This window comes from Sulfurovum sp., from assembly GCA_026990595.1.
Classification (GTDB): Bacteria; Campylobacterota; Campylobacteria; order Campylobacterales; family Sulfurovaceae; genus Sulfurovum.
The window spans coordinates 1-115,343 of record JALXCZ010000008.1; the positions used below are offsets into that span (position 1 = coordinate 1).

General features: G+C 37.6%; 97 protein-coding genes, 1 tRNA gene, 3 pseudogenes and 1 riboswitch (1 of these 102 running past the window's edge). Of the genes and pseudogenes, 47 read left to right on the plus strand and 54 right to left on the minus strand.

Annotation, left to right across the window (positions count from 1 at the left end; translation table 11 throughout):
* Window positions 1–992: hypothetical protein (locus MVE01_RS02270; RefSeq protein ID WP_472560541.1), on the plus strand; the 992-nt coding region annotated here is incomplete at its 5' end.
* Between the two features lies 1 nt (window position 993).
* Window positions 994–2,349: a DUF1501 domain-containing protein gene (locus MVE01_RS02275; protein ID WP_472560542.1), complete on the plus strand. Its 1,356-nt coding sequence runs from the start codon at window positions 994–996 to the stop codon at window positions 2,347–2,349.
* 5 nt (window positions 2,350–2,354) lie between these two features.
* Here the strand turns inward: MVE01_RS02275 and recR are convergent, their stop codons facing one another.
* Both recR and MVE01_RS02285 read right to left on the minus strand, forming a co-directional pair.
* On the minus strand, window positions 2,355–2,924 hold the full coding sequence (gene recR, locus MVE01_RS02280; RefSeq protein ID WP_472560543.1) for a recombination mediator RecR: 570 nt from the start codon (window positions 2,922–2,924) through the stop codon (window positions 2,355–2,357).
* On the minus strand, window positions 2,911–3,204 hold the full coding sequence (locus MVE01_RS02285) for a Dabb family protein (protein ID WP_472560691.1): 294 nt from the start codon (window positions 3,202–3,204) through the stop codon (window positions 2,911–2,913). Before MVE01_RS02285 ends, recR begins: the two co-directional genes overlap by 14 nt.
* 89 nt (window positions 3,205–3,293) lie before the next feature.
* On the opposite strand from MVE01_RS02285, the gene dnaJ reads away from it, so the two are divergent.
* The 3 genes from dnaJ to MVE01_RS02300 all read left to right on the plus strand — a co-directional run bounded on the left by dnaJ (window position 3,294) and on the right by MVE01_RS02300 (window position 5,826).
* Window positions 3,294–4,430 carry a molecular chaperone DnaJ gene (gene dnaJ, locus MVE01_RS02290; protein WP_472560544.1) on the plus strand — a complete coding sequence of 379 codons (1,137 nt, stop codon included), beginning with the start codon at window positions 3,294–3,296 and terminating at the stop codon, window positions 4,428–4,430.
* A 198-nt stretch (window positions 4,431–4,628) separates the two neighbouring features.
* A complete protein-coding gene (locus MVE01_RS02295) occupies window positions 4,629–5,144 on the plus strand; it encodes a ferritin-like domain-containing protein (RefSeq protein ID WP_472560545.1) in 516 nt (171 codons plus the stop codon).
* 22 nt (window positions 5,145–5,166) lie between these two features.
* Entirely contained in the window at window positions 5,167–5,826 is a 660-nt protein-coding gene (locus MVE01_RS02300; protein ID WP_472560546.1) for a ferritin family protein, read from the plus strand.
* A 10-nt stretch (window positions 5,827–5,836) separates the two neighbouring features.
* Here the strand turns inward: MVE01_RS02300 and MVE01_RS02305 are convergent, their stop codons facing one another.
* Window positions 5,837–6,634 (minus strand): DUF5718 family protein, encoded by a 798-nt coding sequence (locus MVE01_RS02305; RefSeq protein ID WP_472560547.1) that lies wholly within the window; start codon window positions 6,632–6,634, stop codon window positions 5,837–5,839.
* 114 nt (window positions 6,635–6,748) lie between these two features.
* Here MVE01_RS02305 and MVE01_RS02310 point away from each other — a divergent pair, with 114 nt between their 5' ends.
* Window positions 6,749–6,958 carry a hypothetical protein gene (locus tag MVE01_RS02310; protein WP_472560548.1) on the plus strand — a complete coding sequence of 70 codons (210 nt, stop codon included), beginning with the start codon at window positions 6,749–6,751 and terminating at the stop codon, window positions 6,956–6,958.
* Between the two features lie 370 nt (window positions 6,959–7,328).
* On the opposite strand, the gene MVE01_RS02315 is transcribed toward MVE01_RS02310, so the two are convergent.
* The 5 genes from MVE01_RS02315 to MVE01_RS02335 form a co-directional block, all read right to left on the minus strand.
* Window positions 7,329–8,804: a serine hydrolase domain-containing protein gene (locus MVE01_RS02315; RefSeq protein WP_472560549.1), complete on the minus strand. Its 1,476-nt coding sequence runs from the start codon at window positions 8,802–8,804 to the stop codon at window positions 7,329–7,331.
* A gap of 26 nt (window positions 8,805–8,830) precedes the next feature.
* On the minus strand, window positions 8,831–9,163 hold the full coding sequence (locus MVE01_RS02320; RefSeq protein WP_472560550.1) for a hypothetical protein: 333 nt from the start codon (window positions 9,161–9,163) through the stop codon (window positions 8,831–8,833).
* 10 nt (window positions 9,164–9,173) lie between these two features.
* Window positions 9,174–9,368 (minus strand): hypothetical protein, encoded by a 195-nt coding sequence (locus tag MVE01_RS02325; RefSeq protein ID WP_472560551.1) that lies wholly within the window; start codon window positions 9,366–9,368, stop codon window positions 9,174–9,176.
* Between the two features lie 49 nt (window positions 9,369–9,417).
* Entirely contained in the window at window positions 9,418–12,180 is a 2,763-nt protein-coding gene (locus tag MVE01_RS02330; RefSeq protein ID WP_472560552.1) for a M16 family metallopeptidase, read from the minus strand.
* 125 nt (window positions 12,181–12,305) lie between these two features.
* Complete coding sequence (locus tag MVE01_RS02335) at window positions 12,306–12,437, minus strand: hypothetical protein (protein WP_472560553.1); 132 nt, start codon at window positions 12,435–12,437, stop codon at window positions 12,306–12,308.
* Window positions 12,438–13,179: 742 nt separating this feature from the next.
* On the opposite strand from MVE01_RS02335, the pseudogene MVE01_RS02340 reads away from it, so the two are divergent.
* Window positions 13,180–13,272 (plus strand): annotated as a pseudogene (locus tag MVE01_RS02340) (transposase); the annotation flags it as partial.
* Window positions 13,273–13,298: 26 nt separating this feature from the next.
* On the opposite strand, the gene MVE01_RS02345 reads toward MVE01_RS02340, so the two are convergent.
* Window positions 13,299–13,883 carry a hypothetical protein gene (locus MVE01_RS02345; protein WP_472560554.1) on the minus strand — a complete coding sequence of 195 codons (585 nt, stop codon included), beginning with the start codon at window positions 13,881–13,883 and terminating at the stop codon, window positions 13,299–13,301.
* Window positions 13,884–13,984: 101 nt separating this feature from the next.
* Window positions 13,985–14,377 (minus strand): hypothetical protein, encoded by a 393-nt coding sequence (locus tag MVE01_RS02350; protein WP_472560555.1) that lies wholly within the window; start codon window positions 14,375–14,377, stop codon window positions 13,985–13,987.
* Window positions 14,378–14,458: 81 nt separating this feature from the next.
* On the opposite strand from MVE01_RS02350, the gene MVE01_RS02355 reads away from it, so the two are divergent.
* Window positions 14,459–14,716, plus strand: a complete 258-nt coding sequence (locus MVE01_RS02355) for a helix-turn-helix domain-containing protein (protein WP_472560556.1) — start codon at window positions 14,459–14,461, stop codon at window positions 14,714–14,716.
* Window positions 14,717–15,259: 543 nt separating this feature from the next.
* Window positions 15,260–15,505, plus strand: a pseudogene (locus MVE01_RS02360) (hypothetical protein); the annotation flags it as partial.
* On the opposite strand, the gene MVE01_RS02365 reads toward MVE01_RS02360, so the two are convergent.
* From MVE01_RS02365 to MVE01_RS02405, 9 genes are all read right to left on the minus strand, one after another.
* Entirely contained in the window at window positions 15,448–16,101 is a 654-nt protein-coding gene (locus tag MVE01_RS02365) for a M48 family metallopeptidase (protein ID WP_472560557.1), read from the minus strand. The pseudogene MVE01_RS02360 and the gene MVE01_RS02365 overlap by 58 nt on opposite strands.
* Complete coding sequence (locus MVE01_RS02370; RefSeq protein WP_472560558.1) at window positions 16,101–19,217, minus strand: type I restriction endonuclease subunit R; 3,117 nt, start codon at window positions 19,215–19,217, stop codon at window positions 16,101–16,103. The genes MVE01_RS02365 and MVE01_RS02370 overlap by 1 nt, the downstream gene beginning before the upstream one ends.
* Window positions 19,218–19,322: 105 nt before the next feature.
* Entirely contained in the window at window positions 19,323–19,778 is a 456-nt protein-coding gene (locus tag MVE01_RS02375; RefSeq protein ID WP_472560559.1) for a Panacea domain-containing protein, read from the minus strand.
* Window positions 19,778–20,512 carry a hypothetical protein gene (locus tag MVE01_RS02380; RefSeq protein ID WP_472560560.1) on the minus strand — a complete coding sequence of 245 codons (735 nt, stop codon included), beginning with the start codon at window positions 20,510–20,512 and terminating at the stop codon, window positions 19,778–19,780. The genes MVE01_RS02375 and MVE01_RS02380 overlap by 1 nt, the downstream gene beginning before the upstream one ends.
* A 128-nt stretch (window positions 20,513–20,640) precedes the next feature.
* Window positions 20,641–22,038: a hypothetical protein gene (locus tag MVE01_RS02385; protein WP_472560561.1), complete on the minus strand. Its 1,398-nt coding sequence runs from the start codon at window positions 22,036–22,038 to the stop codon at window positions 20,641–20,643.
* The gene (locus tag MVE01_RS02390) at window positions 22,035–23,327 is read right to left on the minus strand and encodes a restriction endonuclease subunit S (protein WP_472560562.1); all 1,293 of its coding nucleotides are present in this window, start codon (window positions 23,325–23,327) and stop codon (window positions 22,035–22,037) included. The genes MVE01_RS02385 and MVE01_RS02390 overlap by 4 nt, the downstream gene beginning before the upstream one ends.
* Entirely contained in the window at window positions 23,320–24,306 is a 987-nt protein-coding gene (locus MVE01_RS02395) for a virulence RhuM family protein (RefSeq protein WP_472560563.1), read from the minus strand. Before MVE01_RS02395 ends, MVE01_RS02390 begins: the two co-directional genes overlap by 8 nt.
* Window positions 24,303–25,790, minus strand: a complete 1,488-nt coding sequence (locus MVE01_RS02400; RefSeq protein WP_472560564.1) for a type I restriction-modification system subunit M — start codon at window positions 25,788–25,790, stop codon at window positions 24,303–24,305. The genes MVE01_RS02395 and MVE01_RS02400 overlap by 4 nt, the downstream gene beginning before the upstream one ends.
* Window positions 25,790–26,386, minus strand: a complete 597-nt coding sequence (locus tag MVE01_RS02405) for a restriction endonuclease subunit S (RefSeq protein WP_472560565.1) — start codon at window positions 26,384–26,386, stop codon at window positions 25,790–25,792. Before MVE01_RS02405 ends, MVE01_RS02400 begins: the two co-directional genes overlap by 1 nt.
* A gap of 272 nt (window positions 26,387–26,658) precedes the next feature.
* Between MVE01_RS02405 and MVE01_RS02410 the strand changes: the two genes are divergently transcribed.
* The 4 genes from MVE01_RS02410 to MVE01_RS02425 are packed head-to-tail and all read left to right on the plus strand — an operon-like array spanning window position 26,659 to window position 32,090.
* Window positions 26,659–27,666 (plus strand): tyrosine-type recombinase/integrase, encoded by a 1,008-nt coding sequence (locus MVE01_RS02410; RefSeq protein WP_472560566.1) that lies wholly within the window; start codon window positions 26,659–26,661, stop codon window positions 27,664–27,666.
* Window positions 27,659–30,079, plus strand: a complete 2,421-nt coding sequence (locus MVE01_RS02415) for a tyrosine-type recombinase/integrase (protein WP_472560567.1) — start codon at window positions 27,659–27,661, stop codon at window positions 30,077–30,079. The genes MVE01_RS02410 and MVE01_RS02415 overlap by 8 nt, the downstream gene beginning before the upstream one ends.
* Window positions 30,067–31,602, plus strand: coding sequence for a hypothetical protein (locus MVE01_RS02420; RefSeq protein ID WP_472560568.1), 1,536 nt, complete (start codon window positions 30,067–30,069; stop codon window positions 31,600–31,602). Before MVE01_RS02415 ends, MVE01_RS02420 begins: the two co-directional genes overlap by 13 nt.
* A complete protein-coding gene (locus tag MVE01_RS02425) occupies window positions 31,602–32,090 on the plus strand; it encodes a hypothetical protein (protein ID WP_472560569.1) in 489 nt (162 codons plus the stop codon). The genes MVE01_RS02420 and MVE01_RS02425 overlap by 1 nt, the downstream gene beginning before the upstream one ends.
* A gap of 79 nt (window positions 32,091–32,169) precedes the next feature.
* On the opposite strand, the gene MVE01_RS02430 is transcribed toward MVE01_RS02425, so the two are convergent.
* The 10 genes from MVE01_RS02430 to MVE01_RS02475 all read right to left on the minus strand — a co-directional run bounded on the left by MVE01_RS02430 (window position 32,170) and on the right by MVE01_RS02475 (window position 41,802).
* A complete protein-coding gene (locus MVE01_RS02430; RefSeq protein WP_472560570.1) occupies window positions 32,170–32,451 on the minus strand; it encodes an HU family DNA-binding protein in 282 nt (93 codons plus the stop codon).
* Window positions 32,452–32,620: 169 nt separating this feature from the next.
* Window positions 32,621–32,705 (minus strand) — tRNA-Leu (locus MVE01_RS02435).
* Between the two features lie 100 nt (window positions 32,706–32,805).
* The gene (locus MVE01_RS02440; RefSeq protein ID WP_295420320.1) at window positions 32,806–33,117 is read right to left on the minus strand and encodes a F0F1 ATP synthase subunit C; all 312 of its coding nucleotides are present in this window, start codon (window positions 33,115–33,117) and stop codon (window positions 32,806–32,808) included.
* A 164-nt stretch (window positions 33,118–33,281) separates the two neighbouring features.
* Window positions 33,282–35,471, minus strand: coding sequence for a polyribonucleotide nucleotidyltransferase (locus MVE01_RS02445; protein ID WP_472560571.1), 2,190 nt, complete (start codon window positions 35,469–35,471; stop codon window positions 33,282–33,284).
* A 29-nt stretch (window positions 35,472–35,500) separates the two neighbouring features.
* On the minus strand, window positions 35,501–36,202 hold the full coding sequence (locus MVE01_RS02450; protein WP_472560572.1) for a phosphoribosyltransferase: 702 nt from the start codon (window positions 36,200–36,202) through the stop codon (window positions 35,501–35,503).
* Window positions 36,180–36,449 carry a J domain-containing protein gene (locus MVE01_RS02455; RefSeq protein ID WP_472560573.1) on the minus strand — a complete coding sequence of 90 codons (270 nt, stop codon included), beginning with the start codon at window positions 36,447–36,449 and terminating at the stop codon, window positions 36,180–36,182. The genes MVE01_RS02450 and MVE01_RS02455 overlap by 23 nt, the downstream gene beginning before the upstream one ends.
* On the minus strand, window positions 36,449–38,527 hold the full coding sequence (locus tag MVE01_RS02460; RefSeq protein WP_472560574.1) for an LPS-assembly protein LptD: 2,079 nt from the start codon (window positions 38,525–38,527) through the stop codon (window positions 36,449–36,451). Before MVE01_RS02460 ends, MVE01_RS02455 begins: the two co-directional genes overlap by 1 nt.
* An 18-nt stretch (window positions 38,528–38,545) precedes the next feature.
* The gene (purD, locus tag MVE01_RS02465; RefSeq protein WP_472560575.1) at window positions 38,546–39,814 is read right to left on the minus strand and encodes a phosphoribosylamine--glycine ligase; all 1,269 of its coding nucleotides are present in this window, start codon (window positions 39,812–39,814) and stop codon (window positions 38,546–38,548) included.
* 393 nt (window positions 39,815–40,207) lie between these two features.
* Window positions 40,208–40,864, minus strand: coding sequence for a uroporphyrinogen-III synthase (locus MVE01_RS02470; RefSeq protein WP_472560576.1), 657 nt, complete (start codon window positions 40,862–40,864; stop codon window positions 40,208–40,210).
* The gene (locus MVE01_RS02475) at window positions 40,864–41,802 is read right to left on the minus strand and encodes a cation diffusion facilitator family transporter (protein WP_472560577.1); all 939 of its coding nucleotides are present in this window, start codon (window positions 41,800–41,802) and stop codon (window positions 40,864–40,866) included. Before MVE01_RS02475 ends, MVE01_RS02470 begins: the two co-directional genes overlap by 1 nt.
* A 193-nt stretch (window positions 41,803–41,995) precedes the next feature.
* On the opposite strand from MVE01_RS02475, the gene MVE01_RS02480 reads away from it, so the two are divergent.
* Window positions 41,996–44,341 (plus strand): sensor domain-containing protein, encoded by a 2,346-nt coding sequence (locus tag MVE01_RS02480; protein WP_472560578.1) that lies wholly within the window; start codon window positions 41,996–41,998, stop codon window positions 44,339–44,341.
* Between the two features lie 37 nt (window positions 44,342–44,378).
* Here the strand turns inward: MVE01_RS02480 and htpG are convergent, their stop codons facing one another.
* The 4 genes from htpG to MVE01_RS02500 form a co-directional block, all read right to left on the minus strand.
* Complete coding sequence (gene htpG, locus MVE01_RS02485; protein WP_472560579.1) at window positions 44,379–46,241, minus strand: molecular chaperone HtpG; 1,863 nt, start codon at window positions 46,239–46,241, stop codon at window positions 44,379–44,381.
* A gap of 355 nt (window positions 46,242–46,596) precedes the next feature.
* Window positions 46,597–48,138: a glutamine-hydrolyzing GMP synthase gene (gene guaA / locus MVE01_RS02490; protein ID WP_472560580.1), complete on the minus strand. Its 1,542-nt coding sequence runs from the start codon at window positions 48,136–48,138 to the stop codon at window positions 46,597–46,599.
* Window positions 48,139–48,258: 120 nt separating this feature from the next.
* Entirely contained in the window at window positions 48,259–49,584 is a 1,326-nt protein-coding gene (gene nhaD / locus MVE01_RS02495; protein ID WP_472560581.1) for a sodium:proton antiporter NhaD, read from the minus strand.
* A gap of 18 nt (window positions 49,585–49,602) precedes the next feature.
* Complete coding sequence (locus tag MVE01_RS02500) at window positions 49,603–51,051, minus strand: L-aspartate oxidase (RefSeq protein ID WP_472560582.1); 1,449 nt, start codon at window positions 51,049–51,051, stop codon at window positions 49,603–49,605.
* Between the two features lie 54 nt (window positions 51,052–51,105).
* On the opposite strand from MVE01_RS02500, the gene MVE01_RS02505 reads away from it, so the two are divergent.
* The 6 genes from MVE01_RS02505 (at window position 51,106) to MVE01_RS02530 (ending at window position 59,146) form a co-directional block, all read left to right on the plus strand.
* On the plus strand, window positions 51,106–51,606 hold the full coding sequence (locus MVE01_RS02505; RefSeq protein ID WP_472560583.1) for a DciA family protein: 501 nt from the start codon (window positions 51,106–51,108) through the stop codon (window positions 51,604–51,606).
* On the plus strand, window positions 51,603–53,396 hold the full coding sequence (uvrC, locus tag MVE01_RS02510; RefSeq protein WP_472560584.1) for an excinuclease ABC subunit UvrC: 1,794 nt from the start codon (window positions 51,603–51,605) through the stop codon (window positions 53,394–53,396). Before MVE01_RS02505 ends, uvrC begins: the two co-directional genes overlap by 4 nt.
* Before the next feature lie 171 nt (window positions 53,397–53,567).
* A riboswitch (cyclic di-GMP riboswitch) is annotated at window positions 53,568–53,642 on the plus strand.
* A gap of 63 nt (window positions 53,643–53,705) precedes the next feature.
* Window positions 53,706–54,122: a PAS domain-containing protein gene (locus MVE01_RS02515; RefSeq protein ID WP_472560585.1), complete on the plus strand. Its 417-nt coding sequence runs from the start codon at window positions 53,706–53,708 to the stop codon at window positions 54,120–54,122.
* A gap of 17 nt (window positions 54,123–54,139) precedes the next feature.
* Entirely contained in the window at window positions 54,140–55,600 is a 1,461-nt protein-coding gene (locus MVE01_RS02520) for a hypothetical protein (RefSeq protein ID WP_472560586.1), read from the plus strand.
* Window positions 55,601–55,613: 13 nt separating this feature from the next.
* Window positions 55,614–58,775 (plus strand): ATP-binding protein, encoded by a 3,162-nt coding sequence (locus MVE01_RS02525; protein WP_472560587.1) that lies wholly within the window; start codon window positions 55,614–55,616, stop codon window positions 58,773–58,775.
* A gap of 5 nt (window positions 58,776–58,780) precedes the next feature.
* Window positions 58,781–59,146: a response regulator gene (locus MVE01_RS02530; RefSeq protein ID WP_472560588.1), complete on the plus strand. Its 366-nt coding sequence runs from the start codon at window positions 58,781–58,783 to the stop codon at window positions 59,144–59,146.
* Window positions 59,147–59,192: 46 nt separating this feature from the next.
* Here the strand turns inward: MVE01_RS02530 and lon are convergent, their stop codons facing one another.
* The 3 genes from lon to MVE01_RS02545 form a co-directional block, all read right to left on the minus strand.
* Window positions 59,193–61,613 (minus strand): endopeptidase La, encoded by a 2,421-nt coding sequence (gene lon / locus MVE01_RS02535; protein WP_472560589.1) that lies wholly within the window; start codon window positions 61,611–61,613, stop codon window positions 59,193–59,195.
* 129 nt (window positions 61,614–61,742) lie between these two features.
* Complete coding sequence (locus MVE01_RS02540) at window positions 61,743–62,390, minus strand: outer membrane protein assembly factor BamD (protein ID WP_472560590.1); 648 nt, start codon at window positions 62,388–62,390, stop codon at window positions 61,743–61,745.
* Window positions 62,391–62,502: 112 nt separating this feature from the next.
* Complete coding sequence (locus MVE01_RS02545; RefSeq protein WP_472560591.1) at window positions 62,503–63,198, minus strand: prepilin-type N-terminal cleavage/methylation domain-containing protein; 696 nt, start codon at window positions 63,196–63,198, stop codon at window positions 62,503–62,505.
* Between the two features lie 193 nt (window positions 63,199–63,391).
* On the opposite strand from MVE01_RS02545, the gene MVE01_RS02550 reads away from it, so the two are divergent.
* From MVE01_RS02550 to hpf, 5 genes are all read left to right on the plus strand, one after another.
* The gene (locus tag MVE01_RS02550; protein ID WP_472560592.1) at window positions 63,392–67,792 is read left to right on the plus strand and encodes a hypothetical protein; all 4,401 of its coding nucleotides are present in this window, start codon (window positions 63,392–63,394) and stop codon (window positions 67,790–67,792) included.
* Window positions 67,792–68,538 carry a hypothetical protein gene (locus MVE01_RS02555; RefSeq protein WP_472560593.1) on the plus strand — a complete coding sequence of 249 codons (747 nt, stop codon included), beginning with the start codon at window positions 67,792–67,794 and terminating at the stop codon, window positions 68,536–68,538. The genes MVE01_RS02550 and MVE01_RS02555 overlap by 1 nt, the downstream gene beginning before the upstream one ends.
* Window positions 68,538–69,479: a type II secretion system protein gene (locus MVE01_RS02560; protein ID WP_472560594.1), complete on the plus strand. Its 942-nt coding sequence runs from the start codon at window positions 68,538–68,540 to the stop codon at window positions 69,477–69,479. The genes MVE01_RS02555 and MVE01_RS02560 overlap by 1 nt, the downstream gene beginning before the upstream one ends.
* Window positions 69,476–70,045: a type II secretion system protein gene (locus tag MVE01_RS02565; RefSeq protein ID WP_472560595.1), complete on the plus strand. Its 570-nt coding sequence runs from the start codon at window positions 69,476–69,478 to the stop codon at window positions 70,043–70,045. Before MVE01_RS02560 ends, MVE01_RS02565 begins: the two co-directional genes overlap by 4 nt.
* A 155-nt stretch (window positions 70,046–70,200) precedes the next feature.
* Window positions 70,201–70,746, plus strand: coding sequence for a ribosome hibernation-promoting factor, HPF/YfiA family (gene hpf / locus MVE01_RS02570; RefSeq protein WP_472560596.1), 546 nt, complete (start codon window positions 70,201–70,203; stop codon window positions 70,744–70,746).
* Between the two features lie 62 nt (window positions 70,747–70,808).
* Here hpf and recG read toward each other — a convergent pair whose 3' ends face one another.
* The 12 genes from recG to MVE01_RS02630 form a co-directional block, all read right to left on the minus strand.
* On the minus strand, window positions 70,809–72,611 hold the full coding sequence (gene recG / locus MVE01_RS02575; protein ID WP_472560597.1) for an ATP-dependent DNA helicase RecG: 1,803 nt from the start codon (window positions 72,609–72,611) through the stop codon (window positions 70,809–70,811).
* A gap of 237 nt (window positions 72,612–72,848) precedes the next feature.
* Window positions 72,849–74,090, minus strand: coding sequence for a M16 family metallopeptidase (locus MVE01_RS02580; protein WP_472560598.1), 1,242 nt, complete (start codon window positions 74,088–74,090; stop codon window positions 72,849–72,851).
* Between the two features lie 130 nt (window positions 74,091–74,220).
* Complete coding sequence (locus MVE01_RS02585; RefSeq protein WP_472560599.1) at window positions 74,221–75,282, minus strand: dehypoxanthine futalosine cyclase; 1,062 nt, start codon at window positions 75,280–75,282, stop codon at window positions 74,221–74,223.
* Between the two features lie 80 nt (window positions 75,283–75,362).
* Window positions 75,363–75,767 carry a transcription antitermination factor NusB gene (nusB, locus tag MVE01_RS02590; protein ID WP_472560600.1) on the minus strand — a complete coding sequence of 135 codons (405 nt, stop codon included), beginning with the start codon at window positions 75,765–75,767 and terminating at the stop codon, window positions 75,363–75,365.
* Window positions 75,768–75,809: 42 nt separating this feature from the next.
* Window positions 75,810–76,274: a 6,7-dimethyl-8-ribityllumazine synthase gene (ribH, locus tag MVE01_RS02595; protein ID WP_472560601.1), complete on the minus strand. Its 465-nt coding sequence runs from the start codon at window positions 76,272–76,274 to the stop codon at window positions 75,810–75,812.
* Window positions 76,275–76,327: 53 nt separating this feature from the next.
* Complete coding sequence (gene kdsA, locus MVE01_RS02600; protein ID WP_472560602.1) at window positions 76,328–77,128, minus strand: 3-deoxy-8-phosphooctulonate synthase; 801 nt, start codon at window positions 77,126–77,128, stop codon at window positions 76,328–76,330.
* A gap of 25 nt (window positions 77,129–77,153) precedes the next feature.
* Window positions 77,154–78,056 carry a DMT family transporter gene (locus MVE01_RS02605; protein ID WP_472560603.1) on the minus strand — a complete coding sequence of 301 codons (903 nt, stop codon included), beginning with the start codon at window positions 78,054–78,056 and terminating at the stop codon, window positions 77,154–77,156.
* 84 nt (window positions 78,057–78,140) lie between these two features.
* Window positions 78,141–78,749 carry a fumarylacetoacetate hydrolase family protein gene (locus MVE01_RS02610; protein ID WP_472560604.1) on the minus strand — a complete coding sequence of 203 codons (609 nt, stop codon included), beginning with the start codon at window positions 78,747–78,749 and terminating at the stop codon, window positions 78,141–78,143.
* Window positions 78,750–78,752: 3 nt separating this feature from the next.
* Window positions 78,753–80,108, minus strand: coding sequence for a dicarboxylate/amino acid:cation symporter (locus tag MVE01_RS02615; RefSeq protein ID WP_472560605.1), 1,356 nt, complete (start codon window positions 80,106–80,108; stop codon window positions 78,753–78,755).
* A 148-nt stretch (window positions 80,109–80,256) separates the two neighbouring features.
* Window positions 80,257–81,537, minus strand: coding sequence for an OprD family outer membrane porin (locus tag MVE01_RS02620; protein ID WP_472560606.1), 1,281 nt, complete (start codon window positions 81,535–81,537; stop codon window positions 80,257–80,259).
* A gap of 14 nt (window positions 81,538–81,551) precedes the next feature.
* Complete coding sequence (locus tag MVE01_RS02625) at window positions 81,552–83,624, minus strand: TRAP transporter permease (RefSeq protein WP_472560607.1); 2,073 nt, start codon at window positions 83,622–83,624, stop codon at window positions 81,552–81,554.
* Window positions 83,625–83,633: 9 nt separating this feature from the next.
* Window positions 83,634–84,584 carry a TAXI family TRAP transporter solute-binding subunit gene (locus MVE01_RS02630; protein WP_472560608.1) on the minus strand — a complete coding sequence of 317 codons (951 nt, stop codon included), beginning with the start codon at window positions 84,582–84,584 and terminating at the stop codon, window positions 83,634–83,636.
* A gap of 187 nt (window positions 84,585–84,771) precedes the next feature.
* Between MVE01_RS02630 and MVE01_RS02635 the strand changes: the two genes are divergently transcribed.
* Entirely contained in the window at window positions 84,772–85,713 is a 942-nt protein-coding gene (locus tag MVE01_RS02635; protein ID WP_472560609.1) for a sensor histidine kinase, read from the plus strand.
* Window positions 85,694–86,353, plus strand: coding sequence for a response regulator transcription factor (locus tag MVE01_RS02640; RefSeq protein ID WP_472560610.1), 660 nt, complete (start codon window positions 85,694–85,696; stop codon window positions 86,351–86,353). The genes MVE01_RS02635 and MVE01_RS02640 overlap by 20 nt, the downstream gene beginning before the upstream one ends.
* Here the strand turns inward: MVE01_RS02640 and MVE01_RS02645 are convergent.
* Window positions 86,346–87,089: a hypothetical protein gene (locus MVE01_RS02645; RefSeq protein WP_472560611.1), complete on the minus strand. Its 744-nt coding sequence runs from the start codon at window positions 87,087–87,089 to the stop codon at window positions 86,346–86,348. The genes MVE01_RS02640 and MVE01_RS02645 overlap by 8 nt on opposite strands.
* Before the next feature lie 75 nt (window positions 87,090–87,164).
* Between MVE01_RS02645 and MVE01_RS02650 the strand changes: the two genes are divergently transcribed.
* The 3 genes from MVE01_RS02650 to trpS all read left to right on the plus strand — a co-directional run bounded on the left by MVE01_RS02650 (window position 87,165) and on the right by trpS (window position 90,883).
* A complete protein-coding gene (locus MVE01_RS02650) occupies window positions 87,165–88,343 on the plus strand; it encodes a mechanosensitive ion channel family protein (RefSeq protein WP_472560612.1) in 1,179 nt (392 codons plus the stop codon).
* A 98-nt stretch (window positions 88,344–88,441) separates the two neighbouring features.
* Window positions 88,442–89,854 (plus strand): ribosome biogenesis GTPase Der, encoded by a 1,413-nt coding sequence (der, locus tag MVE01_RS02655; protein ID WP_472560692.1) that lies wholly within the window; start codon window positions 88,442–88,444, stop codon window positions 89,852–89,854.
* Window positions 89,855–89,923: 69 nt separating this feature from the next.
* On the plus strand, window positions 89,924–90,883 hold the full coding sequence (gene trpS / locus MVE01_RS02660; protein ID WP_472560613.1) for a tryptophan--tRNA ligase: 960 nt from the start codon (window positions 89,924–89,926) through the stop codon (window positions 90,881–90,883).
* On the opposite strand, the gene murI is transcribed toward trpS, so the two are convergent.
* The 3 genes from murI to MVE01_RS02675 all read right to left on the minus strand — a co-directional run bounded on the left by murI (window position 90,870) and on the right by MVE01_RS02675 (window position 93,470).
* Entirely contained in the window at window positions 90,870–91,652 is a 783-nt protein-coding gene (gene murI / locus MVE01_RS02665; protein ID WP_472560614.1) for a glutamate racemase, read from the minus strand. The two genes, trpS and murI, sit on opposite strands and share 14 nt — an antisense overlap.
* A gap of 7 nt (window positions 91,653–91,659) precedes the next feature.
* Window positions 91,660–92,988: a transcription termination factor Rho gene (rho, locus tag MVE01_RS02670; protein ID WP_472560615.1), complete on the minus strand. Its 1,329-nt coding sequence runs from the start codon at window positions 92,986–92,988 to the stop codon at window positions 91,660–91,662.
* A 119-nt stretch (window positions 92,989–93,107) separates the two neighbouring features.
* Window positions 93,108–93,470 (minus strand): hypothetical protein, encoded by a 363-nt coding sequence (locus tag MVE01_RS02675; protein WP_472560616.1) that lies wholly within the window; start codon window positions 93,468–93,470, stop codon window positions 93,108–93,110.
* Between the two features lie 155 nt (window positions 93,471–93,625).
* Here MVE01_RS02675 and MVE01_RS02680 point away from each other — a divergent pair, with 155 nt between their 5' ends.
* The 17 genes and pseudogenes from MVE01_RS02680 (at window position 93,626) to MVE01_RS02760 (ending at window position 113,098) form a co-directional block, all read left to right on the plus strand.
* On the plus strand, window positions 93,626–96,037 hold the full coding sequence (locus tag MVE01_RS02680) for a heavy metal translocating P-type ATPase (protein ID WP_472560617.1): 2,412 nt from the start codon (window positions 93,626–93,628) through the stop codon (window positions 96,035–96,037).
* A 96-nt stretch (window positions 96,038–96,133) separates the two neighbouring features.
* Window positions 96,134–96,379: a cbb3-type cytochrome oxidase assembly protein CcoS gene (gene ccoS / locus MVE01_RS02685; protein WP_472560618.1), complete on the plus strand. Its 246-nt coding sequence runs from the start codon at window positions 96,134–96,136 to the stop codon at window positions 96,377–96,379.
* Window positions 96,380–96,461: 82 nt separating this feature from the next.
* Entirely contained in the window at window positions 96,462–97,019 is a 558-nt protein-coding gene (locus MVE01_RS02690; RefSeq protein ID WP_472560619.1) for a YfaZ family outer membrane protein, read from the plus strand.
* Between the two features lie 14 nt (window positions 97,020–97,033).
* Window positions 97,034–98,059, plus strand: coding sequence for a UDP-glucose 4-epimerase GalE (gene galE / locus MVE01_RS02695; RefSeq protein ID WP_472560620.1), 1,026 nt, complete (start codon window positions 97,034–97,036; stop codon window positions 98,057–98,059).
* Window positions 98,060–98,112: 53 nt separating this feature from the next.
* A complete protein-coding gene (locus tag MVE01_RS02700; protein ID WP_472560621.1) occupies window positions 98,113–99,534 on the plus strand; it encodes a phosphomannomutase/phosphoglucomutase in 1,422 nt (473 codons plus the stop codon).
* Complete coding sequence (locus MVE01_RS02705) at window positions 99,531–100,748, plus strand: glucose-6-phosphate isomerase (RefSeq protein ID WP_472560622.1); 1,218 nt, start codon at window positions 99,531–99,533, stop codon at window positions 100,746–100,748. Before MVE01_RS02700 ends, MVE01_RS02705 begins: the two co-directional genes overlap by 4 nt.
* Before the next feature lie 64 nt (window positions 100,749–100,812).
* On the plus strand, window positions 100,813–101,634 hold the full coding sequence (galU, locus tag MVE01_RS02710; protein ID WP_472560623.1) for a UTP--glucose-1-phosphate uridylyltransferase GalU: 822 nt from the start codon (window positions 100,813–100,815) through the stop codon (window positions 101,632–101,634).
* A gap of 198 nt (window positions 101,635–101,832) precedes the next feature.
* The gene (gene wecC / locus MVE01_RS02715; RefSeq protein ID WP_472560624.1) at window positions 101,833–103,020 is read left to right on the plus strand and encodes a UDP-N-acetyl-D-mannosamine dehydrogenase; all 1,188 of its coding nucleotides are present in this window, start codon (window positions 101,833–101,835) and stop codon (window positions 103,018–103,020) included.
* Window positions 103,020–104,108, plus strand: coding sequence for a glycosyltransferase (locus MVE01_RS02720; protein ID WP_472560625.1), 1,089 nt, complete (start codon window positions 103,020–103,022; stop codon window positions 104,106–104,108). Before wecC ends, MVE01_RS02720 begins: the two co-directional genes overlap by 1 nt.
* Window positions 104,108–105,310, plus strand: a complete 1,203-nt coding sequence (locus MVE01_RS02725) for an O-antigen polymerase (RefSeq protein WP_472560626.1) — start codon at window positions 104,108–104,110, stop codon at window positions 105,308–105,310. Before MVE01_RS02720 ends, MVE01_RS02725 begins: the two co-directional genes overlap by 1 nt.
* Window positions 105,300–106,490, plus strand: coding sequence for an oligosaccharide flippase family protein (locus MVE01_RS02730; protein ID WP_472560627.1), 1,191 nt, complete (start codon window positions 105,300–105,302; stop codon window positions 106,488–106,490). Before MVE01_RS02725 ends, MVE01_RS02730 begins: the two co-directional genes overlap by 11 nt.
* Window positions 106,487–107,680 carry a glycosyltransferase gene (locus MVE01_RS02735; protein WP_472560628.1) on the plus strand — a complete coding sequence of 398 codons (1,194 nt, stop codon included), beginning with the start codon at window positions 106,487–106,489 and terminating at the stop codon, window positions 107,678–107,680. Before MVE01_RS02730 ends, MVE01_RS02735 begins: the two co-directional genes overlap by 4 nt.
* A gap of 520 nt (window positions 107,681–108,200) precedes the next feature.
* Window positions 108,201–108,362 (plus strand): annotated as a pseudogene (locus tag MVE01_RS02740) (DapH/DapD/GlmU-related protein); the annotation flags it as partial.
* An 8-nt stretch (window positions 108,363–108,370) separates the two neighbouring features.
* A complete protein-coding gene (locus MVE01_RS02745; RefSeq protein ID WP_472560629.1) occupies window positions 108,371–109,504 on the plus strand; it encodes a radical SAM protein in 1,134 nt (377 codons plus the stop codon).
* A complete protein-coding gene (locus MVE01_RS02750; RefSeq protein WP_472560630.1) occupies window positions 109,504–110,595 on the plus strand; it encodes a glycosyltransferase family 4 protein in 1,092 nt (363 codons plus the stop codon). The genes MVE01_RS02745 and MVE01_RS02750 overlap by 1 nt, the downstream gene beginning before the upstream one ends.
* A 47-nt stretch (window positions 110,596–110,642) precedes the next feature.
* Window positions 110,643–111,962, plus strand: a complete 1,320-nt coding sequence (locus MVE01_RS02755; RefSeq protein ID WP_472560631.1) for a sugar transferase — start codon at window positions 110,643–110,645, stop codon at window positions 111,960–111,962.
* A gap of 86 nt (window positions 111,963–112,048) precedes the next feature.
* A complete protein-coding gene (locus tag MVE01_RS02760) occupies window positions 112,049–113,098 on the plus strand; it encodes a Wzz/FepE/Etk N-terminal domain-containing protein (protein WP_472560632.1) in 1,050 nt (349 codons plus the stop codon).
* A 122-nt stretch (window positions 113,099–113,220) separates the two neighbouring features.
* Here the strand turns inward: MVE01_RS02760 and MVE01_RS02765 are convergent, their stop codons facing one another.
* A complete protein-coding gene (locus tag MVE01_RS02765; RefSeq protein ID WP_472560633.1) occupies window positions 113,221–114,477 on the minus strand; it encodes an O-antigen ligase family protein in 1,257 nt (418 codons plus the stop codon).
* On the minus strand, window positions 114,474–115,343 hold the 3' portion of the coding sequence (locus MVE01_RS02770; protein WP_472560634.1) for a glycosyltransferase. 261 nt of this gene lie beyond the right edge of the window; the window shows 870 of its 1,131 coding nt (coding positions 262–1,131); its start codon lies off the right edge, out of view — the gene reads right to left on this strand; the stop codon is at window positions 114,474–114,476. The genes MVE01_RS02765 and MVE01_RS02770 overlap by 4 nt, the downstream gene beginning before the upstream one ends.

Consider the following 115,343-nt stretch of genomic DNA (forward strand, 5'->3'; position numbering starts at 1 on the left):
GGAGACGTTTTAGAAGTCCTGAAGACAACGGTAGAGAAATGATGGAAATATTTACACTGGATCAGGATGATAAACATGTACCTATAGCTGGACAAGCATTAAAGAACTGGAAACTCAATACAGACAGTGATACGCTGGAAGTGAGTCTGAACCAGAATACACAACCCTTACAACTTTTCGGAACCACTATCTATAATGGTGATGATTTTTACCGTGAGCTTGCTAAATCTGATGCATTTACCAAAGGGGTAACAAAAAGACTGGTTGATTTTTTCTTCCCTGAAACAAGTGATACCAAAAAACAGCAGATCGCAGATACAATTGTTGCAAGTAAGCCGGAAACATGGCAGGATATTTTATTGCAGATCGTTTTCTCTGAAGAGTATCTGTTACATACGCATCGCGCAAAAAGTGCGGAAGAGACTTTTTACTCATTGGCTAAAAAAATGAATTATAAACATCGTAAAAGTACCATCGCATATTTCAAAGAGGGCTTGGAAGAGATGCATCAGGCGACCATGAAATATAAACTTGGAAAATTAAAACGTGTACCTTTAGACACACTCTCTTTTGCATACTATAATAAATTCATCAGAGAGCAGGTATTACTTAGACGATCAAACCCTGAAAAAACAGATGATTTTAGTGCATGGGACAGACAGGGATGGAGCGATGATTTCATAGCAAATGATAATTTCAATCTCGATAGCAATAATGATATAACAAGCCTAAATACTTTCGTAAATTACCTCTTTAAAGCCACTATCGCAAGAGAAGCGACAAATGAAGAATTAAAACTTTTCAGAGACCATATGATAGAAAGCAGGGATGGGAAACAACTCTTCCGCGATGAGTTCAACCTTTTCTCTACCTATGATGATATACAAAAACAAACAAAACGACGAGAAGAGCATAAAAGAAATATCGCATTTATTGTATTGGATTATATTTCAAGATTAGATATAACATACACACAAAGAGAGGTGAAATAAAATGAAAAGAAGAGACTTTATAAAATTATCATTGGCAGCCGGCTCAGCTATATTACTGCCTGATTTTACCTATGCTGCAACATTAGACGTAAGCAAGATCAATTTTTCACAAAATGACAACAATGCGCAAACGATCGTTATCTTCATGTATGGAGGCGCAAGTCAGCTGGCCGGGAATATTACAAATATCGAAGAGATCAAGAAAAAATCCCAAAGTAGCTATGATGACTATTTCAGAGGTATAACACCAACAAAAAACGGTTGTTGGCAGGAGGCAGGCGGCACTGCAATGGAATCCCTTATAGACAATGGAGATATGACGATCTTTAGATGCTGCTATTCAGCTGTCAGAGAGGCTGCCGGGAATAAAGCACATGGAGAATGTACGGCTCAGAATCAGAAAGGTTCATTTGATGAAGACAGTGCAGGCATACTTGCCAACCTTGCACAGATTCTTGAAGCCAATAAGGTAGTCAATGAAAATACCCTTATGCCATTTGTCACCATGGAAGGAGAATCCAAGTTTTATCTTGAAGGGAACAAACCGATCCCTGGCTATCTAAAGCCTATTGGGATCAATGAAGGTTTTGAAAATCCCTATAAACGAGATGTGAGACGGTGGACTTATTATACCGAAGCTGAACGGGAAATAGAAAACTATAATGAAAACAACAGTAGTGGTTTTGACCCTGCCTTGGACGGGAAAATGAATACATTGGCACAACAGAATAATGTACCGGGAAAAATAAAAGATGCTTTTGGGAAAAGAGATAAATTAAGTACTTTCATTGACTCCATAGCAAGTTCTACAACACCAGACCTGGGTGCTGATGCCTATCCTGATAATGATTTTTCCAAAAAAATAGAAGCAGCCGTCAAACTTCTTGTTAAAAACCCTGACACAAAAGTCTTGACCCTAGGCACAGGCGGTCTTGGCGGATGGGATGACCATAATGAAGCAAGAGACTATGTTACACGAATGGAAAACCTTTTTGGATCGTTAAAATCGGCTATGGCACACCTTAAAGCAGAAGGGAAAGAACAAAATATCAATATTATGGTCTTTGGTGAATTCGGCAGAAATGTCAATCTAAACTCTGCTAAAGGCTGGGATCACGGAAATCTTCAGAACTTCTATGTACTTGGAGGCAAAGGATACTTTAACCATAAAGGCGTGCTTGGTGAAACCATTGTTGATGACCCCCAAAGTATCAATAGACTTTGGCTGAAACCAAAAAGTGGTACTTACTGGTTTGAACCTTTGAGTATTGCTGCAACACTCTATAAAATCTATGGTATTGAAAATCCGGAAATCTTAACCAACAACAATAAAGCTATTGATCAACTATTTAGCTAAACAACCTATATCTTCACTCTCGCTTCCAAAGCACGCGAGAGTGACATTACATCTATATTCTCCAGCTCCACACCGGTAGGAACACCTTGGGCTATTTTGGTAAACTGTATATCCAATCCATTTAATTTATCTTCAATATACAGGATCATTGTATCGGTTGCAATACTTGGAGGAAACGCAAAGATCACTTCATCTACCCCGCCAACAGCATAAAAAAGATGTGCTTCATCAAGGTCACGTATTTCTGAAACTACGTAGTACACACCATCAAATTGCCCACTCTCTTCAATGGTCAATATATCTTTTGCACTTTGGACAATACAGAGTTTAGAACTGTCACGGTATGGGTCAGAGCAGATGGAACAAAGTTCATCTTCACTCATATTATGACACTTACTGCACTTTTGGATCGTGTTGATCCCTGTTTCCAGTGCATGTGCCAATTTCATGGCAGCAAATCCATCTTCCATCACCGCATGGTATGCCAGACGGATCGCTGTTTTTTTACCTATGGATGGTAAAGAGGAAAAAGCATCTACCAAATTTTCAAATGCTTCTATTTTATATTTTTTCATAATCTACGACTTTTGAATACTCCACAACTGTTTTAATGAAATCAACCACTTTAAGATGTTCAGGATGCACAGCATAGGCATCAAGCCCTTCTTTACTTTCAAATACAGTAATAATACTCATGTCCATCGACCGTTCTTCCGTGGAAAAATTCATTCCAACATCTATGCTTCGCAGTGTAGGTACTGCTCCCATAAGATTCTCCAGCATCTGTTTGGCTTGGATCATATTGGCTTTTTTATGTGCATCTTTGAATTGAAACAGGACGATATGAACAATCATCACTCTACCCCTTGAAAAACTTTTCGCCATTATAACAAAATTATGGTAGAATTCGCCAAAATTATTCCCACTACAATGGAGAAACAGTAATGACAGAAATGGATTATTATGAAGTACTTGAAGTCAGTAAAGACTGTTCGGGCGCTGAACTGAAAAAGGCCTATAGAAAACTGGCACTGAAATATCATCCGGACAGAAACCCGGATGATAAAGAAGCTGAAGATAAATTCAAAGTGGTCAATGAAGCCTATCAAGTTCTTTCGGATGATGAGAAGAGAAGTATCTATGACCGTTACGGAAAAGCTGGACTTGAAGGTCAAGGCGGCATGGGTAGCGGCTTTGGCGGAGCCAATATGGATGACATTATGGATATCTTCAACTCTATGTTCGGAGGTTCGGGTGGTTTTGGCGGAGGTTTTGGACATGCAAGACGTGACCCAAGCCAAAAATATGCTCTGGACTTTGAGATAGAACTTCCTTTAGCCTTTCATGAAGCGGTTTTTGGATGTGAAAAGAAAATAGATATCACATATAAGACCCCGTGTAATGACTGTAAAGGTACCGGTGCCAAAGATGCGAAACTGCAAACCTGTGAATACTGTGGCGGTCAAGGTCAGGTACTGATGAGACAAGGACCTATGCAGTTTGCACAAACCTGTCCAAAATGTCATGGTGAAGGTAAAACAGTTGCTCAAAAATGTACAAGTTGTAATGGCAAAGGGTATCATGAAGAAGAAGATACTGTTACCATCAAAATCCCTGCAGGGGTCGACAGTGGCAACAGACTACGTGCCCAAGGATATGGAAATGAGGCCAAGAATGGACAACGTGGTGACCTATACCTTACTTTCTATGTAGAAGAGGATGAGCACTTCATCCGTAACGGCAATGACATTTATATTGAAGTCCCTGTCTTCTTTACGCAGGCAATTTTGGGAGAAACCATCTCCATACCTGCACTTGACGGTGAGTTGGAACTTGAACTTAAACAAAGCACCAAAGACAAAGAACAGTTTGTCTTTGAACAAGAAGGGGTACCCGACGTCCATAGTGGAAGAAAAGGTCGTCTTATCGCTCAAGTACGTATGATACTTCCCAAGAAGATCAACGAGGAACAAAAAGGACTTCTTGAAAAGCTTCAGGAGAGCTACGGTGTAGAGAGCCGTCCGCACAAAAGTACTTTTGAATCTGCTTTTGACAGAGTTAAAAGCTGGTTTAAAAATTAATTTTTCTTCCTGTATGGACAAATGTCCATACACCCCATTTACAAACGATCTATTTTTCATTGACTTTTTTACTCTATACTAGACAATATTATAGAGCTTTAAATTTTTTAAAAGATAATTATTTTCCTTTAAGTTTAAAGAAGCTATACTTTCTAAAGGATAATTTTTATCCTTATATAAAATATAAAAGGAGTCATGATGGCACGAAGAGGAAATTCTATTATTAAAGGAATAGAGATTAGTGAGATCATCACCTTACTTAATAAGGCGTATGCAGATGAATGGTTGGCATATTACCAGTACTTCATTGAAGCAAAAGTGATCAAAGGAATTATGAAAGATGCAGCTATTGCTGAGCTCACACAACATGCAACAGATGAACTGAGACATGCCAATATGGTAGCTGACCGTATTTTACAGCTGGGAGGTACCCCCTTGCTTAATCCTAAAGATTGGTTCACTCATACCAACTGCGGCTATGAAGAACCAAAGGCGTTTGATGTCGTAAAGATACTGGAAGACTCCATTAAAGGTGAGCAGTGTGCTATCTCTGTCTATTCCAACTTGGCAGAGTTGACAAAAGACAAAGATATCGTTACCTATGACATTGTCTCTGAAATACTGGCAGATGAAGTAGAACATGAAGAGGATCTTCAGGCACTGCATGATGATATTACAGAATTCATCATAGATATTAAGAAAAATTTGAACTAAAAAATAAAAACAAGGAAAAAAAATGAAACAGTACGAAACATATAAATGTAACAAATGCGGTAATGAGGTAGAGGTACAGGAAGTAGGAGGCGGAACACTGGTCTGTTGCGGAGAAGAGATGGCATGTATCACAGAAAATCTTACTGCTGTAAATTTAATGAAAGCATTTGCCGGGGAATCTCAGGCTAGAAACAAATATGAATTCTTTGCCGACGTCGCTTATACTGAGGGACTACACCGCATTGCAAAACATTTTCAGGAAGCAGCGAACAATGAAAAATACCATGCTATGGCAGAATACAAAGCCTACAATAAACTGGTGAAAAATATTGAGCTGGACACGACACAAAAAAATCTAATGGTTGCTGCAGATGGTGAACGGTATGAACATGAGGAGATGTATCCTAATTTTGCTGTTATCGCCAAAGAGGAAGGTTTAAATGATATTGCCAGACTCTTTAGAGCCATTGGTAAAGTAGAAGTTGAGCATGAAGCGGAATATTTGGAACTCAAACGCATTCTTGAAGCTGAAGGTTTCTTTGACAGTGAAAACAATGAAGAGTGGATCTGTGAAGTCTGCGGACATGTACATAGAGGAAAACGTCCTCCTGAAAAATGTCCACTCTGTAAAGCAGACAAAGAGTACTTCAAGAAGAAGTGTCAGGACTCAAGCAGAGGGTAATAACTTCTACCTACAGTACTTTTTGATGCAGTATGATCTTAGTCTCAGATGGCTCTAACCCGGAGTCATCTTTTGTTCTATCGTAAGCGATCACATAGATTTCATCACCACTTTGCAAATAATTTTTCTCTCCAAATTCTGCATAGGCAGTTGCACCTATAGAAATAAATGCCTGATGAGGATAGCTGCATGCTCTTAGATGTTCTGCAATATTTTCTAATGGTCCAAAATCAATTTGTGTATTCATCTTATCGATAAGCCATGATTTAAGCTTACCATAGAAGTAAGAGTAACCAACTAACGGGGCATCCACCCCATAAGGATACAAAATACCATTACGTTGCAAAAAAGAACAGAGATGGTACTTATCCATCACCCCGCCCTTTTCAAACTTGTTTATAACAATCCATTTATCGCCTATGCCTTTAGAGTAAGAACCCCATGATTTCTTTTCTGAGATCTTTTTTGCACCCTCTTTTCTAATCGTACAGTCATTAAAGGTTGTAAATTTTTTTGCTATCAGATCAATGACTTGTTTATCTTCATCATAAACAATATCAAAAAGTACTGCTATTTCCGGTTCAACCTGGGCATTTGCTTCGTAGTTTGGAAGTTCAAGTCTGTCTGTTCCAATGCAATATTGACCTAAAAAAGAATCTGATCCGGGGAGATAAAAAGGAAATATTCCTTTAGGAGCATTCGCTTCAGCAGTGACTACATTCTCAAAATCTTTAAGTTCTCCAGCCTGTTCCAGATGGTGTGCAAAATTCCCTGCCACACCTAAACCTATGACATTTTCTAAATTCATCTCAACTCTTTTAATTTTTATAAAAGTATACCATCTAATCACTATCAAACCAATGCACACATAATACACGCAAAAATTTTATACTTGTATATTCTTTCCCAAGAAGGAGTAACTATGCCAAAGAATAAAAAGGATAATAAAAATATGATTTTAGTAGCAGTTATTATAGGTATATTTTTATTCTTTATGTTTGCTACTGTAGTCTATGTCACAAGTCAGGTTTCAAATTGCTCAAGTGGGAAAAAACTCAGAAAACAATGCACAGTAATCATTCCTGATCAAAAGTTAAATCATAGGCTCAATTTTTCACTCTTTACACTTTAAAGAGTACAGTCACACAATCCTACTGTAATAAATGTCTCAAGTCACTTTTCACTTCTTTTGGCTGTTGGTATGTTTTTACCTGCACTTATATGTGATAGTTTTATGTATTGGCGATGGAGAAAGACTACTTCTGTTTAATGGTTCGATATATACCAATAAAAAAGAGAGTCAAAAGAATAATACTCAGATAGATATCTGCATTGAATCCACAACTGCACTCTCCCACATATCCGTCTACAGCTTGCATATATGTATCTTGACAGAATATTCTTCCTATAAAATCAGAGATATACCCTGTGGTTCGGTCTATTAGCCATATAGAAAAAGAAAGTATCGAAATTTGTATATTAACATTCTTTAGTATCATACTTTATTGAACTCTCGATACAGAAAACTTATCTCCCAGTTCTCTGGCTAAAACAGTATTGAAATCCATACTGTTATGTATCATAGTAATGAGTGAAGCATTGTTTTCTGGACTAAAGATACCACAGGTTACTTCAAAACTTTGTTTAAACTGTTCATACAGCGCAGGATACCCACTGTTTGGCATACGATTAGCAGTTTGTTTGTTGAGTATTTGTAAGGCTGTACGGGCATTCTTTTTATCAGCTTCTGTACTGTTTTTATTGTGTAAAATATCTTGAAAATGGTGAATATTTTTATGGTTAATCTCTGTAGCATGTCTAAAGTTTTCTATTTGTTTCGTGAGTAGTGTACATTTTTGATTTAATGTATCATTGTCATATATCTGAATATTTGCAGCTTTCAGAAAGAGGTTTAGACTTCTTACCTGCGCATCGTTTGTCCCTACAATGTATGTGGTGTTTGTTTTGAGATTGGTTGTAACATAAGATTCAAACCCGAACGTCTGTCCACCATGCCCATAGAAATCTCCAACTTTCATGACCCCATAGCCATAGGTTATCGCTTTAATATTGGGATCCATAGTATGAAAGCCTTGTGTGAGTTGGGTATGTAGGGTATTTGTTTTTTTATAGTATTTTCCCTCTCTCCAAGCATTGATGAGTATGTCCAAATCACTTAATGTCGATATTATTTCCCCTGCACTGCTAGCGAGAGACATAGGCATATGTGTAGGATGAGACTTATTATACCCTTTTGGCATCTGTGCTCGCAGTATTTTAGAAATGCGTGTACCAAAATAGGTATGTTTTACGCCTGCAACATCAAAGATGTGTGTTTGTATATAGTCATGCCACTCCATGCCTGAACGCTTAGAGATGATGTCACCTAAGAGTAAATACCCTGTATTGCAATAACGAAATTGCTCCCCTGGCTTGAAATTAACCTCACCAAAATTGAGTGTGAGGTCGATGATACTTTCAAAAGTATACACTTTAGCCTTTTTACTAAAAACATCTATTGCCTTATCATCATTGCCATAAACATTAAGATAGTCAACAAGTCCTGAAGTATGATTAAGTAACATACCCACAGTAATCTTGCTCCAATAGTTTTTGCCCTTATAGTTCGCCAAGTTTTGTATCTTCCCTGTCGGGTAGAGTGTATCAAGCGTGGTATCTAGGCTTAGCTTTCCTTCTTCTATCAGCTGAAAGACCGCTATAGCTGTAAAAATTTTACTCGCAGACCCTATCTCAAACATATCATCTGTTTTTATGGGTATTTGTTTTTCTCTATCTGCAAAACCTGAAGCACTTTTATGGATGTCTCCGTGCTTATCTTCTAGTAAAAGAATGGCTGTTTGATTATTCCCTTCTGTATATCTTTGTACTAGAGTATCGAGTTGTGTTTGTCTCGTATTGTTGTTTGCATAGAGTGCAGGAGAAAGTAATAATATTGTGTATACTAGTGTCTTAAACATTTTTTGCCTGTATATATTTTTTCATCTTAATTTTTATATCTATTTTTTATAGCTGTATCACGTTGTGCATTAGCAATATTTTTCATAAGTTGTTTCTCTTCGGAATGACATACTTTGTATCCATCATCCCATCCTTCTTTGTACTTATGGTTGCTGTCATATTGTTGTACATTTTTTGTAAATTGGTCTAGCATTGAACCACCAGCTTTACGTCCACTGTGGCATCCATCTTCATATCCATGAGAATAGTATGGTCCATACCCTTGTTGCATCATTGTCTCCGAAGTACTTGCACAACCCGTAAAAGCTATAGTTGCTACTACAGCTATAGTACCTAGTAAATATTTTCTTTTCATCATGTTATTCCTTTTATTTTAATGTATTGAGTGCAGCAATATCTTGGCTTGACAGGCTGTTCATCTCAGAAGATATAGTATTGTTAATCGCCTTTTCATTTGGGTCTTGATAGACATATCCTCCATTGTAGCTATTACCCGCACATGCGCTAAGTAAAAATATAGATGAAATAGTCAGTGTTCTTGTTAATAGAAGTTTTCTAATCATATGATTTATGTTCCTTTTGTAATATTAAAAAATAATAACACGCATCGTTTTAAAATGATAAGGGAATCCTCTCTGCTATTATCACATCCCCCGTAAAAATCTTTTTTGCGACAGATTTAATCTCGTCTGATGTAAGATTTTTTACCTCTTCGTTGATATGCAAGTACGCTTCTAGTGGTGTATCAAAATTGGCGGCAACTTGTAATGTTGAAAGCCAATAGGCATTATTTTTTATAGTTTGTTTATAGGCTACTGCAAACTCCGTTTGATAGTTTGTAAGTTCCTCTCTAGTCGGTCCTTTCTCTATAAAGTCTTTTATGGCTTTATACAGCGCAGCAAGAAGTTCATCTTTACGTTTAGGATCAGCTGCAAAATTTATATCACAAACGGCAGTGTTTTGTAATTGACGTATGAACGTACAAGCAACACCTATACCATATGTACCAGATTTGTCTTCTCGAATGATATTGCGAAGGCGAATGGTTAAAATGCTTTGTAAGGCATCTAATGTGGCTGTTGTATGTACTGAAAATGGTAGTATTGTTCTATATTTCAGTGAAATATTGGCTATATTTTCTGTATTGAATTTTTTGATAAAGTGTTGTTTTCCTTTTCGATAATCATACGGTATACCGTTGTATGTCTCTTTTTTCTTAGCCGTGGGAAGCGTACCCAAATAGCGTTGTATAAGTGTTTCAAGTTTTTTAGTCGTTATGTCACCCACAATCACAAAATGAAAATGGTTCATATCTGTAAATTTTTCTTTAAAAATGCTAAGCATCTGTTTGGCATCAAGCTTTTCAATACTTTCTTTTGTATCAAAAAAGAGGCGTGGATTGTTTTTATAGTAAAATGCTGTAAATGCCTTTAGAAAGCGGTATGTAGGGTTTCTTCTCCCTTCTGGCAGTTGTGCCAAGAGTTGGTTGCGTAACTGTTTTGTCACACTCGCGTCAATTTTAGGTTGCGTAACCTGAAGATAGATAAGATGTAGTAAACTTTCAAAATCTTTTGTCACGCTTTCGCCTTTAATACTCTCATTAAAACGTTCTATTATAAAATCATAGTGAAGTTTTTTATCTGCCAGTAGTGCACCCATATTATAGCTTTTTATCTTCCACGGAGCAGAGTTGACCACCCAGTTTGCCGCTTTGTGTGCGTTGTCTAACTCCGATACAGGAAGTGTAGACTCCCCTCCTTGGCTCAGTGCAAAAAGTACCACTTCATTTTTCTGTGATTGTGTCGGTTTAAAATCCACAGTGACATTGTTTTCAAGTGTATAGCTATAAATATTTAGTTTTTTGTTATACTTTTTATCTATGATTTTTGCAAGTTTATCTGGCTTGGGAGGCAAGGAAGTCTCTTTTGCCTCTGTTGGTTTCTTACTGTTTTCGACACTCTTCTTTGCTTTTTCTATGAGCCCTAATGCTTCTTCTTTAGAGACATTGTTTTCATCCGTCCCCATAAAAAGTATTGCTCTGTCTTTAATGTTAAGTATGTGTCGGTATCTGGCATTGACTTCTTCTAGGGTTATTTCTTTGAGTAGTTTTTTTGCAAGTGTGTAGTCATACTCTTCATCAATAAAGACATCACCTGTAAGTAACGTATGTACAATATCGGTGGCATAGCTAGATGATAGTGTGTTCGCTTTTCCTTTGTGACTGTTTTCATTGAGTGTTAGAAGTTGTTTTTTAATGTTTTTAAAGGTACTTTGCTTGAAACCAAAACGTGCATAGGTGTAGACAATACGGTTAAGCTTTTCAAAAGCCTCTTCTCTATCTTCTTTTTTATAGGATGCAGAAAAAACAGTTGCTTTTTTTGAAGAATTGATATTTTCATTTTCCATGGAGAGTTCTAAAAGTTTTGTGTTTGTAGCAAGAAGATGTTTTTGTATGTTAATGTTAAACATAAGTGTAGTCATCCAATTTATCATCTGGGCTTTTAGCGCTTGCGATGTTATAATACCTTTTTGATTTTCCAAGAAAAACATTTGCACACTGTTTGCACTTAATTCTTTATCTGTTACCGTTAAAATACGCGTAGTATTATTTTCGGGAATAGTTCTACTTGTAAGTGCTGCATGATTTGTATTCTTTAAATCACTAAACATTGTTTGTATTTTTTTCTCTATCTTCTTAGGCTCTATATCTCCCACGATAACTAGTGCCATATGTTCAGGACGATACCACTTGTTATAAAAGTCTATAGCACGCTGTACAGGGGCATGTTTTAAAATGTCTTCTTTTCCTATGACTGTTTTATCTGCATATTTTGAGTGTGCGTAAAAAAGAGGAGCGAACTTGCGTAAAATACGATAGTTGGCATCATTACGCAGACGTTTTTCTTCGAGTACAACGCCACGCTCTTTGTTGAACTCATTTTTGTTAAAATTTAAACCTCCTGCCCAATCACGCATAATCTGTAAAGATGTATCAATATTATCAGCTTTCACAGGTACTCTCAACTTATAAAGTGTACGTTCATAGTCGGTGTTTGCATTCAAATCACCACCAAAAGTGAGCCCAATAGACTCCAAATAGCTAACAAGGTCATTTTTCTTAAAATGCGTTGTGCCATTAAATGCCATATGCTCTATAAAGTGTGCCAAACCACGTTGGTCATCCTCTTCTTCTAGAGAACCTGCATGCACAAAAAGACGAAATGAAGCGATATTTTTGGGCTTTTCATTGTGCATGATATAGTAATGCAACCCATTGGAAAGTCTACCTGAGACAAGCCGCTTGTCTGTAGGCAGCACCTCTGCACTTAATAAGATAAATAAAAATGATAATGTGAGGAGTATAAAACGATACATAAATAACCTTGTAAACTTTAGATGCAATAATGGTATAACATCTTTCACTTGATTTTGCTTTTTGTTTTGCCTTTAACATAGAATTTATCATATTTATTTGCAATCCTAAAATTGGATGATAAGTCTTAAAGATTCTCTCTTGTTTCCCTTATGCCGATGAACATATTGAGCATATTATCAACACCAAGAAGACTATTACCAATGTAGAGAGCTACTACTGCCATCATCTGTGAATGTAAAGTCAGTATCTGGGACATTTTGTGATCTTAAAATTAAACGATAATATTGGATAGTATCCTTAAAACAAAAAAAGAACTCAATAAAAAATATGCACAGATCAAAAAATTAAAATAAGATAAAAAGAAACAAAGCAAAAAAATAGATACTATAACTGTTGAGAATGAAGAGTTAAGAACTGTTATCTGTGAAATGGAAATGAAATCAAAAATAAAGCTATATTTTAACGGGATAAATAATCGAATTTAAGAAGTGTTTTTGAAGAAAATAATTGTACTATTTGATAGTACACAATTAAAGCCCCGCCAGAAGGGGACTTAATGCACTATAATTACGCGTTCGCCACAGCGTCTTTAAGAATACTTATAAAAAGTAATAGTGATAGTACAATTATTTATGTGCAAACACCGTTACGGTAAGCATTTAATGTACTATTATTTTTTAAAGGATAACTTTACTATATTCATTTGGACATACAAGTCCTAATTGTTTAAGACTTTGTTTATATTGTAGGAACATGCTTTGATACATACGGTTATCAACCAAAACCTCTTCAACAACAGTACTCCAATTAAAATCTAAAGTGCATGTATGGAATGGTTTTGTACCATTAATATTGATATTTTTTTAACAAAATCATTATTATCTGGGTTATAATTATACAATATGCGAATCTTTTTTTCTGATCTCCACCCAGAATTTTGGACAATTTAAAAGTAGAGTTTTTTCTGTAAAATAGAACTAGAATAATAGGAGAAACCAATGAGAAAATCAAAGTTTACAGATGAACAGATTGCGTTTGCACTGAGACAGGCAGAAGGTGGTACAATGGTAGATGAGATTTGCAGAAAGATGAGAGAACAGCATTACCCTTATACACTCTATCGCTTTTCATCAAATTTTAGTATCCTGGCAAACCGAAAAAATGGCTTGTGATAGTCCATAAATATTTTATTTGTTTGATCTAAGCTATCAGAGGTAAAAAGGTGTACAACATCCTGCTGCATTTGGAATATAGAACGCATCATAGCACATATTGCGTCTGACTCTTCAAGCTTCAATACTTCAGTATAGTTTTCACTCCAAAACACAATCCTGCTCAACTGAGAATTCTCGATTATCATTTGGGGTACTTTCAGCACTACATCTAGGAACCTATAAGCATCTTCTTGTTCCCAAAACCTCAATGAATCGTTCAACTCTTTATCAATACAATCTTCGAATAGTAAGTGTACTTGTGCAAGAATCATTTTAGCAATATCTCGCATATTACTCACTTTAGCAAAGTCAACATAAAGTACTTTATAGGACTTACTTAAATGTTCCCTAAATGCCTCGATAAACTGTTGCTCTTCTTTGTTTTTATGAACCTTTACAATCACCGTACCTTGCCCAAACTCACGGATAAGGATATCCAGTTCTTTCCATTTTTTTTCTAAAATACCATTCCTTTTGATTGCTACCAATAATGGTATTGAAAATAAATACTTTTTGGTATCTAAATGTTTATTTTAACTTCAATACTTTTTAGTATTTATTTTCAATACTCTTTGCGACATGATAACATTTAATCTATGCCCGCAATATCCATAGTTCTATTTTTATCAAATATATTTGCAATTGTCGGCAGGGACTCCTCAGTGATAAATATTTCTTTTTTACGCCTTTTTTCCTCAATTCTTACTGAGGTTACATAAAGGCTAAAGTACTCCATTAGTTTCTCTGGTTCAATTTTTATTTCCATATTCTTTTTCATGATTGACTTGCTTTCTAGATGCAGTATAGCAATAAGTAATGCTGATGATGGGGTCTCTTCAGTAGTGTTGTTATCAATTGCATCTGCTTCACGTATCATCCTATGCAGGATCTCATCTGTTAAGTTCTGTGGCAGCAGACACTTGATGCCGTTTTTTTTTATAAGCTTTAGTAGTTTTTGTGTCGGATGTTTATTGTCTTTCATATTTACCTACCTATAGTTAGTTGATAATAAGTTGTAGCAAACATATACTTATAGTTAGTTTATCTATGGGTAGGTATAGAAATGAAAGAGTGTACTATTTCTGATGAAAGAATGAAGACGATATATAAGAAAATTGGAGCAAACGTAAAAGAGATACGTCAATCTAAGAATATTTCTCAGCTTGCACTGGCTTTGGCAATTGGTCATAAAGCAGTTGGTGTAGTTTCCATGGCAGAACTGTGCATAAACAATAAACATTTCAATATAGAACATTTAGTGAAAATAGCAGAAGTACTAGAAGTCGATGTGTGTGATTTCTTTATAGGTTTGGACACATAATTGTCATCTACAAAAGTAAATGCAAAACAACAGATAAAAAAGAATTATTTTTGGCGAAATATTACAATGATAATTGAGAAGAGAACATTAGATAGTAAGAACAAGACACTTAGTACAATATATAGTGCAAATACAAGTAAACTTGGACGTAGATAAAAAAGGTATAAGGTGTACCTAGCCGCTGTCACAACTAGGAACGGTAACTCTTGAACTCCGTTTGTCAATTAAGAGTTGTTTTTCCAAAGGATATAAAGCTTAGTCACTTTATATGTAATTCCTAAAAGCAATGATGTAACTGTTAGATAAAATATTATCTCCATAAGACTCACTCATAAGGTATAAGATCCCCCAACCCCACACACTACTTTTGTTAAATCGCATTATCTTTTATAAATGAGAATAATGGTATCTAAGGAATCTCTTTCTGCTGCAAGCAATATATTTTACACGAAAAGAGAAATTCAATTTACTGCCTCAAAAAAATGGACGATACCAATGAGGATTTTTTCATAAGACAATTGGGCTTAATATAAAAAAAGAGAGAAGAAAGGATTGTCACAGTTGCAGCTATCTCAAATGATAGGACATAAATCTCTCACTATTATTTCAAGGGCTGAGATTTTTTATAGAGGGCAACACTTTAATATCGAGCATCTTGTAAAAATTGCATTTGTTTTAAATATTGATATTGAAGTACTTCTACCTAATATTATTTTAGACGATATTAATCATCATCTTTCCAACCTATTTTTCCTCTTTCCCCAATCAGGCATAAAGAGGTTCAAATAATTATAGAACTTGGCACTATGATCCGCATAAACCAAATGAGCCAACTCATGAAACACTACATACTCTATACATTCCGTAGGCTTCTCAATCAGTTTTAGATTCAGATTGATATAGCCTTTACTTGGATTACAGCTTCCCCATCTGGTTTTCATTTCTCGTATGCGTACCGTTTCTATCTCTTGTTTAACTATGGGTTTGTATTTTTCTATAGCTTTTTGAAAGTGTATCTTTGCCTTTTGGGTGTACCAAGCTTTTATGAGTCTCTGCTTCTTCTCATAGTTTGAAGTATTCTTCACAAAAACCTGCAAGTAACCTTTTTGAAGCTTCACGCCCTCTTCTTTACTCTCTATTACTTTCAGACGATAGTTTCGCCCCAAATAACGAAAGTTCTCTCCACTTACATACTCTTTGACATGCACCTCTCTATGAGCATCAAAAAAAGCAATCTTCTTATCTATCCAGTCAGCTCTTTTTTTAAGTACGTACTCTATATCTCTTTCGTTACTATCAGTAGGAGCTGTAAGTATTACCTCTCCACTTGGTTTGACTTTGAGGTTGATGTGTTTGACATCTTTTTTAATTATATGTACATTCATCAGTAGTTATTTATACCTATTTGCTGTATGGTTGCCAGTAGTTCATCGGTGTTTGTAAACTTCAGACCATACTTATCTTCCATCTCCCAAAAAAGATCATCTATCTGCCCTTCTATCTTGTTACGCATATCAGAGTTATTTTTCCAGTCAGGCTTCTTCGATGCCTCTTGAAATATCTCTACTATCTTCATTACCGTTTGTGTGAGCAGATCTTCTTCTGCTTTACTTCTATACCCTAGAGGTGCTTCTGCCACCAAGATACGCTCATCCACATTGTTCATCGCTTCACCAAAACGCTCTTCCAAGTTATCATAAAATGCTCTTGCATGGATATTGTGCTTAATACTCTCTGGATAATTAGATTCTTCCTCCACTTCATCTTTAAGAAGTAAGTCTCTTATCTCTTTCGCGTGCTTGAGCTTCTCCTCTTCCGTCAGTCGTTTCTCTCTATACTCTTCTATAATCTCTGCAATGCGTTTAGAGAGCTTATCATAGTACGCAGGGTTACTCTCACGCTTTTCGGTGATGACTGCTGTTGTGGCATTCAGTATGCTGTCTGCTCTGGCATTGTCACCCACCACTCTTTCTAATTCTTTTTCAAACTCTTCATCAAAGATGTTTACCAGTTTCGTCAACTGATTCACTTCATCCGCAGAGATGAACGTATCAAGTAATTTTTGCATCTGCTTCTCGTACTTCCCAAAATCTACTTGTTCATGGTAACGTATGCGTATCGCTTTACGCAACTCTGCATAGAACTTCATCTTCTCTTTATAGTTTGCTATTTCTTTATCGCTAAAGACTTCACTTATCTTGTCACTAGAGAGTGCTAGCTTTAATGCTCTGGCATAATGCGAGAGATACTCATAAAAGAGTTTTCGTTTCTCTTCGTCTGCCAAGTAGACTTCATAGCTCTCTTGGTCTTGCTTATTCTTCACCTCTTTAAACAGCTCTTCCAAATACTCATAATAGGTCTTAACCCTAGCTATCTCTTCTTTTATGTCAAACACTGCCCCTGCAATATCCTCTTCATCAAAGTCAGCCAATCCAGAGTAGTCGTTAAGTGCTTTATCCAAATCACCTAGCAATCCACGGTAATCTACTATGAATCCAAAGTCTTTCCCCTCATATAGACGGTTTACCCTTGCTATGGCTTGCAAGAGGTTATGCTCTTTAAGCAGTTTGTCTATGTAAAGTACCGCAGCTCTTGGGGCATCAAATCCTGTAAGGAGTTTGTCTACCACGATGAGAAGTTCTATCTCTTCACCATTAATAAACTCATCTTTGACTTTATCTAAGTACTTCTCTTCATCCCCATACTTCTTCATCACTCTTGACCACTCTTCTTGGATAAATGCTTTATTTTCATCATCCACCTCAGAGTGTCCTTCTCTACTGTCAGGTGCAGAGATGACAAATGCCGTGCGTATGTCTCCCATCTCTTCAAAAAGTTTATGGTACTTGATGGCTTCATACTTAGAACTCGTAGCAAGCATGGCTTTAAAGTCTGTACCTTGCAGGCGTTTGCGTACATCTTCGTTGATGTCTAGCATGATCATCTCAAGCCGTCTCTCACTAGAAGCCACTTTTTGAAACCTCGCCCACTTCTTTTTGAGGTCAAGCACTTGCTCTTCTTCTAGGTGTCTGGCTATCTGCTCAAAGCGTCTGTCTAGTCCTTTTTCATCGTTCACCCATTGGTCTACCAGTCGTCCTTCATAAAGTAGTGGCAGTACAGCTTTGTCTTCCACTGCTTGGTTGATGGTATAACGGTGTATCTCTCCACCAAACTTAGCAAAAGAGTTCTTCTCTCTTCTCATCAAAGGTGTCCCTGTAAACCCAAGGTAACACGCTTCGGGGAAGACTTTTTTCATAGCCTTATGCATATCTCCACCCTGTGTACGGTGTGACTCATCTACAAGTATAAACGTATTTGGGTCATCAAATGTGACGTTCTCATTTTTAACCTTCTCAAACTTATGTATGAGTGTGGTAATGACAGACTTTCCTGACCGCAACAACGCTACCAAGTCTTTACCAGACCTTGCCCTTACAGCTTTAACTTCGGAGTTATTAAAAGTATCGTGTATCTGCTTATCTAAGTCTTTTCTATCGGTAACGATGATGACTTTAGATCCGACTATGCTTCGCTTGATAACCTTTGCCAACATCACCATAGTTAGTGACTTGCCAGACCCCTGTGTATGCCAGATGAGTCCACCTTGTCGTCTGCCTGTGTTATCAAGCTTCCCTATACGCTCCATGATGCTCTCTATGGCAAAATACTGCTGATACCGTGCTATCTTTTTCACCTTGCCATCAAAGATAATAAACGAATGCAACAACTCCACCATGCGGTGCTTCTCAAAGAGTGCATAAACAGTTTTATCTAACGGTGAAGGTGTACGGTCTTTCACTACAGTACTCAAATCTATATCTTTCTCTTTCCATACTGCATAAAACTTTTTCGGTGTCCCTGTTGTTCCATACTGTGGAGAGTGGTTATTCCCTGCGAGTGTCATCTGTACATACTTAAAAAGGTTGGGTATCTCATGGGTATCTTGGTTACGCAACATCTGAGAGATACCCTCTTCTGTGCCTCTACTAGAACGTTTTAGCTCTATCACCCCAAAGGGTATACCGTTTATAAACAATACAAGGTCAGGTCGCCTACTCTTCGTCTGCTCCTGCTGTGTCACCCTGTCTACTACAAACTCTTCTGTGACATGAAAAACATTGTTTTCAGGGTTTTTGTAGTCTATGTAGTGCAGAGAAAAGCTTTTTTTCACTCCATCTATCAGCTCTTCGCTGTATGAGTTACCGAGCAGGAGTTGGTCACTTATCTTCTGATTGGCAGTCATAAGCCCTTCATTGAGCAAAACATCCAAGTCGTCTATAGCTCTGGCTATATTTTTCGCAGAAAATGGGTACTGTGTTCCTTTGTACTCAAAGCCATTAAGCTCTTGGAGTTGTTTGAGCAAAATATCTTTGAGAACTACTTGCCCTGTGCTACTTCTATGCTGTGCTATCTCCTCTGGAGAGATGTAGGTGTAGCCCATATTTTTTAGGAGGTCAATAGTGTTATTTTGGATTTGGGTTTCGTTTGTGTTTGGGGTCATTTTCCCTCCCTATTTGTTTTCATGTTCTTCATCATAATCTAACTACATTTAAAATTTTAGTTACAGTCAATATTGAGTATTTGTGGCTTTCCAGAAGTTTTGACTTTACTCACTTTTATATTCCTTAGCCAAAGAAACCAAGTCAAGCATACTTCCTTTCATAGAGTTTTTTATTGGATAAGTTGAATAAACTGCATTAATAAATTGACTCCATGATAAATTTTGTGTAACTTCTATTACAAGATCAATTATATTTTTTTCATCTGGATTAGGTTCATTAAAATTGTTCTCTATTACTCTAATAATATTTTTTTCACTACCATAATAATTTTGAGTAGTCTCAATTTTAAAACGAGGGTCAACCATCACCATGAGTTCTATCTCACTAACATATGGTCCATAATTATTAAAAAACCATTCTATATCCGTAATTTGTTTTTCCCTATCTATTGAAGATTTCCAATCAATTAAATAGATAATTTTATTTAGTCTAGCTTTTGATAAATCATCTTTTTTAGAATAGTGTTTTACAATATATCCTATTAAATCATCTATTTGCATCAAAAACCTCCTATTGTATTATCTTGACTTCTAATATTATTTGGATCAACCTTCATTGAATTAATCAAAATATTAATATCTTTTGTTTGTTCTATGAATTGACTCCTAACATCTTTTGTTCTAAAAGTTTTTTCTTTCATAGATTGATACACAACAACACCTATCTTATTCATATGTTTATCATCCCATAAAGGTACACCAAACATTGACTTGCTTTGCATTTTTCTTTTTCCTAGAAAACCATTATGAATTTCTGGTGCCTTTTTATGATGGGTTTCATCATTAAGTACTTGAAATACATATTCTTTTTGGTTATCAATTATATATCTTCCTTCTTGATTGTATTTTGGAGCAGAAGCATATCTTCCAACAGAAAAGAACTTATTCAATGTAGAAGAATACAAAAAAACTGTTACCCTAAAATCTTCATTTAATCCTAATGATTCAAATATTTCTTTAAGTTTTTCATCTATTCCTGAACTTAGAAATCCTCTATATTGTTTAATTGCTTCAATTAATTTCTTATTGTCACCCTTTAATTTAAAATTATGATACTCAATAATATACCTTACAATAATAGCTAAAAATAAAATTACAATCAAAGCCGGTCTAATTATCGTAATATTAGATTTTATAAATTCATAATTATAAACAAAACTATCACTAGGTAACGCAAATAATATGGGTATTGTTAAAAGTAACACCTCACAAAGTATTTTTATAAAATTAATCATTTTTCTCCTTAATATCAATAACTCTAATTAAACTTATTATAGTATCATTCTTCTAATGGATCCCGATATCACCCGAAGATATAAGTAGGGCTTGCCTCTCAACGATGCTGGTCGGGATACTGACTTGTTCATCTTTTACTCGCTGACTTTTTCTTTGTAGCATCAATAACAACAATATCAGGTAACTTGTTCTCTAAAGTTTCATTTTCACTCTTATACTTGAAAGCTTTTTCTATTTTTGCGTCATCTTTTTCATATAGCTGTACAATAACAAATTTACTTTGATTGGTTTTTTCTGCTTTATTGTATATTGCAAGCTGTGATTTATATCCATGTAAAAGCTTTGTATTAGTTGAGAGCTTCATCTCTATATTTATTTTGTCTTTAAACCCTTTTCCAATTTTAAAATCAATTGGTCCATTGCCAGAATCTACCTCTGGACTAATATCCAAATCGTTTGCTTCACAATATGAGTGTGAAATAGCAAAAAATAGCATTTGTGCAAAACTTTCTTTTTTATGAGTACCATCATTGTTGTGAAAAAATTTCCACAATCCATTATTCTCAATTAAATCTTGGTATTTCTCACAAATTTTATTCACTATCTCAATGGGTTTTTCTTTTTTTAGAGCAAGAGGGAAATTTTGAACTACATCAAAAGCTATTTCTTTCCAAATAAAGTCACCTTTAGGATCATTATCAAAATCATATACTATTCCTTTATTTTTATAAGCATCAATGGTTGCATTTAGAATAGTAGGATTGTTCAAAATGAAATTCTTTAAATTTCTTTTTATCAAAGATCTTGTTTTTTTATCAAAGATATCCCCTATGATTTCATTCACCTTATCTCTCAATGCATTATTATGTGAACATACACGATCTATGTCATCACTATCAAATGCAACAGGCAAATCAGTTAAAATTGATCTTGGACAAAAAATGATTGGTTCATTATGTGGATTAAAAGGTAGATAATAAGACTTTCCATTAAAATTAAAATATTTTGTTTTGATTTTTAAACTTTTTGATACACTTTGTGTATAAAGTAAAAAATCTTCCCTAAGTATTGCAATTGTCATATCACTGATTCTGTCTGCTCCGATACCCTCTTCCAATAACCCAATCAGCTGAAAGATTTCCGGGTCTTTAATCCCTGCCTTGACTAGCTGATATGCAGTTTGTGTCAATTGATTCGCAAACTTTTTACCAATACCTGAACCATTCTTTCCACTTTTTGAATACCCTAAGCCAATATGACCGACTTCATGAAATTGAAACATTTTTTCTGCTTTTTTATAAAAGATGTCGTTACCCGTAGAATGCTCTAAAAGTTTAATAATATCAGCAAAATATTTTTTATACTTAGTATATGATCCTTTAAAATCACTAATTGCAATATGCTCAAGTTTATACGGCAAAATATAATAGAGTGCATCTCTGTTTACAAAACCGTTAAATACATCAAATTTTTTCAAATCTGATGATTTTACTCCAAAATATTCGCTATAAAGTTGGTCTTTCATACTCTCACCCTCACTTCCCCAGTCAAAAGCTTCTGCATCAACCCACGCTTCTGCTCTTTGAGTGCTTCAAGTTCCTCTTTGAGTAGCTCTATCTCTTTGTCTGCTGTACTTAGGACTTGGGCTATTTTTTGTTGTTCTTGTTTTGATGGGAGTTTTGTTTTTATTTTCATGACTTGTAGTTTTGATAGATTAAATCTTGTACTGCCTTGAGCCAATCTACTAATTTTATCTCTCATATAATAACTTCTAAAATAAAATCTAGCAAAGTAAGGATCAATTTCTTCAAGATTATACGGTCTAAAACCAAAACAAAAACTATTTAGAAATAAATTATCAATCTCATCCAATAATACAGATGACATACCTACTTCTTCAGGTGTTTCTGAAGAAGTTGTAAAAAGAATATCTCCATACTGAACTTTATTTTGTTTTTCATTAGCATTAACAATCACCCTCTCAAAAATATCTATATTAATTTTAGAATTATCAAAAATATTTTTATATGTAATATATTTAGCATTTCCTTGTCCAAAATCTTCAGCTTTCTTTTTACTTAAACCACCATAAGTCTTACCAATATCGCCCAACCTAACCTCTTCCCACTCCCCCTCAAACCCCTCAAACCGAACCTCTCCACTCAAAAGCTTCTGCATCAACCCTTTTTTGAGTTGCTCTTTCTCTTCAATAAGTGCCTCTTGTTTGCTAATAGCATCATCCCAAGTAGTGAGGATTTGGGCTATTTTTTGTTGTTCTTTTAGGGGTGGTATTACAATAGGTATCGTTTTTAAATCATTTAATCCAATTCTTTGTCTTGTACTTCCTGTACTTCTTGCTATTGCAATTTGTCGAAATTGCTTATAGTTAATTGATTCTAAAATAAATTTATTATCATATTTATTTTTATCTATATGTAATCGAATCCCATCAGAACCCATCAAAAATTTATTCTCAAAACTAGGAATAATACAAGCTCTAGCAACTGGTTCTGCCATTTTTGCCAAAATAATATCATTTGGATAAATGAGACAACTCTTTAATTCTGTTGCTTTTTCTTCACTTGTATAAATAAAATCTTTATTTATAAATGAACCATCACCTATATTTTGAAGTTGAATAATACGTACACCTGTTTTAGTATAATGCTCACTTTTTAAGTTAGAACCAAATGGACCTCCAGTAATAGAATGACTAACATCAGTATCGCGTAAATCATTAAATGTTACAACCTCCCACTCCTCAGGAATCACCCCAACTTTAGTCTGCTTATATCCCTCTTGTATGCTACTCATGCTTAGCCTCTATCGCTTTGATAGCTTTCTCAAAATCCTCTTCGGCTTTGCTTTTTTGTTCTATCAAAATAGCTTTATATTTGCCATACTCTTCATTGGCTTTTTTCAGAGCTTGCGTATGCGATATTTTCCCTCTATGTTGCAAAATTTCAAAATCTGACAAGTTTAAAAAGTCATCAAGCTTCTTTATCCAGTCTTGCATCTTCATAGGTTTTCTCTTCTTTGCTTGAAGTTCAGCAAACTCTAAATAGCTAGTCACCAAACGGTTAAGCGTATCTAGTTCATCATCATTGAGATAGTTTTTTGCTATGGCAGCTTCTTTTTTGGTTGGTCTGGCACCGCTAAAATTGGTCATACCTACATTTGGTTTGCTACCATCTACCCTGGCATACACTATCTCGGCTGCTGTTTTTCCATGCGTGGCAAAGTGCATTTTGTTTTGTATAGTCTTAAAAAAAGTTTGAGACATCTCATCACTTGGATCATAGTCCACACTTGTAGCATAGATATCGAGTACTTTTTTCCAAAAAAGCTTTTCACTGCTCCGTATATCTCTAATGCGTTCCAAGAGTTCATCAAAATAGCTGTTTTTTGCCTCTTTGAGTCTCTCATCATCCATTACAAAACCTTTGATAAGATACTCTTTGAGCTGTTGTGTCGCCCACTGACGAAAGCGTGTGGCTATTTTGGACTTGACTCTGTACCCTATAGAGATAATCATGTCAAGATTATAGTGTTCTATCTCTCTCTTGACTTTTCTACTTCCCTCTTGTTGAACTGTCAAGAAATTCTTGACAGTTGAACTTGGATTCAACTCACCCTCTTCAAAAATGTTTTGAACATGCAAACTAATATTTTGTTTTGTTACACCAAAAAGCTCGGCAAGCTGTTTCTGAGAGAGCCACAAAGTTTCATCTTGGAGTGTTACTTCAAGCGTGGCTACACCCTCTTCATCTTGATAAATTACAATATCACTCATAACCCAAGCTCCTCAAGGTAACTTTGCATCTGCTTTTTCACCTCTGATAGTTCCTTTTCTATCTTGACTATATTTTGCTTGGTCGCCTCTATATCTACAGGCTCTTCCTCTTCAAAAGTATCAACATAACGTGGGATGTTCAGGTTATAGTCATTCTCCTGTATTTCCTCAAGAGGTGCTACATGAGCGTACTTTTCTATCTCTTTTCTATTCTTGTATGTGTCGAGTATCTTGGCAATATGTTCATCATCGATACTATTTTGATTTTTATCCTTGTTAAACTCACGACTTGCATCTATAAAAAGTACATCCGTAGTCGTTCTACCTTTTTTGAAAAGAAGTATCGTAGCAGGTATGCCTGTACCAAAGAAGAGGTTTGCAGGGAGTCCTATGACAGCATCTAGAAGATTCTCATCAATGATGGCTTTACGTATCTTACCTTCACTCGCACCTCTAAAGAGTACTCCATGAGGTAAGACCACTCCCATACGCCCCTCGGCATTGAGACTCGCTAACATATGTTCTACAAAAGCATAGTCCCCCTTACTCTTAGGAGGCAAGCCATACCCAAAACGCCCATACTTGTCATCTGCCAAATCTTCTGCACCCCATTTGTCTAGTGAAAAAGGAGGATTTGCGACCACCACATCAAACTTCATGAGGTGGTCATGCTCTTTGTGGAGTGGATTACGTAGGGTATCACCCCATGCGATGTTGGCATCGTTTATCTCATGGAGAAACATATTCATCTTACACAGAGCATGAGTTTGACCGTTTTTCTCTTGTCCGTAGATGGCAAAGTTTTCATTGCCCACCTCTTTACTCGCTTTGATGAGCAAAGACCCCGAACCACAAGTCGGATCATAAATACGATCTCCTTCTTGGGCTTCAACAAGTTTCGAGAGCAATGTAGAAACAGAGCTAGGGGTAAAAAACTCACCACCTTTCTTCCCTGCATCACTCGCAAAATGAGAGATGAGATACTCATAGGCATCTCCTATGACATCATTACCCTTTAACATGGACGGACGAAGATCAAGCTTCTCGTTGGCAAAGTCTTCCAGGAGATTCCTTAAGATACTGTTACGCTCTTTGGTATTGCCCAGTTTACTCTCAGAGTTAAAGTCCACATTACGGAAGATGCCTTCAAGCTTCTCTTTGTTGTCCTCTTCTATACGCTCTAGGGCTTTGTTGATAACCTCCCCCACATTTGCAGCTTCTTTATGTTTGAGCAAGTAGTCAAATGTACACATTTCATCAAGTACAAACTTCTCACGTTTCAAACTCTTGGCAATACGTTCTTCATTGCCCTTGTATTTCTCATGCAACTCTTCAAGCTTCTCTTTATAAAAGTCAGACAAATACTTCACAAAGAGCATTGTAAGGACATAATCTTTGTACTCATTACTGTCCATCGTACCCCTAAAAGTATCGCACGCTCTCCATACAATGTTGTTAATGGTCTCTTGTGTTGTTTTTTGCATTATTTCTCTTCCTTGTTTTGTTGTATTATGGTATCTAAGATTGTCTGTGAAAGTTGTTTTTTTTCATCTATAAGTTTTTGAAGCAAGTCTTGTTCTTTTTGGGCTAAGTCCAAAAGAGATACAAGCCTTTTTTGTTTAGTAATTGAAGGAGCTACAAGTTCGAGTGTCTCGATATCACCCGTTTTTATCATAGGAATTGATGTACCTTTGATTTCTTTTGAAAGTACACGTTTTACATGCCTAGTATTAAGATAGTAAGCTAGATAACTAGGGTCTATAGATGAATCATTTACACGAACCACTGCTAAAAGTGAGGGTATAAGTAGACCTTCTGTTTCTCTCGTAATATATACCGCACTCATAGGAGCACGCAAACGAACAAGAACATCACCTTCTTTTGTAAAATACTTATCTTCTATAGGTCTCTTTGATTCAAATACTTCTACTTTATTTTTATCCAAAAAGATACTTGGTGTAAAACAACGAAGCCCTATTTGTTTGTATGAATACATCTCTTTCGATTTAGATGTAAATTTATATCTATTGAGTACTAATCCTGTACGAATAGAAGAAATATCTTGAAGTTTTCTCTTCACTTTTTTCCTTTAAGGTTGTCTAAGTTAGGATAGTACACTAATATTCTATGAAAGTCAAGTTTTTTATGTATTATTTATAGTATAGACACTAGTTTATAAGGTTGATTAATTATATGTATCACGTTAGAAATGGAAGAAAAAAGCATAGAAATGGGAACATTACTCATTTTTATCATATCTGCAACCCAAATGTACCAGATTACTACGCTAGTTTATATGTAGGAAATCGGTCAAAGAATTCCCTTGAATATGGAAAACGTATAGGATACATCTTGACCAAGTTCTTCAACTTCTTACAGAAAAGAGATGTTGAATATTGGAACGCCACAGATGAAGATGTCAAAGCATATATACTATACATCATCAACTTTGACCCTAAAACTGGCGAAATCTCCGGTGAACCGAGCATGGGCTATGAAAGTATTATAAGACATAAACAGACAATTGTTAGGTTTTATAAGTTCCTATGGCAATTTGCTGATCATAGTGTCCTTCAGATCAACAGATGGAAAGAAGGAAAACTGCTAGAGTATAAGACGACTCTGACATTGAGGTGGAATACAGTGGAATCAATAGCAGATGCAACCATTGATTTGTTTCTAACCAAGTTCAAAACAACTGACAAAGAATACATCATGGAGTATACGGATGAGGAAGTTCAGGCAATTTATTCTAACTTTTCCAATTATCGAAATCGTTCAATCTTCTTGCTTACTTTACACGGCATGAGAATTGATGAAGTTCTCTCCGTCAAAATAAAAGACTATAACCCTATAGAGTCAACAGTAAAACCAAGCAGGTCAAAGGGGACTGGACGTGGTAGAAAGAGAACGATAGTTATTGGTGACCATACTGCATCAGTAATTGAAAATTACATCCGACATGAGAGAAATCCTGCTGAATTGAAAGCGAAAATACACAATGATGCCTTATTTATCAATACTCGTCAAGTCGAAGATAAGGTGACATTTACAGAGTATACAGCTGAGGCATTTAGAAGTGCATTGAAAACATCTGCAAAAAAAGCAGGTATAGTAGGTAATGTAAGAACACATTCAGGTCGTTCAGACAAAGCAACAAAACTTGTTAAGGCTATGGTCAATGGAGAATTGAATCTAACGGATGAAACTATTAGACATATAATGGGATGGAAAACAATTGATTCTATTAAACCATATGTAGACCATGCCAGTGCGGAGATCGCACAAAAGTTTGCAAAGGAACATGCAGATGATCTGAACAAGCGTCTTCTTGAACTACAAGGAAAGCTTGATGGTTAAGTATCTTTATCATCGGAAGAAGGGTAACTATGTGGTAATCGAAGGTGAGCGCTTTCGCAGCATCAAAGTCAGAATGGAATATCTTAAAGCGGTTTCACTCCATTCGTATGATTGGAAATCATTTTTAGATGGCTTGAGGGAGAAGCAACTCACTTTACTGGAGATTGCAGAGCGTGTGTTTGGAGAAAGGCGCAGTAATGCGTTGGAAAAAGCGATCTGGACTATGTTTGAAATGGCATTGGAAAAGGATATGAAGTTGGTCGGGACGTACATTGAATCGCACATCCGTAGATGCTTCAGTGAATATTGGATTCATCGGTATGCCTATTTCGAATACCATGGATTTAATATGAAAAAGGGTGGGTTTCTAAGGAATAAATTTGACAAAGGTCTTGATATGTTTGAACCGGATATGCGTGCGCAGATTAAGCATGCGTTATATTTGGGGAAAAATGACCATACACTTCCATTGAGAGTCTATCCTAAAGATAGGTATCATGCACAGATCAATTACATGAACGAGAGATGGAAGAAAATAACGCTTGACTTCCATCGTTCCTTTCATCTGCATAAGGATATATCGTTGTCCTTGAAGATGATCCATAACATTGAAAGGACGTTGAAAAAAAAGGGATCACTCAAAACTATTGCCAAGCATTTTATGGTCGGCGACTCAACTCCGATTATGTATGCGCTTGTCTCTCACTTCGATATATTCGTTGATTCTCTCAAAAGAATACTACGTTCCCAGATGCTTTCAAATGAAGAGATATCGCTTTCTAAGGCTTTGCAGATACATATTGCGCAAGAAACAAACCTATTGCACAAGCTCAAAAAACATGACAGGATCACCTATGACAAATTGATTGCTTTGCCCGCAAAATACACTGCTTTGCAGGTAAAACTACATAATGTTCTAAATAAAATTCAGGCTTCAAAAATGGCGGCAACGTTCTATTTCGGATATGTTAAAAATGGCAAGTGGCAGAGCTTTGTTATTGAATTGGACAGCCTTGTCAAAGATTCTGTCGGCAATGACTTGAAGGCTTACGCATTGCACCGTGCAAAGCAGAACAAAGGTGGCTCCCCTGTTCAGAAAGCTGTAGAGTTTTTCAAGTATGTCAAGTCAACTTCAAAGCACTTTAATGTATCAGCGACAGGCATTACAGAAAGCGATGCCTCTAAATGGTTAAACATGTTCAAGAAGCCACAAACAGTCCGTTCGGCAAAGGGTCAACTCTCCTCGTTCTATAAATATCTTGCAAACAAGAAAACGTTTGAAGGCAAGGGCGATGCAGAGGCATTGACAAGGATTCAAAAGATAATCGCTAAGGACTTCTCCGTAAAAGGCAATGAGGCTGAGAACCCAACACTACCGCTTCCAGAAGAAGTCTATTTGTCTATCCGTTCGCACATCAACGAAGTTGAACCTGAAATCAAGCATGCATTCTTAATCATCTCCGCAACGGGTTGCAGGCCTTCGGAATTAGCATATCTAGAGGCTAATTCACTCTATTATGACAAAAAAATAGGATGTACCGTACTTAGGATATATCTCAAGAAGCAGGAAAAAGCATATTCTAAAAAGGGAAAAAACGCTGTGAGGAAGGTACCGATTTATGACGATGATGTGATTCAGGCCTTTCATGATCAAGTCTCATTGAGCCAAGAAACAAGAAGTGCATCGGGAAGTAGTGCAATCTTTATCAGAAGAAACCGGAATTATGCCCATCAGATCAAGTATCATGTACCAGCAACCAAAGAGTTGTTAAAAGAGATCAATGCCCTTGTTGAAAAATATCAGATCAAGGCCGAGCTTGATAACGACTTCTGGAACTACACTCCCTATCAGATGCGATCAATGTTGGCAACAGCAATGGTTGAAAAAGGACATGCCCCTGAAGAGATCAAGTCATTCTTTGGATGGATGACCATACACACGCCTGAAAAGGCGTATGCCTACGTCAGGGAGAAGAAAATAGAAGAACTCAATTCTGATCTGTTCAAAAAGCATTTCAAGGTTTCATTGGATGAAGAAAAGCTGCGAACTTATACCAGAGCCGAAAAGGAGCAGCTGTTTGTGGAACTATATGTCCACAAGCGAAAAATGGAGTATGGTGAATGTGTGCGTCATCCCATCATGGGTGAGTGCGGAAAACTTCAGGCTGTTGAAAGTTGTGCAAGCTGTGCCAGAATGATCACGGATGTGCCATACCTGAATACATGGATCAAATTTCGCGATAACCAAAAAGAGATACTCAACACAATGACTGCTTACTTAGATGCAGAAGGTGTATCTAAGGAGGAGTATTCATCGTGGGTGGAATATGTCATACAGAAACACCGGCTAGATTCATACCAAAGTCTTGTTGATGAACTGACAGCCGAAAAGGAGCGAAGATGTCAGCATTAGTATCAACTGCATTTGTTTGGAAGGTTACGTTTCAAAAACTTCTGCATGAACAATCCCACAATGAAAAAAAAGCGGAACAAAAATTAATATCTACACTAAAAAAGTTCTCATCCTCAAAGTTTGATAACGATTCATGGGTACTTGATAAACGCTCTAACAAATCCCATCCAGACACCATAGCTTTTAAACAGTTTGAAAAGATGGGAAGCAAAGGAAAACACCTAGTCAAACTCTTTGCAATAGTTGGATTAAATCGTGGAAGTGGAAAAGATTTACCAAAAAATCTTTCGAACTATTTCAAATTCTTAGATGAAAACAAACTCAACCTACACCAAATAGACAAATCATTATTTGCTAAATATACCTATTGGCTTGACCAACAACTTAACAACCAAAACGAGCTTATATCAGATATATATAAGCATCAGCTACTTGCTAGTGCTTTGCAGTTTCATACACTTATGAACGGGCACTCTTTCATGGGATATGTAGATGGTGTAGAGGCTATAGAAAACCCTTATGATCGTCGTACGAAGAATAGTAAATACAAAGTAATAGACGATGATGTGCTTGATAAACTGGATAAGCATTTCGATACTAAAGAAGCTCCTTTACACATCAGAGTGGCTTACTGGATCATGAGAATGTTTGCCACTAGACCAGAGGACACATTAAACTATCCTCTTGATTGCGTAAAAAGGCTGACTGAAGATATGGTCACAATCAAGCATGCTATTGTCAAGAACTCTGCTTGCAAAGGTGAAATCGAATACAAAATTGGATTTCTAAATCTTCATGAACCTATGCAAAAGATGTTGTTTGAATTGATAGGGAAGCAACAAGATGCAAGCAAAGAACTGCAATGGTTTACAAGTAAAAAAAGATTTCTATTCACTTATAATTCTTTTGATGCCACTAATAAAATATGTGTTCTTTCAAGACAAGTCTTATCTAGGTATTTCAGCAAAATTCAAAAACATATGAATATTCCAGATTTAAAAAAGGCTATACCAAGAGATTTAAAAAAAACAGGCATCACAATGCGCATGGAATCAGGGTGGACATCTCATCAACTGAAACAATTCGCCAATCATCGTACATACAGTTCATTAGATGACTACTCTGCTCCATCAGAAAATTTTATGGTTACGGAACAAAAAAAATTACTGGAGGCAAGTGGGGATATCAATGGTCACTTTGTATTCAATGGGAAGATCGTTAATGGTATTGGCGACAAGTACGAAGCAAACCTACTTGCAAACCCTAGAGCTCATAAAATTTCCAATCTTGGATACTGCCCCGATGTAACAAGCTGTGGGAACCACCTAGAATGCTTAGACTGTCCAGACTTGATACCTGATGCAGATCTTGAAAGTTATTACCTTGATCAAGTAGACAGATACTTGAAAATAGCTGAAAAGCAGTACGAAATGAAAGATGATACAAATGCTAGAGACTCCCATCACAGAGCAGCTCTCTTTGCTTCGCTATATAACAAAATTCAAGCCGGAAAGGAGTCATAATGGGGAAAAGAGGAAATCCTAATCTAAATAAAGACGCACAAGCAAGAAGAGAAAGAACTGAAAGTCTTATCCGACAGGCAGCAAAAGCACTTGATGAAAACTATGAGATCAAAAGTGATGCTAATATGAGTGCTAAAACTAAAGAGCTAGACCCTAAAGGAAAAGGTGTAAGTGTAGCAACATTTAGAAACAAGGAACTTGTACATATCCAGTCACTTATGATTGAATTGCATATCGGTAAATACGAAGCCCTAACAATTGGATGCTCAGACAGTGATACTGAATTAGCTGATCAACTATTACAGGTCAAAAAAGAACTCAACAAGAAAAATAAAGAGGTCAAAAAATTAAAACAGGATAAAAAGAACCAGCGTGTCAAAATAGATAGTTTAAGTGTTGAAAATGAAGAGTTAAGAACAGTGATCTATGAAATGGAAATGAAATCAAAAATGAAGCTGTATTTTAATGGGGTAAATAATAAAATTTAAGAGTAATTTTTGAGAAAAGAATTGCACTATTTGATAGTACAATTCAACTCCCTATTTAGTGTAACTTAATGTAGTATAATTAAGCTTGAGCCACGGCATCTTTAAGAGTTTTACCTATCTTGAATTTAGGTGCAGTATGTGCTGCTTTTGTATATGTTTTATTTGTTCCTGGAACTTTACCAGATTTTTTAGCTACTTCTACAGTTGAGAATGTTCCGAAACCTACCAATGATACAGTTTCTTTTTTAACCAATGCTTCAGTTACTGAGTTAATGAATGCTTTTACTGCTCTCTCTGCTGCCGCTTTGCTTTCAAATTCTCCGTTCTTTTGTACTAATTCTACGAATTCTGCTTTTGTCATTCTTCTTCCTTTTTTTTAAGATGCGGTTATTATAACACAAATCAATCTTAAAAAAAGATAAAAAAATAGAAAAAGACTTATTTTAGGGGGTTTTTTGAGTTTTTTATCATATAAAAATAAAAAAAAATTTAAAATGATATGGAAGATTGTAATTTTCGATGATGAGGTATGGTGCGTCAGAGAGGATTTGAACCTCCACACCCGTAGGGCACTACCCCCTCAAGGTAGCGTGTCTACCGTTCCACCACTGACGCACTGTGGATAATAGTTAAAGTACTATAAAACTTAAAAACTGAGGGTAACAAAAAGTTGTGACGGGATTATATCCCCCACAACCTTTTAGCTTCTTTAAGATTAACCAATGAATGGGTTAGCATAAAGAGCAATAAGCGCAATTACCAATGTATAGATAACCTGTGCTTCGATCATTGCAAGTGCAATGAACATTGTAGTCATTAGTTTACCACCAAGACCCGGGTTTCTAGCTGTACCAGCGATTGTTGCAGCAGCAGTGTGGCCCATACCGATAGCTCCACCAAGCGCAGCAAGACCAAGACCAACACCAGCAGCAACTACTGAATATGCTTTGATCATAGATTCACCATCTGCTTCACCAGCAAATGCAACAGCACCAAGTGCCAAGAAAAGTAAGAAAAACTTTTTCATTTTATATCCTTTAAATTAATAGAGTTTAAGTCTCTTCGACTGTTCTTGAAGTCCGTTCGGATAGCGTAAACAGTATTACCACTGCCAACAACCACATAAATGCGAGCTGTTTCCCTACTTATCACTCCTCTAAACGGCGAAATTATAGCGAAAGTTGATTTAACTTATGCTAAAAATTCCGGTGTGGCCAACTCTACTTTTTTACCTTTTTGTTCCATGACTACAACCGTAATTTCATCACCTTCATGATAGCGTTCATTTAAATTATTCACTCTCTCTTTTGCTACCTTGGAGATATGCAGCAGTGCATCAAAACCATCAGGCATTTCAACAAAAATACCAAAATCAACGATCTTCTTGACTTTCCCCTGATAACTTTTACCTACTTCATACGCCATCTGTTTTTTTACCGGTGCATCTGCGATCTTTTTAATATGCTCTTTGGCTGCTGCTACTTTCTCTTTATCTTCCCCTGAAAGTTTTACGCCACCTACATCTCTGTCCAGATCAATACTTACTTCGAATTTTTCAATAATATCACGGATTGTTGCACCTGCTTTACCTATGATATCACCTATTTTACTTGGATGTACATTGAAGAATTCCGTACTTGGCAAAGCACCACTTTCCACAATATGGGACTCAGCCTCTTCCATAAGCTTTAAAATATGTGCCTTACCTTCAGTTGCCTGTTGCAATGCTTTTTTTAACACATCCAGGTCTATCCCACCAAGCTTAATATCCATTTGTAAAGCGGTGATCCCTTTTTTTGTTCCTGCAATTTTAAAATCCATATCACCGTCGTGATCTTCCAATCCCATAATATCACTAAGCACGACATATTTGTCACCTTCACTTACCATTCCCATAGCAATACCCGCAACAAGATCTACCATATCAACATCTGCTGAACGCAATGCCAGACATCCTCCGCAGATCGTTGCCATGGAAGAAGAACCGTTACTCTCCAATATCTCGGAAACCAAACGTATCGTTCCGTCATAATTTAATGCAATTGCAGGCTCCAATGCCCTTTTGGCAAGATTTCCATGCCCTAATTCTCTACGTCCCGGAGCACCGATAAACTTGGCTTCTCCTACTGAGTAACCGGGAAAATTATAATGCACCATAAAGTTTTCTGATCTGCTTGTTTTATCAGTAATGAGTTCATACATCTGTGCATCTTTTTTATCACCAAGTGTTACTGTGACCAATGCCTGGGTCTGTCCACGGGTAAATAGACAGGAACCGTGTACTGAAGGTAAAAGATTTGTCTCTATACTGATTGGTCTGACCTCATCCAAAGCTCTACCGTCTGCACGGATATTTTTCTCTAGGATCATTGTTCTTACAACTGTTCTTTTATACTGTTCCAATGTCTTTGAAACGATCTCTTTCTCTGCTTCTTTACCTTCAGATTCCAATGCTTCCATGATCTTGGAACGTACTTTCTTCAACTCTGTTGCACGCTCACTTTTTGCCATATGGGCAATTGCATTCTTAACATCATCTGCATAGTTACTTTCCATATATGCATAAAGTACTTCGTCCACTTTTTCTTGAGCGAGTTCCAAAAGAAGAGGTTCTCTTACAAGAGGAGTAAAGGTTTCTGTATATGTTTGTGTTGCTTTATCAATAGCTTTTCCGGCTAAGGCAATGGCAGTGATCAAAGCTTCTTCATCAAGTTCATTGCACTCCTGATGTTCAAGTATCAAAGGAGCCGCTCCCATCATAGGATCAATCATATCTACCTCAACATCATCTATAATCTCTGAAGCCATCGTACGCATCTCGATCATAATAATATCTTTACCTGAACCGACAACCAGAAGATCCAACACACTCTCATCCTGCTGACTTAAAGTAGGATTAATAAGCACCTTGTCTTCTATCTTTCCAACTCTGACTGCAGCGATACTCTGAGTAACAGGAATATCTGAAACATAAAGTGCAGCAGAGGCAGCATGAAGGGCAGCTATCTGCATATCCACTTCACTGTCACTGCTTACAACCATAACAGTAATGGTCAAGGGAAAATGGAAGCCTTTAGGAAATAATGGACGCAATGAACGGTCTATAATACGGGAAGTTAATGTTTCAAAATCTCCAGGCTTCGTTTCTCTCTTAATGAACCCCCCGGGTATTTTGGCTGCGGCATAGGACTTTTCCATATACTGAACAGTCAAAGGAAGGAAATCTTCTTCCACAGGCTTCTCATCTATGGCAACAGCTGCTATAAGTACTGCTTTACCTTGACGATACATTACTGCACCACTTGCCTGTTTTGCTATTTTGTTAAATTCATATTTTTCTTCTAAATTATTTATATGTATTTCTACGCTCTGTTCATTCATACTTTTGTTCTTCCTTTTGCTTGTATTATTTAAGAGACTGTTTTTCTCTCTACGTTCTTATTCTTTATTTCATACTGCTTGATAATTTCACGTATCTCTTCAAACTCCAATGCACTGAAATTTTCATAATAGTATTCTATCGAAATATAATCTTTTATCTTATGAGGACAGAATACACCGTCACAGACTGTAAGCAGATTCTGATACACTGTTCTATCAAGAATAGGCGTTGCAATATAAATATTTTTTGCCTCTTTTTCGATCGCTGATTTAAGTGCAACCATCATAGTAAGCCCGGTTTCAATACATTCATCCACAAGGACAACATATTTTCCTTTAAGTGATACCAGATCTTTTCCCTTTCGATATTGATAGACATAGCCAAGTATTTCTTCATCATATTTACGCTCTGCTTCACTGTAAACGTAGTCTTCATTAATACCAAAAGCATCTATTAAAGCTTTGTGCATCACTACTTCTTCTGTTTCTGAAACCATAGCTATAGGCAATTCAGGGTTGTTGGGAGCCAAAATAGGTTCTGTCAAAAGTATATCCATTTGGGCATATACTTTTTTTGCAATCTGGTCTGCAAAATAAACACCCCCCTCACTTACAGCTATAATAACTGTCTCATTATCCTGTAATAATCCAAGGGGCAATGTCTCTATCAGTTTTTTTGCTGCATCTTCATTATTTTTAAAATAATAATTATGGTTTAAATCGCTGGGCATGATCCGCTCCTGGAAATTGTTTAGAGATCTCTTCTTCATCAAAAGTATAACGAAACTCTTCTATATACTTCATCAAATATTGATATGCATGGTTTATCTCTTCCATCTGGAAAGCACTTCCCCCCAGATCAGGATGATATTTTTTAGCCAGAAAATGATACTGTTTTTTAATATCATCTTTCGTAATAAGTTTAGGTAGACCTAAAATATCCAATGCATACTCTATCTCTTTTATAGGATTTTGCATTATTTTGTATTTCCTGTTCCTACACCGCCGAAAGGAATAAAGTTCAACTGTATATAAAAACTGTTTACTTTGGTTGCTCCTATGGGTCTTGGTGTGATATCTTGACGAACTGCAACATCCATACTCCAGCAGTCCTGTTGATATTTTCCTCCGATCCTCCACTGAGTACTCGCTGCTTTTTCAAGACTATATGTAACACCGCCTTTAATTGTTACTCTTTGATTCAATGTATATCCGAAATTAAAGAGAATATCATTGGCTGGGACAAAACTGCTTGAATCATCAGGAAGTTTTTCTTTATAGGTATGTCCTAAAGTAAAAAAATAATCTGACTTATATAAAGAGACAAGACTTGAAGACTCTCTTAATTTACCAAATTCATAAGAATATAACAGGTTATTGTAAAAACGCCAATTTTTCCAATTATATTGCATCTCATTCCCCAAATCTGCCCATTCATACTTCCTCTTTGGATAATAGGTCTGATAGAGTCTCTGAAAAAACTTCAAATTTGTTTTATTATCATAAAAATATTGATTAAATCCTATTCTGTACTGCTCTTCAGGCAACCCTACCGCAAAAAGTTTTTTCTGTTCAGATCCAAGTGAATTGAATGTTACAGGTTGTTCATTTTCATTACCTGGCTTAGTATACTCGATCGAAGGCTGCATAACGTGTGTAAAATGCTTATATTTTTTAGTCAGATCCGTAAATAATTTTACTTTATGAATGTTACTGTAATATCGGAATACACTGTGTGCATAACTGCCGTTACCAAAAAAGAATTTGCTGTAGTAGAGTTCTTCTCCCAGTGAAATATTTAAAAAATCATCAAAAAATGAAGTAGTGAATTCCAATGGCACTTTTAACTCTGCCTGTCTAAGTGTTGTGCCCTTCTCTCTATAGAAATGATTTAGATGGAGATCCGCACTGTATGTAAGATTATCCCATAAAAAATGATCTAAATATTTATGAAGTTGTATGGATGGGAGTATCTGAAGGGTATCATCATTATGCTCTTTTCGTGTATCAATAAAATATTTTGCATTGACTCCCATATAATAGTCATTATCATATAAAAAATAGTTCAATTTAGATTCTTGGAGTGGAGTGAGTCCAAAATGTTGCAAACGTGTTTTTTGTAAATTAAGGTAATCAATATCCGTTAAAAACGTAGTATTGATATAAAGACCATCTGTAAATGCCCTTGGCAGGAACGCTTTAAAAACAGTAGAAGAGTCATACAAAAACTCCAATCCATAGTGATTTAGATCCTTTGTATTTTTTCTCTTTTGATAGGATGTACTGTCTCGAAAATATCCTACCCTCAATTTCCCGGCAGAGTGGCTACTGTCTACAAATCGGAAAGTGCTATAAATACCCATACTTCGGTTGGTTCTGATCTGCGGATTGAATTCCATATCCATACTGTCAGAGATAGCCCAGAAAACAGGTTGTTCATACACAAATCCTTCTTCTCCAGTATAACCAAATAAAGGGAACAAAAGACCGGAACTTCTTTGATTATTTATGGAAAAAGCCAAATAGGGGAAGTAGAAGATCGGTATATCCCAGAAATAGACCTTTGCATCATAGATTTTCATATACTTTTCATCACTGTCATAAAAGGAATGGGAAAAAACCATTTTCCATAAAGGATCATTAATATCACACGATGAAAGTACCGACTCTCCCAAGGTATAGTTGTTATCATTACGGTGTGCTTTATCGGAAAAAAGCCATATATCATTTTGACTTACAAAGAAGAGTTCTTCAAAACTTACCTCTTTGCTGTCAGTATGTATCTCCATATGATTCGTATGCTCTTTGGTACCTCTGTACCCTATCATCTCTACCTTACCGTCAAGTATAAGGATCTTTGTCTCTTTATTGTAGGATGCGGACTCTGCTTTGATCACAGAATCCTGATAGTATACTACAACACCATCCGTAGCATGTACGGTTGTTTTTGTACTCTCTAAATGTTTTGCAGTAACTTCTATCTTATTTTTCTCTTGTGCAGCATGGAGCACTTCTATGCTTAACAATATCCCTAAGAAAAATAAAAATTTATGCATAAACAGTGTTCACAGTGCTTAAAGTGCCTGATAGGCAATATCAGTACGACACTGCTTCCCTGCAAAATGCACTTGTCCTACCAGCATATAGGCACGTTTTTGTGCTTCTTTAATACTCTCTCCAAGTCCGACACATACAAGTACTCTTCCACCGATTGCATAGAGTTTACCATCTTCTCCGCGACTTACTCCCGCATAAGAAATATGGGCATTTCCTTCTAACTCATCATGATGGATATCATCAACAATGATCTCAGCTGCGGGTGTACTTTTGTAAGGATAATCCTTGCTTGCCATCACTACACCTACTGCATATTTGTCGTGAAACTCTATTTTTGCACTTTTAAGATCACCTGTGGCAGCTTTATAGAAAAGTTCACTTGCAGGTGATTTAAGAAGAGGCATCAACTCCTCACACTCAGGATCGCCAAAACGCACATTATATTCAAGAATAATAGGCTCCCCTTTGACCACCATCACCCCAATAAAAAGGACACCTGTGAATGGCATACCTTCAGATTCCATACCTTTTAATGTCGGTTCTATCACTCTTTCATTAAGTTTACGATAGATATCATCATTAACAAGCGGTGTGGGCGCATAGGCTCCCATACCACCCGTATTTGGTCCTTCATCATTATTGAGCAGCCTTTTATGATCCTGTGCAGCAGGGAGCACCACATAATTTTTTCCGTCACAGATCGCAAAGACAGAAAGTTCATATCCGTCAAGAAACTCTTCTACAACGATAGAAGTTCCGGCCTCACCAAAAGAGTTTCCAGAAAGCATCTCTCCTGCAGCTTTTTTTGCTTCGTCATGACTTTGTGCAATGATCACACCTTTACCTCCGCAAAGTCCATCCGCTTTTACAACGATCGGTGCTTCCAAAGTATTGATGAAGGAATAGGCATCCTCAAGAGAGTCTGTTTCAATATATTTGGCTGTAGGAACATTATGGCGTGCAAGGAAATTTTTCATGAAAATTTTAGAACCTTCAAGCTGTGCCGCTTTTGAAGTAGGTCCAAAAATAGTTAAACCTCTCTCTTTAAAGACATCTACAATACCTTCAACAAGCGGTGCTTCCGGTCCAACTATCGTTAATTCGATCTGATTGGCTTCCACAAAATCAGCCAAGTCATTAAAATTACTGATAGCCAGATTTTCACCTAATACATCTGTTGCTCCGTTCCCCGGTGCAAAATAGATCTTCTGAACATTATCATCTTTCTTTAATGCCAAACCAATAGAGTATTCTCTACCACCACTACCTATGATCAATACATTCATATTATTATCTCCGTGAAAGAATTATTATATACCTGTTTAAGGGATTTTAGTAGTGGTAATAGTTGTGCGTAGAGAGTTTTGTAAAATGCTTGAAGGCGAACTTCAAATTCGTCAATGGCATTTTGCAAAGCTCTATGCGTGCAAAAATTGCCGCTAATAAACCCCCGAGTGGCCGTCCTGTTTAAAGCCGGCCCTAAAAAGCCAACAGTGCAGGAGAGAGTCTCTCTTTAGGGGATGATTTCTCGTATAAAACTACACTCAAACGAAAACTTCCACACACCAAGAGACTACATGTCCCACTAAGATTAATGTTGGACCCCATATACAGTCATCGAACCACTTAGGTTAAATTTATTATAACCTATTTGGAGTTAGAAGTCAGTAAAAGAGTGCTTAAAATGAAGAATTTGCTATCTCTTTAGCTTTTAGAATACAGGCGGATATAAGAGGCTCATCTGCCACAACATACTTTGCATGCATAGGTAAATGTACTTTTGTTGCATTTCCGATAACCACTGCCGTATAACTCTCATCCCATTTAAAATTCTTTAAAAAACAGTGGATCGTCGATGGAGAAGTAAAAATAATGATCGCTCCTGCTACAGGCTTTTCCTTGGAAGTATATAGAATACAGGAAGTCTCATAAATTATCTGCTCCCCAAGATCAATACCCTCTTTATTCAAAAAAGTTTTAGAATCAAAGGAAACCTCTTTTGGTCTTAGATAGAGCAGTTTCCTCTCTCGAAAAAAAGAGGCGATATCTCTGCTCAACTGCTCACCGTAAAATGAGCTTGGTTGATATATTACTTCACCTCCAAGATCCTCTATCTGTTTTTTGGTTGCACTACCAATGGCAATACAAGGATAGTTTTTCCATGAAACATCTATTTTATCAGCACAGACGACTGCCTGTTTAGAAGTAAATATTAAGGTGTCATACTGTGCAAAATCAATCTGATCTGCCGTAACAGTGAAATCGATCATCGGTAATGCGATCGTATCCTCTTTGGGTGTAGGAGAGAGTAGGTAAATAGCACTTTGTTTTTGCATCAGTGACTTACTTTTTCCAATTCTACCAAAGGTTTGCCGTGAAGCATCGCATCATTGACTTCTTCATCATCATACGGATCGAAATGCGGTGTGATGATCCATTTTTTATTGGGTTCGAGCAACATGATCTTGTCTTCTACCTCATCTGCAATACGATGTGCTTCAAGTAAAAGCATATTGGGCCGCAGAACCATATGAAACTCTACAAAGTTCGCATTCCCGTCCGTACGGGTTTTAAGCCAGTGATAACTTGTCACTTCAGGATGTCCTGAAATGATCTCTCCTATCTTCGCAACCGTCTCTCCATCCAGTGCGCGATCAAGCAGTATCTCTATACCGTCTACAATGATCTCATAGGCTGAATAGATGATATATATCCCTATACCCAAACCAAAAATAGCATCAATACTGTCTAACCCGGTAAGTGAAACCAGCCCTAATGCCACCAATACTGCTGCATTACTCCACAGATCGGTCTTATAGTGCAAAGCATCTGCTTTGATCACAATACTGTCTGTCTCTTTTGCTGTTTTTAACAAATACTGTACTAAAAAATAGGTTACGATAATAGAAAACAACATGGCAAAGATCGAAGGTGTCAGTAATGTAGTGATCGTTCCCTCATTCAACTTTTTAAATGCCACATACATAATATAAATACCCGAAATAGTAATAACCGTTCCCTCTATCACAGCGGCGATAGCCTGTATTTTCCCTTTTCCGTACTGATACATATCATCAGGTTCTTCTTCGGATTTTTTAATAGCAAAGAAATTAAAAAGTGATACTGCCATGTCCAGAAGAGAATCTATGGCAGAAGCAAGTACCGCTACCGAACCACTGGCGACACCAATGATCAATTTGACAAAGACCAATACTGTTGCAACTGAACTTGACACCATAGTTGCACGTTTTTGCGGAGAGTTTTCAGATTTCAATTCTGCTCCTTGACATTAAGTTAAATTAGAAGAATCATCTTAACACAAATAGAGTATATCTTTGTTAAAAAAAGTACTTTATATGAGATTTTAGGTAACCTCTGTTATAGAATACTTATGTTATAGTATTCAACAAATTGCAATCATATCTAATTAGATAATACAAAAATAAACTTACTGGTATATTCACATAATGAATCACATTGAAACAGAAATAGAGATAGAGGATAATGACTTGAGCCAAGCAATTGACAATACAGAGATATCATTTAAAGAACGACTTACCTACGATAAATTGAGTTTTTACTATATTTCACTGCCCATCATGCTTCTTGGTAACCTGATGGGTGCACTTCTCTTAAGTGCTATTCAATTAAATGTTGTTGATCTCTATTCAATCGGTATCTGGCTGAGCATCAGTATTATTATGTTTTTCTATAGTTTATACCAATACTCTTTATTTAAAAATGAGACTGAGGAGAACAAACTAAAGAACTCTGATATATGGTTCGATAAATATTATACAAATATACTCATCAACGGTATTGTATGGGGGAGCAGTGCATTTTTACTCTTCCCCGAATCAAATCTCCTCAATCAAATGATCGTTATCTTCTTCCTTTTTGCCATTGGTTTCTCGGCTATGGGGATCCTTGCTTCGAAACGTGATCTGCTGCTTACCTACATTTTGGTAACGTATGCCCCAATAATTCTGCGTCTGTTTTTTATGGAAGATGCACTTTATAAGACCATAGCCTATGCCATACTTGCATTGATACTTATTATGTTACTTGTTGCAAACTATTATGGAAAAGTGATCAATAATGCACTGAACAGCCGACAGCATTTTATCACTATTAAACATACACATGAAAAACTCAAAGAGCGTTTCTTCTCTCTGTTCGAACGTGCACCTGTAGGAATATATTATTATAATGAAGCATTGGAGCTTGAAGATATCAATACGCATTTCATGCAAATGAATAAAGTAGAAAAGAAAGAATCTCTTATTGGCTTGGATCTGCATGCTTTAAGCAATAAACAGATCGTACATGCGCATGAAGATGTATTTAAAGGGAAGACAGGGAATTACCGTGGTCCCTTTGAGGCACTACATAATCAAAATCTTTATGTAAAACTTTCAACAGTTCCTATGATCAATGCTGACGGTAAAGTTGCAGGAGGTATCACTATCATCAATGACATTACCAATGAAGTAACAGCAAAAGAGAAAATGATACGCAATGCCTATTATGACCTGCTTACCAACATACCTAACCGTACCCTTCTTATGGATAAACTTAAAAGTTTTATTACAAACAAAAGAGACCATGAAGAGTATGCAGCATTGCTCTTTTTGGATATTGACAACTTTAAGAAAGTCAATGAAACCTTTGGGCATGATGTTGGTGATTCTCTGCTCAAGCAAGTGGTACAACGAATAGAAGATGTAATAGGGAGTCGTGAGACTTTTGCAAGAGTAAGCGGTAATAAATTCGTTATTCTTATCCCCTCTTTGCATATGGATAAAACACTCTCTGAAGAGATGACGGTCAAATATATATCAACGATCAATAAGCATTTCACACAACCGCTTAATGTCGCAGGAGAAGAATACCATTTAAGTTTTACCATCGGTGTAGTACTTTTCAACAACAGTGATGCTTCCGCCTTTGATCTTCTTAAGCGTGCAGAAACAGCCATGTACGAAGCAAAGAGAAATGCCCGAGGAACAAGTGAGTTTTATACAAGCAGTATGAGTGCCGATACAAAAGAACAGCTTATGCTTGAAAATGATATCCACAAAGCCATGAAGAATAATGAATTATCCATCTATTATCAGCCACAGTTAGATGTTCAGGAAAATAAGATCATTGGCGCAGAGGCATTGATACGCTGGAAACACTCCCAAAAAGGTTTTATTCCACCTTCAAAATTCATCCCTGTTGCAGAAGAGAGCGGTATTATCATTAAGCTGGAAGAGTGGATCTTCGATAGAACCCTAAGTGAAATCAAGGCTTTAAGCCAAAGAGAAGAAGGTTTTAATTTAGACCATATTGCTATCAATGTGAGTACTATCCATTTTCTTCAACCACATTTTGTAGAACAACTGATGCTGCTTGTCAATAAGCATAAGGTAAAACCGGAATGGATCGAATTAGAGATCACAGAAAGCGGTATTATGCGTAACATTGATGATGCTATAGCAAAGATAAAAGAGTTAAAGAAGTTCGGGTTCAGTTTTTCCATTGATGATTTCGGTACAGGGTATTCTTCTTTGGCCTATCTTAAGAAACTTCCTGTAGATATGATCAAGATAGATCAATCTTTTATCTTTAATATGAATCAGAACAAAGGTGATGCAATGATCGTTGAATCGGTTGTTGCTATAGGACAGAAGTTTGATCTGAAAATCTTGGCTGAAGGTGTAGAGAATGATGCGACATTAAACTATCTTAAGATCATAAAATGTGATCTTTATCAAGGAAACTTCGGATATAAACCTATGCCACTGGAAGAGTTTATAAAAATTGTGTAAACATTTTTCATGTACCCTTGCGAGGGTACATGAATAATTACAGTGCTTTGGTTGCCAAAGACGCTACCCTTTGTGCAAAAGCTCCTTTGTCTTTGGGTTCTAACCCCTCAGACAATTTTGCAGAATCCAATAATATCCATGATAACGCTTCAAACAGAGATTTGTCCTCAAGTTTATCAAGCTTTTTAATCATTTCGTGATCCGGGTTGATTTCTAAAATAAGAGGAGTCTCAGGCATTTCCTGACCCATTTGGGCAAACATTGCTGCCATACCTGCCATAGGATCAGAAGGATCTTTAAGTACACAAGATGGACTGGATGTTAGTCTTGAAGTGGTTTTTACCTCTTTTACCTCATCACCCAGAACCTCTTTGATTTTGTCTGTCAAAGGCTTGAACTCTTTTGCCACTTCTTCTTTCTCTTCCTCTGTTTTAGAGTCCGGAGCATCGATCGTTGTAATATCTTTAAGTGTCCACTCCTTATATGTGCCTATCATTGGTGTAACAATACTGTCTACTTCCTGATCATCCATAATAAGTACTTCTATATTTGCTTTTTTATAGGCTTCAAGCAGTGGAGAGTTTCTCAAAACTTTTTCATCTTCACCAATAATGTAATAAATTTCTTTTTTCTCTGAATCTCCACGACTGATATATTCTTCAAAACTTACAAGCCCTTCTTCATTGGAAGATTTATATTTCACAAGATCAAGAAGCAGCTCTTTATTCGTATGATCCGTATAGATACCCTCTTTTATAACCCTGTTATATTGCTCTGTAAATATCTGAGCATCTTCACCTTCAAGTTTTTTGATCGCCTGAAGGATCTTTTTAGTCGAATTTTGTTTGATGTTTGCCAAAATCCTGTTTTCCTGGAGCAGTTCTCTGGAAACATTCAGAGGAAGATCTTCAGAGTCAATGATCCCTTTTACAAATCGCAGATAGGGAGGCAGTAACTCTTTATCATCATCTGTAATGAATACACGTTTCACATAAAGTTTCACACCCGGTTGATAGTCTGCTCTATAGAGATCCATCGGGGCTGTTCTAGGAATGTAAAAAAGTGTGGTGAACTCGTTGGCTCCCTCCACTTTATTATGCAGATAGACCAATGGTTCATCACTGTCATGAGAAATCGTTTTGTAGAACTCTACATAATCCTCTTTTTTCAACTCTGATTTTGGCAGCGTCCAAAGTGCAGTAGCTTCATTGATCTGCTCAGACTTTTGTACTTTTTTCTCTTTTTTCTCATCCCCTTCCCCTTCAGACTCTAGCTCTTCGTAGTTAAGTATAATTGGATAAGCAATATGGTTGGAATATTTTTTAACCACTTCCTGAGTTCTCCATTTATCTAAAAACTCTTTCTCGTCCTCTTTGAGCTTGATGTAAATGACTGTACCGTGAGACTCTTTGGTCACAGATTTTAGTTCATACTCTCCTGTACCATCTGTACTGAACATATAAGCCTGCTCTTCACCGGCTTTTTTAGAGATAACATCTACTTGCTCTGCTACCATGAATACAGAGTAGAATCCTACCCCGAATTGACCGATAAGATTGGAATCTTTTTTGGCATCACCCGTAAGTGATTCTACAAAAGACTTTGTCCCTGATTTTGCGATCGTTCCAAGATTATCCATGAGATCAGCTTCATTCATACCGATACCGTTATCCATGATACTCATAGAACGATCATCTTTATCTAATTTGATCGTGATCTTTCCAGACCAGTTCTCTTCTTTGAATTTCTCGTCTGTCAGTGAAAGATAATTAAATTTATCCAAGGCATCACTGGCATTGGAAACCAGTTCACGTATAAATATCTCTTTATTTGAGTAGAGTGAATGTGTCATGAGTTTGAGCAGTTGCCCTATTTCTGTTTGAAATTGATGTTTAGCCATACGGTTTCTCCTGATTTTTATGTTTATTTTGTGGGATTATATACTATTTTAATAAATATTTCAAGTTTTTTTGTAAGATAGTTTAGTCTTTATGACTAAACTCTATAGAATGAAGCCATTCAAACAAAGAGATAGATTTAAATTTTTTAAAGGAGCTTGGCAAAAATCAGACTAATAATACCTTTTAGTTTACCGTAGATTTGGCTATACAGTGTGAGTGGAGAGAGGGAGCGTACGCAAACAAAAAAATGAATTCTTTTCAGTTTGCTTTAGCTGTGAGGGCTGTTGTGAAGGAGCTTACTTAAAAGTAAGTGACTAAACAAACTCCCTCACAGATGAAGTAAAATGGAAAGAATTATTCCCATTCGATTGTTGCTGGGGGCTTGGATGAGATATCATACACTACCCTGTTGATCCCATCGATCTCATTGATGATTCTTCTACTCATTCCCTCCAGTACATCATGTGGTACATGCGCGAAAGTAGCTGTCATCCCATCAACAGACTCTACCATACGAATACATACGGTATTGTCATAGGTACGGTTATCTCCCATTACACCGACTGACTGTACATTCAACAGTACAGTAAATGCCTGCCATACTTTGTCATAGTAGCCTGTGGCTTTTAACTCTTCCTGCATAATGGCATCTGACTCCCGAAGCAGTCTAAGTGCCTCTTCATTAACATCACCCATTACTCTGATAGCCAGTCCCGGTCCAGGGAAGGGATGTCTACCTATCATATCTTTTGGAAGTCCCAGTTCAAGTCCCAGTTTTCTAACCTCATCTTTAAATATCTCTCTTAAAGGCTCTACCAGTTCAAAGGTCATCCAGTCAGGAAGTCCCCCTACATTGTGGTGAGATTTAATTGTTTTGGATGGGCCTTTAACGGAAACTGATTCTATAACATCGGTATAGAGTGTTCCCTGTGCAAGGAAAGCCACATCTGTATGTTTACTTGCCTCTTTGTCAAAGACTTCAATGAATTTTTCACCAATAGCTTTACGTTTTGTCTCAGGATCCGTCACACCTGCCAAAACATCCATGAATTCTTTTTTTGCATCAATCGTAATGAGTGGAATATCAAGAAGTTTAAACATATCCTGTACCTGTTCAGCTTCATCTTTTCGAAGCAACCCCTGATCAACAAATACACAGATAAGCTGTTCTTTCGGCAGTGCTTCATTCAGCATGGCAGCAACAACCGATGAATCAACACCTCCACTGACACCGCAAAGTACTTTTTTATCCCCTACCTGTGACTGTATCTGTGCAATCTTCTCTTTGGCAAAGCTTCCCATATTCCAGGTACTCTCACAGCCGCAAATATGTTTTGCAAAATTCTTCAGCAGTTTTGTTCCTTCTACCGAGTGGTGTACTTCCGGGTGAAACTGGAAAGCATAGAGTTGTGCCGACTCATTGGCTATGGCTGCATAAGGAGAGTTCTCACTCGTACCGACCACTTCAAATCCATCAGGCAGTCTCTCGGCTCTGTCACCATGACTCATCCAGACAATAGAGTCCTGTTCAATATCTTTAAAAATAAGAGAATCACTCTTCTCTATATGCAGTTTTGCCTTACCGTATTCATGATGATTTGCAGGAACGACCGATCCACCAAAATGCTGTGTGATCAGCTGCATTCCGTAACAAATACCCAAGATCGGTAATCCCAGATCCCAGATCGCATCATTCGGTTTATATGCATCTTCTGCGTATACAGATGCTGGTCCACCGGAGAGGATGATCCCCTGTGGTTTTCTAGCCTTGATATCTTCAATACTCTCACGGTAAGGTACAACTTCCGTATAGACACCTGATTCTCTTAATTTTCTTGCGATGAGTTGTGTATATTGTGAACCGAAGTCTAAAACTAGAATAGGTACTTGTTTCATAAATAAAATCCTTGTATTTGTATGAGTAAATTTTTCAACAAAAACTTATTCATATAAATGTACTCCCTTCAACAGAGAAAACTACCGTTCCCTGAGCCTGCCGAAGGAAGCTTGTCAAAGCTACATTAGGTGTGCGCCTATATGTAGTATTTCAAATTGTATATACCATACTATGATAGAAATAATATATCCCACCAATACTGTCCAGGCATATTTCATATGTGATGCAAAGGTATAGATACCATGCATTTTACCCATTACCCCAACACCTGCAGCTGAACCAAATGAGATAAGACTTCCACCTACACCTGCTGTCATTGTTACAAGCATCCATTGCGACTGTGCATCAGCACCCATATTGGGATCGGCTTTAAGCACAGCGGACATTACAGGAACATTATCTACGATTGAAGAGAGAAATCCTACTCCGATATTCACAGCCGTAGCTCCAAATTCTTGATAGAGGGTTGTAAAATATTCTAAAAAACCTAAAAAGTGTAGCCCGCCAACTGCTGCTAAAATACCAAAAAAGAAAAGCAATGTATCATTCTCAATTTTAGCGATCCATGAAAATGCATTTAATTGCGTTTCTGTCGGTCCTACATTGATTTTGTATACATACATTTTAAGCAATGCCAAACCAAACATCATTCCCCACATTGCAGGAAGATGCATAACCTGATGAGAAAGTACTGCGAGTGCAATGGTCAGTGCAAAAAGCCCTATAATGGTCTTTCCACCCTCTGCAATTTCTACTTTTTTCTCATCCGCACTAAACGGTGGTGTTCCCTCAGGAACAAAACGGCTGAGCAAAAATGCTGTGATACCCCAACCAAGTACGGCAGCAGGGAACAAAAAGAGGAATTCGGTAAATGCACCTTTTCCGTCTACCCATACCATCAGTGTTGTAATATCTCCAAACGGTGACCATGCACCGCCTGCATTGGCAGCAACCACAATGTTGATAGCACCGGGAACCAAGAAAGATTTATTCTCTTTATCTATTGTTAAGAGTACGGTAGAGAGGATCAACGCTGTCGTCAGGTTATCTGCAACCGGAGAGATAAAAAATGCCAAAAGACCGGTGATCCAAAAAAGTTTTTTATATGTATAGCCTTTAGAAACCAGATTGTAACGCAAGGCAGAAAAGACACCTCTGTCTATCATTGCTTCAATGTATGTCATTGCCACCATTAGGAAGAAGAAAATACCCGCGATCTCCACAATGAGATGCTCTACTTCAGTTTCAAGTGAATGTCCATCTAAGCCGTTCAGTGAAAAATAGAGCCCGATAAGCATAAAGATACCCGTTCCCGCAAGCAGTGCCGGTTTAGCTTTGTTGATATGATATTTATCTTCTGTGGCAATAAAATAATATCCTACAATAAATATAATAAGGGATAGTATCCCTACCCATGTGGTAGTCAAATGTAGTTGGTCGTGCATTTTTTTCCTTGTATGTAGTTAGTTTTCTATATAGTGTGAGCCCAAAGACTCTTTTCTCGCAAGCGCTGCCTCAACAATAGCCGATGCGGTATTAAGACGCAACTGAAGCAGCCGTCCTATCTCTTGATTTTTCATATCATAGATAAGGTTTTTTGCTTCATGCAAACCTTTGGTCGTCCTGATAATTCCTATGTCATTCCACATCACTTGGCGCAATTTCTGCTTATAGGTTTTATCATTTTCTTTGTGCAGAATATTACCGTAATCTTTCTCAAAAGCAGGTGTTTTGACTGCCTGATGTCTTTTACCCAAAAGATGATCTACTGCACGCTTTGCAAAAACCACTCCTTCAAGCAGTGAATTGGAAGCCAGACGGTTTGCACCATGTACACCTGTTCGTGCTGCTTCACCGATAACATAGAGCCCTTCCATCCCTTCAATACATCCATGTGTGTCACATTTTATCCCTCCATTTGCATAGTGAAATGCCGGAGAGATCGAAACTCTGTCTTTTGGGAAATGATAACCCAAAGCTTCAAAAGTATGTGTAATATTGGGGAAACGTTCATGGAACCACTGCTCCTCAAACATCGAGAAATCCAAATAGGCATTTTCTCCTGTTTTGCGCTTATAGTCAAATATACCCCGGGCAACAATATCACGACTTGCCAACTCCCCGCGTTCATCATAGTCAAAAAGGAAACGATTTTCCTTTTCTCCCACAATATGAGCTCCCTCTCCTCTAAGTGCTTCCGTCAAAAGAAGTTTCCTTGCATAAGGGGTATCTACAAAAACCGTCGGGTGGAACTGCATAAACTCCATATCGGAAAGTTCAATACCTTTTTCAACACAAATACCATGTATATCTGCTGAGACCGTACGGGAATTCGTGTTGTAGGCATAAAGGGAACCGACTCCTCCGCTGGCAATGATGACATCATCAGCATAAATGGTCGTAGGTTCATAATTCACTGTGGCTTTTACCCCGTAACATCTGCCGTTCTCTATCAGCAGATCATACACAAGAGTATTTTTTTGAAGTTTATGTTTATTCTGCACCATCATAAAATAGTGCATATAACGCCCTGTTGCATCTCCGCCTGCATGGACGATCCGTGCTACAGAGTGAGCCGCTTCTTTGGTATAAAGGATATTTCCCTCTTCATCTTTATCGAATTCCATCCCTTTGGCAATAATATCTGCTGTGGTTTCAAGCGAAGTACGTGAGAGGATCTCCACAGCTTCTTTATTATTGTGGTAGGCACCTGCTGCCATGGTATCTTCCACGTGCAAAGGAATATCTGCCTCATTCAAGGCGGTAACCATCCCTCCCTGTGCATAAAAAGTATTACATTCCCAGGGAATATCTTTACAAACAACCAGTACCTTTTTAGTCTTTGGCAACTGCATTGCGGCGTAAAGCCCTGCGATCCCGGCTCCAATGATCAGTACATCATATTTTGACACATCTTATCCTTTTACTGTTGTATTATTATCGGGTACATAGATCGGATTTGTTTTATGTCCGCAAGCAGTCAATACCATACAGCAAACAGATGCTATAATGACAGCATGAAAAAAGTGTCTGTTATTTTGTCTCATCTTAGCAATCAACCTCAATTTAAAGTTTTAAAGCAACAGAACTGCTATAAGAAGTATATCTCACTTCTGGGAGCAAAATGGCAAAAAGCAATTGCATTCATTTACATAAAGAATGATACACTTTTTGTTGCAGTCACACATCCGGGCTTTAAAATGGAACTTAATTATAATAGAGATTTATTAAAAAGCGTATTAACACAGCTTACAACCCATGATCAGGAATGTGAAATGCTCAAAGCCCAAAAGGTAGTAGTTTTTCACAGTAAATATCATACCATAGAGAAAAATGAAGGTAATGCAACGACCATACCTTATTATAATGAACTGGCTTCGAGTGATTTTGACATTTACACTGAAGATACAGAGCTCAAAGAGAAATTTGAAAAAATCAAAGCAGATATTAAAGCGCAGCTTCCATGAAACAGATCATCCAGAATCTTCCTGACTCTGCCGGGGTTTACCAATATTTTGACGCCAATGGGAAGCTGCTCTATGTAGGTAAAGCAAAAAATCTTAAAAACCGTGTTAAAAGCTACTGGCGGTTTACTCCCCGACTCACACCAAATCCCAGCCAGAGTTCCCGCATCATTAAAATGCTTCATGAAGCACAGAGTCTGGAATATATTGTAGTGGGAACCGAAGAAGATGCACTCATTTTAGAAAACTCCCTTATCAAACAGCTTAAACCCAAATACAATATTCTTCTGCGTGATGACAAGACCTACCCCTACATTTACATTGATGAATCTGTGGATTACCCACGATTTGAAATTACCAGAAAAGTGGTAAAAGGCAAAAATATCACCTATTACGGTCCTTTTCCTTCCGGCGGAAAAGCACTGTATGATGCTTTGTATGAAGTCTACCCTCTTATTCAGAAAAAATCTTGCCTTAAAGAAGGAAAAGCCTGTCTTTTCTACCAGATAAAAAAATGCTTGGCTCCGTGTGAGGGGAAAGTAACTCCTTTGGAATATGCCAAGATAGTAGATCAGGCAAAAGAGTCTATCAGCAAACGTAAAAAACTCATTACTATACTTGAAGAGAAAATGACAAACCTTGCACTACAGGAACGTTATGAAGAAGCAGGAGCAATGAGAGATTCCATTCAGACTATCTCCTCCCTGACTATTACTTCCAATATTGATCTTGCCAATACACTTGACTTGGATATTTTTGCCATACAAAACGGTGACGAACGGGGAGTAATTGTGAAACTTTTTATGCGTCAAGGAAAAATTATCTCTTCTACACATACCTACTTTAGGCATACCCATATTTTTGATGAAAATGAAGCCTATAAACAGGCACTTCTGGAATTCTATACTATAGATACTCCTCATATCTCTCAACAGATACTCACTGCCCATACCTTTGAAGACTCGCAGCAGGTCTCCCAAAGTCTCAGCATCCGCTTTGATAAAAAAATAGAAATACTTACTCCCCAAAGAGGAGCAAAAGCCAAGCTTGTTTCACTTGCATTGCAAAACTGTGAGGAGCTGCTGCGTAAAAAACAAAATGACACCATCATGGAACAGAAGATCGCTGATCTTTTTGATCTTTCAGTCATACCATACCGCATAGAGACTTTTGACAACTCTCATATGATGGGGGTCGCTATTGTCGGAGGAATGGTTGTTTGGAATGAAAATAAATGGGATAAGTCCAGCTATAGACGTTATGCATTAGATGCCAGAGATGAATACGGACAGATGAAAGAGATGCTTTCACGTCGAATAGAGAAATTTTCCAGTGAACCTGCACCTGATCTATGGATACTTGATGGAGGACAGGCCAACTTCAATCTTGCTAAAGCACTGTTACAAGAGGCACATGTCAATCTTGATGTTATAGCCATAGCAAAAGAGAAGCTTGACAGCAAGGCACACCGTGCAAAAGGTGCAGCAAGAGATATCATCTATTCAACACAAGGTATTGTTGAACTCAAACCCAATGACAAACGGCTTCACTGGATACAGAGACAAAGAGATGAAGCACACCGCTATGCTATCACCTATCATCAAAATAAAAAAAGAAAAGAAGATACACAAATTTCACTACTTAATAAAAAAGGGATCGGGAAAGCCTCTGTTAAAAAACTGATTGATTATTTTGGTACATTCGAAGCGATAGAAAATGCATCATTTGAAACTATTCGGCAGGTTACCAACAGGCAAATTGCCACTATTTTAAAAGAAAAGGATATTCATTGACATTTTTTGACATTTTTTTGATAGACTTACCGTTATAAAACCTTTTTCATATTTTTTACTAGAAAAATGATCTTTTTCATGCTATTTTTAGTTTATTTGTTATAAGGTTATAGTAGGAAAGTTATATCAAAACTTATATTCACTGAAATAAGATATTTGAATTTATAATTTACGAGACAAAGCTAAACTCATTGTGAAGTGAGGGCAGAAAACCATGGGTCTCTTGAAGATTGCCAGGTTACCAGAGTAGCATTATTACTTCTTCTGAAAACCCTTTCTTCAATTTTGACTCATTTAAAGGAGTATCCTGTGCACACACCTGAGCCTATAGATGAAGAGTATACCTTTGAAAAAGGTCTGATCGTAAGTTCAACAAATCTTAAAGGTATCATTACCTATGCCAATCGAAAGTTCTGTGAAATTTCAGGATACAGTAAGGATGAGCTTACAGGAAAGAATCACAATATCGTTAGACATCCAGATATGCCAAAAGCAGCATTCAAAGAAGTATGGAACACCATACAGGAAGGAAAAGAGTGGTCAGGCCTTGTAAAAAATCTTCGAAAAGACGGAAGATATTATTGGGTATATTCACATATCGCACCTGTGAAAACGGATGATATGATCACAGGATATACTGCAGCAAGAAGACCTGCCGACGAAACAGAAATAGAAGAGATCATCCCTCTATACAGGGATATGTTAGAAAAAGAGAATCATTCATAAAAGGAGTTGTACACATCATGTATTATATAACCAATCACAACCATCAGATCATTGCTGCCGACAGTAGCTTTTTAGGCTTACTTCACATAGAAAGCATAGATGAACTTTATACCAAAATAGCATTAGGCGACATTACTTTTACATCTTCTCTTGAGAATAAGGTCACGATCACAACATCCCAGGGAGAAGAATCCTATGCTACTCAGATCAGTACTCTCAGCAGCATTTTGGGAAACATGACCCTGGTTCAGCTGGAAATATCTGAAGAAGTATCAGTTTCTCCGGAGAAAGACTTCACAGAAGATCTTCTTATTATCGGAAGTAATGAAATAAATGATATACCTGTCTCAGATACAGCTTTAGAAGAAGTCATTGAAAAGAATGAGAAAATTGATGAGTCCCTTCCTGAAGAAGATCTTCTTTCTCTTAAGGAAGAGATAACTACACCAGAAGCAGATACTGTAACACATGATGATCTGTCTATACTAGATGATGAACCCATATCTTTTAACGATACGGTTACTGAAACAGAAGAAGAAATATCTCTTTTGGATGATACCCCTATGGATCTTCAGGAAACAGAGACAAGCAGAGAGGATCATGAAGAAATATTACCAAATGAAACAGAAAGCAGTGATGAACTTTTTGACCTTCTCCTGCCTAATGCTCCTGAAGAAACGATAGATGAGATATCACTTCAGGAAACAGACGAACAGAAAGCAGACTTACAAGAAGAGGATCATACTCCGATCCTGATCAATATAGAACATATCAGTAAAGAGATCGGTATCTCTACAGAAGATTATAACAACTTCCTCAATGAATATATAGATACAGCGATTACATTGGAAAAAGATCTTAAAAGCGATCAAGACGAGAAACGTTCTCATGCCATTACCACACTTTCACATCTTGCAAGTGTTCTGCATCTTCCTATGATCACAGAGATCATCACACAGATCAAAAACCAATCGGTAGAGAATCAAAACAGCAGTGTAAGCACTCTATACAATACCTTGTCCAGACTTACGACACAAAAAGCCGATATAATAGAAGAAGTATCAGCTCCGTTAGCAGAAGCAGATATCGCAGTTAAACCATCCGGTACGGAAGGTTTCGGAACGATCAATCTTGATGATGTCAAGCCTATACATTTTGATTTTCAATTGGAAGAAGCAGCCAATGATCTTAGTCTTCCAGTAGAACTTATAGAGGAGTTCGTACATGATTTTATAGAACAAGGTCATACAGAAACAAAAAAAATGTTAGCTGCCTATGAAAAAGGCGACTTGGATACGATCCAAAAGATCGGTCACTTGCTTAAGGGAGCATCAAGCAACTTGCGTATCAATCCACTCTCTGATACCCTTTATAAGATCCAATTCTGTGAAGACAGCAGTCAGCTGGAAACATTGATCAAAGATTATTGGGCGCATTTTCTCTCTTTTGAAATGCAAATCAATCTTATATCAAAATAAAAGGAAATAAACGATGACCATACGAAATAGACTTAAGCTCATTGGACTTGTACCGATTGTACTTCTTATCTTATTATCAAGTTATTTCTTTGTAACTTCATATTTGAATTTTGAAAAAGCACACGCTTTAAAAACCGTCTTAAGTAACAATGCCTATCTTGGCAATACATTGGTACAAATAGGTAAAGAACGTGGTCTTACTGCCCTTTACATGGGAAGCGAAGGAAAAGAGTTTGGTGATTCTTTAAAGAAACAAAGAACCGATACAGACAGATCTTTTCAAACACTTAAAAAAAATCTGGTTGTTAGAGATACAAGTTATATTCCGCTACTTCTAAAACTTTTAGGTGAAAATCAACCTATAGATAATGGTAAATACCAAAAATTACTTCACAATCTTGGAAAAATATCCGGTCTTAGAAAAACAGTAGATGCAAACAGTAAAGATTTTAAACATATCTTTTTTGACGGCTACACTAAAACATTTGCCACACCCATACTTGACAACCTTTCCCAAATAGATAATTTTGTATTAAATACTGAAATGTCCTCCCTTATTTCCACACTTTCCCAACTTTCGATCGCAAAAGAGAATAGTGCTCTCGAAAGAGGCTTTGTTGCTTACTATATGACAAAAAAAGCTTCTATGTCCTTTGAAGAGATCGCGTTATGGGATCAGTTCAAAACCAAAGCAAATGCCTTTGATCTTAAACAGGTAAGCAACCCTGATCTTCATCAAAAGTTGGCAAAGATATTCAATGCTCCCAAAGCCAAAGAACTTCTTACAGAGTTGGCAGAGACATCTTCTGCCATTCAGACAGATGTTGATAACGGAGATTATGCGGAAGAAGCTATGGATTGGTTTGCCCTGCAGACCCAAAAAATTTCTTTACTTTCAAAAGCTGAACTGATAACCTCCAATGCTTTATGGAAAAAGAGTGATACCTATTTGCAAAAACAACTTCTTTTGCTTGCCATTGCTACAGCAATCTGGTTATTGAGTTTTATTCTGGCATTCCTCGGATATGCTACAACACGTGATATTTCCAGAAATATTAAAGAACTTGAAGATGTACTGAATAAAGCAGTCGATGAAATGAAGAGCAGTGAGCATTATCTTGCCTCAGATACTGCTGCGATAGAAAATATTGAACTTGATACGCATGAGGGAACAAAAGAAGCCTATAGATTCCTTGAAACCCTGGTAGACAATGCAAAACAAGATAAACTTACAGCCCTTCAGGCCAATGAAGCCAAATCACTTTTCCTTGCCAATATGTCCCATGAGATCCGTACACCTCTGAACGGTATTGTCGGCTTTACTGAAATTTTAAGAAGTACAGATCTGACTGCAGAACAAGATGAATTCCTTTCCATCATTGATAAAAGTTCGGAAAATCTTCTGAGTATTATCAACAATATTCTTGATCTTTCCAAAATTGAAAGCAATAAGATCGAGATCGAGAATATCGTATTTGATGCCCAGGAAGAGTTTGAAAGTGCCATTGAAACCTATTCTGTAGGAGCCGCTGAGAAGAATATTGATCTTAATTTCTATATGGATCCGATGATCAGTAAAAAACTTAAAGGTGACCCAACCAAGATCAAAGAGATCCTGATCAATCTTCTTTCCAATGCAATCAAATTTACAAGTCACGGCGGAGAGATCAATCTTGAAATAAGAAAAACACAGGCTGAAGATGATCTTAATCCCAAGATCACTTTCTCTGTTCAGGATAATGGGATCGGTATGACAAAAGATCAACAATCCCGTATCTTTGATGCCTTCTCTCAGGCAGATGTCTCTGTTACACGTAAATATGGAGGTACAGGACTCGGATTAACGATCTCCAGTCAATTTGTTGAGCTTATGGGTGGGCATTTAGAACTTGAAAGTGCAAAAGACCACGGTACAACATTCTATTTCTCCTTACCTCTTGAAGAGATCACATCTACTGATATGAATTATACGCATGCCTTTAAAAATATGACTATCGGTAAATATGAACAGGATGTTCCTACAAAACTTGACAGTTATCTGGAAACATATTTTGAATACTTTGGACCAACTGTCAAACATTTTGAATCTGTTGCTGATCTTAAAGAGTTGAATGATAATGATGTTTGCAAGAGTTACTGGATAGATATCGATAAAGCCAAGCAGAATATTATGGATGCTATTGCCAATATTGACAAATCAAAACTGATCGTTATAGCAAATGTAACCAGCCGTAATAAGATCGAAGAGATGGGTATATCACAGGACAATGTTATATTCAAACCTGTCACACTTTCCAAGCTGAAAAATATACTCAGTAACAGTGCCAATACAACACCTCAACTCATTGAGGAAGCTTTACCTGCACATGCTACGAAATTTGATGCGAAGATACTGGTAACAGAAGACAATATTATTAACCAAAAACTTATCAAACGAATCCTTGAAGAGCATGGTATCACTGTTGATCTGGCAAATAACGGTCTTGAATCTTTTGAAAAACGCAGAAATAATGATTACGACCTTCTTTTTATGGATATCCAGATGCCTGTTATGGACGGTATTGAGGCGACCCATGAGATACTTGACTATGAAGAGGATGAAGAGATCCCTCATGTGCCTATTGTAGCATTGACTGCCAATGCACTGAAAGGAGACAGAGAAAAATTCCTGGGTGAAGGTATGGATGAGTATATCACTAAACCTATTGAGACAAGTGAATTGCTGTATGTTCTCAATAAATTCCTCTCCGATAAATCAAAAACTGTTTCTTCTGAAGGATCAGTTTTACCAAAAATAGAAGATAAGGCAACCAAGACAAGTAATAAACGTAAAAAAGAATCTTCACATAAAGAAGAGCAAGACAGTATCATATCTTTAGATGAAACACCATCTGAAGATCACGCTTTAGACAAAAAGATACTGATCGCCAAAAAACTCTTTTTAGAGAGTCGTGTTCTAACAAAAGTGATCGACAATCTTGGATATGCATATGATACTTTAAGCAGTGTGGATCTTCTTGAAAATGAACTTGCATTAGGAAAATATGACATACTCTTTACCGATGAAGAACTCATTACCGACAGCATCCGTCAATCTAATGATAATCTGGCTATAATCACGACCGTAAATTCAAAAGAAGAGATACAAGATCTTATTAAAAAAAATAGAGGATAACACCGATGGCATTAAAAGTACTCATTGTTGATGATGATTTCATTAACAGAAAACTATTACAGACTCTTCTTAAAAAGAATCCAGGCGTAACAGATATTTTAGAGGCTGAAAATGGTTCAGATGCACTGGATAAATTAAAAAAGGACTCTGATATCAATCTTATTTTATTGGATATCATGATGCCGATCGTTGACGGAATAGAGTTTTTAAAGATCTTTAGATCCGATATGGCAAATGCTCATATACCTGTCATCGTCCTCTCTACTGATGATACAAGAAAAACAGAAGTCTTTGATAATGGTGCCAATGATTTTTTGAGAAAACCCATTAAGGAAGATGACCTGTTCGGCAAGATCGAACAGTGGTCTTAGGAATTTCAAACATTCTCTTTTAACACAGTCCTTCCGGACTTGTGACTTATTTTACAAAAACTTCTTTCAATACATCATCTACCGTTGAAACCCCTATAATTTTAATATGGTCTTTTACCTCATGAGGTATATCGTCAAGATCACGTTCATAATTTTTTACAGGAATAAGTGCTTTGGTCACACCCGCTTTATAGGCAGCAATAAGTTTTTCCTTCAATCCACCGATCGGAAGGACTTTCCCGGTTAAAGTCACTTCCCCTGTCATCGCAACCCTGTTATCTACTTTTTGTTCACTCAAAATAGAGGCAATCGCTGTTACCATGGTGATCCCTGCACTCGGTCCGTCTTTTGGGGTTGCACCTTCGGGTACATGGATATGCAGATCATAACGCTTATAGACTTCACTTGCATCTACAGCAATATGCTCTTCTCTCTCTTTGGCACTGTGTGGTATGACAGAAGAAGGGATAGTCAACTTTCTCTGGTCTATGAGTATCTTTACGACAGAGTGTGCAATACGTACAGACTCTTTCATGACATCCCCCAGACTTCCGGTAAGCTGCAATGCCCCCTTGCCTTTGATCTTGATCGCTTCAATGGTCAGCACATCCCCGCCTACAGTAGTCCATGCAAGTCCCGATACCACACCGATTTGCGGTTTGGTATCAACCAGAGAGATTTCAAATACTTTTTTATCGGTATATTTCTCTAAATTCTTTTTCGTGATGTGTATGGCATCTTTACTTCTGTCTTCTAAGAGTTTTCTTGCACATTTTCTCATCAGTGAAGCAATTCTTCTACGGAGGTTTCTTACCCCTGCTTCTCTGGTATATTCATCTATGAGTATTTTCAATGCTTTGTCTGAAATAGAGAATTCTCTGCGTTTTAAAGCATGTTTCTTTAACTCTTGAGGGATCAAATAACGTTTTGCGATCTCAAATTTCTCTTTAGGCGTATAGGAGTTGAGTCCTATGAATTCCATTCTGTCACGAAGCGGCGCAGGTATACGTCCGACATCATTAGCAGTAGCAATGAATATCGCTTTGCTCAGATCAATATTGAAATTCAAATAATAATCCCTATACTTGCTGTTTTGTTCAGGATCTAGTATTTCAAGAAGTGCTGCTGTAGGGTCACCCCGCATACTTCTACCTACTTTGTCTATCTCGTCAAGTACAATGACAGGATCCATACTTTTAGCTTCTATCAGTCCCTGCACGACTCGTCCGGGCATTGCTCCCACATAGGTTCGTCTGTGCCCTCTAAGCTCATTAACATCTTCCAGTCCACCCAGTGCCATGCGTACAAGCGGACGTCCCAATGCTGTAGCAATGGAATTTGCCAATGATGTCTTCCCTACTCCCGGAGGTCCCGCAAAACAGAGGATCACCCCTCCGATCTCTTTTTGCTTCACACCTCTAAGCTGTGCGAGTTCACGTACTGAAAAGAACTCGACAATACGCTCTTTTGGTTTTTCCAAAGAGTAGTGGTCTTTGTCAAGCTCCTGGGAAACATCTTCGACCGAGAGACTTTTTTTACTTGTTTTTCCAAAAGGAAGTTCAAGTACCCATTCCAGATAACTCTGGATCACATGCGCTTCACTGCTTTCAGGATGCATCCGTGCAAAACGATCCAACTGTTTGCTGATCTCTTTAAATGCATCTTCCTGCATGTAGGGCTTCAGTGCTTCTACTTTTTCTCTAAAGGCAGCGATCTCCTCTTCACGCTGCGTATCCATACCCAACTCCTGCTGTATCTCTTTGAGCTGCTCTTTTAGAAAATACTCTTTATTGGTCTGTTCTATTTTGGAATGTACTTTTGTCCGTATCTCTCTTTGTACTTTGGCTGACTCTATCTCTGAAGTGATCACATCTATAAGCTCAAGCAGTCTTTTTTCAATATTGGGCTCTATATAGAGTGCATACGCTACTTCTTTATCAAGTTTCAGCATCGAAGATACCAGATCTGCAATACGATGAGGCTCGTCATTTTCTTCTATGGTACGTACAAGATCCGCGGGAAAATGGCTGTTCATGGAAGAGAGTATCTTTATTTTATCTCTTAAAATTCCCATCAGTGCATCTGCTTTAAGTCTGTTATAGCTGTCCAATTTGACAATGTCTATCACTGCCCGGTTAAAATCTCCCGGGATCGGTTCTATGATCTCACCGCGGGCAAGTCCCTGAAAAAGTATTTTAACCCTGCCGTCAGGAATATGTACCTTACGCATGATAGAGCCGACCACTCCAACCTTATACATCGCATCAAAATCACGACTTCCCTCTTTCCCGGCAACAGATGATGTTACAAAAAGTAAAGAGTTGTTTTCCATGGCATCCGTAGCAGCATCGATATCTTTCTGATCTGTAAGAAAAATGGGGCTGATCATAAAAGGATAAAGGAAAAGTTCATCTTCTACGACAATAGGTAAAGTAGTGGGAAATGCATCATAATCACTGAGTTGCATAGGTATCTCCTAGAATGTAATTTATTTGAATGGTTTAATCATTTATTGTAGGGGCAGATTCTATATCTGCTCAAGAAACAAATACGCAAATTAGGGCAGATATGGAATCTGCCCCTACATATTTATATTTTAATCAAAAATCTTCCCGATGATCCCTTTTTCCGGTGGAGTAATATCGGTCATTTCCACCACAGAATCACTGTTCTTCTCTCTATAGATTTCTGCAGCATCAGGCTTACCGGTTCTTTCATAAAGTGCTGCAATATTCTCATTGAGCAGATACTGACTCATATGAAGTCTGATCAAGATCGTATTGACAAGCGGTGCATACGCCGAACCCGGATACCTTACAAGATATCTGTTCGCATTGGCTATAGAATCCATAATAAGCTTTTGATCCTTGTAGACATCTTTGATCCCGAGGAATGCAGCTTTAAGCTTCATGAAGTCTGTGTATTCACGATCATCTCCTTCACCAAAACGTTTATTGTACTCATCCAGATAGTAGTTTGCCAACAGGTACTCTTCTTTGTTCATATGTGCATGTGCCAGCATCATAATGGCTGTAGGCATAAGCGGTGAACGCATATGCTCACTTTTTAAAGAGATATAATAGGCATCTGCCTTATCCATATTACCGTCACTGATACTCTTTCCTATTTTCTTATACCAGTACAGTGCCGGCTTATTGAATTCCGCTACTTCATCTTTGTTGGCACAGCCTACAAATAAAAATGCTAACGCTATTGCTACTAAAATAGTTCTTTTTAATTTCATTGTTTACCTTCAAATATAATCATAAACTTTATGATATCTCAATGTATGTAAAAAGTGTATTAGGTTTAAGAAGAAATATATAAAATTCCATACGCTTCTCTATAAAACACACTTACGAGTCGGGCTGTCCTACTATAAAAGCATGTCCCGTCTGTTGTTCTATGGTTACAAACATATCCGGAATATCCGGATAATTTAAAAATCTGAATTTTATCGTACAGTCTCCATGCATGAGGGTAGCATCATTGTTTGCTGCATTATAAATGCCTCTATGGGGTCTTCCCAAATGATCGAAAGCAACATGCTGTACTGCAATACCTGATGTCCCTGTTGCACCTACAGGTGTATCACATCCGCTAAAATCAATATTTGTGATCCCATACTTCTTTCCAAGAAATATACTGCTGCTCTCATTTGCTCCGATCGTACTGCTTCCTGCAAGATGGTACATCGGTTTCCCTGAACGCGGATCAGTTGCGACTTCATTCAAGTCTACGTTATTGTCTCCATCCCTGCTGGAAGAGATCGTATAGAACCATTTTACTGTGCCGTCTTCTGTATATTGTGCAAAGCGTATATGCCAAAGACTTCTCTGCCAAGGCTGTCCTGTTGGGTTTCTTGGATCTGTCTTATCATCCATAAGGGCAAGATGCTGTGTATAGCGTATGGCTGAGAGTATATTGTCCGCTGCCTGTTGCTGTACATCACTGTCTAATCTCGGTATCCCCACTGCTGCAAGTACCCCCAATACCACTATTACCATTACCAGTTCCAACATTGTAAATGCAGCCTGCTTTGTTTTATGCATATCAAACCTTATAGTGTGTCAAATAACACAAAGTATATCCCTTTTTGACTAAAAAGAATGTGTTAATCATAATTTCCCTATAATAATACCATATTATTTTTTGACTTTTTTTGACTTTTTTTTGTTAGAATGGAAAAGATGGGGTTAGATTCTACTTGGATCTACGGATTTATTTATGTATTAGGAGTTTGGAATGAAGATACAATATATTATTAAATTATTATCACGATTATGTTTAGCAGGGTTATTAACAATCAATATTATTTCAGCAGCTGAATTAGCACATGATGACTTTAACTCCGGTAGTTTGGACGGATGGTCAGGCAGTGGTGTTTCAAGTAATTCAGGGTGGTTACAGATCAATCGTGACAAAACTGCTTCAAAAACCTACAATTTAGGCTTAAGCAATGCCGACAAATCTGTTACCATAAAATTACGTGTTGATGCCGTAGGTTCATGGGATGAGAGTGGGTCTTATCAAGACTATTTTAATATTTTAGTCAATGGATCGAATGTTAAAACATATTCACCAAGTGAAGGAATTTATATTTATTCTCTAACAAGCACGCTTGATTCTTCCGGAAAAATTACTTTGGATCTTAACCCTGATACAACAGCAAACAGCGAATATGCAAAAATTGATTATGTCATCATTGATGATACAGTGGATCCCACAGTATACACAACCGGTTTCCACGATTTTGACCTTATCAATCCTCCCTCTACAAGGAATATTCTAGGTAACTACGCAATTGCCGGTAACACTGTTATGTGTCTTACAGAAAAAACTACCGGATATGGCGGTACCTGTCATGGACAAACAGATTATGAACTGATAACCAGTAACATGCATGTCAGTAAATATATCGATATTGACTCAGACGCACGTACATGGGACTCCTCTTCTTCCTATATTGATCTGCCTACTTCATATAAATCCAATAACGGCAAAGGTATACTTTGGGCAGGGCTATTTTGGCAAGGAAGATTCAGTAAAGATACAAATTATCCCATGCATTACGGTATGGAAAACGGAGCCTCCTACACACTCACAGAGATGGGACAGGGTTCAGGATACGGAACCATAGATGTTTCCACACTTGAAGCCAATAAAATAAAATTGAAGGTCGATACAGGGAACTACAATGATGCCACTGCATCTAACGTATACACCTACAGCAGTTCAAACGGTACCACGTACGCCGCCTATGCAGATGTTACACAAATACTGCAAAATGCTAATTTAAATACAGGAAAACATACATTTACTGTAGCAAACCTTACGACCAATGAAGGACGAGAACCTTCTCCCGGAGTCTTTGGAGGGTGGTCACTGGTAGTGATCTATGCAGAGGACTTTACCGGTGATCTCAGAAATGTATCTATCTATAACGGATTTGTCTCTTTGGGAACGAACAATGATCCTATCAGTATTTCCGGCTTCAAACTCCCTAAAGACGGTGATGTCTCAGCACAACTCTCGGTCTTTTCAGGAGAGGGAGAGTATCGTTACGGTAGACGTCCGGGCAGTGATAAAAGCGACTGGATGAAGATCAGCAATGACGAAACCACCGGATACCAGTACCTTCCCGGAGCTACACACCCCAACAACATGTTCGATGCTGTTCTTGACGGTGTTCTACGCGATGACATAGCAGGAGAAAGCAATAATCTTCAAGTCAACAATGATGGGGTTGATATCGATAGATTTGATGTATCTCCATTGATGGAAGGCTATAGGGATGCAAATATCAATACGAACGAAGTCTTCATTAAAGTATACAGTGATAATGACTACGTTACTCCCAGTATGATCGCCTTTTCAACACAGCTTTACAGACCAAAACTCTGTTACGACTATAGTGTCAGAAAAGACGGATTTACCCTTGATGCAGAAAACAGAGATATTGTTACCGTAGGGAATGGAGAGATCGCCCTCAATGCTTCTATAAAGAGTATGGAGGGAGATTTTGACCTTGAGAACAGTAGAATGAAAGTACGTTTTACACCTAGTGAGAAAGTCAGTTTTACTGGAGCAAAATACTCTCCCAACACAGTCAATACGCTCATTCCTGCTATCCATACAGCCACATCCACCAGCCAGGAACCTGAAATAGCGATCGGAGCCAATGCTACATCAAACGGTGGTACCATAGGAAGATTTGAACGCTATTTCTCTGAATTCAAATATGATATGACTTCTGACAGACTCAACGGACATTTTGAAGTTGATCTGAATGTTACATTGGATTTTGGTTCGGGTCCTATATATAATCTCATTTCTTCAGAGAACAACTCTCTTCCAAGATGTGACCAGAACCTGACCTACAATCCGCAATGGGGTATGTTCAACGTAGAACGTACTGATAGTGCTACCTATGATCCGGTTGCACATCCGGAGCAAAGATTCCCTCTCTATACACAGGTAACAGGAAGAGATTTTGACTTCTCTGTGGTTGCATATGATGCCAATGCCACCCCTCCATACAGTCGTGAATTGACACTTTCTACTGATCTTACGGTTGATGTGGAACTCATAGATGCTTCACCTTATGATGATACCGGATCATTCTTCACCTGTGAAAATACCGATCAAAGTATTATCCAGACACTCTCAGGCGGAGTAAAAAGCTTTTTTGTCAAAGTACCTGCAGGCAGCAGCAGAGTGGATCTCAATGCCAACAATGACATTATTACAGACACTGCACTGCGCAATGCGGCATTTAGAATGTGGCTGTTGGTAGATGCAAATAAGACCATCATTCCGCATCATTGTAATAACAGAAATGATAATGCATGTTTTGAAACAGTGTATAACACTTATTTAAAGGCAGGTGATACCAACAATTATTGCAGCAGCTGCAGCAGTTATACCGGTGGGTGCTACCAGTGTCTACACGATCATTTTGCCATTCCTATCTGTTCACGGGACAACTTTTCCATCAAGCCTGCATCCTACCGTACCGTTATTTCAGATGTAAATGAATCCAACCGATCTACTGATCCTGTTCTTTTTCTCGGTAAAAACAATACAGTGACCCCTTTAACACTTTCAGCAGGTTATCAATATCGCATAGAAGGGAATGCCACACAATTCAACAGTGACAAGTTTGCAAGAGGATACAATAGAGATTTCTATACACCTTCAAACAACGACCTGATGTCCCAATTACAGTTTAATACTGCCGGTACATGTGCAGACACAAACAATACAGACTGGGGCGTCCATTTTGAAAATGGACAGATCATTGCGACAATAGACGGTACAGAAATTCAACTCTACTCAAACAATTTGCATAAACACTCCAATGTCGGTAACTATAACTACCATATTGAAGATAATAACTGGACTATAGTAGATCAGCAGAGATTCCCGTTCAAAACATTCCCTGATGTAGATGATTGTCTGCCAAATAATGCTTCCATCTCCAATAACGGCAATCAGAAATCCGGATGTGGTATAAGTTCCACACTTGCAGGCACTTCACTTACCTATATAGATATGCCTTTACGTTTTGAACCGTATGATTTCAATATCACGAATGAGAGGGTAAGCTCAAGAGCAAATCCAAACAACAACACCTATATTTACATCAGCGACCTCAATGGAAGCTTGAATATGGCAGCACAGCTTGACAGCAATATTACCGCCATGTCAAAAGACGGGAAAGTGACAACGAATTTTACCACTACCTGTGCAGCAGAAGACCTTGTGCTTAAAGTCGACCGTTCCATGATCCCAAATGAAAACAACATTACAAGTTTCCTTGGGGCAAAAACAGTATTCCAGCAGAGACTCTATTCTACTGCAGATACGAACTTCTCCATTGCCGATGATAATATGACTTTCTCAAAAACGAATTTTACAAACGATCCGACCAATAACGGAAGTGCCAATGCCAGAATTCTTTTCAACTTCCAAAGACCGACATACTCTGATCGTATCAATCCGATAGATGTGAACTTTACTGCACTGCATGCACGTTCTCCTAATGCAACATCAAACACACATATGATCCCCAATTATATTCCAGATGAAAACGGAACAGGAGTCATCAATGCAAAACGTTATTTCTATTATGCAAAAGTGGCACCAGTCTCACCTTTCCATAACACAATGCAGATCAGCTATACAGACAGAATGACCAATATCCTACGTGTATCTGTCTATTGTACAGACCCTGTAGACAGCAATGTGACCTGTGCAAATATGGGTCTCAACACAGCATTTATTGATGAATCCAATGCATTGGATACCTGGTACAGAATGACCAGCCACAGTTCAGCAAATGGAGAGGGGCAGGTAATAAAACTGACGGTTAACCCTTCATCGATCGGTTTATCTCCATCTGCGAACATTGCGTTGGACAACAACGGAAGCAGTGTTGGTATTGTTGCTTCTTATCCACTTGCAGCACCAAGACGAAAAGACGGGACAGTCACGATTTTAGCTGATCCGTGGCTCATGTATAAGCCTGATTTCATCATCTCTTTCAGGAATGAAGGATTCCGCTGGAAAGGGGAAGGTAGAACAGGGCATGTCATAGATGCCAATGCAAGCAGAGATACGAACTCCAAAAGGTTGAATTGGTAATGAAGAATATGCGTAAAGCCATTGCAATGATCGAGCTCATATTTGCTATTGTGGTCATAGGGATCATTATGCTCAGTGCTCCCATGCTTGTCAGCCGTGCCACACAAAGCAGTTACACAGGCTTGCAACAGGAGGCGATCACTGCAGCAGCGACACAGATCTCACAAATCATGACGGCTGCATGGGATCAGAATGATGCCAATATTTCAGAAGGTATGCCAGTCCTGCAAACGAGCAGTGCCGCTATTGCTAATTGTAATACTCCACTCCCCACAGGGGTAAGTAGTTCAACAGGAAGATATTGCAACGGGCTAACCACCACAGCAGGTTTTTTCAATGCAACACCTACAACCGCACTTTTAGGCAAAGAAGGAACAAAATTTGATGATATTGATGATTATGATGACAGCAATATGACCATCAGTACCTATAATGCGGAAAATATTGTGGTATCTCAAGGAGATTATATAGACAGAAAACTGCAGCTCTACTCAACAATATCCTATGGAGATGACCAACCAAGACTGGCAGACGGAACAGCATCACCGGGCGGGTATAAAACAGCTATGAATTTCAGTAACCCTTTTACGACCATTGCTGTAAACTCATCCAATATCAAGCTCATTTCAGTCACACTCAAATCAGAAAGTGCTTCTGCTGAAATAGCAGATAAAGAGATCACTCTCAGTGCGTTCATGTGCAACATCGGTGCACCGCAACAACTCATAAATAGTAACGGACCTTAATGATGAAAAGAACAGCAGTAAATAAAGTGAGAAAAGCCTTTACCCTTTTAGAAGTTGTCATGGTGATCGTTATCTTGGGTATCATATCATCCATTGCATCCACGATCATTGCCGATGTGTATGACAACTACCTAATACAACGTGCAACCTACCGGGCTTCCCTAAAAACAGAACTTGCGGCACAGCAAATAGCCAATATGCTCAGTTACAGGATCAAAAGCACAACACTAGCCAGAAATCCTGCAGACTTGAATGATTATAAACTGGTCACGGACGGGACCAACCTGAGCGATAACACACATACTGTATTAGAGTGGATAGGCTATGAGCATGACAGCTTTGAAGCAGCAAATCTCCCCGGATGGGACGGTTTTTGTGATGTCAATGCCTCTGTCACCGGAGGGAACATTGTTACTCCGGGATCTAATTTGAATCTTGCCCAAACGATCATGAATAATATTACAAGAAATGATGTACCAAACAATCAAAGTCCTGCTATTTTCTTTAATGACTATCTTTACAGGTTTACACCAGATGTTGAATACAATGTTGCCTGCATGGGACTTATAGACAACAATACAAGCTGTATCTCTTCTGTGAACTTCACAGCAAACGTGGAACAAATGAATTTTAATTTAAATGCAGCTACCCCCAATAAACTTATTGTTGAGCATTATAAACTGGCTGCTTCTGCCTATGCCCTCTGGCCGGCACCCAATCCACGCACCGGTAACTTTGATCTAAGACTTTACTACAACTACCAGCCTTGGGCAGGAGAACGTCTGGCAGCGAACAATACCTACAGCACACTTATCAGCAATGTCACAGTTTTCAAATTTGCTGAAATGGCAGATACCTTCCGATTCAAACTCTGTGCCCAGGAGAGTATCGGCACAGACTACAACATAACCATCTGTAAAGAAAAGGCGATAATCCTATGAGAAAGGCATTTTCACTCCTCACCGCTATTTTTATTATGCTCCTTATGGCAACGGTTTCTCTGCTTGTATTCAATGTAGCAGGCAAGATCACCAAAACCTCTACAGCACAATACCAGAGAGAGCAGGCCGCCCTTCTGGCAAGAAGCTATACCGAATTGGCGATCATGTCAGTGATCAATCATGACAGAAATGCTACAGGCAACTGCATACAGGACATTGACGGTGTAGTAAATGGGCTGCATCAGGGGGCTGCCGCAGGAGGAAATACGAACAGTGGAAGCGGTTATGATGTACAGACGCGTATCTACTATATAGGCAATGATCTGCCGTGTGCACAGTCAAGAAGGTTCAATAACAGTACTGCCCACAGTACTACAAAAATAGCAACATCATATAAAACGGCAGGTGCTCCGGATGAGATCGCCGCTATTATTGTTGATGTCTATGTACGATACCGGGATCCCAGTCAGGTTGATGCTTTTTTAGCTAACGGAGGTACAGCTGCCAATATACCGGCTAATGTACCCTGGGTCACTTACCATAGACGGACACTTCAAAAGATTTAAATACAAAAGTACAGGCATCTCCTCTGCCTATTTACCCTTCATTAAGTAAGTTAAGTTACAATTAAGTATAGATATTGGGATATATCTATACTACGTAAGTAAGTCCATTTCTCAAAGCGTTGCTTGGAGGAACAGCTTACAAAAAAGGATAAATCATGAATAAAAGTATTACAGGTAGACATTTCGAACTGACCGATGCCATTAAGAACTATGCAGACAATGCAATGGAGGAGTTAAAAAAATATAATCTTGATCTCATCTCAGCCAGTACGGTCATCTCAGCAAATGAAAAGAACGGGAAGAAGGGATTTTCTGTTGAGTTTATTGTTAACCTTAAAGATAAAAATACAATCGTTATTACTCAGGTAGATAAAGATGTCTATGCGGCCATAGACCTTGCTATTGAGAGAGTGAAAAAATCACTCAGACGCCATGCAGACAAGATAAAAGGTCACCGTATCATGAGCTTCAAAGATCTTGGAAGTGAAGCCGAAGCGGTATTGGAACAACTTGATTATGAAGAGCAGACTGAACCCGAGATCGTTCCTATGGAATTGGAGCTTCACAAACCTCTGGACTTTGATGAAGCCATTGAAGCACTCAAAGCTGAAAAGAAACGACAATTCATCGTCTTTAATGATGAAGAAGGACTCATGAGGGTCATGTATAAAAGAGCCGACGGGAAATTCGGACTCTATTAACGGTAGGGGCAGACCCAAGTGTCTGCCCAAGAGACTAAGAGGATAGACACATAGGTCTATCCCTACGATATTTTAATTCTATTTTTAGCTCTAGCAACCACTTCTTCATCCTCCCCCATATCTAACCACTTGAACCGTTGACCGCTCTGGATCGTTCCATCGAGTATATCGCCGCTGTCACGGAATTTCAGATCGAGTTTTGCAATATCAAATCCATTAGTGGTTTGACAAAACTGCGTAAGGCGTTCATTGGCTGGGGAATTGCTGTAGAGGTAACACCAGCTCTTCAAACCGTTACGCCCTACCCTTCCTCTGAGCTGATGCAGCGTAGCCAATCCTAAGCGTTCTGCACCAACGATGACAATAAGTGTAAGCCGAGGCAGAGAGATACCTACTTCCACTACCGTTGTAGCCAGTAAAATATCTCCTTTTTCTCTAAACTCCAGCAACACTTCCTCTTTTTGCTTGTCTTTTCCGTGGGTAACATAGACATTGTCAAACTTCTCTTCCCAAAACCCTCTGCTCTCTTCCAGTGACTGATAAGGTACTTCTGTGCTCTCTTCCACCAATGGGTAGATAATGAGCACCTGATGTTTTTTTGCTATTTCCTCTTTAACATGTGTCAACAGATTTGGGAAATCCTGTTTGGAGATAGTTCGGGTCAAAACCTCTCTCTCAAAAGGTGTGGTAGTAATAAGGCTGACATCAAGCAGTTCAGACTCCATCATTGCCTGGGTTCTTGGTATGGGCGTAGCGGAAAATTGTAAATAGTGTGGCTTTTTTTCATCCCCACCAGCCAAGGCTTCCAGACTGGCACGCTGTTTCGTACCAAAACGATGCTGTTCATCTACCATTACAAGACTTGCCTGGGGAAGATCTTCTTTGTAGAGTAACGCATGGGTACCAATGATAAAATCTGCTTCCAAATAATCACCCTCATCCTTACCCTGCATGACCAACGCAATATTCACCTCTTTTGGCAAATACTTACAGGCTTCTTCATACAGTTGTAAAGCAAGGAGTGACGTAGGTGCCATAAGTATGCTCTTATGCGGCAGTGCCATCATTACCGAAGCCAGGATCACCATCGTCTTCCCTGAACCCACATCTCCTACCACCATACGCTTGGCAGCTTTATCTTCACGTGAAAGATCTTTTTGAATAGCTTCTATCACAGTTTTCTGCTCATCGGTCAGTGTAAAGGGTAAATGCTCTACAAAAGGTTTAATATCGCCATGTAATGCCTTTAGTGCAGGGAAATCAACCTTTTTTCCCCGCAGTTTCTTCAAATGGTTAAACGCTTCTACAAACTTCAGTACTGCGATGAAATCTGGTTTAAAGCTGCCGTTTTCATATACTTCTTCCATACTTTTTGGAAAGTGTATATGCATAAGTGTTGCTACCTCTTTGGAGTCAAGCCCCTCATTAAAAAGATTTCTCTCTGTAACATAAAGCTCTACAAGAGAAGCGATCTCACTCTCCTTGAGTACGGTTTTGTATTTGGGAGTGATCTTGCCTATCTGCCTAATAGACTTTGGCTGAGACATTTGAAGATAGCCTTTGTACTCTTCGAGTTTTCCCTGTATGACATGTGACGTTCCCACTTCAAAAAGTTTATGATGGTAGGGAGTGACACGAAAGAACATAGAAGAGAGCCGTCTGCCTGACTGTGTCAGATGAAAGGTTACCCGAAGCTTACCCTGATACACAGAGCTGTCTACAACCTTTGCTTCGAGTGTATTGACCTTGCCCAGCGTCAACGTTGTTGAAAGCGTGGTATCGTTATAGGAAGCAGGGATAATGAGAGCAAGATCAAGCAAAGAGTATATTTTGAGTTTCTTGAACAGCTGTTTTGCTTCTTCCATACAGGCTTCCTATGTTTAGATAGCTAGATTATAACGAAGCTTTTTGAATATGATAAAAAATATGTCATATTGTCATATTTTTTATGTAGGGTGTTGTCCCATGACAACACCAAAAATTCAAATAACAATAAAATAATTTTTATAAATACATAGCTTTGGTGTTGTAAGGGTATAAGCATCTAAAATGCAATGCAAGCGAAGCACTAAATGCTGAGTCGTACAACACCCTACCAAATATTATTTTTTCTTCGTCACAATCGCAAATGAAAGTTCAGTCAACTCTTTATGCGACTCAATAAACGCATTCATCTCTTCAAGTGTAACAGATTCTATTTTCTTTAACTGCTCTTTGGTAAAACCAAGTGGTCTGCCATAGTAGTATTCGTTATAGGCACGGCTGAGTCTTTGGGAAAGTGTTTCGGTTCTTAAAGGTTCACTGCCTACCAAAAACTCTTTGGCAGCTTTAAGCTCCTCTGCCGTGATCCCCTTAGCCACAAAATCATCCACAACTTTCTGCACCAATGCTTTGGCTTCATCCTGTGTACTTAGTTTCGTTTGCAGATATCCGCTCAAATACGATGCTGATTTGGTACGTCTAAGTGCAGAATAAGCTCCATAGGTCAAACCTCTTTTGACTCGTATCTCTTCCATCAAACGGCTTCCAAACCCTGCACCGCCAAGCAGATACTCTGCAATCTTTGCTTTATACTGGTCTTTTTCTTTATAGGAATAGTCAAACGGTGCACCAAAATAAATGTATGCCTGCTGTGTATCTTCAGCAATATACTTTGTCTCTTTTTTATCAGACACTTTTACCTCTTTTAGAGGTTTTACAGTCACTTTGGGAAGCAGTGGCAAAATCTCTTTAAGATATTTTTCTGCCTCATCCAATGAGATATCCCCGCCTGTGACTGCAATAACATTGGTATAACCTAAATGTGTTGTAATAAAATGTTTAATATCTTCAAGAGAAATAGACTCCACACTCTGCACTGTACCATCATAAGGACGTCCGAGTGCTGCACCTTTAAAAAGCATCTCTCTGAGTTTTGTCGCTGCGAGATAATCAAAATCACTCTCTTTTTGTTTCAGCCATCCTATCTTTTGACGTTTGACCTGTGCCAATGCTTCCTTACTATAATTAGGATCTTTAAGTAACTCCTTAAATCTCTCTATGGCATAAGGAAATTCACTTTTAAGTGCTGAAACTTCCAGTACAAAACTCTCTCTGCCTACATGTGCTCCAAGCTCTACTGCATGTGCATCCAGCTTCTCTGCAAATCCAACACTGCCGTCTTTACTTGTACCTTCATTAAGAAGTTTTGCCGACATATCTGCCAAACCATCTTTAGTGTTACTCAAATGCCCTGCATTTTTAAATACCAGCTGTAGCGAGACAATCGGTACAAAATTCCCTGTCTCAAAGACTACCGGTACTTTTGTATCTTTGATCTGTATCTCTTTTACTGTTTCTGCCATCAATAATCCTTGTAATAATACACATAATAAAATAATTTTTTTCATATTTGCCTTCTCATTAATCACACAAATGTGTGTCTTGTCGTGGTGAACGCCCAGGCTAAACCATAAGGTAATTTAATCAAAAAGATTAATACCGTTCCAAGATCTCATATGCCGTATTGCGTTTTGCAGGGTTCTCTCCCACATCACGGATCAACTCTATCATCTCATTTTGGTTCATAGAATTGGCTGCACCTGCAGCAGAGACCACATTCTCTTCCATCATGGTCGAACCAAGATCATTCGCTCCAAAAAGCAGTGCCATCTGACCGATGTAACTTCCCTGGGTAACCCATGAACTTTGAATATTGGGTACATTGTCCAAAAAGAGTCTGGCTACTGCCAGGTAACGCAGATATTGATTTGGTGTGCTTCTGGTGATTGTAGGAAGTTCCCGTTTGAGCTGCGTATTGTCACTTTGGTAAGACCACATAATAAAGGCTCTGAATCCACCTGTCTCGTCTTGCAGCTGTCGTACAAGGTCAAAATGTTCTACGATCTCACGTGTACTCTCTACTGTGCCGTACATCATCGTTGCTGTAGACTTGATGCCCAGTTTGTGCGCTTCTCTGTGAACTTCCAGCCAAGTATCTTTATCGAGCTTTTTAGGAGCAATAATATCTCTTACTCTATCGGAGAGTATTTCTGCACCTGCTCCAGGGATGGAACTCAGTCCTTTGGCTTTTAGACGTGCTAAAACTTCACTGATACCCAGTTTGGAACGCTGCGCGATATAGTCTATTTCAATCGCAGAAAAACCGTGAATGGTCACTTGCGGATATTTGCTGTGGATATGTTCTACCAGATCTTCATACCACTCTATCTCAAGTTTGGGGTGTACCCCACCCTGAAAAAGTATCTGTGTACCGCCGATAGCAACAAGTTCATCTATTTTTGCATCTATTTCATCAAAAGTCAGGATGTACGCATCTTCTTTTTTCTCATGGGTATAAAAGGCACAGAATTTGCAGTCTACCCAACAAATATTGGTGTAGTTGATGTTCCTGTCCACCACAAAAGTAGTGACCCCTTTGGGGTGCATCTCTTTTTTGCGTGCAAGTGCCATTTTACCCAGAGTTTTAAGGTCAGCATTCTCTATGAGTTCTATGGCTTCTTCAATCGTCATACGTTTTGTCATATTTGCAGTCATTTTTTACCCCCGTAGGGTGTTGTGCCCCACAACACCAAATAGTTTTAATTTCCAACAGCGTGTTGTAAGGGTACAACACCCTACGAATCTTTTTCTTCACCCAGTGCATCCAATACACCATTGATGAACTTGGGTGACTTCTCATCTGCAAGCTCTTTTGCCAATTCTACCGCTTCATTGATGATAATTGCTTTGTCTGTTTTGGCTACGAGTATCTCATAAGCACCCAGACGGAGAATCGCCTTTTCAACTTTACCAATACTCTCATAATCCCACTCATCCAGATGCTTTTCTATCTCTTTGTCCAGCATTTCCATATTTTCTACGGTACCGTCAAAAAGTGTGTGGGAAAACTCTCTTTGTTTGTTACGTATTTTATCTTCTTCAAGTATTTCATCGGAGAATTTGGCGATATTTTCATTGCCTAGATCATACGCATAGAGTAGTCCTACGACTGCTGTTCTTGCCTGGTGTCTTGTTGCCATATATATTACCTTTTTATTTTATGCTTAGCTGAAGCGCCGACTCTACAATACACCATAGAGATTCACCAATTCAATAAGCCCAACCATTGCTTCAGCGCCTTTGTTCCCCGCCTTGGTTCCTGCTCTCTCGATCGCCTGCTCAATACTGTCAACAGTCAATACTCCGAATGTTACCGGTTTGCCATGCTTAAGTGCCATATTTGCTACCCCTTTGGTTGCCTCGGCTGATACATAGTCAAAATGCGGAGTTGCACCACGAATCACTGCGCCTACACAGCAAATGGCATCATATTTACCTGAAGCAAGTGCCTTATCGAGTGCAAACGGGATCTCAAAGGCTCCCGGCACCAAGATAAGGTCAAGATCATCTGCATTACCGCCATGTCGTGCATAGGCGTCCTGTGCACCCTCTACCAGTCTGTCTGTAATAAAGTGGTTAAATCTTGCATTGATGATCGCTACTTTTTTCTTTTTATCTACCTGTAGATTACCTTCTATTATTTTCATATTTTTCCTTTATTAATTGGTGTTGTGAGAGCACAACACCCTACACTATTTTATTATTCTACAATACTTCTTATCGCATCTATTTGTTTGATGAGTGCATCCAATTTGGTTAACTCTATCATATTTGGTCCGTCACTTAACGCAATGCTTGGGTCAAAGTGTGTCTCAAAAAAGAAACCATCCACCCCCACTGCTGCTGCCGCACGCGAAAGGTACGGTACAAAAGAAGAGTCTCCTCCACTGCTTGCTCCGCCGCTTGCAGGCATCTGTACGGAGTGAGTTGCATCAAAGACCACCGGAGCGAACTCTCTCATGGTCACAAGCCCACGCATATCGACCACAAGATTTCCATACCCGAAACTTGAACCTCTTTCAGTCAGCCAGACATTGTACTTTTTGGCATTTTCATAACTGACTTCGCCCTCAAAACCTCTTGTCTTCAAGACTTTTGCGACAGAATGTTCCATTGCTGCAGGTGCAAGAAACTGCCCTTTTTTAATGTTCACTACCGCTGAAGTCTGTGCAGCTGCCACAAGCAAGTCAGTCTGACGCGAAAGAAATGCAGGGATCTGAAGTACATCAGCAACTTCAGCTGCAGCTGCAGGCTGAGTATAATCATGTACATCTGTCAATATCTTATAACCAAACTGCTCTTTGACCTCTTGAAGCATTTTAAGCCCCTCTTCCAGTCCCGGTCCTCTAAAACTGTCCAAACTCGTACGGTTTGCTTTGTCAAAGCTCGCTTTGAAATAAAAATCTTTCGTACAGTCTTCGTGGTACTTCCCCAAAGATTCTGCGATACGCATTACATTGTCACGACTTTCAAGGACACAGGGTCCTGCAATTAAGATCATATTCTATCCTTTTTAGTACAGGGTTCTAATTTTTCTCTTTGGCAAAAGCAACCATTAATCCTGACACAATAACCAGGATTATACCCAAAACTGTCCAAAAATCAGGAATAGGGTCACCTAGCATCACACCAATGATCACAGCAAAGACAATATTGCTGTAACTGATCGTTCCAACAATACCCGCTTTGGTAAGTTCATATGCTTTGGTCATAAGCAGTTGTGAAATCGTTGCAAAAACCCCGACTGCCGTCACATAAAGCCATTCTACTCCTTGGGGCATCACAAATACCGCAAACATCCAGTCAAAATCTTTCGGAACAGTCACATAGGGAGTAACAAGCATTAAAAACAGAGGTGCAACAGTTCCAACTCCCATAAAAGACATGACTATGGCACGAGTATCATAATATTTTCTAAGTTCTCGTATGGAAGTATAGGCAAGTGCCGCACCAATACCGGAGAAGATACCCAAAATACTATATTTACTAAAACTTCCACCTTCTGGCTGTGCAATCAGTATAATACCGATAAACCCCAATACAATAGCAATCAGAGCAGAAGGATGCAATTTCTCTTTGAGGAAAATATAGGCAAAGATGGCAACGAATATAGGAGAGGTTTTGTTGTAAGTCACTGCTTCACCCAGTGGAATATGCGCCATAATATAAAAGTAGGCCAAAAGTGCCATAAAGCCCATACTTCCACGAAAAAGAAGCAGTAAAAACTTACCTCCTCTTTGTTTAAGAGGTACTTTCCAAATGGCAATGCCTACAAGCACTACACCAAAAATATTTCTAAAAAAAGTGACTTCCACAGGAGGCAAAATATGGCTCACTATCTTGGCAAAACCACCCATCATTGCAAACGAAAGAGAGGCAAGGAGCATAAAAAGAATACCCCTGTCCATATTTTTGATCATTTTTTTCATTTTGAACTTTTAAATTTTTGTGGAAGTGTAGCATAATTGGGTAAAATACGACCCATACATATCCCTAAAAGGCACCGCTACATACTAAGATACGACAAACTCCTCTTTGATCACGATCCTGCCATCCACATAAATAACAGCCAAAAATACATCATCTCTTTTGTAGGTTGATACACCCTTAGGTGTACCCGACATGATCACATCGCCATCTTCCAACGTCATAAAAGTTTGTATTTCCTGCAGTATTTCATTCGGTTTATAGATCATCAATGCATAGTTGGCATGTTGTGCCAACTTTCCATTGATAAAAAGTTGCATTTCAATGGTTTCTATCTTTCCGTTGAATTTTACAAAAGGGCTAAGTACAGCAGAGCCATCAAACCCCTTAGCTCTCTCCCATGGCAAGCCTTTGCTTTTCATTTTGTTCTGAATACCTGCTTTGGTCAGATCAAGCCCAAAACCGATCCCTTCTATTTGAGCATTTTGGATCAGAAAACAGATCTCACCCTCAAAACGGCAATCCTCCTGAATATATTTTAACTCAGAAGTAATCGCCGAATTCGGCTTGTTAAACAAAACCATACTCTCCGGGGTTTCATTGTTCAGCTCTTTAATATGCTCTACATAATTACGCCCTACACAGACCACTTTTGTAGGTTGGATCAAATCATCACAATAACGTATAGAATACATAACTTATACCTTATCATGTGTTTCTTTGACCACTTCTGCGATCTCATGTTCTACAGCATCAGAAATATCTAGATCATCATCAGTCAATTTTCCCGCATCTGGATTATTATAAATACCCGCATCAAATTTACCTTCACTTTTGGCAACGATCACAGATACTGCAGCATCTCCTGAAACATTGACTGCTGTACGAATCATGTCAAGCAGTCTGTCTACACCGAGAATAAGCCCTATACCTTCTACAGGAAGCCCTACTTGCGTAAATACCATAGAAAGCATAATAAGTCCAACTCCGGGAACACCTGCTGTACCGATGGAAGCCAGTACTGACATTAAAATAACGGTCAAGTATCCTGTTATCCCAAGATCTACACCATAGGCATTGGCAATGAATACTGTTGCTACCCCCTGCATAATTGCAGTACCATCCATATTGATGGTCGCACCGAAAGGTACAGTAAAGGATGCCACCGAATTATCAACCCCAAGTCTGTCTGTGACTGCTCTAAGTGTCACAGGGATCGTCGCATTGGAACTTGATGTTGAAAATGCAAAGATCTGTGTCTCTCTCATTTTCTTTAAGAATATAGCTGGACTCATACCTGAGAATATTTTGAGAATACCCATCAGTGTCACAAAAAGGTGTATCATCAATGCAGCGATCAGTACCAGTACATATCCTGCCAGATCTGCAAGAAGTCCAAGGCCAAGGTTGGCTATGGCTTTTGCAAGCAATGCAAATACCGCATACGGTGCTACTGCCATCACGATATTTACCATTTTCATCATCACTTCATTGGAAATCTCAATAAGTTCAACAATTGGTTCTGCTTTTTTCCCTACCATAAGAATGGAAATCCCAACCAAAATAGAGAAGAAAATAATTTGTAGCATTTTTCCCAGTGCCATAGCATTCACAGCATTACTTGGCACAATATCTATAAGTACACTGCTCAATGCCGGTGCCTGTTTCGCTGTAAAGGTTGCTGTGGATGTCATATTGACACCTTCGCCGATACCGATCGTTGCCGCAATAGTAATACCTACAGCAATGGCAATAGCTGTCGTAAGCATATAAAGTGCGAATGATTTTCCACCTACTTTTCCCAAAGAGCCAATATCACCAATACCAAGCACACCGGTAATCAGTGAAAAAAATACCAGAGGTACAACAAGCATTTTTAAGCCTGTTACGAACATTTTTCCTATAATATGAAAAAATCCGTTGACCACGTATTCATTGATCCATGAGCCTTCACCATTGAGTCCCAATAGATTAATGAACAATCCAACTGCAATACCTAGCCCCATACCAATGAGCACTTTGGTCGTTAAAGTCATTTTCTTTGATTCTGCCATCACATACTCCTTTTATTTAATGCGAAATAGAAGTCATCTTAAAAGATGCATTTTCATCCTATTAAGCCAAGTGATTTGATCTTGGCTTAACACGATCAAAGTACAGCAGTAGTCAAAAAAGCAAGAATTACTCTTGCTTTTTTTCATCTTAAAAATTCATATAGTAAATGATTCTGAAATCATCTCTGTCTTCACGGCCACCATTACCGGCTATACCATCGTAACGTAATGCTTCAGATGCAGATGATTGATCTTTGATAGAATACCTTACTCTGATCTTTGACCAGTCATTGATCTTATATTTTGCATCCAAATTAAATTCAGTAAAATCATCCACAAGCAAAGAGGTATCTGAACTTACATCAACATAACCAAGTTTCAGGCTTAAGCCATCAATAGGTCTTACTATAATTTGTCCGCCAAATGCTGTACTTGGTTCATATGGACCATATCCCTGTTGCCAGTCTGAATACATAGGTCCAGACTCTACTGCTTTAAATTTGTTATCGGAAATTTTGTCATAAAGTACTGCAACATCAACCATATTAAAGAACGTTGTGCCTGCTTTTGCGCCTAAAAGTACAGAATCATCTGCATTGTTATAACTATTACCACCATATTGTGCTTTAAAGTAAGTATTGGTCCCTACAGGAATCGTATATTTTAGATCAAGGTATTTATAATCATTGATCGCAACAGTAGTACCTGTATTGTCCGTATCTGAAAGTGTTTTGATATATTGACCTCTTAATGTAAGATTGTCAATACTCTTATTTTTAACATAGATATATCCCAAACCATCTTTACCCCATTTGGTATCCTGATCATCAAAACTGCTAAGCTTTGAAACAAAACCACTATAACGTTTGACATATCCTACTTCTACCATTGTATCAGGGATATCTTTATTTTGTATAATCGCAGCTTCATAGACTGAAGGCAAAAGTCTAAGATCGTGATCATTCATCAATGGTGTTGATAATCTTTGACGACCGACTTTAAACATAGTATTGCTCAATGTATATTGCAAATATGCTTCACCAAGGAAAGCAATATCATCGCCATCAGGTTGTAATAAACTTGTACCGACCCCTTCGCTTCTGTCATATATGCTAGCTACACTGTGACTTCCAAAATATGCAAGACCAAACTTGAATCCATAGTAATTACCACTCTCATATTTCATGATCCCGCCAAAAGTCAATGCCTTCGCATCCGGCTTTCCGGTTTTGTCTTCATCAAAACTTCTATCCATGTAGAAAAGTCTCATATCCGCCGAAAATTTTCCATTTTTCAATGCATCTGTAAAACTATTTGCACTTGCTGTCTGTGGTGCAGTTGTCTCCACTACCGGTTCTACCGGTGTAATATCCCCGCCTGCCATGATCATTGTTGATGCCGCGACTGATAATAGTAAACTCTTTTTCATTTTAATTCCCTTGTTTAATTTTTTACTCTGTTTTTTTGCATAAAATAGACTAATCCATATAGTCCAAAACCTATAACGTACGAAATGTACTCCGAACCTATACCAAGCCACGCACTAGTCATATTCGGTATAAGCATAAAAGGTACAACTGCCAACAATAAGAGTCTTTCGAAACCTGATGTTTTAGTGAGTACCCATCCTTGTGTTGCTGATGAAAATGCAAACATTCCTGCTACAGCAGTGATAAAAATCATCCCTATCTCTCCCGGATTAGTGATCCATTGCCATAAAGCAGGATTATTTGGGTCTGTCGCATCCACCCCCTCAATAAGCAAAAGCTTATTATTAAAGAAAAAGGCAAAAGGTAAAATAGCTGTTCTGATGTCATATGCAAATCCCTGTAAACCCGTTTTAATAGGGTCACTCTTTGCAATTCCTGCGGCGGCATATGCCGCCATTCCCACAGGTGGTGTATCATCTGCCAGTATCCCGAAATAAAACACAAATAAGTGTGCTGCAATTGCGGGAATGAGATAACCCAGATCACCAGAAAGTGACATAATCACAGGTGCAGTTAATGCTGCCATAACAATATAGTTTGCTGTTGTAGGAAGCCCCATACCCAAGATGAGAGACACCACTGCTGTGAGTAATAAGACTGCTAAGATATTTCCATTCGCAAGCTCCTCAATCACCTCAGCCAAAATAAGCCCAATACCAGTCAGTGTTACAGACCCAACTACAATACCTGCTACAGCTGTTGCAATGGCAATAGGTACCATATTCTTGGCACCGTTGATCATCCCGTGACCGATATCCACAAATCCGCTCATCCATACCTCCGTTGTCAATTCACGCTTTTCCAAAAAAGCATAGGCAGGACGTTGAAGTACCATGATCAGCATCATAAAGAATATGGCATTGAATGCTGCCATCTGTGGAGACTGTCTAAGTATGATAAGCGTATACATCAAAAAGAAGATAGGCACAATATAGTGAATACCCCCTTTAAAAATATCAAATGCACGTTGTAACTTAGAAGGATCTTCACCCTTGATACCCAGTTTCTTTGCTTCTAAATGCACAATATAAAAAAGTGCAAAATAACTGACAAATGCCGGAATAGCTGCTGCCATAATGACATCAGTATATGCCAAACCTAAAAACTCCGCAATAATAAATGCTGCAGCACCCATAATAGGAGGCATTAGCTGTCCATTGGTAGAAGCTGCTACCTCAACTGAAGCAGCTTTATATCCCGGGAAACCGAGTTTTTTCATAAGAGGGATTGTAAAAGTACCTGTGGTTACTGTATTGGCAATGGAAGATCCTGAAATGATCCCCATCATACCTGAAGCTGCCACAGATGCTTTTGCCGGTCCACCGTCATATTTACCCAAAAGTGAATAGGCCAGGTCAATAAAATACTTTCCTGCTCCTGCCCTTTCAAGCAAAGCACCAAAGAGAACAAAGAGGAAAACATAGGAAGCACTCACTCCAAGAGGGACACCGAATATACCTTCCGTCGTCAAATACATCTGCCCTACAATCTTGTTGATACTCGCACCCTTATGAGCAATCAAATCAGGCATATACTGTCCAAAATAATCATACAGTATAAAGATACCGGCGATCACAGGCAAAGCCATACCAAGGGTACGTCGTGCTGCTTTTAAAAGCAAAATCATACTTGCTATCCCCATAGCGACATCCAAATGTGACCACGCACCGCTACGTGCATTTAAAGCATCATAGTTAAAAAAGATATACAGTGCCCCTATCACAGAAGAGATACCCAGAGGAAAGTTATACCAGGGAATACTGCTCATGGTTTTAGGGGTTCTGAACATCGGATACATGGCAAATGCCAATGCCAAAGCAAATGCCAGGTGGAAAGACCTGACAAAGACACTGTTAGTCGGTACCACAACAACATAAAGCTGATATAATGACCATAAAAATGCAATTACAGCAATCATCCAATGCTGCCAGGTACCCTCTTTCAGATTTCTCTGACCCTCAAGTTCTTCTACCAGTTTCTCTTCAGTTTCAATGAATGCTTCATCTATATGTTGATTTTCTTTCATAGCGTTTCCTTATTTTAAAAGACCCGCTTCCTTAAATGCCTTGATCGCACCCGGATGCTGTGGTACAGCCAAACCATCTAAAAGCGACTCTTTTGTAATGGTTTTATATGCCGGATGAAGCTTTTTAAATTCATCGAAATTATCTAGGATTGTTTTGGCTACCGTATACACTATTTTATCATCAATACTATCTTTGGTAACTAAAACTGCTTTCACCCCAATACTTGGTGTATCATGCTTCACACCTTTGTAAAAGGTACCAGATATCACACCTTTTGCATAATAGGAATATTTTTTTACCAAAGCATCAATAGGAGCACCTTCTATAGGTACCAAGTCAATATCAACTGAATTCGAAGCATCTTTAATATTTGCTGTCGGGTGCCCAAATACACCAAAGTACCCATCAATTTTGTTATCTTTAAGCATTGTTGGTCCCTCTGATGATTTAAGCTCATTCGCAAGTGCAAGATCTGAATGTTTGATTCCAAATGCTTCAAGTACGATATCTGTTGTCATTCTTGTACCGGATCCGGGGATATCAATATTTAGTTTTTTACCTTTGACATCTTTCAATGACTTAATACCCGATGATTTTGTTACAACAAACGCTAAAAGTTCAGGATAAATAGCCAATACTGAGCGTAAACCTTTAATTGCCTTACCCTTAAACTTACCTTCTCCATTGTATGCTTGATAGGCAGTATCACTTTGGGCAATACCAAAATCAAGTTCATTGGCATTGATTGTATTGACATTGTAGACTGATCCACCTGTAGACTCTACTGAGCATCTGATCCCTGTCGTTTTTCTATTTTTATTCATCATGCGACATATCGCACCACCTGTGGGGTAATAAGTACCGGTAACTCCTCCGGTACCTATAGTAATAAACTGTGTGGCAAAAGCCGGCACACCCATTGCTGCGATCAACGCAGTACTCATGATCATTTTTCTCATAAAATCCTCCAAATTTCGTATTTATATATGTATCGCCCATAAAGACCGATACACAAAGTATACTTTATAAAAATAGCTTCAAAATAGCATAATGGAAAATATACTACTATTTGTATATAATTTAGCATTATATTTTCAAATTAGTAACAGCTTCATATCGCTATGTATTTACAAGAAAGGGTAACTATTGTTTAAAAATCCATTTAACCTTTTTGGATTCTCTAATATATTCAAACAATATACTATGCATCTTTTTGGTATTGTAGCATTTCTATTTACATTCTCTTTAGGCATTGCTGCTTTGATAAGAAAAACAGAACCCATTACTGAGAATCTAGCTATCTTTGTACCTTACGGTATTTTAGTTTTTTTCTTGAACCTTTTTTACCTTAAAGCGATCAGACTCTCAAGAGAAGATTATGAGAATAAGTTAAAAAAAGAGAAAGAGTATTCTCAAGCCCTGCTTCGTTCCCAAAAACGCTTTTTAAGATACGCCGTACATGAAACAAATACGCCTCTTGCCGTGATCATGGCAAATATTGAACTTTATGAACTTGACTCAGGGAAACATCCTGCGCTTTCCAATATTGAAGCTGCAACTAAAAATATCTATGGAATCTATGATGATCTCAGTTATCTTACAAAAAAAGACAAATTGATCTACAATAAACAAAAGATCATTCTGGCAGATTTTATTCGAAGCAGAATAGAATTTTTTAATATCGTTGCAAAACAGTCAAAACTGACATTTGAATTTAAGAACCAATGTGGTCAAGCTGCTATTTCGCTTAATGAAACCAAGTTGCAACGTATTATTGACAATAATATAACCAATGCCATAAAGTACACCAAAGCATATAAAATAATCAAAATAATACTCTATGAAGATGAGGAGCATTGTATCTTTGAAATATCCAGTAATTCTACGATCATTAAAAAACCTGAACATATTTTCAACGCCTACTATAGAGAAAACAGTAGTAAAGACGGTCTCGGTCTTGGCTTAAATCTGGTAAAGAGTATCTGTGATGAAGAGCATATCAAAATTGAACTGCAATCCACTCAAAAACGTACTTCATTCAAATACTATTTTAATAAAGGAGAGTTACATGAAGATTCTATTGCTTGAAGATGATCAACTGCTAAATGAAGCTATTAGTAGATTTCTTACCATTAAGGGGCATACTGTTCAAACTTTTAGAGACGGAGCTTCTGCACTTGATGTATTTAAGGAAACATGTTATGATCTTCTTATTTTAGACATTAATGTACCCAATATAAACGGACTAAGACTGCTTGAAATACTCCATGAGGATAAAATCCAAACACCGACTATTTTTATTTCCGCCATCATAGATATTGATGATATCGCCCATGCTTTTGATCTGGGGTGTCATGATTATCTTAAAAAACCGTTTCATCTTAAAGAGCTGGAGATACGCATAAATAAAATACTGCAGTCAGAGTACATTCCCCATTCACACTTAAGACTTTCAAAAAATTACAGTCTGGACATGGAATCCTCTATCTTAAGATTTAACGGGGAAGTCCAGATATTATCGGAAAGACATTTAAAGATCCTTACCCTTCTTGCCAATAATCGTAACCGTGTTGTTGACTATGCTCTTTTTCAGGAGTATGCATGGGATAATCTTGATGTTGAACTTCCTACGATAAGGGCTGAGATCAATCGTCTTAAAAAAAATCTCAAAGAAGACTTTATCGTTAATATCAGAAATATGGGCTATATGATCAAAAAACCTATTTAATACGTTCGGCTACCAGGTCACCAAACATTATAAGATCTTTCAGTACAGCTTTTTGTGCAATACCATTTTTTTCTATGGCAAGCATCAATTCTCCTTTATTACTTGAAAATATCTTCTGATAGATGATCGCTGTTATATACCAAAAATCACCCTTTCCCAAAGTTTTTTTATATACATTGATCTCTTTGGAGGCAGGTATTTTTATTTTCACCAATCCTTTTTGGCGTTCTGCCCCGACTGCACTCAAGGTATAGATACCTGCTTTGGATTTATCTCTGATCATTTTGGGAAGGTTGAAGTAAAGTGTCAGAAGATCATTCCTGCTGTAAAAATCCAATACTGTATGTTCCTCAGCTGTGATCTTCCCATTTTTCTTCTTGAGATACTCTTTTGTAACTCTTTTTTTCCTATGGTCTATATGGTAGGTCTTCTCTATGTATCTCTGCCCGTATGTTTTGATCACTTTATAGCTATCTGAGATGTACATGCCCTTTACAATATGTCCTTTACTGATATGTCTCTCTTTTCTATTGTGGCTTAATGCTTTTGCAATACCGGTAGCTTTCATACCGATATCTATCGTATAGGTATTTCCTTTTGTCTCCAAATGTGCATTCGCGATTCCCATTTGCCCAAAGATACCAAAACTCACTTTATATTTCACATCCATTACTTTGGCATAGCCCATAGATGAAAAAATAATAAATAAACCTAAAAAAATAAAACTTTTTCTCATATATTTAACTCCAATCTTACAGTTTGAACCAAATTCTACTATAATTGTGTGAACAAATCGTGTGGAGAATAAAATATGTCGGCTATAGATAGAAATGTAAGTAAATCACTCAATGTTATTGACGGACTGGATATGAATATCGACCATACGGTGCAAGTATTACTTGCCCCTATCTACAGTAAATTCCCCATACTTTCTGAAACTTTTTTAGGTATCCCTATAGCCAATTTTATCGCTGCTGTTCTCGTATTTCTTATTTTTTTACTTTTACGTAATTTCTTTACCTACATTATTATGGAAAGTTTACAAAAGCTTGCAAAACATACAGAGACCTATTATGATGACAGGGTTATTTCAGCACTGAAAGGACCTGTCGGATTTGCTTTTGTTCTTATAGGCTTACATCTCTTTTTTCTATTGATCTTCAAAGAGACTGCTGTTATTAAGAACAGTCTCAATACCCTGATCGTCTTTGATATCTTCTGGGCGATCCTTGCCATCGCGGAAGCATTACGTGGCATACTCTATCATGCAACAGCAAAATTCAATCCTGATCTTTCCAAAGAGATGGGCGATTTCATCCTGAAGATCGTCAAGTTTCTTATAGGTGGTCTGGGTTTTGCCGCCATGCTTCAGGTCTGGGGCATCAATGTGACAGCACTCATCGCTTCTCTTGGACTGGGCGGTCTTGCTTTTGCTCTGGCTGCCAAAGATACCGCATCAAATCTCTTTGGCTCTTTTGCCATCCTTGCAGACAAATCCATACGTATCGGTGAGTGGATCAAAGTGGATGGAGTTGAGGGGGTGGTAGAAGCTATCGGTACACGAACCACCAAAATACGTTCATTTGAAAAATCCCTCATCACCCTTCCCAACCAGATCATAGCCAACACCCCCATAGAGAATTTTTCACGTCGCGGCGTACGACGCATCAAGATGCGTATCGGATTGACCTACGGTACAAACAGCCAACAGATACACAAAATTGTTGAAGAGATCAAATATATGCTGCACAGTCACCCTAATATCGCTACCAAAGAGACACTTTTGGTCAATTTTGAATCTTTTGGAGACTCGACACTGAATATCTTTATCTACACTTTCACAGCAACTTCCAACTGGGAAAGATATCTGGATATCCGTGAAGATGTCCATCTAAGGATCATGCAGATCGTAGAAGAGAACCACGCCAGTTTTGCTTTTCCTTCACAGAGTATTTATGTGGAGAGTTTACCCGGTCAAACTATGGTATAATTTCACCAATCAAATAAAGGGATCTCTAATCATAGATGCCCAAATACCTTCGTTCCATATCTCCTGATGTGAAACGTATACCGAAAGATAAATATACTATGCAAGAACATGAACTCAAAAAAGTAGCCATTGTAGGACGACCCAATGTTGGAAAGTCCTCACTCTTTAACCGTCTCGCACGTCAGCGTGATGCCATTACTTCAGATATGTCAGGGACAACCCGTGACATTAAAAAACGTATCGTGACCATTTCAGGCAACCGTGACTTTGAAGTCATTGACACAGGAGGGATAGACTACTCTTCAGCACTTTTCTCCAAAGTTGCAGCATTTTCACTAAAAGCTGCCGAGCAAGCTGATATTATCATCTATATGGTTGATGGGAAAAGTATCCCGGATGAAGAAGATAAAGAACTTTTTTATAAACTCCAGGAGATGAACAAGCCTTTGGCTCTTGTTGTGAACAAAATAGACAATGACAAAGAGGAGGAGCGTTACTGGGAATTTTTAGAGTTTGGTGCCGATGCTACTTTCCCGATGTCGGTCAGTCATAACCGTTACTTCAATGACTTTTACGCATGGATGGAACAACATATCCCTGCTCGTGAAGAAGAGGAAGAGGGGCTACAACTTGAAGAAGATCTTGACCCTTTCGAAGAGATCGTTCGTGATATAAATGCTACACCAGAGGAAGAGGACAATGAGATCCGTGTAGCCATCATCGGTCGTGTCAATACAGGTAAAAGCTCTCTACTGAATGCTCTCTTGGGTGAAGAGCGTTCGGTAGTCTCTGATGTGGCAGGAACAACCATAGACCCCATAAATGAAACCATAGAACACAATGACCATGAGATCACCTTTGTAGACACAGCAGGTATCCGAAAACGTTCTAAGATCCTAGGCATTGAGAAGTATGCCCTTGCCCGCACCACAGAGATGCTCAAAAAAGCAAACCTTGTACTACTCGTCCTTGACTCAACCCAGCAGATCTCTGAACTGGATGAGAGAGTTGCAGGACTCATAGAAGAGTATAAACTTGCCTGTCTGATAGTGCTTAACAAATGGGATATTAAAGATGAAAGAACCTATGAAGAGGTAGTCGATGATGTACGCGATGAACTTAAATTTCTGCACTATGCACCGTTTATTACTATCTCGGCTAAAACAGGGCTCAGGGTCAACAAAATACTTGACCAGATCGTAGATATTTACAAGCGTTACAGCTTTCGCATTCCTACCTCTGAACTCAATGATACCTTGCGAATGGCGATACGCCGTCATCATGTACCATCACATAACGGTGCTGTGGTGAATATCAAGTTTGCCACTCAGTATGAAACCAAACCACCCAAAATCGCACTCATCACAAACAGACCAGAGTACCTGCACTTCTCCTACATCCGCTACCTGACAAACTTCTTCAGAGACAAATTCGATTTTGAAGGTGTACCGCTGGATATCGTGGCACGTAAACGCGGACAGAGATTTGATGAAGATGACGAATTCCAATAAATTACTATCTACTAATTACTATTTACTGTTTTCCCTGCTATAATTTCACAAATTATAGCAGGAGAGACTATGCGTGTACTAACAGGAATCCAAGCTTCAGGAAAACTTCATATAGGGAACTATTTTGGAGCGATGAAACCTATGGTTGAGCTGCAGGAAGAAAATGAGCTTTTTACCTTTATAGCCAACTACCACTCACTTACTACATCTAAAGATGCCCAAACACTAAAACAATACACCATAGATGCAGCGGTTGATTATCTTTCTGTTGGTATTGACCCTGAAAAAACAACTTTTTGGGTACAGAGTCATGTACCTGAAGTACTTGAACTCTACTGGATACTCTCCAAATTCACCCCTATGGGACTGCTGGAGCGTGCACACTCCTACAAAGACAAAGTAGCCAAAGGAATCCCTGCCAACCATGCACTTTTCAGCTATCCCGTACTTATGGCAGCAGATATATTGCTTTATGATACCCAAAAAGTCCCTGTAGGAAAGGACCAGGTCCAACATGTAGAGATGACCCGTGACATCGCTACCAAATTCAACAATGAGTATGGTGAACTTTTCACACTCCCTGAACATTTAGTACAAGAAGAGGTGGCTACCATCCCCGGTATAGACGGACAAAAAATGTCCAAAAGTTACGACAATGCCATAGACCTTTTCATGGATGAAAAACCTCTCCAAAAAAGATGTAACAAAATAGTCTCTTCCTCTACGCCTATGGGAGAACCTTTGGAGTGGGAAGATGACAATATCTTTGCCTTGGCATCACTCTTTTTGGACAACAGAGAAAAACTGGAGCTGCAAGTACGTTACCAAAGCGGTAAAGAAGGGTATGGACATTTCAAAAAATACCTTAAAGAACTTATCTGGGAAGAGTTGGCCGAAGCCAGAGAAAAAAGAGAATACTATCTTTCCCATATGGATGAGGTACATGATATTTTGGCGATGGGAGCCAAAAAAGCACAAACCATTGCACAAGCTAAAATGGAAAAGGTAAAAGAAGCTATAGGACTATAGCCTCTACTTCCACCTCTTTCCCTATAATACCACTTACAAGATGTGTTGCAATACTGTCTGTACTATAAATAGCTAAAGTCAGCTCACCCTCATTTTTATGTCCTTTTTCCTCTCCTAAAACAAGCAAACGCTTTGCGATCGCCTCTCCGGTATGAATAAGGTTCAATTCTCTTTGCATGATCTTTTCTATCATATCGGCAACAAGCGGATAGTGTGTACAACCAAGGACAACCGTATCTACATCATTTTCTCTCATAGGATGCAACCATGCTTCAAGCATCTCTTGGGTTTGGGGATGATCGATCTTTCCCTGTTCTATCTGCTCTACAAGACCAGGACACGCTTGTTCAAAAAGTGTGACATCTTTTTGCATAGCCAGAGAGTTTGCAAGCTGCTGATATTTATCACCTTGCAATGTAGCAGGAGTTGCCAATACCCCGACTTTTCCTGTTTTGGTCTGCTCCATAGCAGGTTTTATCCCTGGTTCGGTACCGATAATGATAAGTTCTGGGTATGTTTCACGTAATGCTTTTACTGCCGCCGATGTTGCTGTATTGCAGGCAATGATCAAAGCATCTATCTCATACGTATTAAGGAAATATTCTGTAATGTTAAAAGCATATTGAAGTATCTGTTCTTGTGTTTTTTCACCGTAAGGGGCATGTTGTGTATCGGCAATATAAAAGATTTTTGCACCTTTAATTATCTGGGTCATAGCCTGAACTACGGTTAAGCCACCCAACCCAGAATCAAAGACACCTATTTTCATAGGAAAATTATGCACCCTCGTTCATGATAGAGAGAAACTCTTCATTCGATTTTGTTTTCATCATTTTCGCAAAAAGGAATTTAAGCCCTTCAACCTCTTCCATATTTTGCATAGCATTTCTAAGTGCCCAGACTTTTTGAAGCGTTTCAGGATCTACCATAAGCTCTTCTTTACGTGTACCTGATTTCGTTACATCGATTGCTGGGTAGATACGTCTTTCGGAAACATGACGACTCAGTACCACTTCCGAGTTACCTGTACCTTTAAACTCTTCAAAGATCACTTCATCCATACGTGAGCCCGTATCTATCAATGCTGTCGCAATAATTGTAAGGCTTCCGCCCTCTTCTATGTTTCTTGCCGCACCAAAGAAACGTTTTGGCTTATGTAATGCATTGGCATCTACCCCACCTGAAAGCACTTTACCAGAGCTTGGTGTGACTGTATTATAGGCACGTGCAAGTCTTGTAATAGAATCAAGCAGAATAACCACATCTTTACCCATTTCTACACGTCTTTTGGCTTTTTCTATGACCATTTCTGCGGTTCTTACATGATTTTGTGCAGGCAAATCAAACGTAGAAGCATACACTTCACCTTTGACTGAACGCTGCATATCTGTAACCTCTTCTGGTCTCTCATCCACTAAAAGTACCATCAGTGACGCATCAGGGTTGTTATGGGTAACACCGTGCGCCAACTCTTTGAGAAGCTCTGTTTTACCTGTTCTCGGAGGAGCAACAACGAGGGCTCTCTGCCCTTTACCGATAGGTGAGAACAGATCAAGTACACGTCCTGTCATTTTCATCGGGTGATATTCCATCTTGAGCTGTTCACTGGCATAAAGCGGTGTAAGGTTGTCAAAAAGTGGTCTCTGTTTGGATTTTTCCGGAGCAACATAATTGATCGCTTCGATCTTAAGCAGTGCATAATACTTCTCCTGATCTTTCGGAGGACGTACCTGACCTGTCACAATGTCACCGTTTCTTAAAGCAAAACGCTTGATCTGCGTACCACTGACATACGTGTCATTACTGGAGTTTGCAAAATTTCCGTCAATAGAACGCAGGAAACCATACCCGTCATTCATCACTTCAAGGATACCGGTATAGAGTATGAATCCTCCCTGGCTTACCTGTGACTTAAGAATCTCAAAAATCAGATCCTTTCTTTGAAATTCATTGGGGTTCTCAACTTTGACCTCTTTGGCTATCGTGACAAGCTCATCAAGTGGTTTTTGTTGAAGGTTTTCAATCTTATGTCCCTGCACAGGTACATGTGTTCTGTTTTTTCTGTTGGCATTGTTGCCGTTAGAAGATTTTTTTGTATCGCTCATAATTCCTCTTAATTTAGGTATGATTTTTGGTAATGTAGATATACAATAGTATTATTTAACTATTATGTAGTAGCAGTATTATATTGGTTTTTGGCTGAAAAGTCAAATACACTCCCTTTTCAGCCGATCAACGCATAAAAGAGTAGCGGCGGATAAAGCCCGACTCCCATGAGAAAAAACCATGAAGGTATTTTCCACTCCAGCATAGCTGCCAGATCATCAGGAATTTTACGTCTAATGAATATGGCTTTGATCAATTCAATCTTGTAGAACATATCAAAAATTTTGAGTGTCAAAATAGCTATCATATAGATATTAAGCTTATCTGTAACAATTACAACAAAAAGTGTAAAATAAAAAGCCGGATGCATCAAAAAAAAGAAAAAGATGCTCTTTCTGTACCATCCATAAAGCTTTTCCATCACACCGTACAGCGTATCTGCACGTTGCATGGCTGCTTCAAAAAGTTCCAATAAAATCATGATAAATACTAAGACAAATATATTTTCCATAGGGGGATTTTACCCATATTTCGATAAAATCCTTACAACAAAAGGAAGTAGAGACTTTAATCCCACATTAACTACAAATAGTGGAAGTAAAGTCTCCACTTACAAAATAACAAAAAGGTGTATCTTTGGCAGACGTAGCATGTACCCACTGTAACCTGAAGTTCTCAGAAGATATCATGATCACAGAAAAAGAAGAGGGTAAAACACTCTACTTCTGCTGCAAAGGCTGTCAGGGAGTTTACCATCTGCTTGAAAATGAGGGGCTTGATACTTTTTATGACAAACTTGGCAATACCAAGCTTCAACCGGCAGCCCAGTACAGTGATGACCTTCATAAGTTCAACCTTGAAGGCTTTAAGAACAAATACATCAAAGAGCATGAAGACGGACTTTATGAAATCAACCTTATCATAGAAGGTATCCACTGTTCTGCCTGTGTCTGGCTCAATGAAAAAGTACTCCATAAAACAGACGGTATTATAGAAGCGACTATCAACTATACCAACAACAAAGCCAAGGTAGTCTGGGATCCTGAAATCATTCAACTCTCCAAGATCATTGAAACCATACGCTCCATCGGTTACAATGCCTACCCCTATGATCCTACCCTTCAGGAAGAGCGGGCCAATAAAACCAAAAAAGCATACTACTCACGTATTTTAGTTGCTGTTTTTGGTTCTATGAATATCATGTGGATCGCCATTGCCCAGTATGCCGGCTACTTTACCGGTATTGAGCAACGCTTTAAAGACATTCTCAATGTGGCTGAATTTATTCTTGCCACACCGGTACTTTTTTACAGTGGCTGGGTTTTTTTTCGCGGTGCCTACTTCGGATTTAAAAACCACATTGCCAATATGGATACGCTGGTAGCTTCAGGAGCACTTTTGGCATATATTTATTCCATCTATGCCATGATCACACAACGGGGAGAAGTCTATTTTGACTCGGTTGTAATGATCATCACCTTTGTACTGGTAGGGAAATATCTCGAAGTACTCAGTAAAAAACATGCTGTAGATACACTTGATTCTATTATGGGGAGTACCCCTACCGAAGTAACAGTTATCAAGAACAATGAAAAGAGTCTGGTCAGTGTTGAAAATGTAATACTCGGAGACATCATAGAACTTAAACCCGGAGAAAAAGTTGTTATTGACGGTATACTTACCTATGGGGAAGGTTCATTTGATGAGAGTTCCCTTACCGGAGAGAACGAACCCGTGCATAAACACAAAAAAGACCCTGTTCTCAGCGGTTCTATCTGTCTAGACTCAGTCATTCGCTACAAAGCGACCAAAGATGCTTCTAACTCATTGCTCTATTCTATCGTTTCCCTGCTTGAAGAGTCTATTACCAAAAAGCCTCGTATCGAACAGCTTGCCGATCAGGTTTCGGGCTATTTTTCAAGTATTATTCTACTCATTGCTTTACTGACTTTTGCTTTCTGGTGGATCTACGGAGGAACATTCGAACCAGCACTCATCATAGGTATTTCAGTGGTTGTCATTGCCTGTCCATGTGCATTGGGACTTGCCACTCCCATGGCAACACTGGTCGGTATCTCCATGGCGGCAAAACGCAATATCCTTTTTAAAGAGGCGGGATTTCTTGAAACTATGGCAAAAAGCGATCTATTGGCACTGGATAAAACCGGTACTATTACACAAGGTCGTCCCTCTGTTGTAAAAGAAACCAACTATCATTCCTATGACAAAAACCTGCTCTATGCACTGGTTGATACCTCCACCCACCCTATTTCAGAGGGAATACACCGTTACCTTGAAGCAGATAATGAATCACTCCGCCCACTACCGCTGGAAACAATCAAAAGTATTCAGGCAAAAGGGATTGAAGCAGAGTATCACCATCAAAAGATCGTTGGAGGGAATACTCTCTTCATGAAAGAGTATGGCATTGTCTGTGAAGAGGAGAGCGAGCATACCCTTTTCTATTTTGCGGTGAATGGAGAACTTATAAGCAAATTTGAATTAAGTGACACCATCCGGGAAGGAGCAAAAGAGGCAATCGCCCATATCAAAGCAATGGGGGTGCAGGTAGTCATGCTAACCGGAGACCATGAAAAAAGTGCACAGAAAGTTGCAAAAACTGTAGGTATTGAAGAGATACATGCCAGACTGCTGCCACAGGAGAAGTCAGCCTTCATACAAAAAAAGCAGAAAGAAGGACATATTACTGTAATGGTAGGAGATGGTATCAATGATGCCATTGCACTGGCACAATCAAACATTGCCATTGCCATGGGAAACGGTACCGATGTTGCCATTTCGGTCAGTGATGTCGTACTTATGGACGAAAAACCCCAAAGCATTTACGATGCCTACAGACTTTCAAAACGTACCTACCTTGCAGTCAAAGAAAATTTGGGACTCTCTCTACTGTACAATTCCATTGCTATACCACTCGCCGTTGCAGGATATGTTACACCTCTGATTGCTGCACTTTCCATGAGTTTAAGTTCACTGATCGTTGTGGGTAACTCTATGCGTATCAAGCGACTTAAATTTAAAGCATAGTTCTATTAGAGGTACCCATTAGCATTACTGTGCTATGATATTTAATTGAACCCTCTAATTAACCTAGGCGTTTAATTATAACAATAAAGGTATTTCATGTCCAATACTATCATTATTCTCATGCTGGGAGTTTCTACTTTTCTCGGGGCATTGGGACTTATTGCCCTGCTATGGGGTGTAAGAACAGGACAATTCGATGATCAATCCAAATTCATTGATGCGGCACGTTATGACAATGAAGAGGAACTGCGTGATGCTGTCATGATGGAAGAAAAGAAAAAAAAGCATGAAGAGAAAAGAAAAGAAGAAAAAACGAAAAAAAACTATATGCCTGCAGATTAATACAGGTACAAGATTTAGGGCACCTTTAATCTTTCCTTTGCTATAATATGAATAAATATTAAAAAGTAATAAGGATTTTATGATGAAAAAAATCATTCTAGCCACACTCTTTTTTTCTGCATTACTTTCTGCGGAAAACAGTATCGGTTTAGATATCAATAATGAAGATGTTGAAATACTGGGATCTATTGATCTTAATACATTGGCAAACTATGCGGACGGTACGACTTATATTTTAGATGCCTCTTACCTGCATACAGACGGTGCCAATATGACCGCAGTAGGTATCAGTGGACAAAATACGCTTCAGGGTGTTCCCGGTCTTACTCTTGGCTTTGGAGCAAAAGTGATCTTTGCCAGTGATTTCCTGGCAGTTCCTCTTATGGCAAAAGGTATCTATATACTTCCGCTGAATGACAGCATTCCCACCACATCACTCATGTCAACTTTTGCCTATGCTCCGTCAGTACTTAGTTTCCGCGATGGTGACAGTTATTCAGAGTTCAAACTTGAAGCCGATATGGAAGTGATCAACAATGTACATATTTTTACCGGGTATAGAAATATAGATACAGACTATGAAGCAGGTGATCACACCTTTAATGACAGCTTCTATGGCGGATTGAAACTCAGCTTTTAAAAGGATTATAAATTATGAACAAATCATCAACTATTCTCGTTACCGGAGGTGCAGGTTATATCGGTTCCCATACCGTTGTGCTCCTAATAGAAGCCGGATACAATGTGCTTATATTCGATAATTTCTCAAATGCTTCCAAAGAGAGTATTAAGCGTGTAGAGAAGATCGTAGGAAAGTCTATTCCTGTGGTAGAAGGAGACATCCGTAACAGAGAAGATCTGAAAAAGGTTTTTGAAAATCATACGATAGATTCTGTGATCCATTTTGCCGGACTCAAAGCAGTAGGAGAATCTGTAGAAAAACCTCTTAAATATTATGACAATAATGTAACCGGGACAGTGACACTTTGTGAAGTAATGTCCGAGTATGGATGCAAATCTATTGTATTCAGCTCTTCTGCCACAGTTTATGGAGACCCCCATACAACACCGATTAAAGAAGATTTTCCACTTTCAGCCACCAATCCTTACGGCAGAAGCAAACTGTTTATAGAAGAGATATTACGCGATCTTTATATTTCAGACAATACATGGAAAGTAATTCTGCTTCGTTATTTCAACCCTGTAGGCGCACACGGTTCAGGAACCATAGGCGAAGATCCCAACGGTATCCCCAATAATCTTATGCCCTACATTACGCAAACTGCTGTTGGTAAACTCTCCTGTCTCGGTGTATTCGGAGATGACTACGATACCCATGACGGAACCGGTGTACGTGACTACATCCATGTCGTTGATTTGGCTAACGGACACCTCAAAGCGATCGAGAAGATCGATGGGATCAATGAGGTACTCACAGTTAACCTAGGAACCGGAAAAGGCTACTCCGTACTCGATATGGTCAAAGCTTTTGAAAAAGCATCCGGCAAAGAGGTACCCTACTGCATTGCTCCCCGAAGAGCCGGGGACATTGCCAAATGCTACGCAGACCCCTCGTATGCCAAAGAAGTACTGAGCTGGGAAGCTACAAAAGGTATCGATGAGATGTGTCAGGACAGCTGGAGATGGCAGGAAGCAAATCCAAAAGGATATGCTCAGTAATAGGAGCAATATTGTATTCTATATACTAAAAATAACCAATAACAAGGAACACTATGCTGATCAACAAATCTATTTTCCGAGAATATGATATCCGCGGTATCTTTGAAAAAGAGCTCAATGAGCACTCTGTTAAGCTCATAGGCTACTATCTGGGTCAAAAGATCGGTCAAGGCAATATTGTCTCCATTGGCTACGATGCACGTTCACACTCTCCACTTTTGAGGGACTACCTCACCTCAGGACTCAATGCATCTGGATGCACCGTACTGGACATGGGCATGGTAGCCACCCCGGTAAATTATTTTTCAAACTACCAAAAGATCAAAGATCTTCATCCAAAAGATTCTACCCACTACCCACTACCCACTACCCACTCTATGATTGATGCTTCTATCATGATCACCGGTTCCCATAATCCTTCTGAATATAACGGTTTTAAGATCACCATAGGGCAAAGTCCTTTTTTCGGAGATGACATTTACCGTTTAGGTGATGCGATCACCCATGATCAAAACAGAGTGATCCCTGATAATACAGCCAAGATCGATATTGATGTCAAAACACCTTATATAGACTTTATGGTCAAAGAATTTGCACATCTTAAAGGACTCGATAAAAACATAGTGCTTGATTGCGGTAATGGTGTGGCAGATACGGTACTTACAAAGATCTTTGATACTTTGGAACTGCACTACACAGGGCTTTACTGTGAACCCGACGGTACCTTCCCCAACCACCATCCCGACCCTTCTGTGGAAAAAAACCTTGAAGATGTCAAAGCTGCACTTGAAAAAGACGGCAACATCGCCTTTGCCTATGACGGTGATGCTGACCGTATTGCTGTGCTTACCCATAGACACAACATCAAAGGTGATCAAATGGCACTGCTCTATGCTATGGGCATGGAAAACCCTACAGTCATAGGAGAAGTTAAATGTTCACAAGTAATGTATGATGAACTTGAACGTCGTGGGGCTAAAGCCATTATGTATAAAACAGGACACTCCAATCTCAAGGTCAAAATGAAAGAGACCGGTGCTGACCTTGCCTGTGAAGTCAGCGGGCACATCTTCTTTAAGCACCGTTATTTCGGATACGATGATGCCATCTATGCCACACTCAGAATGTTGGAACTCATTGCTGAGGGCATAGACCTGGACAAAGAGATTGAAGCCTTGCCGAAAGTCTTCTCTACTGAAGAGATCAAAGTAGAAACAACTGAAGAAGAAAAGTTCCTTATCATCGACAAAGTAAAAGAACTGCTTCAAAATCCTCCAGGTGATTTCCCTAAAATTCTTAATATCATTGATGTTGACGGTGTCCGTATCAATTTTGAAAAAGGCTGGGGACTGGTGCGGGCAAGCAACACTACCCCGGTACTTGTTACGCGTTTTGAATCTACAGACAAGAAACTGGCAAAAGAATATGAAGAGAAAGTCAATAAACTTATTATACAGGCAAAAGAATGCTTATGAAAAACAAACTCTATTTTAAACTCAAAAATAAAAAAATACAGGAAATTGCTTTTAGTGCCATATGTGAAGAGCAAAAAAACATAGGGTATTATGCACTCCCTGAACAGAACATTACCCCCATTCTGGAGTATTGTAAAACCATACCTGAGCGCATTAAAAATATTGCAGTCATCGGTATAGGGGGGAGTTCACTGGGAGCAAAGGCTATCTATGAATTTATTAAACCCACTAGAAAACTACAAAGAAAACTCTACTTTTTTGAAAGTACAGACCCCATTAATATCACTACCCTGCTTTCAAAAATAGACCTTGAAAAAACCCATTTTCTTATTATTTCCAAGTCAGGCACTACCGTTGAAACCTTTTCCATTTACAAATATATCTATTCTCTGAAAAATGATTCCAAATCCTACACTTTCATTACAGACCCAGGTTCCCCTCTTGAAAAATATGCACATAAAATAGGTGCCTCCATCTTAGACCTTCCCAATAATGTAGGAGGAAGATTTTCTGTACTCTCTACTGTAGGCCTTGTCCCTCTTGCACTTTCAGGCATAGATATACAAGCATTATTATATGGTGCCAATACACTGAAAAAAAGTTTTTTTGGTGCGGGCTATATGCAGGACACCTTGCTAAAAAAAGCTGTATTTTATGCACAAAACCATGCCCAATACCATATAAACTGCATTTTTGCCTATAGTGAGACACTCAAATACTTTTGTGAATGGTATGTGCAACTCTGGGGTGAGAGCCTGGGAAAGAAACAAAGACACAGTGCTTTTAATGTAGGTCTTACCCCCATAGGACTCATCGGACCTAAAGACCAACACTCTTTCTTACAGCTTCTTATGGAAGGGACACGTGACAAATCGGTTACTTTCATCAAAATTGAAGATTTTCAGGATGACATTGTCATTCCCGATATTTCCCTACCTCATTTAGAATCTTTGGACAGCCTCAATAATCTTCCTTTTTCAAAACTGATTAATATGCAATGTGACTCTGTCATAAAAGCTCTGCTAGAAGAAGAGATTCCCCTTGACAGCATCTCTATTTCTAAAGTCAATGAAGGTAACATTGGTGCATTAATGTATTACTATGAACTCCTCACTTCTTTAGTAGGTGAGCTCATAGATGTCAATACCTATGACCAACCGGGTGTAGAAGCAGGAAAAATTATTTTAAAGAAAAAACTAAATTCACTCTCTTAGGTAATGCTTGTGTAACGTTTCTTTGGCTATAATTATCTCTATAATTTAGGGAGCAAGTTGAAAAATGATCAAAAAATGTTTATTCCCCGCAGCAGGCTATGGTACTCGCTTTTTACCTGCAACCAAAGCCACACCAAAAGAGATGTTACCCATACTTACTAAACCACTCATCCAGTATGGTGTAGAAGAAGCTGTGGAAGCGGACATACATACCATGGCTATTATTACCGGTCGTGGCAAACGTGCCATAGAAGACCACTTTGATATCTCCTATGAACTAGAACATCAAATCAAAGGTGGTTCTAAAGAGAACCTACTTTCAGAGATACGTTCACTGATTACCAACTGCACCTTTTCCTACACGCGACAAGTAGAGATGAAAGGTTTAGGTCATGCCATTCTTACAGGCGAAACCCTCATAGGCAATGAACCTTTTGCCGTACTTCTTGCCGATGACCTTTGTACCCATGAAGAAGGTTCGGTACTCAGACAAATGATAGAAGTCTATGAGAAATACCAATGTTCTGTCGTTGCCATAGAAGAAGTACCCATGGAAGAGACCAACAAATATGGAGTTATTGCTGGTGAACTTGTAGACAGTACTACAGACACCTACCGGGTCACAGACATGGTAGAAAAACCAGCCCCCAAAGATGCCCCGACCAATATGGCGATCATCGGTCGTTACATTCTCACACCGGATATTTTTGAAATTCTCCGAAATACTAAACCTGGTAAAGGGGGAGAGATCCAAATCACCGATGCCCTGCTCGAACAGGCAAAACAAGGTAATGTCATTGCCTATAAGTTTAAAGGTAAACGTTTTGACTGTGGATCGGTAGATGGGTTTGTTCAGGCTACGAATTATTTTTATGAGAAAATGTAATTACAACATATCTTAAAAATAAAGAAATGTACTGGCAATAATTGATGTCAATAACATACTGACGAAAGGAATTCTATATGCCAAATAATACACATGAAAATAAAAAGATATATGAGTCAACGATCACAACAAATAATCCTTATGGGGATATCCATACGTGTGAAAAAGTAATAAGATTTTTAAAAGGTAGAAAATAACATGAAGAAAATATGTGTAATTGGTTTAGGATATATTGGCCTTCCCACAGCAGCATTGCTAGCTAACAGAGGTTATGAAGTGCATGGTGTCGATGTGGTACAAAGTACTGTTGATACCATCAATGAGGGAAACATCCACATCATAGAACCAGGGCTTGATACTTTTGTACGTTCAGCCGTAAGTTCAGGTGCGCTTGTAGCAGACCTCAAGCCTGTTGAAGCAGATGTATTCATCATAGCAGTTCCAACACCTTTTCATAAGGGATATGTGCCAAATATAGATTACGTTGTCTCTGCTACAGAGTCTATTGCTCCTTACGTCAAAGAAGGTAACATAGTCATTCTTGAGTCTACATCCCCAGTAGGGACTACCGACAAAGTCGCAGAAGTTCTTGCAGAGAATGGCATTGATACCAGCAAAGTACATATAGCACATTGTCCTGAGCGAGTTTTGCCCGGAAGAATCATGATAGAACTTGTCGAAAATGACCGTATCGTTGGGGGAACTACTCCCGAATCTACTATAGCTACCGTGAAGTTTTACAATACATTTGTAGAAGGTGAAGTCCTCTCAACAGATGCAAAAACAGCAGAGATGGCAAAACTTACTGAAAACTCTTTCCGTGATACAAACATAGCCTTTGCTAATGAACTCTCCATTCTTTGTGACAAGTTTGGTATTGATGTCTGGGAACTCATTGCCCTTGCCAATCGTCACCCTCGTGTCAATATCTTACAGCCAGGTGCCGGGGTAGGTGGTCACTGTATCGCGGTTGATCCTTGGTTCATCGTGCATGCAGGCGGTGAAGATGCGAAGATGATCCGAACTGCAAGAGAGGTCAATACTTATAAAACAGAATGGGCTATAGAAAAGATCAAAAATAAAGCACTAAAATTTGAGAATGAAAATGGACGGAAAGCAAAAGTGGCCTGTATGGGTCTAGCTTTTAAACCGGATATTGACGACCTTAGAGAGTCTCCTGCACTTTACATCACAAGAAGACTTATTGCTGATGGTCTTGATGTATCGGCAGTAGAACCAAATATCTTAGAGCATAGTGAGTTTGACGTAGTCAACTACAACGTAGCTTTAGAAGCAGCAGATGTTGTTACATTTCTTGTTGGACATAAAGAGTTTAAAGGCTTAGATATAAAAACTGACTTAGATTTTTGTGGGGTATTAAAATAGTGACTAAAAAAGTTTTAATTGTTCAAAGAGTACTTACTAGTTATAGATTTGAACTACTTCAAGAGCTAGCTCCTTCTCTCGAACAATTGGATTTTGTTACATCTCAAGGTGAGACTCAAGGTACTTTAAAACGTTATAAACCTAAAAAAATAAAATATAAAAATATCAAGATTCTCACGCTTAATGCTTTTAGATTTGGTTATAGTGGTGATTCTAGGAATACTTCTCTTTTTTTCTATCCACAGGTTTTAAAACTTTTGAAAAATTATGATACTGTCGTTCTGGAAGGTACGACCAATCTTCTCAATAATATACTAATTGTTCCTTATGCAAAAATTTTAGGCAAAAAAATTCTATGGTGGGATGCTGGATATTCTCTGGATAAAAGAACATTAAAAAGAAAAATTATTGACAATGTTGTTAAAATATTTATTCAATTAACAGATGTACAATTAGCCTATTCAACAAAAGCGAAAAAATATATGCAAACATACATGGGTGCAACAAACTGTCATCTGCTTTTAAATACAATTAATACAGCTTATTTTGAAAGTATTCAGGATGAGATACAAGAAAATATTCGAAACTACAAATATAACCCCGAAAATATTAAACTTCTTTATGTTGGTGCTATAGAAGAACGTAAAAAGATAAAAGAACTTATTGATATTGTTATACAAGCCAATAGAGAAGGAAAAAAGTTTACACTCACTGTTATTGGAGGTGGATCTCATCTTAATTTTCTTAAACAGTATGTTTTGGAAAACGCAGTAACCTGCATTGATTTTACCGGTCCCATTTATGACAAAGAAAATTTAAAAAAATATTATTTCAATTCTGACCTGTTTGTTTTACCAGGAGATGGTGGTCTTGGACTTTTACAGTCACTGCTTTATGGTCTTCCTGCTGTTTGTACTGCGGCAGACGGAACAGAAGAGGACTATATAGGGAAGAATTTAACTCTACATAAAATCAAAGATTTTATGAATATAGATATAGCTATGTTACATAAGAATTTTAATTATCAAAGTATATTTGAAAAAGTAAACTTTAAACTTTACATATCAAAACTAGAAAATCTATATTAATGATTAATATTATTGCCATTTTTTTAACAATTAGTTTACTTGTTTTTCTTATTTTTTTTAAGCGAAAAAGTCTTCTAGACTTTCGTGTTTTCACTTTACTATATTTTCTCTTTTTCTATCAGCTGTCGTTCTATAGTTATTATTTTATAGAAAAAAAAATTGATTATGACTTTGCAAATACTATAGGCTTATTCACTTTCATTTCAATTAGTGCATATTTCATGGCTATGTTATTTTTAAAGTTTAATATTTTTAAACATTACAAAAATAAATCTTTATATACATATAATCAGTATAGAATTTCAATTGTTATATTATTTATTACTTTTTTCATATTTATTTTACTAACTATTTACTATGTACGTGCGGGTACTTTTCCAATTTTTCTTACCAGCATTGAAGATCAAAGAATAGCACTAGCTAGTAAAGTATCGGGATTTGTCATTGTTCTTTTACAGTTTATGTTTGTCTTATATGTTTTAGTATTATCAAAACTTTTCCACAAAAAGAATTTTTTCTTAATACTCATAACCTTATTTTCTGGAATTTCATTTTGGCTATTAATGGCATCAAAAAGACCAGTAGCAGGCTTGTTGCTCATATTTCTAATTTTATATACAAATCAATATAAAAGAGTAAAAAATTCTACTTTAATTTTTAGTGTGTTTAGCATTTTACTTTTAATTATACTATATGGTTCATTTCGATTATTTGGGGATATTACAGTTGAACACATGTTGAAAATTTTAACAGCCATTTTTAACGCCGAAATGTTTAATCTTTCATTAGTTTTGAATAATCCTCCTCCTTTGCAGTTAGGTCAGACTTATTTGAACTCTATTTTAATGATTTTCACGGATGTTAAAGACATAGGGACAGTTTTAAAAGATTATTATGAACTTGATTTTAAAGGCGGTGGGATCACAATTGGTATTATTGGTGAAGGCTGGATTAACTTTTCGTATTTGGGTGTTTTGTTTGAATCATTCCTATTTTGGCTCATGATAATAATTTTAGCTAAAAAAATGGAAACAGCATCAAAGTATGGGGATTATTTTTCAATGGGGAAATATGCTTTTTACTTTTATTTTTTACTTTGGATTTTAAGAAATGGTTTTTTTGCTGCTATTACTCCTCTGATGTATTTTGTAATATTTGAATTTATCACATTATTTGTGAGAAGAAAAATATATGTTAAATAAACTCCCTTTAATCCCATTAACTGAGCTATTGGCAAAAGCTTTAGCCTTTTTAATTGTTATTCTATTGACAAGAATTCTTTCCGTTGAGGAGTATGGTCTTTTTAATTATATTGTTTCTTTGGTAATGATGGTATCTGTTTTGATGGATGGTGGCATAAATAATTATATATTCAATAAAAGTGTAAAAAATGAGTTATCAGAGATAAGTGATTACTTTAACAGTCGTATTGTATTGTCATTAATCATTATTGTAATATTGCTTCTATTTGTTTACTTTATCCAAAGAGAATATTTCATATATGTATTTTTCTATTCATTGTTTGTATTTTTCAATAGTAGTCTTTCTTTTTTTAAAATGTTGGCAAGAGGACAAGAGTATAAAAAAATAGATATTCAAACAATCATTCTTGATCCTTTTTTTAGGTTACTAATATTGAGTATAGTATTTATTTTTGGTCTAAAAATTTATTTGCTGGAAACTTTAGAAATTTTTCTTTTTATAGAGTTTTTCATATTTTTTCTAATATATTTATCAATAAGACATAAATTCAACATAACATTTTCAGTAAAAAAAATATATATAAAGCTAAAAACTATACTTTTAGATTCAAAATATTTTCTATTTTATTATCTATTTTTTGTAGGAATACAACGAATGGATGTACTCTTTATGGGACACACGATGGACAATGAAGCTGTGGCACTTTTTTCATCTGCATACAATTTGTATATGGTGATCTTGTTATTTTTCTCTTCTTTTTTAACAAGTGGATTTAAATCAATTTTGGAAAGTAAAGTTAAGTTAATCCAATATATAAAAAGTGTTACTGTCTTTTACATATTAATTGCATTGACTGTTTTAATATCTATAAAGTGGATTTATATTATATTATATCCGGCAGAATACTTAGATGCAAGTTATTATTTAAAACTATTTATGTTTTCTTTACCTTTCACTATTGTTTCATATTTTGGTATTTATTATTTCAACTATGCTAACAAAAGTCATTTAAACGTACTTATTATGTTTTTTTTCTTCCTTATAAAAGCTTTATGCTTATTTGTTTTTGATTTTAAATACATTAATGACTATATATATCTATTAATCACCATAGAGATTTTATTGGGTATAACCTACCTATTTTTACTTATTAGAAATTTAAAGGAAACTTACCAATGAAAATACTACAGATAAATAAATTTCTATACCCAAAAGGTGGTTCTGAAACCTATATGTTTGAACTGTCTAAAGCTTTAAAAGAAGCATCTCATAGCATTGAGTATTGGGGTATGGCGGATGAAAAAAACATTGTTGATGATACTTACAGCTCTTTTGTAAAAAATATAGACTTTAACACTCTAGGTCTGGTTGGGAAAATATCTAATGTATTTTCCACGATATATTCACAAGAGAGCAGAAAGAAAATAGCCATTGTCTTAGACCAGTTCCAACCGGATATTGTCCATATACACAACTTTAACTTCCAGCTTACACCAAGTATTTTACCGGAGATAAAAAAACGGGGCATCAAAGTCATCTATACTGCACATGATAGCCAGTTGGTATGTCCGTACCATAGACTCTACAACTTTCAAAGAGATGAAATATGTACAAAATGTGTAGATGGTCACTTCTCTAACTGCATCAAAGACAAATGTTTTGACGGCTCCTTAATGAAAAGTACCATAGGTGCTATGGAATCATATTTTTATCATGGGCAGGATTACTACAACAAATATATTGATCAAATAATCTCTCCAAGCCTATTTTTAGCTGAGAAACTCAATCATCTTTATCAAAAAGAGATTAACATTGTTCCTAATTTTGTAGAATTGGCTCTTCCCGATGTAGATACAAAAGAAAATTTTATACTATACTTTGGTAGAATTTCAAAAGAAAAAGGTATTATAGATATACTGTCTTTTTTCGATAAACATAAAATAAATTTAAAGATTGTTGGTAACGGTCCGGAAGTAATTCATATCATAAAATCTGACTACATAGAATACTTGGGACCCAAGTACGGTAATGAACTTTTTAAATATATACAAAAAGCTAAATTTGTAATACAGCCTTCAAAATGGTATGAAAACTGTCCCATGACTATTATTGAATCTTTTGCCTGTTCTACTCCAGTGATTGGTTCTTGCCACAGTGGTTTTTTAGAACTTATAAAAGATGGTGAAAATGGCTTCTTGATAGACTTTGAGACAAATAATTTTGAACCGATATTATTAGAATGTTTAGAATCATATGATGCTTCCTTTTCGAAAGCTTCTAAAGAGAGCTATCTAAACTATTATACAAAAAAGATCCATGTTCCAAAAATAATTGAAATATATACAAAGGTTTTAAATGAAAGCATATAAAATAATAGAATTCTTGATCTCTAAGATAAAAGGAGAAAAACATATCATTGAATACCCCTTTAATTTTAGAGAACTTCTCACTATTATCAGTTCTAAATCTATTGCTGTATTGAGAGGTTTTATCTTCATAAAACCATTTATTTCTTCCAAAGGCATAGTTTTTGCAGAAAAAGGTGCTAAAGTACTTTTTGGACACAAAATAAAAACAGGAAGTGGTTTGAATTTGATGGAGTATTCCACAATCAATGCATTGAGCTATGGTGGTGTAGACATTGGCAACAACTTTACCTTAGGTAAATATGCTATGATAGAATGTACTGGTGTACTTCGTAATGTTGGAAGTTCCCTCAAAATAGGAAATAATGTGGGGATCAATCATTACTGTTTTATTGGAGTTCGTGGGGACATTGAGATAGGAGATAATGTTATCTTTGGTCCTAGAGTAAATATTTTCTCAGAAAACCATATTTTTGATGACTTGGATATACCTATCAAAAACCAAGGGGTTAAAAAAGATCAAACCATTATTGGTTCTGACGTATGGATAGGTGCGAATGTTTCTATAATGTCTGGAGTTATTATTGGCGATGGATGCGTTATAGCCGCTGGTTCTGTTGTAACCAAAGATGTAGAACCATATAGTATTATTGGCGGTGTACCGTCAAAATTAATAAAGAAAAGGAAATAAATATGCATAATAATATCACTATGCCAACAGATGTGTCTATCATCACCACATATCGTTGCCAAATGGAATGTAAAATGTGTGATATCTGGCAAAACTGGACAGATCCTAAAAAAGAAATAACTCCACAAGAGTTAGAAATGCTTCCAAACTTTAAGTTTGTTAATATAACAGGTGGGGAACCATTTCTCAGAGATGACCTTGAAGATATCATAGAAGTAATGTATAAAAAATCAGACCGTATCGTCATCTCAACATCAGGTTGGCATACACAAAAGATTTTAAAATTAGCAAAACGGTTTCCAGATATTGGAATTAGGGTTAGTATTGAAGGGTTATCTGTTAAAAATGATGACCTACGTGGTAAAGAGGGTGGTTTTGATAAAGGTTTAAGAACACTACTTGGTCTCAAGAAAATAGGTGTAAAAGATGTTGGTTTTGGTATTACAGTTTCAAATAAAAATTCAAATGATATGCTATGGCTTTACGAACTTTCAAAAGAGTTAGGAATGGAATTTGCAACGGCATCATTTCATAACTCATACTATTTTCACAAAGATGATAACTGGATAACCAATAAAGATGAAGTGACAGAAGATTTTCATGAACTTATACAAAGACTTATGAAAGAGAATAGTCCTAAAAGCTGGTTTAGAGCATTTTTCAACTTAGGTCTCATCAACTACATTCAAGGTGGAAAAAGAATGCTTCCTTGTGAAGCAGGAACAGCAAACTTTTTCATTGATCCTTATGGTGATGTACTGCCTTGTAATGGACTGGAAGAAAAGTATTGGAAAGAATCTATGGGAAATATTCGAGACGTAGATACTTTTGAAGAGCTATGGTTTTCAGACCAAGCCAATAAAGTAAGAGACTTAGTTCGTACTTGTCCAAAAAACTGCTGGATGGTTGGAACTGCTGCACCTGTAATGAAAAAATATATCAAACATCCTGCAAAATGGGTTGTTAAAAATAAAATAAAAAGTTTAATGGGTAAAGAGATCTGTACAGACTTTATACCAACATGTGATGTCGGACAGGATCCAAGACAGGGAGATCTACGTATATCTGAGCAATATAAAGAAGTACTTGAGAAAATACAGTGTAACGATAATGAAAATGGATGTGGTTGTAGTTAATGCATATTATAGTATTGGGGACAAGAGGTATCCCAGATATTCAAGGTGGTGTTGAAACACACTGTGAAGAGCTTTATCCTAGATTGGTCAAACTGGGGGTAAATGTTACTTTAATTACTAGAAAATCTTATGTGAAAGATCTTTCACAAACTGAATTCAAAGGTGTAAAATTAAAACATATATTTACGCCTAAAAAGAAAAGTATTGAGGCTATAGTGCATACTTTTCTTGGTGTACTATATGCTCGTACCCAAAATCCAGATATTTTACATATACATGCGATAGGCCCATCTTTAATGGTTCCATTTGCTCGATTACTTGGAATACAAGTTGTTGTTACAAATCATGGACCAGATTATGATCGACAAAAATGGGGCAGGCTTGCAAAATGGGTCTTAATAACAGGAGAAAAATTCGGTACAAAATATGCCACAAAAGTTATAGTTATCTCAGATGTTATAAAAAATATCTTAAAAAATAAATATAATAGAACTAATACTCAATTAATATATAATGGAGTAAATCTTCCTAAAAAATCTACAAATACTGATTATTTAGATGAGTTAGGTGTAGAGAGAACCAAATATATCATCGGTGTTGGACGTTTTGTAGAAGAAAAAGGCTTTCATGATCTCATTGAAGCCTATAAAACATTAGACACAAACGTAAAGCTAGTTCTTGTTGGTGATGCTGATCATGAATCTGAGTATAGTGTTAGATTAAAAACTGTGGCAAAAGAGAATGGTGTAGTTTTAACAGGGTTTATAAAAGGCGAAAAACTTAACCAGATTTTTTCACATGCCAAACTTTTTGTCATGCCATCTTATCATGAAGGATTACCAATAGCATTGTTAGAAGCCATGAGTTATAATTTAGATGTGCTGGTAAGCGACATTCCTGCAAATTTAGAAGTATCTCTATCTACAGATGATTATTTTCAAGTCTCACAAATTGAAGATTTACAAACTAAATTAGAAAAGAAACTGATCAATACCCAAAATCGAGATTTTTCTCAAATAATTCTTAAGAAATACAATTGGGATATCATTGCAAAAGAAGTTTTTAATTTATATCAAACTATTATCAAGTAAATAACACAAATTCGATATAATTACAAAAAACAAATAGAGAGACTATCTTGAAAGAATTTAATGCAAAGCTAATATTTGTCCTCATTGATATTCTAGTTATAGTACTCTCTATTTTAGCAGCATATTTTTTACGCTATCTTTTGGAAGACCTGTTCTCAGGTGTTGATATCTATAGTCTCTTTAATTATCTTACTTTTTATCCTCTCTATATTGTTACTATTATGCTACTCGCTTATGAAGGTATCTATACACATAGATATGACTTTTGGCATGAAAGCAGAGTTATATTCAAAGGTCTTATGTTTAGTTTTCTTATTATATTGGCCTACCTGGCCATAACAAAAAGTATACAAAACTACTCTAGAGCTGTCATAGCTTTTTCTTTTATATTTATGATCTTTCTTTTACCTATTTCAAAAAATATATGTAAGAAACTTCTTTTTAAGCTAAAAGTATGGCAAAGAAGAGCAAAAGTGTATGGTAATGATGCGTTTTTGCAAGAAGAGATTTTTGGAAATCCTTATCTTGGATATATTGATGCAAAAGACCATAAACCTAAAACTGTTTTCATTAATTCTCATAATGAAGATCTAAATGCGCTAAAGCAGATTATTAATCAGGAAATAGGAGAGAGTCATGAAGTGATCTTTGTGCCTCTTATTGACGAATATGACTTGACACATTCACACATTTACCGTCTTTCCAATACCCGAACTAATCTTATAGTCTTTCAAAACCGTCTAAAAAGCAAATACAGACTTTGGGCTAAAAAAGTTTCTGACTTAAGTATGTCTGTAATTGTTTTCCCGTTACTTGTACCTGTTCTAGTTTATATCGCCTACAAAATACGTAAAGAAGAACCAGAATCTTCCATCCTTTTTAAACAAGAGCGCCTGGGGCAGGATGGTAAAGTATTTGTCTGTTATAAATTTAGGACCATGTATGAAAACAGTGATGATAAACTTCAGACCTATTTACATGAACATCCTGAAGAAGTAGAGTTTTATGCGACCTACCATAAATACCAAAATGACCCAAGAATCACGAAAATAGGTGATACATTAAGAAGAACATCATTAGATGAACTACCTCAAATTTTCAATGTATTTAAAAATGAAATGAGTTTCATCGGTCCACGCCCATACATGCTCAATGAAAAAGAAAAAATAGGTAAAAATGTAAATACTGTACTTGCTGTAAAACCAGGAATCACAGGTCTTTGGCAGGTAAGTGGTCGAAGTGAAGTAGATTTTCACTCTCGTGTAGCACTTGATGTCTGGTACGTAAGAAACTGGAATCTTTGGATGGACTTAGTCATATTACTCAAAACTGTAAAAACTGTATTGGTACGAGAAGGTGCTAGTTAGTAATTTTATAATACATTTTTGATATTTGTCAAGCCTTATTATGTCATAATACACATAACAATACACAATTTTAGGATATGAAAATAATGCAAAATAACAATACACAAACAACCATCCAAGAAGATGTCATAGACCTCAGAGAACTTTTTGCTGTACTCAAAAGACGAAAAAAACTCATCTGGCTCATTACTGGACTTTTTACCCTGCTTGCACTGGTTTATGTACTTGTGGCAACACCATGGTGGCAAGCCAATACCACATTGGAAGTAGGTAAATACATAGACAAGCAAACAGGGAAAGAGGTCTATTTGGAAAATGGTACCGCTGTTTCACAGCGACTCAAAGTAAAATATATAGACATTTATAAACACATAAAAAATCGTGAAAGCAAAATTACATCCATCACCGCAGCCAAAAAAAACCCTCAATTTATTTCTATTACCGCCTTGGGAAAAAGTAATACTCTCGCACGAACAGAGATAAACAAAGTCATCAATGATCTTCAAAATAAACATCAAAAGATCATTGATGAGATCATCGCAAAGAAAAAATCAAAACTTGATGAGATAGATAGAGAGATATTACAAACAAAAGAATATAAAATTACCGATATAGCTCAAAATATCAACTACGTTAAAACCAATAAGCTACCAACAATAGATCAGAAGATCGCCTCTATGAAAGCAGAGTTAAAAAGTGCTGTTAAACAAAAAGAAGAAGCGACAAAAAATCTCTCCTCACTTACGGGAGATAATGCCTCATTGGCCGCCTTGCGCCTTGCACAGATACAGGGACTTGAATACAAGATCTCTGAAAATCGGATCAACCTGATCGACCTTAAAAGTGAAAAAGAAAAGATCATAATCTCTATACTGCCTTCTCTAAAAAGAAAAATGGAAGAATTAAAGCAAATTGATCTGGTATCTCTTCGGGAAAAACGTTCGTTAATCAAACTTTCCATGCAGGCACATAATTATCACAACACTACAGTCATAGGAAAAGTCATCACACAGGAAAAACCTGTAAAACCAAAAAAACTACTTATTCTCATAGTCTCTTTTATTACAGGCTTGATGCTCTCTATTTTCTTGGCTTTCTTTTTGGAGTTTCTACAAGGAATGAAAAAGGAGAATTAAACCTTATTCCTCCCCCCTCTGCATGCCAACTTTTAAAATCTCTTTAAGTCTTCTATTGTTAAATATTCCCTAAGGATTTTGCAGATTTACAGGCAGAAGTGTAAAATTATAAAAGATGTTTTTCATACTTTAGCACTCTTTTTATCCATTTGCCAATTCTCAGAGAAGAGTAAAAATAATCCTATCATGAAATTAAACAGTAAAAATGGTTGGCGATTCCAAAAAAGAGGTTCACCTATAAACCCAACCAAATAGACAGTTATAAAAGAGACAAATAATATATGCATATCATCTGCCAGAGGAAGCTTTAGCATCTGATAAATAAATAACAAAAATATCATTAATCCAATCATACCAGTTTCAAGTAATATTTGCATATATTGGTTATGCATATGCCAAAACCCCCTGACCATTTTACCCTGAGAATAGGATTCTGTTTGCTTCATATAGGCTTTTTTTGCATCTGCTATTCCAACCCCAAACAAAGGATGCTCCAAAACAATATCTTTCGCTACAATTAAAGCATACACCCGAGCACCCCAGGATGAATGAAAATCTCCTTGTGCTATATGCTGTAATGATTGCATAGACAAATTGGCTCGTGTATGAAAAATGGGGCTGGAATAATAAGCCAATAAAAAGATGCTTATTATAGAAACCATACCTAGTACGATACTTTTAAACCCAATACCAAAATGCTTGATAAAATAAACTATAAGTGCTACAAAAAAAGCCAACTGACCAAGCCTTCCTCCATTTAAAAAGAGATTGGTCAAAGCACTTATCACAAATAGCGCCATAAGTATTTTTAATCCTATCTGTTTGATCTTTGAGAATTCTGTTATCAAAATAAAAATTGTAACAGCAAGAAAAATAGAATAAAGACTGTGGTGCATAAAAGGGGAAGGGTCATGTGTTAATCTTCCCTTAATATCTATAAGACCTAAAAAAAGTCCCCATGATGCAATTTCGCTAATAAACATTGCTAAAAGAAAGGCTGAAAGTATTACCTTGATATACTTCCTTTGTATAGAGGTAATCATAACCGGTACAAGCATAAAATAGAGCAGATACATCTGAACATAGGCAAGCACACCATTTTGAGGATAATGTTTTACAAACCCTCCATAAAGAGTATCACTCCATATCAATGAAAATCCTATTAGTAGTACAAAGGCAAAATAATACCAAAAAGGCTTGAATCGTTTCAATTTTAAAAACTTATATTGCCAATTTCCTTCAATAATCCATAAAATATCCAATAAAAGCATAATGATTTCTGCTTTTTTCGCACTTAGAGGAAATGCAAAAGCCAATATAACCAACATATAGTTGATCCATTGATTCATATTTATTTTTATTTTAAATACCTCAATCATATTTTATCTTTGCACTGTTTTACTATTTTACAATATTCGTGATATATTCTGTCTTCTCTAAACTGAACAAACATTTGATCATCAATTTCAGGATAGCATTTTAATGCCATAGCTATTTTTTCAGAAAGATCCTCACTATCATTTACTTTAGCCAAATATTGTTTCAATTCACCTCTCATGATTTCATTGGGTCCAGAGATGCAATCGGTACTGACAACCGGCGTATGAAGAATAAGTGATTCTAGCAAAACCATAGAAAGACCTTCTCTTTCGGAAGAGAGAACCAGCAATTTCGCATGCTTCATAAAAGGATAAGGATTTTTTTGAAAATCAAGCACTTCAACCCTATCGCTAAGCCCCATTTTTTCTATTAACAAAAGTAAGGCAGGATTTTTTTTTGATAAAATTTTTAATTTTGGTGCCTCCGGCACTTTTTTGTATGCCTCAAGTGCAATATCTATACGTTTCTCTTTCCGAAATGCTGCTGCTACAAGGATATAAGGTTCTTCTGGAATATCAAATACTTTCTTTTCCCCCTCCTCTTTAATCAAATCAAAATCAAACGGATTATAAATAACACTATTGGAAGCATAGTGAATACCCAACAGTTCTATATCTTTTGCAACACCCATTGAAACAGAGATCAGTGCCTTGTTTCTATAGAGTTTTTTATAATATCTACCTTTTCTATATGCCCGGAGGTATGCTTTACGTTTTCGCATCTCTTCTATTTCAAAAGAATATGCCGTATGCATCACATAGAAAACCTGATGATTCAAATTAGCAAACGAAACCACTTCATCTGCAGCAGGAAGGTTGGAAAAAATAGCATCAAATGCCATACCATCTGATTCGATATCGTCAAT

What these genes read in the sequence shown, in the direction of transcription:
- MVE01_RS02545 (WP_472560591.1), bottom strand. Translation starts at nt 63,198, where the DNA reads ATGCATAAAACAAAGCAGGCTGCATTTACAATGTTGGAACTGGTAATG.
- MVE01_RS02395 (WP_472560563.1), bottom strand. Translation starts at nt 24,306, where the DNA reads ATGAGTGATATTGTAATTTATCAAGATGAAGAGGGTGTAGCCACGCTT.
- MVE01_RS02420 (WP_472560568.1), top strand. Translation starts at nt 30,067, where the DNA reads ATGTCAGCATTAGTATCAACTGCATTTGTTTGGAAGGTTACGTTTCAA.
- recR (WP_472560543.1), bottom strand. Translation starts at nt 2,924, where the DNA reads ATGAAAAAATATAAAATAGAAGCATTTGAAAATTTGGTAGATGCTTTT.
- MVE01_RS02605 (WP_472560603.1), bottom strand. Translation starts at nt 78,056, where the DNA reads ATGAAAAAAATGATCAAAAATATGGACAGGGGTATTCTTTTTATGCTC.
- MVE01_RS02520 (WP_472560586.1), top strand. Translation starts at nt 54,140, where the DNA reads ATGTATTATATAACCAATCACAACCATCAGATCATTGCTGCCGACAGT.
- MVE01_RS02640 (WP_472560610.1), top strand. Translation starts at nt 85,694, where the DNA reads ATGAAGATTCTATTGCTTGAAGATGATCAACTGCTAAATGAAGCTATT.
- MVE01_RS02700 (WP_472560621.1), top strand. Translation starts at nt 98,113, where the DNA reads ATGCTGATCAACAAATCTATTTTCCGAGAATATGATATCCGCGGTATC.
- nusB (WP_472560600.1), bottom strand. Translation starts at nt 75,767, where the DNA reads ATGGCAACAAGACACCAGGCAAGAACAGCAGTCGTAGGACTACTCTAT.
- MVE01_RS02440 (WP_295420320.1), bottom strand. Translation starts at nt 33,117, where the DNA reads ATGAAAAAGTTTTTCTTACTTTTCTTGGCACTTGGTGCTGTTGCATTT.
- MVE01_RS02305 (WP_472560547.1), bottom strand. Translation starts at nt 6,634, where the DNA reads ATGAATTTAGAAAATGTCATAGGTTTAGGTGTGGCAGGGAATTTTGCA.
- MVE01_RS02705 (WP_472560622.1), top strand. Translation starts at nt 99,531, where the DNA reads ATGAAAAACAAACTCTATTTTAAACTCAAAAATAAAAAAATACAGGAA.
- MVE01_RS02300 (WP_472560546.1), top strand. Translation starts at nt 5,167, where the DNA reads ATGAAACAGTACGAAACATATAAATGTAACAAATGCGGTAATGAGGTA.
- MVE01_RS02295 (WP_472560545.1), top strand. Translation starts at nt 4,629, where the DNA reads ATGGCACGAAGAGGAAATTCTATTATTAAAGGAATAGAGATTAGTGAG.
- wecC (WP_472560624.1), top strand. Translation starts at nt 101,833, where the DNA reads ATGAAGAAAATATGTGTAATTGGTTTAGGATATATTGGCCTTCCCACA.
- MVE01_RS02735 (WP_472560628.1), top strand. Translation starts at nt 106,487, where the DNA reads ATGAAAATACTACAGATAAATAAATTTCTATACCCAAAAGGTGGTTCT.
- MVE01_RS02525 (WP_472560587.1), top strand. Translation starts at nt 55,614, where the DNA reads ATGACCATACGAAATAGACTTAAGCTCATTGGACTTGTACCGATTGTA.
- MVE01_RS02455 (WP_472560573.1), bottom strand. Translation starts at nt 36,449, where the DNA reads ATGCAAAATCCTATAAAAGAGATAGAGTATGCATTGGATATTTTAGGT.
- MVE01_RS02330 (WP_472560552.1), bottom strand. Translation starts at nt 12,180, where the DNA reads ATGTATCGTTTTATACTCCTCACATTATCATTTTTATTTATCTTATTA.
- htpG (WP_472560579.1), bottom strand. Translation starts at nt 46,241, where the DNA reads ATGGCTAAACATCAATTTCAAACAGAAATAGGGCAACTGCTCAAACTC.
- MVE01_RS02650 (WP_472560612.1), top strand. Translation starts at nt 87,165, where the DNA reads ATGTCGGCTATAGATAGAAATGTAAGTAAATCACTCAATGTTATTGAC.
- ccoS (WP_472560618.1), top strand. Translation starts at nt 96,134, where the DNA reads ATGTCCAATACTATCATTATTCTCATGCTGGGAGTTTCTACTTTTCTC.
- MVE01_RS02285 (WP_472560691.1), bottom strand. Translation starts at nt 3,204, where the DNA reads ATGATTGTTCATATCGTCCTGTTTCAATTCAAAGATGCACATAAAAAA.
- murI (WP_472560614.1), bottom strand. Translation starts at nt 91,652, where the DNA reads ATGAAAATAGGTGTCTTTGATTCTGGGTTGGGTGGCTTAACCGTAGTT.
- MVE01_RS02350 (WP_472560555.1), bottom strand. Translation starts at nt 14,377, where the DNA reads ATGAAAGACAATAAACATCCGACACAAAAACTACTAAAGCTTATAAAA.
- purD (WP_472560575.1), bottom strand. Translation starts at nt 39,814, where the DNA reads ATGAATGTATTGATCATAGGTAGTGGTGGTAGAGAATACTCTATTGGT.
- MVE01_RS02555 (WP_472560593.1), top strand. Translation starts at nt 67,792, where the DNA reads ATGAAGAATATGCGTAAAGCCATTGCAATGATCGAGCTCATATTTGCT.
- MVE01_RS02460 (WP_472560574.1), bottom strand. Translation starts at nt 38,527, where the DNA reads ATGCATAAATTTTTATTTTTCTTAGGGATATTGTTAAGCATAGAAGTG.
- MVE01_RS02760 (WP_472560632.1), top strand. Translation starts at nt 112,049, where the DNA reads ATGCAAAATAACAATACACAAACAACCATCCAAGAAGATGTCATAGAC.
- MVE01_RS02615 (WP_472560605.1), bottom strand. Translation starts at nt 80,108, where the DNA reads ATGGCAGAATCAAAGAAAATGACTTTAACGACCAAAGTGCTCATTGGT.
- MVE01_RS02375 (WP_472560559.1), bottom strand. Translation starts at nt 19,778, where the DNA reads ATGCAAATAGATGATTTAATAGGATATATTGTAAAACACTATTCTAAA.
- MVE01_RS02505 (WP_472560583.1), top strand. Translation starts at nt 51,106, where the DNA reads ATGTCCGCAAGCAGTCAATACCATACAGCAAACAGATGCTATAATGAC.
- MVE01_RS02745 (WP_472560629.1), top strand. Translation starts at nt 108,371, where the DNA reads ATGCATAATAATATCACTATGCCAACAGATGTGTCTATCATCACCACA.
- MVE01_RS02415 (WP_472560567.1), top strand. Translation starts at nt 27,659, where the DNA reads ATGGTTAAGTATCTTTATCATCGGAAGAAGGGTAACTATGTGGTAATC.
- MVE01_RS02585 (WP_472560599.1), bottom strand. Translation starts at nt 75,282, where the DNA reads ATGACTGCAAATATGACAAAACGTATGACGATTGAAGAAGCCATAGAA.
- galE (WP_472560620.1), top strand. Translation starts at nt 97,034, where the DNA reads ATGAACAAATCATCAACTATTCTCGTTACCGGAGGTGCAGGTTATATC.
- MVE01_RS02580 (WP_472560598.1), bottom strand. Translation starts at nt 74,090, where the DNA reads ATGGCAGAAACAGTAAAAGAGATACAGATCAAAGATACAAAAGTACCG.
- kdsA (WP_472560602.1), bottom strand. Translation starts at nt 77,128, where the DNA reads ATGATCTTAATTGCAGGACCCTGTGTCCTTGAAAGTCGTGACAATGTA.
- MVE01_RS02560 (WP_472560594.1), top strand. Translation starts at nt 68,538, where the DNA reads ATGATGAAAAGAACAGCAGTAAATAAAGTGAGAAAAGCCTTTACCCTT.
- MVE01_RS02530 (WP_472560588.1), top strand. Translation starts at nt 58,781, where the DNA reads ATGGCATTAAAAGTACTCATTGTTGATGATGATTTCATTAACAGAAAA.
- MVE01_RS02750 (WP_472560630.1), top strand. Translation starts at nt 109,504, where the DNA reads ATGCATATTATAGTATTGGGGACAAGAGGTATCCCAGATATTCAAGGT.
- MVE01_RS02390 (WP_472560562.1), bottom strand. Translation starts at nt 23,327, where the DNA reads ATGAGTAGCATACAAGAGGGATATAAGCAGACTAAAGTTGGGGTGATT.
- MVE01_RS02540 (WP_472560590.1), bottom strand. Translation starts at nt 62,390, where the DNA reads ATGAAATTAAAAAGAACTATTTTAGTAGCAATAGCGTTAGCATTTTTA.
- nhaD (WP_472560581.1), bottom strand. Translation starts at nt 49,584, where the DNA reads ATGCACGACCAACTACATTTGACTACCACATGGGTAGGGATACTATCC.
- MVE01_RS02400 (WP_472560564.1), bottom strand. Translation starts at nt 25,790, where the DNA reads ATGCAAAAAACAACACAAGAGACCATTAACAACATTGTATGGAGAGCG.
- MVE01_RS02315 (WP_472560549.1), bottom strand. Translation starts at nt 8,804, where the DNA reads ATGTTTAAGACACTAGTATACACAATATTATTACTTTCTCCTGCACTC.
- MVE01_RS02365 (WP_472560557.1), bottom strand. Translation starts at nt 16,101, where the DNA reads ATGAATGTACATATAATTAAAAAAGATGTCAAACACATCAACCTCAAA.
- MVE01_RS02370 (WP_472560558.1), bottom strand. Translation starts at nt 19,217, where the DNA reads ATGACCCCAAACACAAACGAAACCCAAATCCAAAATAACACTATTGAC.
- MVE01_RS02320 (WP_472560550.1), bottom strand. Translation starts at nt 9,163, where the DNA reads ATGATGAAAAGAAAATATTTACTAGGTACTATAGCTGTAGTAGCAACT.
- recG (WP_472560597.1), bottom strand. Translation starts at nt 72,611, where the DNA reads ATGGAAGAAGCAAAACAGCTGTTCAAGAAACTCAAAATATACTCTTTG.
- MVE01_RS02620 (WP_472560606.1), bottom strand. Translation starts at nt 81,537, where the DNA reads ATGAAAAAGAGTTTACTATTATCAGTCGCGGCATCAACAATGATCATG.
- MVE01_RS02550 (WP_472560592.1), top strand. Translation starts at nt 63,392, where the DNA reads ATGAAGATACAATATATTATTAAATTATTATCACGATTATGTTTAGCA.
- MVE01_RS02385 (WP_472560561.1), bottom strand. Translation starts at nt 22,038, where the DNA reads ATGAAAGACCAACTTTATAGCGAATATTTTGGAGTAAAATCATCAGAT.
- MVE01_RS02730 (WP_472560627.1), top strand. Translation starts at nt 105,300, where the DNA reads ATGTTAAATAAACTCCCTTTAATCCCATTAACTGAGCTATTGGCAAAA.
- MVE01_RS02325 (WP_472560551.1), bottom strand. Translation starts at nt 9,368, where the DNA reads ATGATTAGAAAACTTCTATTAACAAGAACACTGACTATTTCATCTATA.
- guaA (WP_472560580.1), bottom strand. Translation starts at nt 48,138, where the DNA reads ATGAAACAAGTACCTATTCTAGTTTTAGACTTCGGTTCACAATATACA.
- uvrC (WP_472560584.1), top strand. Translation starts at nt 51,603, where the DNA reads ATGAAACAGATCATCCAGAATCTTCCTGACTCTGCCGGGGTTTACCAA.
- der (WP_472560692.1), top strand. Translation starts at nt 88,442, where the DNA reads ATGCAAGAACATGAACTCAAAAAAGTAGCCATTGTAGGACGACCCAAT.
- MVE01_RS02335 (WP_472560553.1), bottom strand. Translation starts at nt 12,437, where the DNA reads ATGTCCCAGATACTGACTTTACATTCACAGATGATGGCAGTAGTAGCT.
- MVE01_RS02450 (WP_472560572.1), bottom strand. Translation starts at nt 36,202, where the DNA reads ATGCCCAGCGATTTAAACCATAATTATTATTTTAAAAATAATGAAGAT.
- MVE01_RS02610 (WP_472560604.1), bottom strand. Translation starts at nt 78,749, where the DNA reads ATGTATTCTATACGTTATTGTGATGATTTGATCCAACCTACAAAAGTG.
- MVE01_RS02355 (WP_472560556.1), top strand. Translation starts at nt 14,459, where the DNA reads ATGAAAGAGTGTACTATTTCTGATGAAAGAATGAAGACGATATATAAG.
- hpf (WP_472560596.1), top strand. Translation starts at nt 70,201, where the DNA reads ATGAATAAAAGTATTACAGGTAGACATTTCGAACTGACCGATGCCATT.
- MVE01_RS02675 (WP_472560616.1), bottom strand. Translation starts at nt 93,470, where the DNA reads ATGATTTTATTGGAACTTTTTGAAGCAGCCATGCAACGTGCAGATACG.
- MVE01_RS02380 (WP_472560560.1), bottom strand. Translation starts at nt 20,512, where the DNA reads ATGATTAATTTTATAAAAATACTTTGTGAGGTGTTACTTTTAACAATA.
- MVE01_RS02725 (WP_472560626.1), top strand. Translation starts at nt 104,108, where the DNA reads ATGATTAATATTATTGCCATTTTTTTAACAATTAGTTTACTTGTTTTT.
- MVE01_RS02310 (WP_472560548.1), top strand. Translation starts at nt 6,749, where the DNA reads ATGCCAAAGAATAAAAAGGATAATAAAAATATGATTTTAGTAGCAGTT.
- MVE01_RS02645 (WP_472560611.1), bottom strand. Translation starts at nt 87,089, where the DNA reads ATGAGAAAAAGTTTTATTTTTTTAGGTTTATTTATTATTTTTTCATCT.
- galU (WP_472560623.1), top strand. Translation starts at nt 100,813, where the DNA reads ATGATCAAAAAATGTTTATTCCCCGCAGCAGGCTATGGTACTCGCTTT.
- lon (WP_472560589.1), bottom strand. Translation starts at nt 61,613, where the DNA reads ATGCAACTCAGTGATTATGATGCATTTCCCACTACTTTACCTATTGTC.
- MVE01_RS02480 (WP_472560578.1), top strand. Translation starts at nt 41,996, where the DNA reads ATGAATCACATTGAAACAGAAATAGAGATAGAGGATAATGACTTGAGC.
- MVE01_RS02630 (WP_472560608.1), bottom strand. Translation starts at nt 84,584, where the DNA reads ATGAGAAAAATGATCATGAGTACTGCGTTGATCGCAGCAATGGGTGTG.
- MVE01_RS02625 (WP_472560607.1), bottom strand. Translation starts at nt 83,624, where the DNA reads ATGAAAGAAAATCAACATATAGATGAAGCATTCATTGAAACTGAAGAG.
- MVE01_RS02565 (WP_472560595.1), top strand. Translation starts at nt 69,476, where the DNA reads ATGAGAAAGGCATTTTCACTCCTCACCGCTATTTTTATTATGCTCCTT.
- rho (WP_472560615.1), bottom strand. Translation starts at nt 92,988, where the DNA reads ATGAGCGATACAAAAAAATCTTCTAACGGCAACAATGCCAACAGAAAA.
- MVE01_RS02425 (WP_472560569.1), top strand. Translation starts at nt 31,602, where the DNA reads ATGGGGAAAAGAGGAAATCCTAATCTAAATAAAGACGCACAAGCAAGA.
- MVE01_RS02470 (WP_472560576.1), bottom strand. Translation starts at nt 40,864, where the DNA reads ATGCAAAAACAAAGTGCTATTTACCTACTCTCTCCTACACCCAAAGAG.
- MVE01_RS02445 (WP_472560571.1), bottom strand. Translation starts at nt 35,471, where the DNA reads ATGAATGAACAGAGCGTAGAAATACATATAAATAATTTAGAAGAAAAA.
- MVE01_RS02690 (WP_472560619.1), top strand. Translation starts at nt 96,462, where the DNA reads ATGAAAAAAATCATTCTAGCCACACTCTTTTTTTCTGCATTACTTTCT.
- MVE01_RS02430 (WP_472560570.1), bottom strand. Translation starts at nt 32,451, where the DNA reads ATGACAAAAGCAGAATTCGTAGAATTAGTACAAAAGAACGGAGAATTT.
- ribH (WP_472560601.1), bottom strand. Translation starts at nt 76,274, where the DNA reads ATGAAAATAATAGAAGGTAATCTACAGGTAGATAAAAAGAAAAAAGTA.
- trpS (WP_472560613.1), top strand. Translation starts at nt 89,924, where the DNA reads ATGCGTGTACTAACAGGAATCCAAGCTTCAGGAAAACTTCATATAGGG.
- MVE01_RS02765 (WP_472560633.1), bottom strand. Translation starts at nt 114,477, where the DNA reads ATGATTGAGGTATTTAAAATAAAAATAAATATGAATCAATGGATCAAC.
- MVE01_RS02275 (WP_472560542.1), top strand. Translation starts at nt 994, where the DNA reads ATGAAAAGAAGAGACTTTATAAAATTATCATTGGCAGCCGGCTCAGCT.
- dnaJ (WP_472560544.1), top strand. Translation starts at nt 3,294, where the DNA reads ATGACAGAAATGGATTATTATGAAGTACTTGAAGTCAGTAAAGACTGT.